Here is a 110,418-nt window from a genome sequence, read left to right as displayed (position 1 = left end):
GCTCTATGCCATCGGATCGGGATGGGATGATCGCGGTCGGCATTTCCACGCGCTGTTCCAGTTCCAGCTCATGGGCATACTGGGTGCCTTCCTGACGGGCGACCTGTTCAACCTGTTCGTTTTCTTCGAGGTCCTGCTGATCGCCTCTTATGGCCTGATGATCCATGCAGGCGGCGATGCGCGCTTGCGGGCCGGCATACAATACGTGCTGTTCAACCTTATCGGCTCGACCCTGTTCCTGTTTGCGCTTGGCGCCATCTATGCCGAAACCGGTACGCTCAACATGGCGGACCTCGCTGAGCGTGTGCGCCTGATCGCGCCGGAAGAGACCGTGGGCATCCGAGTGGCCGCCGTGCTGCTGCTGCTGGTCTTTGCCATCAAGGCAGCTTTGGTCCCGCTGCACTTCTGGCTCCCTTCAAGCTACGCAGAGGCCCCAGCTCCTGTTGCCGCCCTGTTTGCCATCATGACCAAGGTTGGCGCTTACGCCCTCATCCGGGTTTACACGATGATCTTCCCGCCTGACCTTGAGGTCACGGCGGGATTGCATGACGTGTGGCTCTTGCCCGCGGCACTGGTATCGCTGGCTATCGGGATGGTCGGTGTGCTCGCCGCGCGCAAACTCGATCGGCTTGTTGCGTTCTCGGTCATCGGGTCGATGGGGATGGTTATGGTTGCCATCTCTCTGTTCAGTCCAACGGGCATTGCAGCCGCGCTGTACTACATTGTGCATTCCACCTTCGCGGGCGCCGTGTTGTTCATGGTGTCTGACCTTGTTCGAACCGGACGCGGCAATGTCGATCTGACAACCCAAGCGCCCATGATCGGCGCGGTTGTCACGGCCGGCATGTTCTTTGCCGGGGCCATCGCAATGGCGGGCCTGCCGCCCCTATCCGGGTTTCTTGGCAAGCTTCTGGTGCTGGACGCCGCCTTTGACAGTGACTTGATGGTCTGGGTCTGGGCCATCGTGCTCTCGTCCAGCCTAATCAGCATCCTTGGCTTTGCGCGCGCGGGCAGTATCGTGTTCTGGAAAGCGCACAGCGTCGAACAACCCGAAGAACCGGTGCCCGACACCGACCGCCCCGCCACAATGTCATATGTGGCCGTGGGTGGGCTGTTCACGCTGCTGACCCTGCACACCGTGTTTGCAGGGCAAGTGCACGGCTACACAACGACCATCGCCGCGCAACTCTTTGCACCCGACGCGTATATCTCTACCGTACTGGACACACCCGGCAAGCTCAGCAAACCGCAGGAGGGCCATTGATATGGGACGCGCCTTTCGCTGGATCCTCCCGCATCCGTCGCTGACGCTGGTCTTGGCTCTCGTCTGGATACTGCTTCAAAATGAAGTCAGTGCCGGGATGGTCGTCTTCGGCATCATCCTTGGCATCGTCATCCCGCGCATCACTGCGATATGGTGGCCCGGCACGCCCAAGGGGTTCCGGCTGGGCCGGATGATCTCGTATTCTATGTTGGTCATCCGCGACATCATCGTCGCCAATATCGAGGTTGCGTGGATCGTTCTGACCGTTCCGAACGACAAGTTGAAGCCTGCCTGGGTCTCTGTGCCACTGGACCTGAAACAGCCAGAGGCGATCACCGTTCTGGCGGGCACGATCACCCTGACACCCGGCACCGTGTCCGCGGACCTATCGAACGAAGGAAGCTGCCTTTTGGTTCATATCCTGCACACCGACGACCCAGACGCAGTCAGGGACGAAATCAAGGATCGATACGAGCGCCGTTTGAAGGAGATCTTCGCATGACACTCGCAACCAGCTTTTTTGACATCGCGCTTTCGATTGCGCTTGTCGTACTCGCCATCGGTCAGGTGCTTTCGATGGTGCGTCTGGTGATTGGCCCCACGGGCGGCGACCGTGTGCTGGCCCTGGACACGATGGTCATCAACGCGCTCGGCCTTGTTGTGGTGGTTGGTATCCACCAAGGGGTCGGCGTGTATTTCGAAGTGGCCTTGCTCGTTGCCATGCTGGGCTTCGTATCGACGGTGGCGCTGGCCCGTTTCGTTCTGCGGGGGGACATCATCGAATGACATTGGAAGCCCTTGCAATCATTGGCGCAGCCATTTCACTCCTGATCGGGTCGATCTTTGTGCTGGTCGGTGTCATTGGCCTGTTGAAATTCAACGACCCGATGACACGCCTTCATGCGCCTACCAAGGTTGGGACGCTCGGCATCGGTATGTTGCTTTTGGCATCGATCCTGACGGCCGCCGCCTCTGGCGATCCGTCGATGCACGAGTTTCTGATCATGGCCTTTCTGTTTGTAACGGCGCCGGTGTCCGCGCATTTCCTTGCCAAGGTCAGCATCCACACGCGTGAGTGCATGACGCCACCCAAACCAACGGATGACGAGATGTGGTCCACTCTGGATTCGCCTGACCACTCGAACGAAGAGAAGCCGGCAACCAAGTAGACCCACAAACGGTCCAGACCCGCCTGAGCGGCCGCTGCGCAATGCATGTCGCTCAGCGAGCTGTCCGGTAGGCTTGCGACACAACACCATTGGTGAGACCTTCAGCGGACACAAGGGTCAGGTCTCGCGGCTGATGCTCCCCTTCAAACAAACGTTTTCCTTTGCCAACCAGAACCGGAAACGTCCATATCCGGAACTCGTCTATCAGGTCATGTTTGGTGAGCGCCTGAATCAACTGCGCACTGCCGTGCACCTGAATCAGTGGACCGTCCTGCGACTTCAGACGCGCTATCTCGGGGACAACTTCGCCCGTCAAAACCTCGGAATTCTCCCACTCCGTCCCCAAGTGTGAAGACGTTGCGACGAACTTCCGGGCACTGTTCAGCCGTTCATTCGCTCTTGATCGAGGGGCATTCGGCCAGTGACCTGCGAACAGGTCGTAGGTCTTCCGGCCGAATAGGACATCATAAGGCGTCGACATGGCCGTCTCTTCCACATGCGGCATGACCCCTTCCCAATAGGGCGCGGCCCACCCGCCCCGGTCAAAGCCGCCCGAACGATCTTCGTCGGCCATGCTGGGCGCTTGCATCACCCCATCAACCGTCACGAAAGCAAGGATTGCCAGCTCGCGCATATCAGTTGCCCACTTGGGCTTGCGCTTGGGCCAGCGCGGCAAGTTTGTCGAACGCCTGGTTCCAACCACCCGCGCCCGCGGTGCCTTCGGCCACGCCAACATGCACCATCGTCATCTTGGTCTTATCGCCCACTTGGCTCAGCTCGACGATCACTTCGGTGATGTCGGGAAAGCCATCGGGCATACCCATGCTTTGCGGCGGGATGATATTGCCTGCCTCGTCACACATGCTTTCGGTGTAGACAAGGCGGCGCGGCGCGGTGACCTCTTTGTAAACTCCTGTGAACCACATCGACATGGATCTTTCGGGGGTTTCCATCGCCATGCAGACCTTGCGTGTACCACCAACCGTGACGTTCATCTCAGCTGTGGGCACGGACATGCCGTTGGGGCCGTACCACCGCTTGAACAGTTCTGGCACGGTCCACATACGCCATACCAATTCCAATGGGGCATCAAACTCGCGCTCAATGCGCACCCAGTTTTCTGTGTCACTCATGATGATTGATCCTTCATCTCGTCCAGTAGTTTCCCCATCACATCAAAACGGGCTTCCCATATGGGGCGGTAGGTTTCCGTCCAATCCGCGATGTCCTGGATGGGCTTGGGATTGAGCGTGCACGGACGGAACTGTGCGTCCTTCTCACGCTTGATCAACCCGGCATTCTCAAGAACGCGAATGTGCTTTGATACCGCGGGCAGTGACATGTCGAACGGCTCCGCCAAGGCATTCACCGTCGCCTTCCCCTGCGCGAGGCGCGCGAGGATGGCCCGGCGCGTAGGGTGCGCCAAGGCCGAAAATGCCGCGTCTAGTTGGTCGTCCTGGTCCATAGGTTACTATTATTTAACCTATAGGTTAATTAGTCAACTGGTTTAATAACTAATGATATTGGCGACCACGTTCCTATGCCAAGTTGCGATTTCTGAGGTGGGCTGAGGCGTGTCAAAAAGCGAGGTCAGGACCAACAGCACACCGCAGCAACTCAGCGCATTAAGCCGTCCCACATCTTTCTGCAAAGACCTGCCGCAAAGCGCTTTCAAACGCCGCTGTCAGCTCAGGCTTGCTGTCCCGGTTCGGTGCGAAGAAACCAAATTCGATCTCCATACGCGGCTCCCAGTCAATCAGGCGAACCTGCGGCTCCAGTTCGGGGTCCAAGGCGACCGGATCAGCAAATGTAAAACCAAGCCCGCGCTGCACCAATCGATAGGCCGCGGACCCGAGGGAAACCTCATGCGCCACGTCAAGCTGCACGCCTATGGCAGTCAGCTCCTGATCGACGATACGGCGGATAACAGTCGTATCGTCCAGCGCGATGTAGGGAACATCAACAATATCCTGTGGTCGCAAAACGGAACGTTTCGCCAATGGGTGTTCTTTGGAAATGGCGATCTTGAGGGGGGCAGACCCCAGACGGATCGGCTCAGGCCGGTCAATCGGCAGCGGCAGTGCTGAAATCCCGACATCAAATCGGTCATTCATCATCCGGCGCCCCAAATCGCGGCGGCGGTGAATCTCCAGCTTGATCGGTTGATCCTTGATCCGGTTTTCGAGTGCGGCAATGGCCGGCAACACAAGACCGTTGACGATACGGGACTGCGCGATGATGCGGAACGGTTCCGGCGCCCCGGATTGGATCTGGCGTGCAAACTCCGGCAACGCCTCGATCTGGGAAAGGATGCGCAACGCCTCCTGGTAAAATCGTTCCGCTTCCGCCGTGGGCACCAGACGTTTCTTGTCCCGCTTGAACAGCGAGATGTCGAACTCGTCTTCCAGCAGCTGCAAGAGCCGACTGGCTGCGGACTGGCTGAGATGCATGGCTGCGGCAGCCCGTGCAAGCGTGCCTTCCTCCATCACCAGAACAAAGACTTTGAGGCTGCGCAGGTTCATAACTTCGAATTTCTCGATCTATACTTCTGATAATTGCGTTTTTTCTAAAACACCGTGTACGCTATCGTCCAGCCGTGATCGCAAGTGCGTTGCCTAAAACGCCAACGAGTCATGGGAGGACACAATGAAAAGACGCGACTTCATCGGAACCGGCTTGGCCGCATCCACACTGCTGGCGGCAGCACCGGCCCTTGCCGAATGGACACCCCGCCGGCCCATCAATGCCATCCTGCCCTATTCCGCAGGTGGCGGAACCGACGCACTGGCACGGGCGGCGGCAGCATCTGCCGATGGCATTCTTCCTGTGCCACTGGTTATCGTGAACAAGCCGGGGTCGTCCGGTATCACCGGCGCCACCGAAGCAGCAGCTGCACGCCCGGATGGCAACACGGTCATGGTCACCTCGGCGGGCTCTTTCCTGCTGACATCCATGCTGCGGGACACGGATGTGAACCCGTTCGACAGTTTCGACATTATCGCACAGATTGGCAATCTGACCCCCGCTATCATCGTGCCCGCCAACAGCCCGTTTCAATCTGTCCAGGACCTTGTCGATGCAGCTCGCGCCAATCCTGGCAGCCTCAGGTGGGCCCACAATGGGCGCGGCGGGTTCCATCAAGTTGCGGGTCAAAGCTTCCTGAACCGCAATGGGCTTGAGGCGCAGGATGTGCCATTCAAGGGCGGCGGCCCGACCCGCGCAGCCGTGATAGGCGAGCAGGTCGACTTTGCCTTTGTCGGCATCCAGCAGGCCGCGGGTTTCGAAAACGAATTGCGCGTACTGGCGCTGGTCGCGCCGGAACGGGACCCGATCCGGGACGATGTACCAACACTGGCCGAACTTGGCTTTGATTATGTCGCGGTGTCATCGCCCATCGTCTTCTTTGCCCCCAAAGGCACCGCCCCGGATATCGTGTCGGGGATGGAGGCGGTCCTGCAAAAGATCACCGAGACAACGCAGTTTGCCGACCTGATGCGCGAACGCGGCAATGTTCCGGCGTTCCTCAGCGGGGACGAGACCAAGGCCCGCCTGCAGCAAATGCAAATTGACACCCAGCCCGTCATCGACGCGCTGAAGCAACAGGGCTGAGACTGGTGGCCCCAGGGTCTTCTCCTGCCCCTCGGTTGGTCGGCGTGGCGCTGGTCCTGATCGGGATCGGCGCCACAGCAACCTCGATGAGCATTTCGCTTGACCAATATGGCCGCTGGGGTGCGCGGTTCTTTCCGCTGGCGGGATCAATTGCACTGATTCTGTTGGGGCTTGCAGAGCTGCGGAACGCCCCGGGCACACATACGACCGAGCGCAAACACCTCCCGGCCATCGCAGCACTGCTGATGCTGTCAGTTGCCTATGTCTGGGTCATCTCGGGTTTTGGATACCTGATTGCCACCGCTCTGGCAGCGCCCGCCGCGTTGTGGATCTTTGGGATACGTAGCGCGGCGGGCCTTGGTCTTGCGGCCCTCTTGTGCCCCGCTGCGTATCATCTTGTGTTTTTCAAACTGCTCGGGGTTTTCCCTCCGCTGGGTCGCTACTTTGATCTTCTGGATGTCATTGGGGGATATTGATGGATATCTTCCCCGCCCTTCTTACCGTTCTCTCTGATCCTATTCTGATGGGTTGGGTTCTGCTGGCAGCCATCGTCGGAATGATCGTGGGGGCAGTCCCCGGCCTGACCGCATCGGCAGCCATCGCAATGCTGCTGCCATTGACGTTCTATATGGAGCCACTGCCCGCCCTAGCCTTCCTGTATGTCATCGGCAAATCCGGACGCTACGGCGGCTCCATCGCTGCGATCCTGTTCAACACACCCGGCACAGCGGCATCGGCGGCCACACAGCTTGACGGCTATCCGCTGGCGCGACAGGGCAAGGCCAGCAAAGCCATGAAGGTGGCCACGATCTCTTCGGTCATCGGGGATTTCACTGGCGAAATCCTGTTGATCGTCGGCGTTGCATGGATTGCCACCATCGCCCTGAAACTGGGTCCGCCCGAGCTCTTTGCAGTCTATTTCGCGGCCTTCATCGTGATTGGTTCCGTGATCGGAAAATCGGTCACACGCGGGCTGGCCTCAGCCGCCTTGGGTGTGCTGGTCGCGATGATCGGCCTTGATCCCATCAGCTCGACCGAGCGGTTCACCTTTGGCAGTTTCGACCTGACCAACGGGATCGGGCTAGTGCCGCTGATGATTGGCATCTTTGTTCTGGGCGAGGTCTTTGCCCAGATCGAGGAGCGCGGACAAACGACCGAGATGGTGCAGAACGGCAATGACGCCGCGCGCAACACGCTGACCTGGGCTGAATACAAACCGTGCCTGCCGCATGTGGCACGTTCGTCCTTTATCGGGGCCTTCATCGGCATGCTGCCCGGGCTCGGTTCCGCCATCGCCGCCTTTGTCGCCTATGGTGAGGGCAAGCGGCGGGCCAAAAATCCCGAGGCGTGGGGCAAGGGTGCACTGGAAGGTGTGGCAGCGCCCGAGGCCGCGAACAATGCGGTCAGCGGCCCCTCCATGGCCCCGCTCCTGACGCTTGGGATTCCCGGCTCAACGATCGGGGCCATCCTGATCGGTGTGTTCCTGATCCACGGCATCCAGATCGGCCCGACAATGTTCCTGACCAGCCGGGACCTTGTCTATGCGCTGTTTGCCTGCGGCCTGATCGGCATCGTGCTCTATGGGCTGATCGGCTATTTCGGCGCGGCGTTCGTGGGACGGTTCATCACCCGTATCCCGACCAAGGTGCTGTACCCGGTGATCTTTCTGACCTCGTTCGTCGCCGCCTACACCTCGCGCGGCAACCTGTTTGACGTCTATGTCATGGTGGCCGCAGGCTTTGCGGGCTGGGCCATGCGCAAGCTGGACTTCAACCCGGCTGCGTTTGTCATCTCGTTCGTGCTGGCCGGTGGCGCGGAAGAGACATTTCGCCAGGCCCTCCTGCTCTCGGACAACGGCCTGATGATCTTTGTCACACGACCGGTTGCGCTCCTGTTTCTCCTGATCGGGATCACAGCGCTGGTCATGCGCGTGCGCAGCCTGAACCGGCAATCCCGCGCGCCGCATCTGGAAGCCACACAATGACGGCCCCGCTTGATGGCATCCGCGTGATTGACTGGACGCATGTTCTGGCTGGCCCCGCCTGTGCCTACTACCTCGGCCTGCTCGGGGCCGAAGTGATCAAGGTCGAACGCCCCGGTCGCGGGGATGCAATGCGTCATCGCGGCGGCACCGACAAGGCCCGCGCCGCTGCCGGGATGAGCACGGCCTACATGACCCAAAGTGCAGGCAAGCACAGCGTTGCTCTGGACCTGTCTACCAGGATGGGCAGGGACGTGTTCGACCGGCTGCTCCGGTCAGCCGACATTCTGGTCGAAAACCACCGGCCCGACACCCTCGCCCGCCTTGGGCTGTCCGAGGCAGAAACGCGCGCCATCAACCCACGGCTGATCCATTGCGCCATGACCGGCTACGGACGCAGCAACGATATGTCGGGGGCACCGGCATATGACGTGAACATTCAGGCCATCAGCGGATTGATGACCCTGACGGGCACCAAGGACACCGGCCCACTTCGAACGGGCGCACCGATCATCGACTACGCGACTGGCCTGACGGCAGCACTCGCCACGGTATCGGCCCTGATGCGGCGGCAGAACACAGGTGAAGGTGCATTTGTCGATGTCTCCATGCTCGAAACCGCATTCAGCTTGATGAGTTCAACACTCACCGATTTCCAACTGACCGGAACAGAGCCGAAAGCGCGTGGAAACGCGGCGAACAGCAGATCGCCCTCGTCGGGTGTGTTTGACTGCAAGGTCGGGCAGATCAGCCTGGGCGTGAACGAGGATGCACAATTTCACGCACTTGCCCACGCCGTGGACCGGACCGACTGGCTGACAGATCCACGCTTTTCCAATGCGGCAGCACGCGATCAAAACGGTGCGGCCCTTGGGCAGGACATCGCGGACGTGCTGCGAACGCGCTCTGCCGACGATTGGGAACAGCGCCTGATGGCAACCGGTGTTCCATGCGCACGCCTCCGCACGCTGGCCGAAGCACTTGATTTGCCGCCTGCGACACAGCGCAATATGCCAGCGCGCGGGGCCGCGGGGTTTACCGGCTTACCGTTCCTGATGGATGGGATGCACGTACCAGCCGATGCGCTTCCACCACGGACACTTGGCACAGATACGAATTCGATCCTGAACGCGCTGGGGTATTCAGAACAGCAGATCGCCGCGCTGGTCGACGCTGGCGCAATCCACGCGCCGGATCAGCAGAACGCCTGACCGCAGCTCCTGCCCCACACACGGCAAACCCAATCTGCAACGCGCCACCTGACCGCGGGTCGCAGTTTGACCCCGGCGTGTCGTGAAAGCACTGGACAGAACTGTCTAGTATTTCGCACCCTTCTGGCAATCAACAGTGAGTCGACGGGGACGGAACATGAATTCGCAATACCGGGTTGTCGTGATTGGCGGCGGTGTGGTCGGGGCTTCGGTCCTGTATCACCTGGCAAAGATGGGATGGACCGACGTGGCCCTGATCGAACGGTCGGTCCTGACCGCCGGGTCAAGCTGGCACGCCGCAGGCGGCATTCATGCCCTGAACGCCGACCCGAACATGGCTGCGCTCCAAGCCTACACCATCGACTTGCTGTCTGAGATTGAAGAGGAAAGCGGCCAGAATATCGGATTGCACATGACCGGCGGCCTGACGCTGGCAGGCACACCCGAGCGGTGGGAGTGGCTGCAATCGGCCTACCGCGTCTTCCAATCCATCGGCATCGAAGACTGCGAGCTGCTGACGCCACAACAGGCGCAGGAACGCTGCCCGATCATGTCGACCGACGGTGTGCTGGGCGCCATGTGGGCCGATCGCGAAGGCTACGTGGACACCACCGGCACCGTGCACGCCTATGCCACCGCCGCCAAGAAACGGGGCGCATCGGTATTCGAACACACCAAGGTCGAGGCGCTGGAGCAGGTGCATGACGGTTGGATCGTGAAGACCGACAAGGGCGACATCCGTTGCGAACACGTGGTCAACGCGGCGGGCCTCTGGGCAAAGCAGGTGGGCCGCATGGCGGGCGTGGAATTGCCGGTCTCCCCCCTGAAACACCACTATCTGATCACCGACCAGATTCCCGAAGTCGCCGCGCACGACTTTGAGATGCCCATGACCGTGGACCTCGAAGGGTTCACCTATATGCGGCAGGACCAGAAGGGCATCCTGATCGGTATCTACGAGATTGAGCACCAGCACTGGGCCATGGACGGCGCGCCGTGGAACTACGGGATGGAGCTGTTTCAGGAAGACCTCGACCGGATCGAGAATGAGCTGATGCTGGGCTTTGCCCGCTATCCCACAGCCGAGAATGTCGGGATCAAGACCTGGGTGAACGGAGCCTTCACCTTCTCGCCCGATGGCAACCCGCTGGTCGGGCCGGTGCCGGGCAAGCGCGGCTATTGGTCGGCCTGCGCCGTCATGGCCGGCTTCCTGCAGGGCGGCGGCGTCGGCAAATCGCTGGCCGAATGGATGATCGAGGGCGAGCCCGAGGCCGATGTCTACTGCATGGACGTCGCCCGCTACGGTAAGTTCGCCGAGAACAAGCAGTACATCAAGGAAACCACCGGCCAGTTCTATTCCAGGCGGTTCGTGATGTCCTATCCCAACGAACAACTGCCCGCAGGCCGTCCGCTCAAAATGGCCCCAGCCCATGACGCCATGACCGCTGCGGGCTGCCGCTGGGGATCAAGCTGGGATCTGGAAACGCCGCTCTACTTCGCGCCATCCGAGGATTTCGAAGAGAACCTGACACTCAAACGCTCAAACGCGCATCAAATCGTGGCCGCCGAATGCAAAAACGTACGTGAAAATGTCGGCATGGTCGACATCACTGGCTTCTCCCGGTTCGAAGTGACAGGCCTCAATGCCGAGGTCTGGCTGAACAACGTCATGGCCTCTAAACTGCCCGCCCCCGGTCGCGCCAAACTGGCGCCCATGCTGGGCGAAGACGGGCGGCTCAAGGGCGACCTGACCGTCCTCAACTGGGGCACAGACTCGTCTGGACACTGCACGTGGTGGATCATGGGCTCCTACTACCTCCGCGCCTGGCACATGCGCTGGTTCGACGACCACATGATCGACGGCGTACAAATCCGCGATCTGGGCGAGGAGATGTGCGGCTTTGGCCTGACCGGCCCCAACTCCCGCAAGGTGATCGAAAAGCTTTGCCATCAGGACGTCGGCGCGCTCAAGTTCATGGGCTGTGGCGACTTCGATGTCGGCATGATCCGGGCCAAGGTGGCGCGTATGTCCGTCGCGGGTGAGTTGGGATACGAAATCAACTGCCGCTACGGCGACCACATCAAACTGCGCCGGATGCTGCTCGAAGCAGGCGAGGAGTTCGGCCTGCAAGAATACGGCTTCAACGCCATGCTGTCCCTGCGACTGGAAAAATCCTTTGGCATCTGGTCGGCCGAATTCACCCAAGGCTACACGCCCGGCATGACCGGCATGGACCGCTGGATCGACTGGGACAAGGAGTTCGTGGGCAAGGCCGCCGCCGTGGCTGAACGTGACGGAAACGGCCCAGCGCAAAAGCTGGTCACGCTTGAAATCGATGCCGATGATGCGGACGCCAGCGGGTACGAACCCGTATGGAGCGGCGACAGGCGCGTAGGGTTCGTCACCTCGGGCGGCTATGGGCACACGGTACAAAAATCACTCGCAATGGCGCTGGTCGACACTGACGCAGCAGCCGAAGGCACGAACCTGAAGGTCCACGTCGTCGGCGTGGAACGGTCCGCAAAGGTGATCGCCCCCTCCCCCTACGATCCGACAGGCAAGGCGATGCGGGGATGACCGACCTCCCCCGCCGTCGCCGCGGTCGTGGTGCGCCACCACAAAAAGCGCGCACCACCAACTACCGCAACCTGCGCAACCCGTTCCCTCCGATGAACGTGTTCTCGGACGACCGGATCGCGGCAATGCACGAGGCAGCGCTGGATGTGCTGGAACGGCTGGGGATCAAGGTGCTGCTGCCCGAAGCACGGGCGCAGTTCAAAGCAGGCGGCGCACGTGTCGATGACAGCTCCGAAATGGTGCATATCGGGCGCGAGATGGTCGAGACGGCACTCACCACCGCACCCAAATCCTTTCCCCTGATTGCGGGCCATCCCGACCGCAACCTGGTGATGGAACTGGGGTCCATGATCTTCCAGCCCGGCGCAGGCTGTCCCCATGCCACGGATCTGGAACGGGGCCGCCGCCCAGGCACCGAACAGGACTTTCGCGAGCTGATCACGCTGACGCAGCACTATGACGTGCTGCACATGATCCCGCCACTGGTCGAACCGCAGGACGTGCCCATCCACCTGCGCCACTACGCAATGACAAAGGGGCAGATGGAGCTGACCGACAAGCTGCCTTTCATCTATGCGCGCGGCACTGGACAGGTCGAGGAAAGCTTCGAGATGCTGCGCGACTTCCGTGGTCTGTCGGACGCGGACTTCACCGCCAATTCCCATTGCTACACGATCATCAACACCAACTCGCCCCGGCAACTGGACATCCCCATGGCGCTGGGTGTCATGGACTTCGCCCGCCACGGACAGATGGCGATTATCACGCCCTTCACCCTCATGGGGGCCATGGCCCCGATCACGGTGGCAGGTGCCATGACGCTCAGCCACGCGGAGGCTCTTGCCGCCATCACACTCGGCCAATTGGTCAACCCCGGCGCGCCCGTCTGCTACGGCACCTTCACGTCGAACGTCGACATGAAATCCGGGGCGCCAATCTTTGGCACACCCGAACATTTCAAGGCGTCCCTCGCCGCCGGGCAACTGGCCCGACACATCGGCCTGCCATGGCGCTGCGCCTCCGGGTCAGCCGCCAACCTGGGCGACGTGCAGGCCGCCAACGAAACACAATTCGGCACATGGGGTTGCCTGCTTGCCGGTGCCACCGTCACACTGCACGCCGCCGGTTGGCTGGAAGGCGGCTTGACCATTTCCTATGAAAAACTGGTCACCGATGTTGAGGTTTTGCAAATGATGGCAGAGCTGTGCGCAACCACACCCGCTGACGAGGCAGAGATCGCCATGGACGCACTGGAAGAGGTCCAACCCGGCGGCCACTTCTTTGGCGCAGCGCACACGATGGAACGCTACGCGACCGAGTTCTACGAACCCGTCGTGGCCGATTTCGCCAACTTCGGCACGTGGGAAGAACGCGGCAGCGTCGACGCCACAACCCGCGCGACAGATATCTGGAAAGGCATCCTGCGCGACTTCACCCCACCCGCCACCAGCGGCGATCGGATAGAAGCCCTGCACAAGTACATCGCAGACCGGACAGCCGCAGGCGGCTGCGCCCCCACAAGCTGATGTCAGAGCCGCTCCTCCACCGCGACGATCCGGCCAAGGACCCGCTTGTCGGCAATATCAAGGTCACGCGCCAGGACTGGCTGAACGCAGCGCTGTCCGTCCTCAAGCAAGGCGGGGTCGAAGCGGTGAAAGTGGCGGAACTGGCGGGGCAAATGGGCGTGTCACGGTCCAGTTTCTACTGGTACTTCAAAAACCGCACCGACCTGCTGAACGCCCTGCTCGAGCACTGGGAACGCACCAACACGGCCGCCATGGTCGCACAGGCAAACGCGCCCGCCGACACCATCACCGAAGCCTGCTGCAACGTCTTTCGCTGCAACATCAACACCGCGCTCTTCGACAACCGGCTCGACTTTGCCATCCGCGACTGGGCACGGCGCTCCGACCGGGTCAATGCGGTGCTCAAAGCGGGCGACGATGCACGCATCGCCGCGCTGACACACATGTTCCTGCGGTTCGACTACCCCAAACTTGAGGCAAAGGCGCGCGCGCGGGTCATCTATTACATGCAGCTTGGCTACGATGACGCCAACCTTGGCGAAACGCTGGACGAACGGCTGGCAATGGTGCCGGGCTACCTCGTCGCCTACACGGGCCATGCCGCGACAGATGCAGAAATCGAGGCCTTCGCTGCCTACGCCCGCGACGTCACCGGCCACTCCGACCCTGCTTGACCTTTCCTCAAAATAGTTATGTCGTATGACAATTATTGGGGAGGATATCATGCGCACTCAGGTCGTCATCGTCGGCGGTGGGCCGTCCGGCCTGTTGCTGGGCCAACTGCTTTACAAGGCGGGGATCGAAACGATCGTGCTTGAGCGCAAATCGCGTGAATATGTCCTCGGTCGCATCCGCGCAGGCGTGTTGGAACGGGGTCTGGTCGGCCTGATGGGTCAGGCTGGTGTAGACGCCCGGATGAAGGCCGAAGGCTTCGTGCATGACGGCACCCTGATTGCCTATGACAACGACATGTTCCGCGTGGATTTCACCACCCACACCGACGCAACGGTTCTGGTCTACGGACAAACCGAGGTGACGCGCGACCTCTATGATGCGCGGGACGCAACGGGCGGCGACACGCGGTTCGAGGTCGAAGATGTCGTGATACACGACGCCGACAGCGACGCGCCTCATGTCACCTTCTCCCAACACGGCCAAAACCACCGGATCGACTGCGATTTCGTGGCGGGATGCGACGGGTTTCACGGCGTCAGCCGCCAAACAATTCCCGAAGCCGTGCGGCAGGAATATGAAAAGGTCTATCCCTTCGGCTGGCTCGGCATCCTGTCCGAAACACCCCCCGTGAACGACGAACTGATCTACGCCAACTCAGATCGCGGCTTTGCCCTCTGCTCGATGCGGAACGAAAACCTCAGCCGCTACTACATCCAGTGCGACACATCAGATGACCCGTCCAATTGGACCGACGACGCCTTCTGGGACGAGTTGCGCCGCCGCATCCCACCGCAGGCCGCAGACACACTGATCACCGGCCCCACCATCGAAAAATCCATCGCCCCCCTGCGCAGTTTCGTGTGCGAGCCAATGCGCTGGGGTCGTCTGTTCCTGTGCGGCGACGCCGCCCATATCGTCCCACCGACCGGGGCCAAGGGCCTCAACACCGCCGCATCAGACGTTCACTATCTGAACCAGGGACTGCGCCAATTCTACGGCGAGGGCGACAGCAACGGGATCGACCGCTACTCGGAACGCGCCCTCGCTCGTGTCTGGAAAACACAACGCTTCAGTTGGTGGTTCTCGACCCTCATGCACCACTTCCCCGGACAAACCGCATTCGACAAGAAAATGCAGTTGGCCGAACTTGCCTTCCTGCGCGACAGCAAAGAGGCGCAAGCGGCAATGGCACTCAACTATGTTGGTCTGCCGTACTGAATTGGAAACGCGCCACCGCCGGTGCCCTTTCAGAATTCCAAGGTGGATCAGCAACGATGGACCAGACCAATATCCGCCGCATCGCAACCTTGCGCGGGTCAGATTGGTCTTCAAAACGCCGGGAAACCAGCACAACCTCACGCCGTCATTTGCCCGTCTCGTACCCGCACCAAACTGCCGCCCGCCTTCGTGGGCAGCTTGCCGAAAATCTGGTTAAATTGGCCCAAACCGACCGTGCGCAGGGCCAAGTCCCTGCTGCCATTACAAATTCAGAAAACCACCAAGATTCCGTGACACCGCCGAACAGGCTGTCCCCGCGGGGACACATCAGTCAAACAGGCTCCGAAGTCCTTTCTTAACCTCGTCTTCCAACTTTTTCTTTGTGGCATCTTCCAGGTCCTGACCTTCATCCGTGACGCCCAATTCCCTGGTCACTTTCTCGCGGACCTTGTCCTTGGCCCTGGCTTCGATCTTGGCTTTCTCGGCCTCGAGTTTTTCGTCCAGCTTCAGGTCAATGGCCGAGTCCAGATCGGGCAGAATACTGGGATCAGCCCAAGGCCCCCGAATGCGCACCGGGATCGCCAGATCCGGGCCGTCATCGCCCTTGAGTGCCGTGGGTGTGAACAGATAGTCGATGTCCTGCTGGCCCAGTCCAACCCGGCCCGCACCCCGCGCCTCGAAGCTGCGCAGCACGACAAGAAGGTCATCGTTCAGAAGGTTGCCGCCCTCCATTCGGAAGCTTGCGCTCATATCTTCGAACACGGTTGTACGGCCGTTGCCACGACCAAATTTCAGAAGACCATCAAGGTCCAGCCCTTCGATTGTACCGCCCGCGACATTGAATGACCCATTGCCCGAAAGGGACTTCATGATCGCGTCCACGTTGGAGCCGACGCCAAGAAATTTCACCTGCGCATTGGCTTTGCCGGTCAACATCTCAAGGTCCGCGGCATCCCGCAGGAAGGGTTGCAGGCCAAGGCCCCGCGCGGTCAGGTTGCCGCCCACGCTCAGGCCTGAGCGGTTGTTGACCACGAATTCGCCCACCAAGGTGCCGTTATAGGCGGCGACCTCTCGCAGCTCGAACACCATGCGACTGTTATCGTTGCGCAAAAGGGTGCGCGTCGGCCCCAGTTTGAATTGGCCAAGGTCGATGGAAGAGGCGGCCAATGCGATCTCACCATTGAACCCCGCCAGCCCGCTGGCATCGATCGGATCCGTGGGCCAGCCGGTGCCAACCTCAGTCTCCGAAGAGGAGGAGCCGCCACTACCACCCTCACTGGCCCCGCCGGTTGCACTGCTCAGGTCCAGCGCACCGGCATTCAGCTGGGCGTTGATTGTCGGTGTGCCGTTCAGGCTGATATCAGCCGCGCCAGTCAGCATGTTGCCCATGAGGTCTGCCCGAAGATCGCGCAGGGACAGGCGTCGGTCGGCGGTGAGGGTGAGCTGCGTCGACATCTCGACCGACTCCCCCAGTTTTGCTGGCAGACCAGGGCGCGGCAGGCCCAAGGCGGCCATAAACGTATCGGTATCCGGCAGGTTCAAACCAAGCGTGCCCGCAACTTCTCCGGCAGTGCTGGCGCGTCCGTCCAGTGTCAATAGCCCCCCGCCTGCTTCGATGGATGCCTTGACGGGTTGCACCTGTCCCGCGATGAAGCCCGCGAACCCGCCAATGGTGGCATCTACCTCAACCGGTGTCCCCGAGGGGCGCAGGGTCGCATCGATCGTGGCCGGGCCCAGACGCTCGGGCCAGTCAAGAAACAGATCCACACCTGAATATGAAAGTGTATCTGACCCTTCCGCAGCATAGACAAGCGTCGCGTCTGTGATCTGCAGCTTCTGGATCGACAAAGGCTGCGCGTCGCGGGTGGGTGCCGTCTCGGTTTCGATCTGCGCCTCTCCGCTTGCATCGGTGAAGACCCAGCTTGCCCGCCCGTCAGCACGGCTTTCAAGCCGGATGGTGGGGCGTGTTGCCTCGATATTGGTGATGCGGATTTCGCGGTCGCGGATATAGGCCATGAGGTCCACGCCAATCGCAGCATTCTCAGCCGTGAGCATGGGCCCCTGTTCGGACCAGTCGGCATTGCCAACCTCAAGCCCATCTGCCCGCACACCCAACACCGGCCACAGTGTCATCGACACCCCGGTGATGGTCACGTCACGACCTGTTGCCTTGCGGATCTGGTCAGCGGCGATGACGCCGATGCGGTCGGCAGGCAGGAAGAACAAGGACACCACGGCCACAAGCACAAGAACCAGGACAAACCCGATCAGGCGCAAAATCCATTTCATGACAACTGCTCCGTTCTGATGACGTGTTGGGACCAGCGTAACGCAGCGCACGCATAGCACCCAACCCTTTTCCCGGGCCACCACATCACATATGAGGCAAATCATGAGCACAAACCCGCCTGATCTGCGCCCCGATATTGCCCCCAAAGCCACGCTGGACGGCACACGCCGCCCCGGCCAGCCCACAATCGGGATGGTCAGTCTGGGCTGTCCCAAGGCGCTGGTCGACAGTGAACGCATCCTGACCCGGCTGCGGGCCGAGGGCTACGGCATATCGCCCGACTATTCCGGCGCGGATGCGGTGATCGTGAACACCTGCGGTTTTCTGGACAGTGCCAAGGCCGAAAGCCTTGATGCCATTGGCGAGGCGCTGGACGAGAACGGGCGCGTGATCGTCACCGGCTGCCTGGGCGCGGAACCTGAGTACATCACCGGCGCACATCCCAAGGTGCTGGCCGTGACCGGGCCGCATCAATACGAGCAGGTGCTGGATGCCGTGCACGCCGCGGTGCCGCCAGACCCGGACCCGTTTGTCGATCTGCTGCCCGCGCGCGGCGTCAGCTTGACCCCGCGCCATTTCAGTTACCTCAAGATTTCAGAGGGCTGTAACCACAAGTGCAAGTTCTGCATCATCCCGGACATGCGTGGCCGCCTTGCGTCCCGCCCGGCTCATGCCGTCGTCCGCGAGGCCGAAAAGCTGGTCGAGGCCGGGGTGAAGGAACTGCTGGTCATCTCTCAGGACACGTCGGCCTATGGCGTCGATATCAAACATGCCGAGGATAAGGGACACCGCGCGCATATCACTGATCTGGCCCGCGATCTGGGATCACTGGGCGCGTGGGTACGGTTGCACTATGTCTATCCCTACCCCCATGTGCGCGAGTTGATCCCGCTGATGGCGGAGGGGCTGGTGCTGCCCTATCTCGACATTCCGTTCCAGCATGCCCACACCGATACGCTGCGCCGAATGGCACGCCCTGCCGCCGCCGAGCGGACGCTGGACCGGATCGCCGAATGGCGGTCGATCTGCCCGGAGATCACCCTGCGCTCGACCTTTATCGTCGGCTACCCTGGTGAGACGGAAGAAGAATTCCAGACCCTGCTGGACTGGATGGACGAGGCGCAACTGGATCGCGTGGGATGCTTTCAGTACGAAAACGTGGAAGGCGCGCGATCGAACGCCCTGCCCGATCACGTGGCGCCCGAGCTAAAGCAGGAGCGCTGGGAGCGGTTCATGGAAAAGGCCGCGGCCATTTCCGAAGCCAAGCTGGCCGCCAAGGTGGGTCAGCGCATGGACGTGATCGTGGACGAGGTGGACGACGAGGCCGCCACCTGCCGGACCAAAGCAGATGCGCCCGAGATCGATGGCAATCTGTTCATCGACGAGGGGTTCGAGGATTTGACCCCCGGCGATATCGTCACCGTTGAGGTGGACGAGGCTGGCGACTACGATCTGTGGGGAAAGCTGGTGACAGCGGGCTGAACAACGGCCCGTTCTGGCCTGTCCATATCCAACACATTTGACCGGTTTTCCCACAAACCTTGCGTTTTGGTTAAGATGTTCTATATTTGTTCTCCACCCTGGCGAAAGCAAGGAGAACAGATATGTCGATCCATCCTACCCTTCCCGGCCTGTTCGAGCCGGTGCAGACAGCCCTGCCTCTTGACGCGCAGCCTGCAACGGAAAAGCAGATTGCCTATGCCCGGACGCTGGCTGCAAAGACGGGCCGCCCCTTGCCTGCGGCACTCTTCCTTGACCGGGCGAGTTTGTCGGCGTGGATCGATCAGGCCAAGCCCAAAGCCCAAGAGGGCCGTTTTTCAGCTTATCCCAGTGCAAAGCAGGTGCAGTTTGCCGAACGCATCGCCCGTCTGAAACGTCGCCAGATCCCGGCGGAGTGTTTCAAGGACAAGGTGATGATGTCGCGCTGGATTGACGGGAACAAACCGCGGTAAGTGCGGCGCTTTGTCTGTAGAGCCGCGTTTGTGCGGCTCTATATTTGCATCATGACTGAAGATACCCGGGTGCTTTATAACGCAGATTGCCCTGTCTGCAGTTTCGAGATTGACCACTATGCCAAGTATAGTGAGGGCCGTGCCCTGCCCATCCGCTTTGAAGATCTGAATTGCATCGATATGACGGATTGGGGGCTGAGCCGGGACAAGGCGGCGCGCCGTCTGTACGTGTTGCGGGGTGGTCAGATGTATTCGGGCATCCCGGCCTTCATCGTGCTGTGGCAGGACATGCCGCGTTATCGCTGGTTGGCACGGATCGTGTCGCTGCCCGGTCTCCATTGGCTGGCGTCCAAAGCATATGACCATGTGTTGGCGCCGCTGATCTACCAGTGGCACCTGCGGCGTCAGGCGGCAGCAACGTCAACTGAATCGTGAGGGTTTGTGCCTAGACTACGCGCATCTCACAGGTCAGGTTGCCGCAATGCCATACCCAAATTCTGTTCGTGAAACCCTTGCCGATGCTTCTGTTCATGTTCTTGGTCTGACAGCCGGGATCACAGCAAGTGCAATGCTGTTGGTTCATGTTGTGCAGACCCAAGGGGCGGCACAGATTGCTGCGACCAGCCTCTATACCGGCCTTGCGGTCTTTGCCCTTGTGGCCTCTGCGGCCTATCATCTGCTGCCGTGGGAGCGGTCGCGTCCGGTGTTTCACCGGGTCGATCATGCCGCTATTTACCTCAAGATTGCGGGCACTTACACGCCACTGGTTGTCCTGATCGGGTCAGCCTTTGCTTATGTGGTGCTAGCCGCTGTCTGGATGGTGGCCCTGCTGGGGGCCGTGGCCAAGCTGAGCTTCTGGGCCACGGATGCGCGCGGGTCGCTGGCGCTGTATCTGGCGATGGGCTGGGCGAGCGTGCTGTTGATCTGGCCGATGTGGCAGAACCTGCCCGGGGCCTCGACCGCGTTGATCGTGGCGGGCGGCGGTCTGTATTCGCTGGGCACGGTGTTTTACGCGCAGAAGTCGCTGCGCTTTCAGAACGCGATCTGGCACAGCTTCGTGCTGGCAGCATCCGCCTGTTTCTTTGGGGCTGTGGCCCTCGGCGTGTCAGTCTGAGCGGCGGGCCAGTTCGCCAAATGCTTCGGCGTTGCGGCAGAAGTCCGGCGTTTCAGATACTCGGCCGGGCTGCGCTTCGAGCCATTGGGCGCAGACATCGGGCTTGGTGCAGCCCACACAGTTCAGCACGAGATCCGAGATGTCGGAGGGTGTGAGATGCGCGCGCAGGGCGGCCTCTTGCAGGTCGACACCGCGGGCGGTGGCCATACGGTCGACCAAATCGGCGTGGGTCTTCAATCGGGCGTCAGTCATCGGGCGTCCCTTTCGACGAAATCCTTGGATGGACCCAGCCTGGCGGGCGCGGTGCGGAAGGTCCTTGATCTAGATCAAAGCTGGTCGAGATAGGCGCGCGCGCAGCTTTGCACATGGCGGAAGCGGTCACCGCCCAGATGTTTGCCGCCATACCAGCGGGTGACGACGACCAAGTGATCGGTTAGCCCCTCGCGTTCGAGCATGCGCAGGATCACCATACCCGCGCCCGCCTCACCATCGTCGCCCTTGATCGGGCCACCATCGGAAAGTGCGGCACCCCACGTATTATGGGTGGCCTTGGCATAGGCCCGGTCGCGTTTGAGGTCTTTTAGTGCAGCGTCAATGTCGGCCCGCGATATGACGGGACAGCCGGACACGGCGTATTTCGAGCCGCGGTCAGTCAGGATGTGCCCAAGCTGCTTCAAGGTCGGGTTTCCCAGACCCGACAGACGGGCCCGCATGTGCTATCCCCGCTGCATTGATTGATTAAAGACAATTTCAAACCGGGGATTTTCCCATGACGTTTTCAATACTGCCGCCGATGCCCATTTATGAGCTGATCGGCATTCTGGGCTTTGCCCTTTATGTGACGAATTACAGCCTTTTGACCACCCGCTGCCTAAGCAGCGATTGTCTGGCTTACTTCTGCATCAACCTCGTTGCCGCAAGCTGCGTGTTGCTGGGGCTGATGGCCAGTTTCAATCTGGCCTCGGCCCTTTTGCAGATCTTCTGGGTGGCGATGTCTCTTGTCGGCATCCTGGTCCGATTGAAACGGCGCGGTGCATCCGCACCGGTCTAAAGACCCGCGGCGGTACGGCGCACGGTTTCGATGCGCTGCGCGTTGGGCGGGTGCGTCCCGAGGAATCGGTCACCAGGATCGGGGATGCGGTTGAAGAACTCGGCTCCGTTGACAGGATTATAGCCCGCGGCGGCCGTAATGACGGTGCCCAGCGCGTCGGCCTCAAGCTCGAAATCCTTGGAATAGGTCCGTGCGCCCACCTGCGCCCCGATCCGCTGGGCGGACTCGATTGCAGTTGCATCACCGCCGGTCAGCGTTGTGGCCAAACCGCCGAAGATGACCGCCCCTGCAGCCGCATTCTGTTGCTGCCGCGCAATGTGGCCGCGCACGTGGTGCGCCGCTTCGTGGCCCATGACAAAGGCCAGCTCATCCACGTTCCGCGCGTCGTCGATCAGCCGCTCTGTGAACACCAGCAGCGGGCGGCCATCGTCATCAAGCGTTTGAAAGGCATTGGAAGGGGCGTTTGGCCGATCATCCACGATGATTCTGAAATCGCAGTTCACGTCCCGCGTCCGGGCACGGCATTCGCGTTCAGCCACGGGTTCGACACGGCGCACTACCTCGGCAAAGGCACGAAGGGATTGCTGCCGCGAGCCCAATTCATCTGGCACGCCCTGCGTGGCGGGCGCAGGGCCACCGGTGGGCGCTGGCGCGATTACCACATCATCGCAGGCGGCCACGAAAGCCAGTGTTGTCAGGGCGGCCAAGAGACGCGTGATCAAGGCGATGTCCTTTCGTAGAAAACGCAGCAGATACTATCACGCATGTTGGCAGCTTCCAGCCCTGTTCACGCAGCCGTGTGCCCCTTTGCAACTCTGCGCGCATGGCATACGCTTAAACCCATGTTTACAATCGAGCATGAATTCGACGCCACCGTCGTCACGCTGGTGGATGACGGGGCCGCCCCGCTGCAGGAAGATGTTGTGATCAACTCGTTCGCCGAGGTGATCACGGTGGAGCAATATGACCCGCGCACCGACAGCGTGGTCAAGATCACCCTGTCCCCGGAACAGGCGCGTGATTTGGCTGCGGCACTGGACTTGCCCGAAGGTGTGTATCAGTTGCGCAAGGAGCCGAAGTGAAAAGGTCTGGACCCTTGACCTGTCTCTGCTAGCCTGCGGGCCAGTAGGGGAGGACAGACATGGCGACCGGCACCAAGATCCGCACATTCTTTGAAGGTGCATGGCATGATGAAGACGTTGCCGTCATGCGCGCCGCAGATCATGGCAGTTGGGTGGGCAGCACGGTGTTTGACGGCGCACGCTGGTTTGATGGCCGTGCGCCCGACCTGGATCTGCATTGCGCCCGCATAAACCGGTCCGCTGAGGCGTTGATGCTGACCCCGACCATGGCAAGCGAGGATATCGTGGAGGCGATCCATGAGGGGTTGAAAGCCTATGATCCGTCCGATGCCGTTTACATCCGGCCCATGTACTGGGGTTTGGACGGCGATGCGTCAGGCATCGTGCCCAAGCCGGACGCCACCGGATTTGCCATCTGCCTCGAAGCGATCCCGATGGCTGATCCATCCACGTCGATTACGTTGGGACGCACGCGGTTTCGCCGCCCCGTGATCGAAGACAATGTCGTCAACGCCAAGGCTGGATGCCTGTACCCCAACAACGCCCGTATGCTGGCAGAAGTGCGCAAGCGTGGATTTCAGAACGCGCTGGTGGCCGATGCGATGGGCAACGTGGCCGAAAGCGCCACTGCCAACGTGTTCATGGTCAAGGATGGCGCGGTCTTTACCCCTATCCCGAACGGCACGTTCCTGTCCGGCATCACCCGCGCCCGCCACATGTCAAACATGCGCGCCGATGGGATGGAGGTCATCGAAAAAGTCCTGACCTTCGAGGATTTCGAGGAGGCTGACGAGGTGTTCCTGTCTGGCAATATGATGAAAGTCACGCCTGTGTCGGGGTTCGAGGACACGTCCTACCAGGTCGGTCCTGTCACCCGCCGCGCGCGCGAGATGTATTGGGATTGGGCCGCAAGCCATGGTTAAGCCGCTTGAGTTCTGGTTCGAATTTGCCAGCACGTACAGCTATCTTAGTGCCGCCCGGATCGAAGATGCCTGTGCCAAGGCCGGGGTGCCGCTGGTCTGGCGATCCTTTCTGCTGGGGCCTGTCTTTAGCGCGCAGGGCATGACAGATTCCCCGTTCAATATGTTTCCGGTGAAGGGCGCTTACATGTGGACGGACATTGCACGATGCTGTTCCGATCTGGGGCTGCCCTTTGCAAAGCCGTCCTCGTTTCCGCGGGGCAGCCTGCTGGCTGCACGCATTGCTGCGGCACATTCGGATGCCCCGTGGGTCGGAGCCTTTGTCCGTGCCGTGTATCATGCCAATTTTGCCGAGGATCGCGATATTTCGGACGACGACGTGATCGCCACCCTTCTGAACGAGATTGGACTGGATGCAGCGCCGGTGCTGGCAGCGGCCACCGCACCAGAAGGCAAGGCCCTGCTGCGTCGTGCGACCGAAGAGGCGCTGGAACGTGGGGTGTTTGGTGCCCCGAGTTTTGTCGTGAATGGCGCGTTGTTCTGGGGCAATGACCGGTTGGAACAGGCGCTTGCCCACGCCCGCGCCTCGTGATCACACGCGGGATTGCGCGCGCGCGGACGTTGGGCCATTGTGCCGGCACGTGAGCGGAGGACAGGATGCGCAAATTTCTGGTGGTGCTGGATGACAGCCGTGAGTGCCTGAACGCGATGCGCTTTGCAGCAATGCGGGCCAACCACACGGGCGGTGGCGTTGCAATTCTGTCAGTGATCCCGCCCGACGAGTTCAATCACTGGATCGGTGTTGGCAATGTCATGCGCGAGGAAGCTCGCGAGCGCATCCACGCCCATTTCGAGGTGTTCGCCAAGTGGATGCGCGACAAGCAGGGTATCGACCCCGAGCTGGTTATTCGCGAGGGACAGGCCGTGGACGAGATCATGGCGCAGGTCCATGACGACCCAGAGATCGGTGTGTTGGTGCTGGGTGCTGGGACGGACAAAAAGGGCCCTGGCCCGCTTGTCACGCAGCTGAGCCGCAACGCAGGCAATCTGCCGATTCCGATGACCGTCGTGCCGGGCGATTTGAGTAAAGAGAAGCTGGAAGCCATCACCTGATCGCAATCTGTGTGTCTTCGCCCACTTTAGAATCGTTCCAAACCTTGACAGTGCGCCGTCGCATCCGCATATCCTAGTGTAACGCTCAGGAGCTGTGCCCATGTTCATCCAAACCGAATCCACACCCAACCCCGCGACGCTGAAATTCCTGCCCGGCCAGTCCGTGCTGGAAATGGGCACGGCCGATTTTCCAACGGCCGAGGCGGCAGACAAATCACCGCTCGCCAAGCGCATCTTTGCGGTCGAAGGTGTAACGGGCGTGTTCTTTGGCACCGACTTTGTCACCGTGACCAAGGCGGATGCCGTCGATTGGGATCACATCAAGCCTGCCCTGCTGGGCGCGATCATGGAGCATTTCCAATCCGGCCAGCCGGTCATGGATGATGGCCACGCTCCGGCCTCCGGCCATGCCGAGCATGATGGTGAAGATGCCGCCGTTGTTGGTCAGATCAAGGAACTGCTCGACAGCCGGGTCCGTCCCGCCGTTGCACAGGACGGTGGAGACATCACTTTCCACGGCTTTGACCGCGGCGTTGTCTACCTGCACATGCAGGGTGCCTGCGCGGGCTGCCCGTCTTCGACCCTCACACTGAAGATGGGGATCGAGAACCTGCTGCGCCATTATATTCCCGAGGTGACAGAGGTACGACCTGTTGCCGTCTGACCCTGCCGGGCCGATCACGGCCCGATGCTATTGCGGTGCGTCCCGACTGACGCTGGATAAGCCACCTTTCACGGTGGCTTATTGCCATTGCGACGATTGTCGTCGCTGGACGGGCGCGCCGGTCGCAGCCTTTGCCGCCTTTGATCGGGCCGATGTGATCGCACAATTGCCGGATGCATTTCGGGGTGCCGCTGGTGTCGAACGCTGGACATGTCCCACCTGTCATGCGCCGCTGGGCGCGGCCTTCGATTACTTGCCGGACCAAATCTATGTGCCCATCGGGATCATTGACCAAGCGGAGCAGCTTGCGCCCGCGATGCACAGCCATTCTGGCAGTGCCTTGCCGTGGCTGCATATCGATGACGATCTGCCGCGTGCCGATGCATCCGCACGTGACGCATTGGGCACTGTAGCCGAATGACAGCGCCATTAATCCTCGGCTTTGACACGTCTGCCGCCCATTGTGCGGCGGCGCTGGTGCGCGGTGATACGGTGTTGGTTGCGGTGGGAGAAGAGATGGCGCGCGGACAGGCCGAGCGGTTGATGGGATTGCTTGAGGAGGTGTTGAACGGCCAAGGCATGACCTGGGCGGATCTGGATGCGTTGGCCGTGGGAACCGGACCAGGCAACTTCACCGGCATTCGCATCGGCGTGTCGGCGGCGCGCGGCTTGGCCCTTGGGCTCGGGTGCCCCGCCTACGGCGTCACAGGTTTCGAGGCCCGGACGCGGCTTGCACCAGACCGCACGACCGTCGCTATCCCGGCCCCCCGTGACATGGCCTATTTCATGGAAGGCGACAAAGCACAGTTGCGACCCGTTGCGGAAGTCTCGAACCCAGCGCCGCATCCTGCCCCCGCAGAACTGGCCACCGCGATCGCGCTGCACGCCGCCTCTGTCTGGCCGACCGAGACACCGCCACCTGCCCCGTTCTATGTCCGTCCACCGGATGCGGCACCGGCGCGGGATGCACCGCCACCGATCCTGCCATGACACCGGACACACTTGCCGCTTTGCATGGGGCTGCTTTTACCCACGAACGCCCATGGTCAGCGCAGGAGTTCGTCGATCTTCTGGCGAATCCCCACACGCATCTAAACACGGTCCCGCATGGATTCGCCCTTTGGCGTGGGATTGCAGCGGAGGCGGAACTGCTGACCATCGCCGTTGACCCGGCGCATCAGGGTCAGGGAATTGCCACGAAATTGATGACCGCCTGGATGTCAGAGGCGGCCAGGACATGCACCAGCGCCTTTCTTGAAGTGGCATCGGACAACGCGAACGCCATTGCACTCTACGCCCACCAAGGCTTTGAAATCATTGCGACCCGTCCGGACTACTACCATCGCCCGGACAGCCGTGCTGACGCGCTGATCATGCGCGCGGCCCTCCCCTTGTCTGTTCTCAAAAAATCCTCGGGAGGGCTTCGCCCGTAGGGCCGAGCGGGGGCAGACAGCCACCCTGCCTACCCAATCAGCTTTGCGCAAGGTTAGCCCCCTTCACACCCGCCCCATGGGTTAAAAAGCGGTTGACGCCCCCCCGCCCCTGCGGCCTAATCCCGTATGATCTTTTGATCCCGGGCGTTCGGTGGTCCGCCGCCACCGCCCCAACCATGATAAAACTGGGAGACCTGATAGATGACCATGATGCAGAAATTCCTTGGCGCGACTGCGGCCCTGGCCCTGTCCGCAGGTGCTGCGCTGGCCGAACCCGCGCTGATCTTCGATCTGGGCGGCAAGTTCGACAAATCCTTTAACGAAGCGGCCTTCAACGGTGCGAAACGCTGGGCGGACGAGACCGGCAACAACTTCCGCGAGATCGAACTGCAATCCGAAGCCCAACGCGAGCAGGCCCTGCGCCGCTTTGCCGAATCCGGCGCGAACCCAATCGTCATGGCCGGTTTTGCCTTTGCCGATGCACTGGGTCAGGTTGCTTCTGATTATCCAGATACCAAGTTCACCATCATCGACATGGTCGTGGACGCCCCCAACGTCCGTTCTGTTGTCTTCAACGAGCATGAAGGCTCGTACCTCGTGGGTATGATGGCGGCGCAGGCCAGCGAATCCGGCACGGTCGGCTTCATCGGTGGCATGGACATCCCGCTGATCCGCAAGTTCGCGTGCGGCTACGCCCAAGGTGTCAAGGCCGTGAACGCCGACGCAACCGTGATTGCCAACATGACCGGCACGACACCCGCCGCTTGGAACGACCCTGTGAAGGGATCGGAATTGACCAAGGCGCAGATCAGCCAGGGTGCTGACGTTGTCTATGCTGCTGCGGGTGGCACAGGCGTAGGCGTTCTGCAAACCGCGGCTGACGAAGACATCCTGTCGATCGGTGTGGACAGCAACCAGAACTACCTGCACTCGGGCAAGGTTCTGACCTCGATGATGAAGCGCGTGGACAACGCCGTCTTCCAGGCCTTTACCGATGGGGTGGATATGGAGACAGGCTTTAACGTCATGGGTCTGGCCAATGGCGGCGTCGGCTATGCGCTGGACGAGCACAACGCGGAATTGGTCTCGGACGAGATGAAGGCCGCCGTGGACGCAGCATCGGCAGAGATCGCAGGCGGCACGCTGACCGTTCACGACTACATGTCGGACGACAGCTGCCCTGTGCTGAACTTCTGATCCGATCTGAATGAAACAAGGGCCGCGCCACACATCATGTGGCGCGGCCTGCCGTTCAAGCTGGCGCATTGCATGACTTTGGAACTACAACCCATCTTCGATGCCTGGGGTGAGCCCGACGCCGCAACGCGCGCCGCTCTGGTTACGCCCGCCTTAAGTGAAAACTTCTACTATGCTGACCCGCACGCACCGCACCCGTATCAGGGCGTTTCCGCTTTTCTGGATTTTCTGACGGTGTTCGCCGAACGCGTACCCGACGCGGCAGCCAAGATCGTCGCAACATCCCGTCACAATACGCACGCGCGCGTCACCCTTGATTTGACGCGTGACGGTGCGCCGATGGCGCGTGTACAATATTTCATCGACCATGACATAAACGGCAAGCTGACGCGCATGGTCGGTTTCATGGGAACGGAAGATACCGCATGACAGCCCCCGCCATTGAACTCAAAGGCATTTCCAAAGCCTTCGGCCCTGTTCAGGCCAACAAAGACATCTCGATCCGCGTGATGCCCGGCACAATCCACGGGATTATCGGCGAAAATGGTGCGGGCAAGTCAACGCTGATGTCCATCCTGTATGGGTTCTACAAGGCAGATGCGGGTGAGATTTTCATCGGGGGCAACAAGACCGAGATCCCCGACAGCCAGGCGGCCATCGCCGCTGGCATCGGCATGGTGTTCCAGCATTTCAAGCTGGTCGAAAACTTCACCGTGCTGGAAAACATCATTCTGGGCGCCGAAGACGGTGGCTTGCTGAAGCCGTCGCTGTCGAAAGCCCGCAAGACCCTGCTGGAGCTGGAGAAGGAATACGACCTCAAGGTCGATCCGGATGCTGTCATTGAAGAGATCGGCGTGGGCATGCAGCAGCGCGTCGAGATTCTGAAAGCCCTGTACCGACAGGCCAACATTCTGATCCTGGACGAACCCACGGGCGTGTTGACGCCTGCAGAGGCGGATCAGTTGTTCCGCATTCTTGGGCGCCTCAAGGAAGAAGGCAAAACAATCATCCTGATCACGCACAAGCTGCGCGAGATCATGGACATCACCGACACCGTCAGCGTGATGCGCCGGGGCGAGATGACTGCCACAGTCAAAACCGCTGAAACCAGTCCCGAAGAGCTGGCCGAGTTGATGGTCGGTCGCAAGGTGTTGCTGCGCGTCGACAAGGCACCAGCGACACCCGGCGATGTTGTGTTGGACGTCCAAAATCTGAAAGTTGTGGACGAGCAGGGCGTTGAGCGTCTGCGTGGCATCGATCTGCAGGTGCGTGCAGGTGAAATTGTGGGTATCGCGGGCGTTGCAGGTAACGGTCAGTCAGAGCTGCTTGAAGTGCTAGGTGGTTATGAGGACGCAACCGGGACCGTGACCTTGAACGGCCAGCCCATTGACCTGACCGGCAAGTATTCGGATGGGCGGTCGCGCCGCGACCGTGGCATCGCCCACGTGCCCGAGGACCGTCAGCGCGAAGGCCTGATCATGGACTTCGCGGCCTGGGAAAACACCGCGTTCGGCTATCACCGTGACGCGGCCTATACTTCGGGCCTGCTCAGCAACAACGCGGCGATCAAAGCCGACACGGCTGAGAAGATGGAGCGCTTTGACGTGCGCCCGCCGCATCCACATCTGGCGGCCAAGAACTTTTCCGGCGGCAACCAGCAAAAGATCGTTCTGGCGCGCGAGATTGAGCGGAACCCGGACCTGCTTCTGATCGGTCAACCGACGCGCGGCGTGGATATCGGGGCCATTGAGTTTATTCACCAACAGATCGTTGCCCTGCGTGATCAGGGCAAAGCCATCCTGCTTGTGTCGGTCGAGTTGGAGGAAATTCTGGGTCTTGCCGACCGCGTGGCCGTCATGTTTGACGGACAAATCATGGGTGAGCGCCAGACAACCGAGACCGACGAAAAAGAACTGGGCTTGCTGATGGCGGGCATTACCGACACCGACAAGCCCCACACGTTAGCTGAGATTGAAGCCAACCTGGCCCATGCGCATGGCGATGCGTCGAAGGAGGTCTGAACCATGGATGTGATGCCAAAATGGGCCGAGGTGATCCTTGTTCCGCTTATCTCTTTGATCCTTGCGGCGCTTCTGTCGGCGCTGGTGATCCTTGCCATTGGTGAGAATCCGGTAGAGGCCGTGAACCTGATGGTCACTGGCGCGGTTGGGTCGACCTATGGCTGGGGTTACACGCTCTACTACGCGACCAACTTCATGTTTACCGGGCTGGCCGTGTCCGTGGCGTTCCACGCCGGGCTGTTCAACATCGGTGGCGAAGGTCAGGCCATGTTGGGCGGGCTTGGCGTTGCTCTCGTCTTGCTGTTCATTCCCTGGCCGCATTGGACCATCGCCTTGTTGGCTGCAACGGCCGGTGCTGCAGTATTTGGCGCACTTTGGGCTGCGATCCCGGCCTATCTGCAAGCCAAGCGGGGCAGCCATATCGTGATCACCACGATCATGTTCAACTTTATCGCGGCTGCCGTGCTGAACTACATGCTCGTCAACCAGTTGCGCCCAGCGGGCAGCATGGACCCTGCCACCGAGCGGTTCCGCGAAGCTGTGCATCTGCCGAGCCTACACGAGATGCTGGCCCCCATTGGCATCAACTTCTCCAAGGCAGCACCGGCAAACGTGTCGCTGGTTATCGCCATTATCGCCTGTGTGCTGGTCTGGCTGTTGATCTGGCGCACGCCCTTGGGCCTTGAGATCCGGTCCTATGGCAAGTCAGGCCGCGCTGCCAAATACGCGGGTATAGGGGCCGTGCGCATCACCATGATCGCCATGCTGATCTCAGGCGCCCTCGCGGGCATGATGGCGATCAATAACGTGATGGGTGAGGCCGAGCGACTGGTTCTGAACGCGGTTGAGGGTGCAGGTTTTATTGGCATCGCGGTGGCCCTTATGGGCCGCAGCCATCCGTTTGGCGTTTTCCTTGCCGCGATCCTCTTTGGCTTTCTCTACCAAGGTGGGGCGGAGTTGGCGCTGTGGACATCGATTCCACGTGAGTTGATAGTCGTCATTCAGGCGCTTGTGATCCTGTTCACAGGTGCGCTGGACAACATGGTGCGGATGCCGTTGGAACGGATATTCCTTGCGGCCCGCAATGCACGCACGTCCAAATCGGTTGAACCGGCGGAGTAAGTACGATGGATTTTCTCGCCCTTTTCGACCTCTCAGTCCTCGACTCAACCGTCCGTCTGGCAACGCCGCTGCTGCTGGCCTGTCTTGCCGGCCTGTTCTCGGAGCGTGCGGGCATCTTTGACATCGGCCTTGAAGGCAAAATGCTGTTTGCGGCCTTTTTCTCTGCTGCCGTAGCGGCCATGACGGGCTCTGTCTGGCTTGGGCTTTTGGCCGGTATCGCCGCGTCGATGGCTTTGTCCGGTATCCATGGCCTTGCCTCGATCACCTTCCGCGGCAACCAGTTGATCTCCGGTGTCGCCATCAACTTCCTTGCTGCGGGCATGACTGTGCTGATTGCACAGGATTGGTTTCAGCAAGGTGGGCGCACCCCGTCGCTGATCGGCGGTGGCCGGTTCGAACCAATTATCCTGCCCTTTGCCGAAAGCCTGCGCGGCGTGCCGTTCCTTGGCCCGATCTATGCCGAGCTGATCTCGGGCCACTCAATCCTTGTCTACGTGGCGCTTCTGGCCGTGCCGGGCACGTGGTGGCTGCTCTTCCGCACCCGTTTTGGCTTGCGCCTGCGCGCCGTCGGTGAAAACCCGGCGGCCGTGGATACAGCCGGTGTATCGGTCGTCGGCCTGCGTTTTGTGGCCGTCGGTATTTGCGGCATCCTATGTGGCATTGCGGGGGCTTATCTTGCGACGGGTCTACAAGCTGGCTTCGTCAAGGACATGACCGCCGGTCGTGGCTTTATCGCGCTGGCCGCCCTCATCTTTGCCAAGTGGCGGCCCTGGCATGCGCTTTGGGCCACACTGCTGTTCGGCTACTTGCAGGCTATCGCCCTGCGCCCTGACATCATCGAAGGCGCGCTTGGGTTTAGAGTGCAGGTCCAGCTTCTGGACGCCCTGCCCTATATCCTGACGGTCGTGATCCTTGCGGGCTTTGTGGGCAAGGCGATTCCCCCGCGTGCGGGCGGCGAGCCCTATGTGAAAGAGCGGTAAGGCGCATCTTGATGCGCCACCGGCGCCCGAACAATAGGGCGCACATGCTTATGTGCCGCGTGATAGGTCCAGATTCCCCACAAACTTAACCCCAGTTTGCTGCGCAGCGGCATGACATCTTGATTTCCCATACCGTGCCGTCCTAACAGTACCCATGCAAATCTACCTGCCCATCGCCGAGGTATCGGTAAACGCGTTCCTTCTTCTTGGATTGGGCGGCATGGTGGGTATCCTATCCGGCATGTTTGGTGTTGGCGGCGGCTTCTTGATGACGCCGCTTTTGTTCTTTATCGGCATTCCACCCGCTGTCGCTGTTGCGACAGAAGCAAACCAAATTGTTGCCTCGTCCTTCTCGGGCGTGTTGGCCCATCTCAGGCGCAAGACGGTGGACCTGAGGATGGGGACCGTGCTGCTGATTGGCGGCCTCATAGGTGCGGCACTGGGTGTGCTGATCTTCAACTATCTCAAGTCGCTGGGTCAGGTCGATTTGCTGGTTCGTCTATGTTACGTCGTTTTCCTTGGCGTGATCGGCGCATTGATGTTTGTCGAAAGCCTTAATGCGATCCGCAAGACGGCCAAGGGCAGTGCAATGCCCACCCGCAAGAAACACGGGATGATCCACAAGCTGCCCTTCAAGATGCGGTTCCGGGTGTCTGGTCTTTATATCTCGGTCATTCCGCCGCTTCTGGTCGGACTGAGTGTTGGCATCCTCGCCGCCATCATGGGTGTTGGTGGCGGGTTCATCATGGTGCCTGCCATGATCTATCTGCTGGGCATGCCAACCAAGGTGGTTGTCGGGACATCCCTGTTCCAGATCATCTTTGTCACCGCATTCACCACCATGCTGCATGCCACGACGAACTTTACGGTAGATGTGGTATTGGCCGTGTTGCTGTTGGTTGGGGGCGTGATCGGTGCCCAGATCGGCACGCGTATCGGCGTGCGGATGAAGGCGGAACAGCTGCGCATCTTGCTGGCCCTGATGGTGCTGGTTGTCTGCGGCAAGCTGGCCTTTGATCTGCTTGTCATGCCGTCCGAACTGTACTCTGTTGGGGCGGTGGGGGGTCATTGATGCTGCGCTGGTTGGCCCTGTTCATTCTCATCGCCCTGCCCACCTGGGCCGAAGAGGTCGTACTGGGTCTGAGCCAGGACGAAGTGGCGATCACCACCAGCTTTGATGGATCCGAAATCCTGATCTTTGGCGCGGTCAAACGCGAAGCCCCCATCCCCGAGGGTGAGTTGGGTGTCATCGTCACCATTGCAGGCCCACCTGAGCCCGTCACCGTGCGCCGCAAGGAGCGGCGTTTCGGTATCTGGGTCAACACCGACGCGGTCGAGTTTGATGGGGCACCAAGTTACTACGCTGTGGCATCAAGCGCGCCGCTTGAAGAGGTTTTGGGGATTCGTGAGAACCTGGAACACCGCGTATCTGTCACCAGCAAACTGAATGCCGTCGGCGCGCCAAACTCGGTTCTGGATGCCAGTTCCTATGTTGCGGCCCTGATCCGCATCAACACCGCTGCCGAGACTTACCAGCTGCTTGAAGGTCAGGTTGTTGTCGATGAAGACACGCTGTTTCGGACCCGCATCCGCCTGCCAGCGGCATTGACAGAAGGCGCCTATGAAACGCGCATCTTTCTGACGCGGGACGCAGAGGTGGTGGCCAGCTACGAGACAACCATAGACGTCCGAAAAGTTGGACTGGAGCGCTGGCTTTTTGTCCTCAGCCGCGAAAACCCGTTCTGGTACGGATTGATGTCGCTCGCGATTGCCATCGCAGCCGGATGGACTGCATCGGCTGCGTTTTCACTGTTGCGCAACTAGAGCTCTGGTTCCTCGGGCGCGAGGGTGAGGGTGGCAGCCGGAACGCTGCGCAAATCGTCGACGCGCAGCGGACCTGTCGGTTTTGACAACCTGTTCCGAACCACCCAGATCAGCCTGTTCTGTGCCCGCGTGATGGCCACGTAGGCCAGCCGCTTCCAGAGGGGTTGCCCTGCCTCTGTCCGGTTCATGCGGGCGGCCACATAAAGGTCAGGCGCGAACACCTGCACCGTGTCCCACTGCGAGCCTTGCGCCTTGTGGATTGTTACGGCGGCCCCGTGGAGGAATGTGGCGCCCATGCGCGCGGCATAGGGGATAAAGGGTTCTTCCTCGTCCGGTTTTTCTATCTTCACAATTGACGCAGCAGAGACCTGCGGGTCTTCGGCCCCGATCACGTGCAGGCGGGAAAAGCCGGGTTTGCGCCCTTCGCCAAGATAAACAACCTGCGCGCCCTTGATCAGCCCGCGCGCTTCGAGGTCGAGCCGTTTCTTGCGGTGTTTCAGCGGCAGTTCCAGACCGTCACAGATCAGTGGTTCGCCTTCGATCAGGCGGTCATCGGGGGCTTCGTACACCGCACGGAAGGCATTGATCAGACGGATGCGTGTAGCGTTGCGCCAGACAAGGACCGGGCTGCGCGCCATCAGGTCCACCTCGACACGCTGGCCCCAGACGACACGTTCGTCACGAGCTGCGGCCTCCTCCACCATCTTTTCAAACCGGTAGAAATCGACCTGCGGGTCGGCCAGCGCGTGGGCGAGGTCGAGGATCGGATTGTCCGCTGCCTGCCTGTGGATGCGGCCCAGGTTCATGACCCGGCGTTCGGGCAGCTTGTCGAACACCATCGCGCCGGATTGGTTGACCGGAGCCAACTGTGCAGGATCACCAAACAGCAAGAGGGTTGGGAAAATCTCTTTCAGATCCTCGAACTGCTTGTCATCCAGCATGGAGGCTTCGTCGATGAAGCCAATATCCAGCGGTTCCTCGCGCCGTTTCCAACCGGTGATGAAGTCGCTTCCACGCAACCCCGCAGCAGCCAATGCGCCGGGAATGGACTTGTTTGTTTGGTAGAAGGCAAAGGCTCGATCGAGTGCCTGGTCGGTCAGCCCCTCGACCTCAGGCCGGTCGCCATTGCCAGCGAGCCATTCGGCGATGCGTTCGTATTCCGGATCATAGACAGGGGTATAGAGAATGCGGTGGATCGTGGTCGCAGGCACACCGCGGAAACGCAGCACGCTTGCCGCCTTGTTTGTGGGGGCAAGAATGGCAAGGGTCCGGCGGTCTTTGCGCCTGCGGGATTCGTAATCGCCCGACACGATCTCGACCCCGGCAGCTTCGAGCGCCTTGTAGAGTTCGGACAGCAGAAGTGTCTTGCCCGATCCAGCCTTGCCCGTGATTGCCATGACGGACGTGGCCGAGGATTTCGGCGGCATAAGAAGCGCGTCATCAAGATCGATGCCAGCACCGCGCAACATCTCGGTTACGGTGTCAAAAGCGCTGGCCTGATCGTCAGAAAGGGCAAGGGAAGTGGACATGCCGCGACCCTATAGATGGGGCGCAGCGGGTGCCAGCGAGATCAGGCGCTGCGCGCGTAGTTGCGGTAGCGTGTCATCCCGAATGCGCGGTCAAACCATTGGCGCGATCGTTCCATCGGGACACCTGCCCGCTCTGCCACAACCGCTGCAGCGCTTTCGTCAAAGTGCCAGAGACCAACGCTGATCTGGTCACGGCCCGTACCCGCGCTGCCCAGCACCTCGGGCGAAGAACCGATCATGCGGTATATGCGGACCATCCGGGCGTCAAAGACACCCACAAAGTGCTCGATCCCAAAATTTTGCATGATTTCCCCACCGCCCAGCATCAAAGCGGCAGCGACATGACCACCGGCCCCGCGTGTCAGGCAGAAACGGGTGCATTCCCAGATCAATGGGCTGGTAATGGGTCCAGAGATCAGATCGCCAAAGTGTTCGTTCACCATTGTGCGGCCGGTCGTGGGAAGAAAGCGCATGGAGCCGCCGTGCGACCCGTCAGGTTCTTCCCAGATAACATAGAGCGGGTTTAGATCGTCGTACTCGTCCCGCTCGCACCCATCTTGGTCCACGTTCACATCCCACCCTAATCGGGTTTTGAATTGGTCCGCACGGTCACGGAACATGGTGCGAGAAAGTTTGGGATAATCGCCAAGATCGGAGGCATAAACGTAACGCAGCATCGGAGTACTCCTAGTCAAACCGGGGAGGTGTGACCAAAAGCCTACCGTAAGGTAAGTTAATATCTTGTACGCATGCCCGTCCGTTGTGTTGCCTTCTCAAGCAACAAGCGGTTTCTAAACGACAATCAACCCCCGGCTCATGGCCCGGGCAACGGCATGTGTCGTGTTCATCGCACCCAGTTTGAACCGGGCGCTTTCGATGTAGACGCGCAGGGTGTGTTCCGAAATCGAAAGCGTATCGGCCACCTGCGCGCGGCTGTATCCCATGGCCAGAAAGGTCATCGCGTCAACCTCGCGCGGGCTGAGCGCCTGGGATTGTTCCGGTGCCCGGTCCGGTTCGAAATCGAGCGCCTTTTCGTTGAACGTGTGCGCGATCAGTATCAGGTCACGGCGATGCGCGTCTGTCCATTCGGCCCATGTTTTGTCGTCGCATGAGTGGCTGACCGTAAAGAGTGCAAATTGCCCGTTCGGACCGCGGATCGGAACCGAGAACCCCTGGTTCCCGACCCCGTGTGCAATGGCTTCGGCTTGAAAGGTGCGGGCGGACTTGCTGCTCCAGTCCAGCCGTTTCCAATCTACGGGGTGAAACCTTTGAAAACACCCCATTATGACCGGATCAATACGCAGGTAATTCTGCTCAAGATACCGGTCACGCCAGACATCCGAATACGTTCCGCAACCATACTGATCCCCGGCGGAATCGACCCAGTGGTACACCACGTGATCGACCCTGTAGTGGTCGCGTATTTCTTCGGACGCCGCCTGTAGGGCAGCGAGCCCCTCAGCTTGCTCCAAACCCTCCAAAATAGGTTCCAACGGCTGCCTCGCCGTCGTGACGCTGACCATCCTGTGTTTCCTTCATCGCGGCGATCTCGGCCATCGCGACGATTGCGGTGTCGTCCAACTGCTCAGCGAGCGCATGCATGTCGTTGGAGCGGGCAAAAGTCTTTAGGTCCGTAAGAACGTCCAGTATCCAGTCACTTTTCATGATCAAACTCACTCCCGAGTGGTTAATGAAAGGTTAACACAACTATAACATGTGTTAACTTGCCCCGAAAATTCACGTATTTCCCCTCCCCAGAAATAGCGAGGTGGTAATTTACAAGCCATTGATCCAAATACATCTGGCCTTGGAACAGCAAAACGCCCGCGAAACCACAGGGTGATTCGCGGGCGTTTACACTCATCTTTGGCGTGTATGGCGTTAACGCCGCGCTTCCAGCGCATCTTCAAGAGTACGCAGACCGGTCTTGGGCGCCTGCACCAGCACCGACATGTTCCCGGGCTTGTGTTCGTTGCGCAGCATCTTCATGTGCGCTTCAGGCAGGTCATTCCAGGCAAAGACTTCGGACATGCAAGGATCAAGGCGGCGTTCGACCATCAGGTGGTTGGCAGCCGACGCTTGCTTGAGGTGGGCGAAGTGGCTGCCTTGCAGACGCTTCTGGTGCATCCACATGTAACGCACGTCAAAGGTCAGATTGTAGCCAGTGGTACCCGCGCAGATCACAACCATACCGCCCTTTTTACACACAAAGGTCGAAACTGGGAACGTGCTTTCGCCGGGGTGTTCGAACACCATGTCGACGTTCACGCCCTTGCCGGTGATGTCCCAGATCGCCTTACCGAACTTGCGAGCTTCCTTGAACCACTCCGCATATTCAGGTGTGTTGACCGTGGGCAGTTGACCCCAGCAGTTGAAGTCCTTGCGGTTGATGACACCCTTGGCGCCCAGGTCCATGACGAAGTCGCGCTTGCTTTCGTCGCTGATCACACCAATAGCATTCGCTCCGGCTGTGTTGATCAACTGGATCGCATAGGATCCCAGGCCGCCGGACGCGCCCCAGACCAGAACGTTCTGGCCGGGCTTCAAGTCATGTGGTTCGTGGCCAAACAGCATGCGGTAAGCCGTGGCAAGCGTCAGCGTGTAGCACGCGCTTTCTTCCCATGTCAGGTGCTTGGGCCGTGGCATCAGCTGCTGGGCCTGCACATTGGTGAACTGGGCAAAGGACCCATCGGGTGTTTCATAACCCCAGATGCGCTGGCTTTCCGAGTACATCGGGTCGCCGCCGTTGCAGTGTTCGTCGTCGCCGTCGTCCTGGTTGCAGTGGATCACCACCTCGTCCCCGACTTTCCAGCGCTTTACCTTGTCACCCACGGCCCAAACGATGCCCGAAGCATCAGAACCGGCGATGTGGAACGGCTGGCCGTGCCCGTCAAAGGGCGAGATCGGCTTGCCCAGGCTGGCCCAGACACCGTTGTAGTTGACCCCTGCGGCCATCACTAGAACCAGCACCTCGTGGCTGTCGAGCTTTGGCACATCGACCACTTCCAACTGCATTGCCGTGTCCGGCTCACCATGGCGTTCGCGCCGAATGGCCCACGCATACATCTGTTTCGGGACATACCCCATGGGTGGGATTTCACCCATCTCGTAGAGGTCTTTTTCAGGTGCGTCGTAGGACGCGATGCCAGTGTCGAGTGCCATGTTGAGCCTCCGGGTTGAAAATTCCGTGCCGCAGCGCAGAATCGACTGCGTTACGGCTGAATATGGCTCGCCGCGAAATAAAGCAACCCGTGCATTAGCATTTTTGTAATTTTATGACTTTGCGCGCGCAGCATCTTCCGGTGTGATGCTGTCCGGATACAGATCGTCGATTGAATTGGCATAAAAGCGGAACAGGTCCTGTTCGTCGCTTACCTTTGCCCATCCATTGTCGATCCAATGGATCATGCCACGCCGTTCCATGTCGCCCAAAGCACGGGAAATGCGGTTGCTCAGATCATCGTCTGTCAATGGCGGCCGTGTTCCACGCGCGGATGGCATGGCCATCTTTATCCGATGGGTCATATCCGTATCCGGGATCGGCGTGTCCGTTTGCAAAAACATGCGTGCCAACAACGGAACAAAAGGGACTGGCATCACATCCTGTATTCGACCACGAAGCGTTTCTGCCAGTTGATCCAGGTCACGATCCTGACCCAAAGCCGCAAGGGAAACCGGGGGGCCAAAGACAACGGAAGCCGTGCCAAACTTGCGATAGCGCCGTGTTATCCATTGCCACAACAGGCGTAGAATGGCTGCCATCACCACGGTGATACTGACCCCGAACCGGCGATCTCCCCGCTTGTCGGCAGCGATCAGGACCCGATCTTCCAGTACTCGGTCATAGTTGATTGCAACGGGAACAAAGACAACGTCCCGCTTGCTTGGATCGTACCCATCAACGACATAGGACAAGAGCCCCATCTTGAGCGGCATCAACTGACCGTTCACACTTAGCCCCCCTTCCGGGAAGATGGCCTGGGTCACTCCACCCGCAGTTGCCATGCGCACGTAGCGGGACAAAACCTTGCGATACAGCGCCCCCCGCGATCTGCGGCGGATAAAGTAGGCGCCCATCGACTTGATCAAGCGCGACAACGGCCAGACCCGTGCCCATTCCCCCACCGCGTAACTGAGTGCCGAAGCCCGCGCCGCAAGATAGGTGACCAACACGTAGTCCATATTGCTGCGGTGGTTCATGACGAAAACCACGGTTGCATCCGGGTCCACGCTTTGGATTTGCTGATCGTTGTTGAGGCCGGTCCGCACGTCATAAAGCGCCGTTGCCAACCACCGCGCGACACGCGCACCAAAGCTGAAATAGGCAAATGCGGAAAAGCTGGGCACGATTTCACGGGCATAGCGGCGCGCTTGTTCGAAAGCCACGTTCTCGGGCACGTTGTTCTCATCCGCGTGCTGAACGATGGCCTCCGTCACTTCCGGGTCATAGATCAGGCGCTGGATCATGTCGTGGCGGCGGGCCAGCTTGAAAGGCTCAATGGGCCGTGTCAGCCGCTCGTTCAGTCGGCTCACCGCCCGCTCCAACCGCCGTCGAAAGAACCAGCGCACCGACGGGAACAGGAAATGCGAGGCAAAAGTCACGGCTGCGAACAACACGATCAGCGCAAAAAGCCAGAGGGGGAGTTCAACCGATCTCATCATCGCGTGAACCCTCGCAGGCGTATGGGGTAGGAGCAAGCGAAATGGGCTGGTCTTTCCATTCCCGCAGCCTGAAAGTGGCCGGATGTACGACGGAGATTCCTTTCATACCCTGACCGTTTGGGGACAGATCGGCCTTGCCGTTGTATCCCTTCTGTTTGCTGTTGTTGCTCTTGGGTTCACACGTTTGCTGGTGCTGAGGCGCCCGCTGATCATCCGGGTGCCCGTGTGGCTGGTCGCCTTCATCACCTTTGTTTGGGCATCACCGCAAGGATACTATACCTACTACCGCATGATTTTTGACGGGTTGCCTGCGCAATCCGTGATCAAGGCGCCGCCCCCGCCGGAAGATATCCTGGCACTGCTAACCTTTACCGGGCCCATCACCTTGTCAGCCCACAGCGTCGGGGTTCTGGGATGGCTGATGTTTGTCGTAGCCGTCTGGCCGCAACGCAGAAAATGCCGCGACGCAGCGGATTGACTGCGCCACAAAATTACCTATACCTCACATCATACGAAATTTTGTTACCCAGCCGATTCACGGGAGAGTACGCCATGTCGCAGCATGTACAGAAAGACCGCCCTTGGTTGATCCGCACCTACGCCGGACACTCGACCGCCGCCGCATCCAACGCGCTCTACCGATCAAACTTGGCCAAAGGTCAAACCGGCTTGTCCGTGGCTTTCGATCTGCCAACACAAACCGGATACGACAGCGACCACGTTCTGGCGCGCGGTGAGGTCGGCAAGGTTGGTGTCCCCGTGGCACATCTGGGCGATATGCGCACGCTGTTCTCGGATATTCCCCTGGAACAGATGAACACGTCGATGACAATCAATGCAACAGCCCCATGGCTGCTGTCGCTTTATATCGCCGTGGCCGAGGAACAGGGCGCGGATGTGTCCAAGTTGCAAGGCACAGTTCAGAACGACCTGATCAAGGAATACCTAAGCCGCGGCACCTATATCTGCCCGCCAAAACCATCACTCAAGATGATCGCGGATGTGGCCGAATACTGCTACACCAACGTACCGAAATGGAACCCGATGAATGTGTGTTCCTATCACCTGCAAGAGGCGGGCGCGACGCCTGAGCAGGAATTAGCATTCGCCCTTGCCACCGCCACAGCCGTTCTGGACGAACTGAAACCGCGTATTGACCCGACCGATTTTCCGGCTGTCGTCGGGCGCATTTCCTTCTTTGTGAATGCCGGCATCCGCTTTGTGACCGAGATGTGCAAAATGCGCGCCTTTGTCGATCTGTGGGATGAGATTTGCGAGAAGCGCTACGGCGTGACTGACCCGAAATTCCGCCGTTTCCGTTACGGGGTGCAGGTCAATTCACTTGGCCTGACCGAACAGCAGCCGGAAAACAACGTCTATCGCATTCTGATCGAAATGCTGGCCGTCACGCTTTCAAAAAAGGCGCGGGCCCGTGCGGTGCAATTGCCCGCTTGGAACGAGGCGCTGGGTCTGCCGCGTCCATGGGACCAGCAATGGTCGATGCGCATGCAGCAGATTATGGCCTTTGAAACGGACCTTCTGGAATATGACGACCTGTTTGATGGCAATCCTGCTGTTGACGCCAAGGTCGAGGAGTTGAAAACCGGCGCGCGCCATGAATTGGAAAACCTTGATGCGATGGGCGGAGCCATTGCGGCAATTGACTATATGAAAGCCCAACTGGTGCAATCGAATGCCGAGCGTCTGAACCGCATTGAAAAGGGTGAAACCGTTGTGGTTGGCGTAAACAAGTACCAGGCTGGGGAGCCTTCCCCACTGATGACCGGCGATGGCGGAATCATGGTTGTCGATCCGGCTGTCGAACAAGACCAGATTGACCGGCTGAACGCGTGGCGCGCAGAACGGGATGATGCCGCAGTGAACGCTGCCCTTTCCGATTTACGTGCAGCGGCGCAGGCGGGCCAGAATGTCATGCCTGCCTCGATCGCCTGCGCCAAGGTTGGCGTCACCACCGGTGAATGGGCGGCGCAAATGCGTGCGGTGCACGGAGAGTATCGCGGGCCAACCGGCGTGTCGTCAGGTCGTTCGAACATGACCGAGGGGTTGGATGATCTGCGCGATGCTGTTGATGCTGTGAGCGACCGTTTGGGTCGGCGTTTGAAATTCCTTGTGGGCAAGCCGGGCCTTGATGGCCATTCCAACGGCGCCGAACAGATTGCTGTTCGTGCGCGTGATTGCGGGATGGACATCGCCTATGAAGGGATCCGGCTGACACCGGAGGAAATCGTGACCGCCGCCCGCGATGACGATGCGCATGTGGTGGGCCTGTCGATCCTGTCGGGCAGCCACATTCCACTTGTCGAAGACCTGATGCAGCGCATGCGAGCCGCGGGGCTGGGACACGTGCCGGTGATTGTCGGCGGCATCATTCCCGATGACGACGCCGATCGGTTGCGCGCCATGGGCGTTGCGCGGGTCTATACGCCCAAGGATTTCGAGCTGAACACGATCATGCAGGACATCGTCACACTGGCCGATCCAAAGGCTGTTGCGGCCGAATAGCCGTCACTGCGCCTTTTTCGAAACCTATACTGCCTGAGCGAGGTCAGCGACCCGCTGCAGGGGCTGCAAAGCTGTGTCCACTCCGGTCTGGGTAGCGGATGCCGCGGCCGTGTCTTCTTTGCTCGCCTCAGGCATGACCGCCCGCGCCAGCGTTGCTTCGGCCAGCAGCTGCATCAGTCGCAAGTGATCGACGGCATCCTGAACGGCGATGGACAGCGATTGCGATGTTGCAAGCTCGAGCCCGACGCGCGATTTCACCGGGGTTTTTGGCAATTTTCTTGTTGAGCAAGACAACCGTTGCCTCGATCCGGGCATTGACGGAACTTGCCGATTTCGAAGCATCGGCCTGCGCATTCAACGTGTTCAACGCCTCTTGCCGGTGATCGGCTCCGAACTGACTGCTGTCTTGGGGTTGCGTGTCGTCCGCATCTGCTGAACCTGCCGAAATATCGTTTTTGGCGGGTTTGGGTTTTTGTACCATGGGCTACGACCTTTCCTTGCCCACGACGGGCACCAAAGCGGACATCGACGTGTCGGCGATAACCTATCCCTGCCGCTATCGGGCGGCTGTGTTCTGCATGCAGAACGCTATTGTTTGGGCATAGCACTGCTGAAAAACCGCTGCGCCGTTTGGCTGCGCGGTGCCGACATTGGCCACCAGTGTCTGGGATACAGCATCAGTGATGCTGGTCACTCACCGCTGTTTCTTCGGCCATATCACGCTCTAACTATGTCGAGCCAATCAACCCGACCTAAAACCGGATCAATCATTCTTTAAATCGCTCGCGCACAGTTTCGCGGTTTCAATCATGTTTTCGTGCCGTGCCTTTTGCTGGGTGGCGGTTGCATCCAATAGCGCCGAAGATACTGATTGCGCCAAATCGGAATAGGCTTTGGCGACGTCGACCGCCGCTTCAATGGTCTTCAGTTTTAATTGCCATAGGCCTCTCCCGTCCTACGGGAAACCCAATTCCGGTGTCATCAATTCACCAAGTCAGTTTTCCACTGGCGGTCGAAAGAAACGCGCATAACGGGCAAGTCCCCGCCGCTGACACAATTACGATCAGTCAGGCTCTTGATTTTCTTACGATTTCGCCAAATAGAGTATGTAATCTCAAAATAAACTGGACAAAAAATGGCAATCAAACTCGACAAGATGAGCCGCAAGGAACTGGAAGCACTACGCGCTGACCTGGACGAGGCAATTGTGCAACGTCGCAAATCAGAGCGGCATGATGCTTTGGCCGCGGCCCAAAAAGCGGCAGCAGAGTATGGTTTTTCGCTGGATGAGTTGACGAGTAAGAAACCGGGACGGGGAAGCGCGAAAGCGTCCACTGCCGAACCGAAATACATGAACCCTGAAAATCCCGCACAAACCTGGACCGGCAAAGGGCGTCAGCCAAACTGGTTCAAGGCTGCTGTGGAGGCAGGCACACCAGCGGAGAAGATGGAAATCTGACCGCGCGCCAATTCAAGAAAGGCCACGTTCCTTTTGCTAAGGGAACGTGGCCTTTTTGATTCAGGCGGCTCTTCCATGTTTTGATGCGCTATCCATGCGCAAATCTGCGCCGTTGTCGTGCATGCTATTCTCCTTTCCGCGGAAAACGCGTACTGAAATGGCTGTTCCCATACGAAGGAGTTGACCATGACCGTTCATATCGGTGCCGCACCGGGCCAGATTGCCGAAACCGTGCTGATGCCCGGGGATCCTTATCGCGCGAAATGGGCGGCTGAGACGTTTCTGGAAAACGCCGAGCTGGTCAACGAAGTGCGTGGCATGCTGGGTTTTACCGGGACGTGGAAGGGCAACAGGGTCACCATTCAGGGGTCAGGCATGGGCATGCCGTCCCTGTCGATCTACGCCAACGAACTGATCACCACATATGGCGCACAGACGCTGATCCGCATTGGATCATGCGGGGGCATGCAGCCACATGTGGGCATCCGCGACGTAATCATTGCGATGACATCGACAACCATCACGTCACCGTCCTCGGGCTTTTTCAAAGAGATCAACTATGCCCCCTGTGCCGACTATGGTCTGTTGGCGGCAGCAGTAAATGCGGCCCAGGCCAAGGGCACTAAAACGCATGTGGGCGGCATCTATTCATCCGACGTGTTCTATGCCGAGCGGGCCGACCTGGACGAACAGATGGTTCGCCATGGCATCCTTGCCGTCGAGATGGAGGCTGCGGAGCTGTACACCTTGGCGGCGCGTCACGGGCGCCGGGCACTGGCTGTGCTGACCGTCAGTGACCACCTTCAGACAGGTGAAGCCCTGCCGTCGGAAGATCGTGAAAAGACCTTTGGGGATATGGTGGAAATTGCGCTGGAAGCCGCGTTTGCCTGACGCGACGCTATTTTAGCACTATTTTTCAGCGTATTAGGGGTGGCACAAGCCTGTCACCCCGCGTGCACCATCTGTACACCCCCACCGTCACGGTCGTGTAAGCGTTGGTTAACTTTCTTGTAGCGCGTCTTGCTTAACGCGCGATGAATGCACCGTTATGCATGTGGCATTCGTCGGAGCCTCCGGCGGGGATTTTTCCAAAACAGGGAAGGCTGGCCCTCGTCGCGCTATGCGCGTCCGTGGCTGCGGTCGTAGCCGTTGACCGGCGGGCTCTGCCAGCCATCGAGCGCACCGGGTGCGGGCGCAAACACTTCGATCTTGAGCGGGAAGCAGGGCGCGGTGTCCGAGGAATGCTCGGACCCGCAATCGCCGCCTGGACAGGCGCTGAGCGCGCCCAGCAGGTCGATCTCGGCGAAGACGTCGATATGGTCGCCGGGGCGGACCGGTGACGCCTTCATGAAGTACTGACCGGTGTCGCGGGTGAAGCCGGTGCACATGAAGACATTCATGACGTCATGCACATGCGGCTCGGCCTCGACCAGCGACAGTCCGGTGTGGTCGGCCAGCGCGCGGGTCAGGTTCGAATGGCAGCAGTGATGGTAGTGACCGCCCTGTAAAAGGTTGCCTGTATAGGGGTCACACCGCGTACCGATCACGTCATGCACACCACCCCCAAACTCATCGAACCCGTACCAATCAAGCGTGTCGTGGATGATCGTGGCCATCGGGCGCAGGGTGGGAAAGCTGGTCCAGAGCCGGTCGCCTGTGTCCACATGGGTGCCGTGCAAGGCCCGCGTCTTGCCAGAGTAGAACCTTTCGGACAGGTCGTTTGCGTTCCACAGGTTCAAGTCGCCAACCTGCGGCCCTTCGACAGAGGAGATGCGAAAGATGTGACCCGCAGGCACCTCGAACGTTGCCGCCTCGCGCGGGGCGGCAAGGGTCGCGGACAGTTTAGTCATGCCATCGCGGGCACGGGCATAGCGCGCCATATCCGGTTGCGGCAATGTCTCGGGCGGGTAGCAGATCACTGGCGGGGTGGCGCGGTGAGCGTCGGCATAGTCGGGGGTGTCGGTCATGCGCGCAGCCTAACTGCCAGAACGTTGGGTGCAAGTGTCAGATACGGTCCATCACCTCGACCGACAGGATTGTGGGCAGGTGCCGGGCGACTTCATCCCATGTTTCGCCTTCGTCCCTTGATGCAAAAACCGAGCCGGAGTTTGTGCCAAAATACACCCCAGCTTGCGGCTGCTGATCGGTGGCCATGGCCTGCCGCAATACGGTGAAAAAGCAGGTGTCTTGCGGCAATCCGTTTCGCTGGTCAGTCCAGGTGTCGCCGCCATTCTCTGACCGCCAGACGGCGGCGCTGGCATCGGGGGGATAGCGCCCGTCGCTGTCACCGTTGAGCGGCAAGGTCCAGATCATCTGTGGCTTGTGGGGGTGTACGGCGATGGGAAACCCGAAGGTCGAGGGCAGTCCTTCGGTGATATCCTCCCAACTGCGGCCGTCATCGGACGACCGCCAGACCCCGTGATGGTTTTGCTGATAGAGCACATCCGTGCTGGCGCGGACAAAGTTATGAACGCAATGCCCGGTTTCGCCATCGCGGGGTGCTGCCGGATGTGCATTGTGGCCGCAGCTTTCGGCATTGGAGAGCCGGTTGCGCCGGTCCCATGTGGCGCCACCATCCTCGGTCGCAAAAACGCCTGCCGCCGAGATCCCCACCCACATCTTGGCGTCATCCTTGGGATCGCGGACAATCGTGTGCAGGACCAGCCCCGCCCCGCCAGGGTTCCAGCTGTCGCGCGTGTCATGGTCGCTGAGCGCATCGTTGCGGGTCCAGTTCTGGCCGCCATCGGCGCTTTCGTAAAGGCGGCCGGGATTGCCACCTGCCATGAGCCGCCCGTTGGCCAGTGACAGGGACCAGATCGCGGTGACATCGCCATCAAAGCTGGTGTCGTGCGCCGTCCAGCCGAAAAGGGCCGCCTCATCCGGATTGTCTTCGGCCCAGCTGTCCATCTCTCCTTTCGAGAGTTTGGACAGCTGCCATGTCGCCCCGCCATCGTCAGACCGCCAGATCCCGGCGCCGCTGAAAGTATTGCCACCACCGGCCCAGATATGGCCTGTCTTCGGATCACCAATCACATGGTTGATGGCCCAGCCGTCACAATGTGGTCCTGTCAGTTTCCAGGTGTCGCGCGTGGCACTGTGCAAAAGAAACGCACCCTTGGTCGTGCCGATGAGAATGGTGATATCCGACATGTCCACCCCCGTTTGATTGGACGCAGGGTATCACAAATCGGCCTTCGGCGGCAGCCGGGCTGTGCGGAGGTAGGATACGTTGGGCTCAATGGTCTAAATCAGCAGGTCGCCGGCCAATCCAAGGCCAAAGCCGCACACAGCGCCCAGTGTCGGCAGATGCGCGTTCTTCAATGGCACCTGCGGTGCGATATCCTGGAACATCAGGAAAAGTATGCCACCCGAGGCCAGCATCATGACTGCACCGATCACATGCTCTTGCGAGGGCGGCAGAGAAACCCCGACATAAGCGGCCAGTGGACCAAGCGGGACCATCAGTACAAAGAGCCAAAGCGGCGCGGGGCCATCTTCTGACAATTCGCGCATGGCATTGAAGCCTTCGGGCAGGTTCTGCAGCGCAATAAGCCCCGCCACAAGGAGCGCGGTGCCAAGATCGCCCGAGATAAGGGCGCCGAGCGCCATCGCCTCGGGCAGGTAATCCATCATCATGGCGAGAAACTGCGCGAATTTGCCCCCTGCCCGCGACAGCGCCCGGTCAATCACGGCGAAAGCGACACCGCCTGCAAAGAACCAGCCAAGGGCCGCGCCGGGCCCAAGCCGCTCCGTGCCTTCGGGGACCAGCACTAGTGCGACGGCGGCCAAGAGCGCGCCGGCCCCGAATGCAATCACGCCGTGACGCGCTTCGGTCTTGAGCCAGTTGGGCCAAGCGGCGTTGAATGTCGCAATCCAAGCGCCCAGCGGGATCGATCCGCCTGCAAGTGTTGCCAGCAGAAGGGCCGCCCAGACGTCGTTCATACCCGCATCAGACGGTACGTTCGACCATCATCTGCTTGATGTTGGCAATCGCCTCTGCTGGGTTCAGGCCCTTGGGACATGTCTTGGCGCAGTTCATGATCGTATGGCAGCGATAGAGCTTGAACGGATCCTCAAGATCGTCGAGCCGTTCGCCTGTCGCCTCGTCCCGGCTGTCGATGATCCAGCGGTAAGCGTGTAGCAGGGCTGCTGGCCCGAGGTAGCGGTCACCATTCCACCAGTAGCTGGGGCACGCTGTCGAGCAGGAGGCGCACATCACGCATTCATAGAGGCCGTCCAGCTTCTTGCGGTCTTCGATCGACTGCTTCCACTCTTTCGCCGGGCGGTTCGTCTTGGTTTCCAGCCAGGGCATGATCGACGCATGCTGCGCATAGAAATGCGTGAGGTCAGGGATCAGGTCCTTGACCACGGGCATGTGCGGCAGCGGGTAGATTTTGACGTCGCCCTTCACCTCGTCCATGCCGTAGATGCAGGCGAGCGTGTTGATGCCGTCGATGTTCATCGCACAGGATCCGCAGATGCCTTCGCGGCAGGAGCGACGGAAGGTCAGGGTCGGGTCGATCTCGTTCTTGATCTTGATCAGCGCGTCCAGGATCATCGGGCCACAGGTGTCCATGTCGACGAAATAGGTGTCGACCTGCGGGTTTTTCCCGTCATCGGGGTTCCAGCGGTAGATGCTGAACTTGCGCACGTTGGTGGCACCTTCGGGTTTGGGCCAGGTTTTGCCTGTCGTCATGCGAGAGTTCTTGGGAAGCGTCAGTTGGACCATTGCGGTTCTCCTTTCACGCGGTCAGGACAGAGAGACCTGCCCCGACGATGCACTGTTGTGTCTGTTGCCGCTCAAGCACAGAGCGTACCAGAGCAGCGGTTGTTTCTGAGACGCCGATCACGGCGTCCTTGGCAAATTCACCGATCTCACGCGCTGAAGCGTTGTCGATGATGCAGTCGGTAAAGGGCGTGACTGCCTGTTTCGGCACCGCCGGGAAGCGGGTGACTATGGTTTCCGACACAGCGGCCTTGGCGCTGCGGCGCGCGACGTTGTCCACCGCTTGGGTGGTTTCTTCGCAAGCGGTAAGCGTCAGGAGAGCAACAAGGGCGGCGGCGCGGATCATGTCAGGGTTACCTCGGCTTTGGCGGTGCGTAGCAGATCGGACAGGCGCAGCGCGTCTTCGGGAAACACCTCGGCCAGCCGCGCGATGAAATGGGGGTCGCGGGCCGCTGTCCACAGGATCAGCTGATACTCAAGATCATCTGCCATCTGGGCGGCGCGTTGATCCGTTGTAAGTGTTTCGGGGGCCACCGACTTGCCCTGAAAGGACGAGCCACCGCCGTAGCTTTGGACCCGCCCCTTGGTCAGGTCGCGCCCCGGCAAGTCGAGGCGCGCCGCCATCTCGGCACGATAACTGTCCTCGGTATTCCAGCGGTCATAGAGCAGCGGTACGACGTCACCGTCCTGCACCCGCTCAAGCATCGTGCCATAGGTGTTGACGGCGTTCATCATCACCCGCATCCGATCAACGGGACCGTAGCCCGGATTGCCCTGGATCTTGCGCAGCAGAGACGCGGCCCAATGCAAGAAGCTGCGGTATATGATCACGCAAGTTTCGGGCGCTGCATAGAGCGGTTTGTGCTCAAGCGGCGGCATGCGGTCCTCGTAGGATACGAGCGCTGTGGGCGCGTCGCCTGCCGCGGCAATCCTGGTTTCCCGGCCTGGCAGGTCCAGCTGTGTACCGTCGCGATAGACGGTGACGGCGCGCGTTGTTTCCAGTGGGTCGCGGCCCGGTTTGCAGTTGTTCAGGAACAGCCCACCGCCGCTGGTGTTCCGCATGATCCAATCAATCAGCGCATGGTTGCCCGAGCGGCGCATGCCATAGACGCGCAGCACCCGTCCGGGGACGAGTGCCACATCATCCGTGCTGCGTACCGCGTGGGCCATGCGGGGCTTAGTAGACCCGCGCCTTGGGCGCGATTTTCTTGAGGTCAATGCCGCCATCGTTGTGGCTGGTCAGCGGTTGCAGGTGCACACCACGGAACCCAAGGCTCGCCTGATTGCCTTCAAACCAGATCAAAGAGTGCTTGCGCCAATTCTCGTCATCGCGGTCGGGGTAATCCTCGTGCGCGTGGGCGCCGCGGCTTTCCTTGCGTGCCGCTGCCGCCGTGATGGTGGCCACAGCGTTCGGCATGAGGTTGGTCAGCTCAAGCGTTTCCATCAGGTCGGAGTTCCAGACCAGCGACGTATCGGTGACTTGCAGGTCATCCAGCTTGCCGGCCACGCCCTTCATCTTCTCTTCGCCTTCCGCCAGCGTTTTGTCTGTGCGGAAGACGGCGGCGTCCGCTTGCATGGTACGCTGCATTTCAAGCCGCAACTCGGCGGTAGGCACGTGGCCCTTCGCGTAGCGCAGACCGTCAAAGCGGCTGAACGCAGCCTCGATCGCGCGTTTGCTGGGCGTGGGCACTGGTGCATCGGCGTCGACCACGTCTTTGGCCCGGATGGCAGCGGCACGACCGAACACCACAAGGTCGATCAGCGAGTTGGAGCCCAGACGGTTGGCACCGTGCACCGAGGCACAGCCCGCTTCACCCACGGCCATCAGGCCGGGCGAGACGTTGTCGGGATTGTCCTTGGTTGGTGCCAGCACTTCGCCCCAGTAGTTCGTGGGGATGCCGCCCATGTTGTAGTGCACCGTGGGCAGAACCGGGATCGGTTCCTTGGTCAGGTCCACGCCCGCGAAGATGCGCGCGCTTTCCGAGATGCCCGGCAGGCGTTCGGCCAGTGTTTCGGGCGGCAGGTGGTTGAGGTGCAGGTGAATGTGATCACCATCGGCACCCACGCCGCGCCCTTCGCGGATTTCCATGGTCATGCAGCGGGATACCACGTCACGCGATGCGAGGTCCTTGTAGGTCGGTGCGTAGCGTTCCATGAACCGCTCGCCTTCCGAGTTGGTGAGGTATCCGCCCTCGCCCCGTGCGCCTTCGGTGATCAGGCAGCCCGAGCCGTAGATGCCGGTGGGGTGGAATTGTACGAACTCCATATCCTGCAGCGGAAGACCGGCGCGGGCCGTCATGCCACCGCCATCGCCGGTGCAGGTATGGGCCGAAGTGGCAGAGAAATAAGCACGGCCATAACCGCCAGTTGCCAGCACAACCATCTTGGCGGCGAACAAGTGCATCGTGCCGTCATCCAGCTTCCAGCACAGCACACCCTGACAAACACCATCCTCGGACATGATCAGGTCGATGGCGAAGTATTCGATGTAGAATTCCGCGTTGTTCTTCAGCGACTGGCCATAGAGGGTGTGCAGGATCGCGTGGCCGGTCCGGTCGGCCGCGGCGCAGGTGCGCTGCACGGGCGGTCCTTCGCCAAATTCGGTGGTGTGGCCGCCGAATGGCCGTTGGTAGATCTTGCCCTCTTCCGTGCGGGAAAACGGCACGCCGTAATGTTCCAGTTCATAAACCGCCTTGGGCGCTTCGCGAGCGAGGTATTCCATCGCGTCCGTGTCACCCAGCCAGTCCGAGCCCTTGACCGTGTCATACATGTGCCACTGCCAGTTATCGGGCCCCATGTTGGACAGGGACGCCGCGATGCCGCCCTGTGCCGCAACGGTGTGTGAGCGCGTCGGGAACACTTTTGTCACGCAAGCGGTGCGCAAGCCTTGCTCGGCCATGCCCAATGTCGCGCGCAGTCCAGCGCCACCGGCACCAACGACCACGACGTCATATTCATGCGTCTCGTAATCATATGCAGCCATTTCGGCCTCCTCGTTTCACAGCGGCGCTGGCGAAGCGCGCTTGGTTATTTCAAAGCGCGATGCGCGCGATCGCAAACAGGCCTGCCGCGATCATAGTGTAGGCAAATGCGGTGGTTGCGATTAACGTCAACTTGCCAGCTGTCCCATGAACGTAATCCTCGATCGCCGCATGTGCTTCACGCATCAGGTGCAGCACGATCACGATCAAGGATAGCCCCATCAGAATGGCCGGGATGGGACGGCTGAAGAAGTCCACAACTTCGGCATGACTGCCGCCAAGGGCCGACGCGAACAGGATGACAAGGATTGGCACGAGCGGCACAAGCAGGATCGAACTGACCATCATCTGCCAATGATGGTGTGTACCTTCACGTCCGGACCCCAGGCCCATGGCGCGTTTGCGGTCTGTCAAAAAGCGCATATCGAACCCCCTCCTAAACTGCGATCACAACAAAAACGGTCAGCAACGTGGCCAGAATGAACATGCCCTTGGCCATGTCTTCGGACACGGGGACCTGGATAAAATGGCCGAAGTCCCACAACACGTGACGCAGCCGACCCAGCATGTGATAAAAGATGCCCCACACTGCTGCGATCAGGACCAGATTGCCGAGCACGCTGCGCAGCAGACCATCAACCACGGCAAATGCAGCCTCGGATGATGCAGCGGCCAAGAGCCAAGCAACCACAAGCACAGAGGCGATCAGGCAGCCTATCCCGGTGATGCGCACCATAATGGACGACATCGATGTCCACTGTGGGCGGTAGATTTGCAGGTGCGGCGAAAGCGGGCGATTGCCCCGGTTGACGTCTGCCATTGTGCATCCTTTGTGATCGGTTGCTTCTTGATACCTCTTTTTACAGACATGTCACGCGCGACGCCTTCACAATTGGCGCGGTTTTTTGGCGCATTTGCAGGATTCTGCGCAAACGTGATCACGGTTGAAATGCGTGTGATCACAAGATTGGTCACTGTGCAGAATAAGTCACCTGTTTTGTCGTCTCACGTTGTAGCTTGCGTTTGATCTGCTCGGGGTAGTCCTCGAATCCCTGGGCTGTGACCACAAAAGCGCCAGGCCCGGTGATCACGTTTTCAAAGAAATACGCCGTCAGATCCGTATCGTCGGTCTCAATCGCGATGGCGTTCACCGTGATGTTGTCCTGCGTAAGCACTTTGCGCTGCGTCGCCGGCTCCACCCCTTCGTTCGAGACCCCATCGCCGGACACGTCGATCACTTTGCGCTGGCAGTGAGCCACGGGGGCAAAGGACACACGTGACACAGCCAGCGCTTCACCAATGGCCGTCGAGTAGTTCCGCCAGACGCGCGCGTCACCTTCGATCCGGTCGGCAAGTGTCAACACGTCCTGATAGGTCTGGATGGCTGTCCATGGCACTGTCTGACGCTGACGGGAAGCACCCGTCCATTGCACAAGGCTCACTTGCGCATTTTGCGCAATCAGGGCATCGGCCACGATCCCGTCCCGCAACGCATGGGCCACACCATCCATCTGGATACGATATTCATCGGCATCAACCGAGCCTGACACATCCACAGCCAAAAGCAGCGCCAACTCGCACGCGCGCGCTGGCGACGCCAATGTCAGACAGATGGAAGCCAAGCGCCACATGACAGAAGCCTAGCGCGTCCTGTCACACAGTGCACTTCACAAACGTACGGTCACTCAAGCGCGTCATAAAGCGTGCGCAGATGGTCTTCGAACTCTGTGCACATGATGATTTCGGTGGTGCCAAGGTCATAAAACGCATTGGCCTCGCCACATTCCTCGACCCGGACTGTCAGCGTGATGGGCAGATCGAAGTCATCGTTCAGTGCGGCAACCTCGGCCCGCATAACGTCCGTTGTCAGCAGGGCATGCCCACCGTGATCGAACTGGATCGTATTGCCCTGCCCCGCGATTTCGTCAAAGGCCGGGCCCCAACTGTCGAGCGCCAGTGCGAATTCATGAGGGCAGGTTTCTGCGCGCTCTGGCGGCAACCCAAGGTCAATTGCAAAATCCTCGCGCGCTTCGGGGTTGGCACCGTAGAACAGGCACACCGTGTTGTAAAAGCGTTGCTCATCCGGCCCATGCGTGTCCCAATAGGCGATGCCGGCGGCTGCGGCGGCTTCTCCCAGGAAACCAAAGGCTGCATCGTAGGCCAACGCCTGTGCTGCCTCTTCCTCATAGAAGCCGTCGATCAACAGGATCGAGGCGACATCCGCCGCATCCTCTTCCTGACCAAAAACCGGCAGGGCCAGAATGTCGATCAGCGCGTGCCCTAGTTCGTGGTAGAAAACCCCCAGAAGATTGGCCTCGACGAAGGCCTCGCGCTCTTCATCTGCAAGCGCCATGCCCGGCATCAACAGAAACGGCAACACGTATCGCAGCATGATGTCTCTCCTTCGCGTCCTGCGGGATGGCGGGTGGGGCGTCGTCGCCAGACGCGCGTCACCCCGGCATCCTTACATGGGCATCAGGGCCCAGTAATCGAGATCAAGCAAGACCTCGGGCAGATACTTGCCGTCCTCCCCCCGCAGCTGGAACGGCGCGCCGCCCTTGGTCGCGACCAACCGCAACCGGATCGCCCCAACACCGGGGGCAGAGGTTTCGGCCTTGTCCAGCACTTCGGACCATGCCCGGACCGTATCACCCGCCAGACAAGGGTTGGCGTGCGCGCCCGCGTTCAGGCCCACGACCATCTGCGTGTTGGCCAACCCGTTGAACGACAGCGCGCGCGCCATCGAAATCACGTGCCCGCCATAGATCAAGCGCGTCCCGTCAGGGCGCGCGGATGTGTCGAAATGCACTTTAGCAGTGTTCTGCCAGAGGCGGGTCGCCATCATGTGTTCGGCTTCTTCGATTGTCACGCCGTCCACGTGGTCGATTTGTTCGCCAACCGCATAGTCGCCCCAGCGGTGCGGCTCTCCGGCCAGATCGCAATTGTAGTTTTCGAAGGTCAAACCGTCGGGCACCGCAAGTGTCCCCGCGGGGACAACCTTGTTCAAGTCGGGCACAACCGTCTCAGGCGCTGGCGCATCCAGATCGCCCTTCCGCACCATCACCCAGCGCACATATTCCAGAACCGCCTCGTCCCGCTGGTTCCGCCCGGTCGTCCGCACGTAGACCACGCCGGACCTACCGTTCGAGTTCTGCTTGACCCCAATCACCTCGGATTGCGAGGTAAGCGTGTCACCGGGCCACACCGGCTGTAGCCACCGTCCTTCGGCGTAGCCCAGATTTGCAACGGCATTCAGCGAAACATCCGGGACGGTTTTACCAAAGACAGTGTGAAAAGCGATCATGTCATCCAGCGGCGACGCGGCCAGCCCGCACGCCTGTGCAAACGTGTCTGACGAGTACAGAGCGTGCCGCGCCGGGTAGAGCGCATGGTACAGCGCCCGCTCGCCTGCCCCGACCGTCCTCGGAACCGCGTGCGTCAGCACATCGCCAACACTGTAATCTTCGAAAAACCGGCCCGCATTGGTCTTGGCCATCACTGCTCTCCTAGTTTGATGTCCGGGGTGTAGTCCCCCGGCACCTCTTTCACGACCGCTTGTCCGCAACGCATGATCCCCGCGGCGTGATCCCATGTCTGGGTCGGTGAGCCGTGTAGTTCCCATCCCGCGTTCAGGGCGGCAGTGACCTTGTGGCAAAAGGCGGACGTGTCCTCTTCGGACAGAAAGCGGTACAATTTCATGGATTTACCCCGGGAACGGCCAGACACCCAGCCAGTTGTGGACCCAACCGATTACGCCCAGCAAGACGACGGACCCGACAAGGAACATGGCGTCCTTTGCAAGCGTACCCTCTGGTCCACGTTGCCAGCCGGGTTCGGCTGCATTGATGATACGCGCGGTTGCAATGGCCCAAACCAGCAAGCCGCCAAAGAGCAGTATCGAGGCGACATCACCATTCACCAGCAAGTGCGCGATGGCCCACAGGCTGAACCCGGTCAACATGGGATGACGCATGCCTGACACCAGCTTGCCCCGTTTGGGTGCTGGGCTGAGCAGGTAGATTGCGATCAGCATGAGCAGGTTGTTGATGTGGATCATGAATTCTGGGGGCAGCCAGACATGGACAAAATCCACACCCCGGTAGCCGATAACCATCAGCACAATGGACCCGACAAGCACCAAGGCAATGATGCCTTTGCCCGGATCCCCAATAGATGCCCGACGTGCCGGGGCCACCCGCTTGAACAGATGCGCCGCCCACCACAAGGCGACACCTGCAATCAACACAATCCAATACATCGCTTATCCCTTTGCCATCTCCGCGATAGCCTCGGCCTTGGCCAATGTTTCGCGCGCAGTCACGATGTGCAGATTCTCGACGATACGTCCATCGACAACCGCCACGCCCTGACCCGCGGCTTCCACCTCTTCAAAGGCTGCGATCTGGCGGCGGGCCAGATCGATCTCCGCCTCGGACGGGGAAAAAGCGGCATTCGTGATGTCGACTTGCGCCGGGTGGATCAGCGTCTTGCCATCAAAACCCATATCACGGCCCTGTTCGCATTCGAATTGCAAACCTTCATCGTCCTTGAACGTGTTGTAAACGCCGTCGACGATGGCACAGCCATGCGCCTTGGCCGCCAGCAAGCACAGGCTCAACCCGGATTGCAGCGGCAGTCGGTCGGACCGGAAGCGGGTCTGCAATTCCTTGGCCAGATCATTGGTGCCCATGACCATGCCTTGCAGTTTCGGATGCGCAGCGATGGCGGGCGCGTTGATCATGCCCAGAGGCGTTTCCATCATCGCCCAAAGAGGCGTGTCCCCGGTGATCTCGGCCAATGCATCCAGATCGGCGGGCGAGGACACCTTGGGCAACAGGATCGCGTCGGCCCCCATATCCTTGGCTGCCTGCGCATCATCTCGACCCCATGCTGTGTCAAAGCCGTTGATCCGCACGATTTTCAGCCGCGCACCGTACCCGCCTTGGGCCAGCGCATCGGCCAGCGTGGCCCGCGCGCTTTCCTTTTCTTCGAGCGATACGGCATCTTCGAGATCGAAGATGATCGCATCAACCGGCAGTCCGCGCGCCTTGTCCAACGCCCGTGGTTTCGAACCTGGGATGTAGAGAACAGAGCGGAGGGGACGGTCGAGGGCCATTGCGTGCGATCCTTGCGAGTCATAAAGTTGCGCGGAAAGGGCCACTTTTTGCCAGATAGTTCAAGCGCTATTTTTCTGCGCTGCAGAAATGGGGGCCCTACTTTCGTTGGGTTCAGCAGTCTTTCATCAAATTTTAACGACCTGCGCACGCTGCATTAACCACTATTCAAGGCTAGATCCGCACATTTGTCCCAATCCGACAGCGCGGGGAGGGCCGTTTCGGCAGGGCCGCCGAACACTTCACGGAATGCGCAAAGGGTCGGGTGTGAACCGGGGCTGCCCGGTCATCGCCGGGGTTCCGGCTGGGCCAGATGACCAGAGGTGACGCCTTCCTTTGTGAAAGGCTGAACGTGATGACACGGATGATGAATGTGATGATAGCGGGCGTTCTAGCGCTTGCGGCAATGGTGAATGCGGCACAGGCGCAGCAGGCCCGCAATTGCGGACCCCGCGATATCGTGGTGAGCCGTCTCGCCGAAGGTTATGGCGAGACACGCCAATCCATGGGCCTTGGGGCCAATAATTCGGTGATCGAGGTTTTTGCCTCGGACGAAAGCGGATCGTGGACGATCACAGTGACAACGCCCAACGGGATGACCTGCCTTGTTGCCAGCGGCCAGGCCTATGAAACGCTCGCCGAAGCCTTGCCTGCCAAAGGCAGCGACGCCTGAACCGGTGCGGCGGACGACACGTCCGCCTTACAGTATCCTGACAGTCATTTGTAAGGCGCACCTCGGTGCGCCTTTGCTTTGCCCGGGGCAGACCAAATGTCCGCATTACCCACTGTAAGGTGGATCTTGATCCACCCAACAGATCACCGCTCAGGAACACGGCGGATGGTCATACCCCATTTCTCGTCCGTGCCGAACCCCAGCTTTTCATAAAAGCCTCGCGCTTCGGCTGTTCGCCCGGTCAGGAGCATTATCTTGTAGCAATCCGCCGCCCACGCTGCATCGATCGCCGCCTGCATGACCCGCCGCCCCTGCCCAGTCCCACGATGCGTTTGATGCGTGACCACATTTTCGACCAATGCGTAGGGGCGACCACCCTGTGTCATGTTGGGCAAAACATGAAGCGTTGCCATCGCCACCAGATGATCCGACAGAAAGGCACCCCACACCCATGTACCGGGGTGGTCAATCAGCTCGGCAAATGCCGAGTCGGATGCGAGCGGCTGTTCTCCGACAAGATGCCGATACAACGTCAGGGCCTGTGCTGTATCAGCCGCTGTGAGGGTCCGGGTACTCATGTCAGACCGTCCCAGATCAGCTTTGCACCCGTCATCACCAAAAGCACATAGGTCAGCAAAAAGAACGCGCGTTCCGGTACGAGGTGATGCGCCCGCACCCCAAGCCAAGCCCCCAGCAGCGCAAAGGGCGCGAGGGCGATGTTTGCGATCGCTGTTTGGGCCGTGAACATACCCAGAAAGGCATACGGGACGAATTTGAAGATGTTAATCGCGGTGAAGATCAGGACGGTATTGGCCTGATATACAGTCTTGGACGGGCGCAACGACAACAAATAAACGGCCGCGGGTGGTCCACCGGCATGGCTGACGAAGCTGGTGAACCCGGCAACTGTGCCCGTAAGCGCACCGACCCACGTGGGCAAGGCGTGCGATGCCGTTCTGATCCAGCCCCGGCTGCGTCCCACCTGCCAGATGACAAAGCCGACCGAGATCACACCAATCAGCACTCGGAACACATCCGGTTCGGTACGCGAATACAACAGCGCGCCCAGCGCGACGCCGGGCAACCCGCCCGCAATCATCAACGCCGACACGCGCCAGTCCCACTTGCCCCAATACGGTTTGAGCGTCGCTGCATCGATCAGCATCAGCAGGGGCAACACGACCCCCAACGCCATGCCCGGTTCAATCACCAGCGCCAGAATCGAAGCGGACGCAAAGGATGCGCCAGACCCGAAACCGCCCTTGGAAACCCCCGCAAAGACCACCGCCGGTGCAGCGATTGCAAAAAACCACAGATCCAGGTTCACGCCCGCACGACCCTTTGAAAAACAGTGCTGTCCTGCACCCTTAGCGCGCGAATGTGATATGCACCAGCACGCCCGTTGCGATACGCTGCGGTGCGGCACCCTTGCGTGACGCCCCATCTCGCGCTAGGCACCGCGCCAGCAAAAACCCCTAGTGCGGAGATTTTCACCCATGGCCAGACCCAAGATTGCCCTGATCGGCGCCGGTCAAATCGGCGGGACACTTGCCCACCTCGCAGCTTTGAAAGAGCTGGGCGACGTTGTCCTGTTTGACATTGCCGAAGGCACCCCCGAGGGCAAAGCCCTCGACATCGCGGAGTCCGGCCCTTCGGAAGGGTTCGATGCTAAGCTGAAAGGCACGCAATCCTACGCCGATATCGCGGGCGCGGATGTCTGCATCGTCACCGCAGGCGTTCCCCGCAAGCCGGGTATGAGCCGCGATGACCTGCTGGGCATCAACCTCAAAGTCATGAAATCCGTGGGCGAAGGCATTGCCGCCAACGCACCCGACGCCTTTGTGATCTGCATCACCAACCCGCTTGATGCGATGGTTTGGGCCCTGCAGAAATTCTCGGGCCTGCCAGCCGAAAAAGTCTGCGGGATGGCCGGTGTTCTGGACAGCGCCCGTTTCCGCCACTTCCTGGCGGAAGAGTTCGACGTATCGATGAAAGACGTCACCGCCTTTGTGCTGGGCGGTCATGGCGACACGATGGTGCCTTCGGTCCGCTATTCGACCGTCGCAGGCATTCCGCTGCCTGATCTGGTCAAGATGGGTTGGACCACACAAGAGAAACTGGACGCCATCGTGCAGCGCACCCGTGACGGCGGTGCCGAGATTGTTGGCCTGCTGAAAACCGGCTCTGCTTTCTATGCACCCGCAACAGCTGGCATCGAAATGGCTGAAGCATACCTCAAGGATCAAAAGCGCGTGTTGCCCTGCGCCGCCCATTGTGACGGTGATTTCGGCCTGAAAGGCATGTATGTTGGTGTGCCCACCGTGATCGGTGCGGGCGGGATCGAGCGGATCGTCAACATCAAGCTCACCAAGGAAGAGCAAGAGATGTTCGACACCTCCGTGAAAGCCGTTCAAGGCTTGATGGAGGCTTGCAAGGGCATCGACGACAGCCTCGCGTAAATTTGCCGCGGCGATGAATTTAGGGGCCGGATGCCGTCGCATCCGGCCCTTTTTATGTTTATATGGTTCACATGTCTCAGTCGCGCCCCATTGAACGAAAGCTGACCACCATTCTGGCGGCGGACGCGGCCAACTATTCCGGTCGGATGAGCCGGGATGAGGAAGGTACAGTGCAGGCGTTGCGCGCGACGCGCGATGTCATGGACAGCGCGATTGCAGAATGCGGCGGTCGCATCGCCAACACCTCGGGCGATGGCCTGATCGTTGACTTTCCATCCGTTGTCGGCGCTGTGAAATGCGCGGTAGACGTACAACGCACGCTGAATGCACGGGCCGATCTGCTACCATTTCGGTTGGGCATTCATCTGGATGATGTGATCATCGAAGGGGCTGACCTGCTGGGTGATGGCGTGAACCTGGCCGCGCGCTTGCAAGAGATGGCGGATGTGGGCGGCATCCTGATCTCGCAACAGGTGTACGATCATGCACATGGCAAACTGGGAAAGGTTGAGTTGCGCCCGCTTGGACCCGCGACCCCCAAACATCTCGCGGAAGAAGTTGGTGTGTATGCGGTCGTCGCAGACGGCGTCACCGCCCCACGACACCTTGATAACCTTGGTCCCAAGATTGACCGCGCAACGGCTTTTGCCCCGGCGGCGGACGACACGTCATCAGATACGGAAACGCCAGCCCACCGAAAGTTCAAGAAAGACCGAAATCGCATTCTTGGGGCACTGGGCGCCATCATCGTGGTGGATATATATGCAAGTTTGCCGTTTCTTGTGACCGCCATTCCGGAGGGCGCTCTGGTATACATCCTTTATACCAAGTGGCGTGCCCATAAGACCCTTCCCACGACGGACACGGCGGCCTCCTGAGCTATCAGTTTGGCGATGCCGGGTATGTTGGCAACCTGTCAAAACCCGCTATGCTGACGAGATCTGATCCAGCAACGCGATATCCTGCGCATAAAATTCACGGATCAACTCCGCAACATCCTTGGAGGGTTCGACCTGCGGACCAGAGGATCTGTTATGCCATTTGCGCGGCAGGGCCGCATGACCACCTATCTCGTCGATCCAGTCGAACACCGGATCCAGCCCATCTTCATAGCGAAACAGCTTGAGGCCGTCCGAGACGAATTCCGATTGCGGGCGAATATGATTGTCCAGAACATAGGGATTGCTCTCATATCGCTGCAACATACGGATCGCCCATATGTCAAACTCAGGCAAGGGTCTGTCTGACTGGCGACGCATCGCCCTGTATCTATACTCGCTGATCATACGCGCCACCGGATCCCGCAAGATGGTGAAACCGTGTTGATAGAAGCCACGAGGGATCATGCGTGTGTGCAATTCTGCATGGATATGCTGTGGCGAGCATTTCGACCACTGCATGGTTCCGGGCGTCCAAAGGGCGATGTTTCCAACCTTTGAAAGATAGCGGTCGACACTTGCTCCTCCGGTCTTGGGGATGTGCACAAAAAAGATCAGTGTTTTATCAAGGCGGACAAGCGGCATATTTCGAACTCAAAATCTCTCGACACTCTATGGCAAGCGCTATTGTTATCGGGCTGCCGACACAACCATGACAAATCCCTATTCTTCAAACAGTTCGCGTAGCCAGGGAGTGCGGCGGAACAATTCAGTATCGAACGCGTCGGGGTCGAGGTTGGGGCAATCTGCGCCCAAAACGCCTTTGGGCTTGAATGGAACCTCGCGCAGCAAACCAAAGGCGTTCAATTTCAAACGTCGCTCGTCCGTCAGTGAAAACATGCTCCGATGAGCCTGCCGCATACTGTCCATCGTGTCCGAACGTTCCATCATCCATCTGATTTGAGCCGCGCGGTGTGGCTGCAACACCTTCGCCTGCACCTCTGAGGACGTCTGGCGGTAGCGCAACGCTTTCATCATCCAATGAAGGGGCGTCACGCCATCAAAGTGTAATAGGCGCGCCGTCTCCGAAACACATTTGGCCGCCCGTCTCTGCTGCCCGCCCGATCCGGTGCGTGTCGCGTTGTGCACCCCAAGGCGCAAACCGGCCCCCACACATACGCCGCTTTTGCCTGCGCCATGCGAATACTGTCCACGTTTCATGAGCGACGCAAAAGACCCAAATACGGCGTAGGCCTGATCCGACGTCAGATCCGATGACGCGCGAAATGCGCCGTCGAACAGGGACTGCAGCTGCCCCTTCGGAAAGACCCTTTCGAACACCGGCAAGTTCAATTCGGTGCGGGGATCGCGATGGTCTGCAAGTTCGGACCGGAGATTGCCATCTTGCCAGATGAATTCGTCGGCATCGATATGAAACAGCCAATCCAGATCGCAATGGCTCTGCGCCCAGTTGGCATTGATTGTTTGGCGCCGCATCTGCGACGGCGGCCGACCATTTTTGGGCTTGGCTTCATTCCAATAGTGATCGTCACACAGATGAACCGAGCAATTTGGGATCGCCCCAAGCGTATCTTTTGACGGATCGTTCGGGTCGTCGAGGAACACGAAAACGGTCTCGGCACCTGTTGCGAGGTGCCACCGCACATTGGTTTCGACCAAGGCCAACGGTTCGCTTGCCGTCATTACCACGCCCCAGCGCACGCCATTTTCCTCTGGTTTTATAGGAAATTGCGTCGCCATGGGGGTTGATTCCCTTTCTCACCCAGATTTGTGATCACACGATTTAATGCAGTGATCACAAATGTCCGATTTTCGCGCACAAAACCGCCACTGCGACATATTTTCCGTTTACGCGCTGTTCAGTGTTGGTCGTATAGGCCCAACGTTGACGTATCTATACGGGATCAAACCGCCATGAACATCCATGAATACCAGGCCAAGGCCCTTTTGCGCAGCTACGGAGCGCCCGTTTCGGACGGTCGTGTCGTTCTGAGAGCAGAAGAGGCGAAGACGGCAGCGGGCGCCCTTGATGGGCCGATGTGGGTGGTCAAGGCACAGATCCACGCCGGTGGCCGCGGCAAGGGCAAGTTCAAGGAAGCGGATGCAGGCGACAAGGGCGGCGTACGTCTGACCAAATCGGTCGAAGAAGCTGCCGAAGAAGCCAAGAAGATGCTGGGACGGACGCTGGTTACCCATCAAACAGGACCGGCTGGCAAGCAGGTCAACCGCATCTACATCGAAGACGGTTCGGGCATCGAAACTGAACTCTACCTCGCCCTGCTGGTGGATCGCCAAACCAGCCGCATCAGCTTTGTCTGCTCGACCGAGGGCGGCATGGACATCGAAGAGGTTGCCGCTGCGACCCCGGAAAAAATTCTGAGCTTCTCGGTCGATCCGGCGACAGGGTATCAAGCCTATCATGGCCGTCGCATTGCCTTTGCGCTCGGTCTGGAAGGCAAGCAGGTCAAGCAATGCGTTGGCCTGATGGGCCTGCTCTACAAAGCCTTCGAAGAGAAGGATATGGAGATGCTCGAGATCAACCCACTGATTGTGACCGACAGCGGTGATTTGAAAGTGCTCGACGCCAAAGTGTCCTTTGATGGCAACGCCATCTATCGCCACACAGACATCAATGAACTGCGCGATGAGACCGAGGAAGACCCCAAGGAACTCGCCGCTTCCAAATACGACCTGAATTACATCGCGCTGGATGGCGAGATCGGTTGCATGGTGAACGGCGCGGGCCTGGCCATGGCGACGATGGATATCATCAAGCTCTACGGCGCCGAGCCTGCCAACTTCCTCGACGTGGGCGGTGGCGCGACCAAGGAGAAGGTGACCGAAGCCTTCAAAATCATCACCTCAGACCCGAACGTGAAGGGCATCCTTGTCAACATCTTTGGGGGCATCATGCGTTGTGATGTGATTGCCGAGGGTGTTGTCGCCGCCGTGAAAGAGGTGGGCCTGCAAGTCCCGCTGGTTGTGCGCCTCGAAGGCACCAACGTGCAGCAGGGCAAGGACATCATCAACAACTCTGGTCTTGATGTGATCGCGGCCGACGACCTGAAAGACGGTGCCCAGAAAATCGTGAAAGCGGTCAAGGGCTGACGCCGATGGTGCGCGCGGGAGTAGTTGTCGCAGCCTTTTTGGCAGTTGCCGCATGCAGCAGCGAAAGACGGCCAGACATTCCGGTCCAGCAGAGCCTGCCGCCTGTCGGATTGGCATCGACGGCCGTGTGGCTGGAGCAACGTGAAGGCAGCGCGCCGCGTGTGCGCGCTGCACGCGACATCCCAACGTCAGAAATCCGATCGGTCGTGTCCGGCGGCAATGCACCTGTCGCGACTCCCGCTGCGCAACCTGCAGTGCCCAACCGCTCGAAACCAGCCGGAAACATAGCGTTGGCCGCGCAGGCCTTTGCAGATACCTGTGTCGCATCGCTGCCCAGCATGGCTGGCGTCGAAAAGCGCTTCGATCAGGTGAGCCGACGCGATTTCGGGGTTGCCCCGGACGAGGCGGGACAAAACTACTTTCTCTCAGGTCAGCGGCGTGGTGACATTTTCATGAGTGTCGCCCTGGGCGCCGGACGATCCAATATCTTCCAATGCAACATTTCTGTCCGTCGGCAGGACCAAGCCACGACTGCGCAAGCACTGGTGAACACTATCACGGCGGCGGGCTATGCTCTGACGCCGGTCGCGGCCACGGGAAATGCACAACAGGAATGGGCGATATCCGGTGCACCGGCCGGGACACGATTGAAGATGGTGACGCGCACAAACGTTCTGGGTCAAAAACTCACCGGAGTCTGGATTGTATGGCGCTAGTCGCACGTCATATCCTTGGCGCCTTGTCTCTGTGCGGTCTGGCCATGCCAGCGACCGCCGGAACACATCCGGCCATCGACGCATTTGTATCGTACTGTTTCAAAGCAGGTCAGACAGTCGAGCGTGCTCGCGTGAACATGGAAAGCCTCGCGGGCGCCCCGCTACCATTCGATCTGACCTTCTGGGACAAGTCGCTTGAGCCTGCCCCCGGAACACCTGATCACGCCGAACGCCGCTGCGCCGTGGAGTTCCAAGGCAACCATGCAGCAGATGCCGTGGCCGCCGTTCAGGCCAAGATGGCTGAACAGCCGGTCTTTGGCACGCCCATCTCCCTACCCGCACCATACACTACGGAACCCGGCACAGCGTATCTCGAAGGTCGGGCGCTGTTGCGCGGGCGTGTTGCCGTGGTCCATGTCGGAACGCGCCAAGGCAAGACGTTCATCGCTGTCGACCGGCTTCCGGAAGAGGTGGAGATATCCGATGCGCGCCGTAAATACCCAAACGGGTGGTTGCCGCATCGCCAAAAGCTGCTGCGCGCCTACTTCGAAGCCGCCCGCCCCCTCTTCACCCTTTCCGCGACCGCGCACGGCACCGCCAGGCGCGACGTTGTTCCCTTCACTCAAACTACTCTCTCGCCGCAGACCCAGTCCGTCTGCGCTTGACAAACCAAGGAAGCGCTTCATGGCCGTACTCATCGATGAAAACACCAAAGTGATCTGCCAGGGCCTGACCGGCTCACAGGGTACGTTCCACACCGAACAGGCCATCGCTTATGGCACCAAGATGGTGGGCGGCGTGACACCCGGCAAAGGTGGTCAGACACATCTGGACCTGCCTGTCTTCAACTCGGTGCACGAGGCAATGGACGTGACTGAGGCGAATGCCTCTGTCATCTACGTGCCGCCGCCCTTTGCGGCCGACTCGATCCTCGAAGCCATCGACGCCGAGATGCCGCTGATCGTGTGCATCACTGAAGGCATTCCGGTTCTGGACATGATGAAAGTGCAGCGTGCATTGGAAGGGTCTTCGTCCCGCCTGATCGGCCCCAACTGCCCAGGTGTCATCACACCCGACGCCTGCAAGATCGGCATCATGCCCGGCCATATTCACAAGCGCGGGAGCGTGGGTGTCGTGAGCCGCTCGGGTACACTTACATACGAAGCTGTGAAGCAGACAACCGATATGGGCTTGGGCCAGTCAAGCGCCGTGGGCATCGGCGGCGACCCGATCAAGGGGACCGAGCATATCGACGTGCTGGAAATGTTCCTGGCCGACGATGAAACCGAAAGCATCATCATGATCGGTGAGATCGGTGGCTCTGCAGAAGAAGACGCAGCACAGTTCCTCGCCGATGAGAAGAAGAAAGGCCGCTGGAAACCGACTGCCGGTTTCATCGCAGGTCGCACCGCCCCTCCGGGCCGCCGCATGGGCCACGCGGGCGCGATTGTCGCCGGTGGCAAGGGCGGTGCCGAGGACAAGATCGAAGCCATGCGTGCCGCAGGCATCGTGGTGGCCGACAGCCCGGCGACGCTGGGCGAGGCGGTTATGGAAGCGATTAAGGGCTAAGCATAGCATGCTGCACTGGCGGTCATATGCTCTGAGGGTGTCCCCCAACCGTGGGTGGGGGAGTATCCCCGGCCCTTGGGGGCGGTCGGGGGATACCCGACGGTGCCGCCGGATAGTCGGTTTCCTGTTTTTGGCCGTTTCATCGCAGACCGTGGTTGCGGACGGCGCCAAACCAATGGACCGATTCCGAGTTGTTGCTATCCCTAAAGGTATCCAACTCGCTCCAAGCGCACCAAATGCAATCACACGGGACTTTATCTTCGAGAAAGGTGCGTTTGAGATGGACCAAATTCTGACTTTCACACGGGCAATTTGCGACACTGATGATGCCCAATTTGAAACCCTGGACCCGTCTTGGATCCAATGGCTCAAGGGCGACGTTCCCGCCCGAGCTCTGTGCTGAGGTACACCAATGACCGACCAATCCCCCAACGACCAATTCCATGCCTCCTCCTTCATGCAGGGGCACAATGCGGAATACCTCGAACAGATGTACGCACGCTACGCCAATGACCCCGGCGCGGTGGACGAAAGCTGGCAGGCGTTCTTCAAGGCGATGGGCGATGACGAGGTGTCCGTCAAACGCGAAGCTGAGGGGCCGTCCTGGGCGCGCACAGATTGGCCTCCGGTTCCGGGCGATGATCTAACCCAGGCGCTGACGGGTGAGTGGGCCGCCCCGGTGGAGGTCAAAGGCGCGGGCGACAAGATCAAAGCGAAGGCTGTGGAAAAGGGCGTTGAAGTCAGTGATGACCAGATCAAACGCGCCGTCCTAGACAGCATCCGCGCGCTGATGATCATCCGCGCCTATCGCATCCGGGGGCACCTTGTGGCCGACCTCGACCCGCTGGGCATGCGTGATCAGACCCCGCACCCCGAGCTGGACCCAAAATCCTACGGTTTCACAGAGGCCGACATGGACCGCCCCATCTTCATCGACAACGTGCTGGGCCTGCAAGTCGCTACGATGCGCGAAATCGTGGCCATCGTGAAACGCACCTATTGCGGCACCTTTGCCCTGCAATACATGCACATCTCGGACCCCGAGGAGGCCAGCTGGCTCAAGGAGCGGATCGAGGGGTTCGGCAAGGAAATCCAGTTCACCCGTGAGGGGCGCAAGGCGATCCTGAACAAGATGGTCGAGGCCGAGGGCTTTGAGAAATTCCTGCACGTCAAGTACATGGGCACCAAACGCTTCGGTCTGGATGGCGGCGAAAGCCTGATCCCCGCGATGGAGCAGATCATCAAGCGCGGCGGTGCGCTGGGAGTCAAGGACATCGTGATCGGGATGCCCCACCGCGGGCGCCTGTCGGTATTGGCAAACGTGATGGCCAAACCCTACAAGGCGATCTTCAACGAATTCCAGGGCGGCAGCTTCAAACCGGAGGACGTGGACGGGTCCGGCGATGTGAAGTACCACCTTGGCGCTTCTTCCGACCGTGAGTTCGATGGCAACACCGTCCACCTTTCGCTCACTGCGAACCCCTCGCACCTCGAAGCCGTGAACCCGGTGGTGCTGGGCAAAGCGCGTGCCAAACAGGACCAGAACAACGACCACGAACGCACCAGCGTCATGCCGATCCTGCTGCATGGTGATGCGGCGTTTGCCGGTCAGGGTGTTGTGGCTGAATGCTTCGCGCTGTCTGGCCTGCGCGGCCACAAGACCGGTGGCACCATGCACATCGTGGTGAACAACCAGATTGGTTTTACCACCGCGCCGCACTTCTCGCGCTCGTCCCCCTATCCCACCGACAACGCGTTGGTGGTCGAGGCGCCCATCTTCCACGTGAACGGGGATGATCCAGAAGCCGTTGTGCACGCCGCAAAGGTGGCCACAGAGTTCCGTCAGAAGTTCCGCAAGGACGTGGTGATCGACATCTTCTGCTATCGCCGCTTCGGCCACAACGAGGGCGACGAGCCCATGTTCACCAACCCGGTGATGTACAAGCGGATCAAGAAGCACAAAACGACGCTCACGCTATATACCGAACGCCTGGTCCGTGATGGCCTAATCCCCGAGGGCGAGATCGAGGATATGAAAGCCGCCTTCCAGGCCCAGATGAATGACGAGTTCGAGGCGGGCAAGGACTACAAACCGAACAAGGCCGATTGGCTGGACGGCAAGTGGTCTCACCTCGACAAGAACAAGGAAGACTACCAGCGCGGCAAGACGGCCATCGCACCGGAAACCCTGGCCGATGTGGGCAAGGCCCTCACATCCACGCCAGACGGCTTCCCGATGCACAAGACCGTGGGCCGTCTGATCGAGGCCAAGAGGAAGATGTTCGACAGCGGCGAAGGCTTTGACTGGGCCACGGGTGAGGCGCTGGCATTCGGCTCGCTTCTGACCGAAGGGTTCCCGGTGCGCCTCGCCGGTCAGGACTCGACCCGCGGCACGTTCAGCCAACGGCACTCAGGTTACGTGAACCAGGAGACCGAAGAGCGGTACTACCCTCTCAACCAGATCCGGGCGGGCCAAGCGCAGTATGAAGTGATCGACTCCATGCTGTCGGAATACGCGGTGTTGGGCTTCGAATATGGCTACTCTATGGCCGAACCAAACGCACTGACGCTGTGGGAGGCCCAGTTCGGCGACTTTGCCAACGGCGCGCAGATCATGTTCGACCAGTTCATCAGCTCGGGCGAAAGCAAATGGCTGCGCATGTCCGGCCTGACCGTTCTGCTGCCGCACGGGTTCGAGGGGCAAGGGCCGGAGCACTCCTCTGCCCGCCTTGAACGCTTCTTGCAGATGTGCGGTCAAGACAACTGGATCATCGCCAACTGCACGACGCCCGCCAACTACTTCCATATCCTGCGCCGCCAGATTCACCGTGACTTCCGCAAGCCGCTGATCCTGATGACACCCAAATCGCTGCTGCGTCACAAGCTGGCTGTCAGCAAGGCCGACGAGTTCACAACCGGCTCGTCCTTCCACCGTGTGCTGTGGGACGATGCTGAGCACGGAAATTCCGACACCAAGCTGGCCAAAGATGACAAGATCAAGCGCGTCGTCATGTGTTCGGGCAAGGTTTACTACGACCTGTTGGAAGAACGTGACGCCCGCGGCATTGACGACATTTATCTGATGCGGATTGAACAGTTCTACCCATTCCCGGCGATCTCTCTGGTCAAGGAACTGGAGCGGTTCAAAGGGGCCGAAATGGTCTGGTGCCAGGAAGAGCCCAAGAACCAGGGCGGCTGGACATTCATCGAACCCAATATCGAATGGGTCCTGACCCGCATCAAGGCCAAGCACCAACGCCCCGCTTACGTGGGCCGCGCCACCTCTGCCAGCCCTGCTACAGGTCTGGCCAGCCAGCACAAAGCCCAACAAGCCGCGCTCGTGAACGAAGCGCTGACCATCGAAGGATAACACCATGACCACCGAAGTCCGCGTGCCCACCCTGGGTGAAAGCGTCACCGAAGCCACCGTCGCCACATGGTTCAAGAAACCCGGCGACAGTGTCCAAGTGGACGAGATGCTGTGCGAGTTGGAAACCGACAAGGTTACGGTTGAGGTGCCCAGCCCTGTGGCGGGAACGCTGGCTGACATCGTGGCGGCGGAGGGCGAAACCGTTGGCGTGGACGCCCTGCTCGCCAACATCGCCGAAGGTGGGGCAGCGGCAGCATCCAGCGACGCGCCCAAGGCTGCTCCAAAGGCCGAAGCGCCCGCTGCCGCTCCCGCTAAGAGCGGAGACAGTGTTGACGTCATGGTGCCCACATTGGGTGAAAGCGTGACCGAAGCAACCGTATCCACATGGTTCAAAGCTGTGGGCGACAGCGTCGCCCAAGACGAAATGCTCTGTGAGCTGGAAACCGACAAGGTCAGCGTCGAAGTGCCTGCCCCCGCCGCCGGTGTCCTTGCCGAAATCACGGCACCCGAAGGGACCACCGTAGACGCATCGGCCAAATTGGCCGTGATCTCATCCTCTGGCGCAGCCGCCGCGCCTGCCGCAGCCTCCCCCGAGGCCGCACCGGCTGCTGTCCCCGCGGGGACAGGCCGCTCGGATGTCGAAAATGCGCCGTCAGCTCAGAAAGCGATGGCCGAGGCCGGGATCAGTGGCGACCAAGTCACCGGAACGGGTCGCGATGGCCGTGTGATGAAAGAGGATGTAGCCAAAGCCGTTGCAGCTGCAGCCACCGCACCTGCCCCGGCGGCCCCCGTCGCCGCGCCCCGTGCGCCGGTCGCTGCCGATGACGCCGCGCGCGAGGAACGGGTGAAGATGACCCGCCTGCGACAGACCATCGCCAAGCGCCTGAAGGACAGTCAGAACACCGCCGCCATGCTCACCACCTATAACGAGGTCGACATGACCGAGGTGATGGCCCTGCGGAACGAGTACAAAGACCTGTTCCTGAAGAAACATGGTGTCAAGCTGGGCTTCATGTCCTTCTTCACCAAGGCCTGCTGCCACGCCCTGAAAGAAGTGCCCGAGGTCAATGCCGAGATTGACGGCACCGACATCGTCTACAAGAACTTCGTGCACATGGGCATCGCCGCGGGCACGCCCACAGGCCTCGTGGTCCCCGTGATCCGGGACGCAGACGCCATGTCCTTCCACGCCATTGAACAGGCGATTGCTGAAAAAGGCGCGCGCGCCCGTGACGGCAAGCTGAGCATGGCCGAAATGCAGGGCGGCACATTCACCATTTCGAACGGCGGCGTCTACGGTTCGCTCATGTCCTCACCCATCCTGAACCCGCCGCAGTCGGGTATATTGGGTATGCACAAGATCCAGGACCGTCCCATGGCGATTGGTGGTCAAGTGGTTATCCGCCCGATGATGTATCTGGCGCTGAGCTATGACCACCGGATTGTGGATGGCAAAGGGGCGGTGACGTTCCTCGTACGTGTGAAAGAAGCGCTGGAGGATCCGCGGCGATTGTTGATGGATTTGTAATGTCTAAACGTCGAACACGGACTGAAATCAGGAACGAATTCATCAGGCTAGCGGAAATCTACTCGTTTCTCGGCGATGCGACTGGTGAAGCTTCTCGAAGCGGTTGGCTCAGCAAAGAAACGATGATTGAGGACTTTGATGCTCAGCGTGAGTGGAGCTGGCCAGGTGTTCCCGAAGATCAGCGTGACAAAACACGTTGGACCGCATCGACGCACCTTGCAGGGCTTCAAGAAGGGATCAACGACTTTGTCGAAGGGATTTGGCAAGCCATCGAAGACGAAAATGAGCAAAATCCGCTGAGCGATGCGAAGATCCCCGAGTTGTATCAAGAGAGGACTGGTCGCGATTTTTTCGAAGACGTCGGTGACCCAATGGGGAAAGTGAAGGCCGCGTTACGTCGCGGTCATATAGCAACCGAAGAAGAATTCCGCCTGCTAAATGGAATTCTCAGCAATGTAGATCAGAAACAGTTAAGCAAACGGCAAGCTGCAAAAGCAAGCACTATGTTGGCCGAGGCTGATGCTGACCCACAGTTCAGCCAAACGAAAAAAAGTGAGGCCCAATGACCCCAGAACTCACCTACCTGACCTACGCAGTCATCCTGTTGATCGCTCACGCAATCATTCAGGCCACGTTCTCGGACCTGTCAAAGGGCCTCGGCTGGGCGCTTGGCCCACAGGACGAGCAGCGCGACCAGAACCTGATCGCTGGCCGCATCCAGCGCGCGCTCAAGAACTACCTTGAAACCCTGCCCGCATTCATCGCCCTCGCCCTGATGCTAAAAGTCACCGACCTTGGCACGGCGACCAGTGCCACAGGTGCAGCCCTCTGGTTCTGGGCACGCGTTGCCTACATCCCCGCCTATGCCTCTGGCATCCCCATGGTCCGCTCCATCGCGTGGTTCGCCTCGCTTGGCGGGCTGGTGCTGATGCTGTTGCCACTTCTGGGGGCCTGATCGGACACGCGTGATGACACCCGAACTCACCGCCCTTGCCCTCGCGGCCCTTCTGCAAGTGCTGCAATTCGCACTCATGGCCGTGCCCACGAACATCGAATTGCCGCAAGGCAAGACACTGTCCCCGCGGGACCGCAATCGTTTGGGCGGCGACATTCAGGATCAGGTGTCCGACAGAACGGCCCGCCTGATCCGGGCTTGGGAAAACCACTTCGAAAGCCTCGCGCTTTTCACCATAGCCGTCATGGTGGTGTCGCTCGCAGACGCCAATACTCGCTTTACTGCCGCTTGCGCCTGGACCTATCTTGCTGCCCGCATCCTCTATATCCCCGCCTACTACTTCGGCCTGACCCCATGGCGGTCGCTAATCTGGTTCGTGGGCTTCCTCTCCGCACCCTTCATGTTAATCGCGGCGCTCACATGATCTTCTTCTGACTGAAAATACCACGGGGGTCCGGGGGCAGCGCCACCGGTCCGACGCCAAAGCAAAAGGACCAAACCCATGGCTTCTTACGACGTAATCATCATCGGCTCCGGCCCCGGCGGCTATGTCTGCGCCATCCGCTGCGCGCAACTCGGCCTGAAAACCGCCTGCGTCGAGGGGCGCGAGACATTGGGCGGCACTTGCCTGAACGTCGGCTGTATCCCTTCGAAAGCGCTGCTGCACGCCAGCCACATGCTGCACGAGGCTGAGCACAATTTCGGCGCCATGGGCCTCAAGGGTAAATCGCCATCCGTCGATTGGAAGCAGATGCTGCAATACAAGACCGACACTATCGGTCAGAACACCAAGGGTGTCGAATTCCTGTTCAAAAAGAACAAGGTCGACTGGCTCAAGGGCTGGGGCAGCATTCCCGAAGCAGGCAAGGTCAAAGTCGGAGATGAGGTCCACGAGGCCAAGAGCATCATCATCGCCACCGGGTCTGATGTCGCCACCCTTCCGGGGGTCGAGATTGACGAAAAGGTTGTCGTCAGCTCCACCGGGGCGTTGGAACTGGGCAAGATCCCGAAGAAGATGGTGGTGATCGGCGCTGGCGTAATCGGGCTGGAGCTTGGCTCGGTCTACAAGCGCCTGGGGTCCGAAGTACAAGTTATCGAATTCCTCGACGCCGTCACACCCGGCATGGATTCCGAGGTGCAGCGCCAGTTCCAGAAAATCATGACCAAGCAGGGCCTCAGCTTTACCATGGGTGCTGCCGTGCGAAAGGTCGATGTTGCCAAGAACAAGGCCAAGGTCCACTACAAGCTGCGCAAGGATGACAGCGAACACGAAGTCGACGCAGACGTCGTTCTGGTCGCTACAGGCCGCAAGCCCTACACCGACGGGCTGGGCCTGGAAGCACTTGGGATCAAGATGACCGACCGCGGCCAGATCGCCGTTGACGCGCACTGGCAGACCAACATCCCCGGCATCTACGCCATCGGTGACGTGATCGAGGGACCAATGCTCGCCCACAAGGCCGAGGATGAAGGCATGGCCGCCGCCGATCAAGTGGCAGGCAAGCATGGCCACGTGAACTACGGCGTGATCCCTGGCGTAATTTACACGCACCCCGAGGTGGCCAACGTCGGTGCGACCGAAGAAATGCTGAAAGCCGAAGGGCGTAAGTACAAGGCGGGCAAGTTCAGCTTCATGGGCAACGGTCGGGCCAAAGCAAACTTTGCCGCAGACGGGTTCGTCAAGATCCTCGCCGACGCCGAAACCGACCGCATCCTTGGGGCGCACATCATCGGCCCGAGCGCAGGCGACCTGATCCACGAGGTCTGCGTGGCGATGGAATTCGGCGCCTCGGCAGAAGACTTGGCGCTGACCTGCCACGCGCACCCCACCTACTCCGAGGCGGTGCGCGAGGCGGCGCTGGCCTGCGGCCTTGGGGCGATTCATAGCTAGTCACACCGCACAATGCTAACGAGAAGGTCGGTTCTAAAAGAGCCGGCCTTTTTTGCTTCTTGGAGGCGAGCCGGGCCAGAGCACAGCGCCACCTGTCCATAGATAACGTGAACTGGCCTCAAACTGGCGACCATCCGCCACCGAACGGTTTCGCCCTCGGAGCAAATCCGCCGCATGGCGCGTTCACGCCTATTTATAGGGATGCCCGTCATTTCCTTTTTGGCAAACCACGCTCTTTGATAAGGCAGCCCACTGGGCCTGATAGATTATTGCCAAACGACAAGAGGACATCATCATGGATCGTCGCAGCACTTTGAAACTGATCGGGGGCGGCGCTGCCCTGTTGACACTGGCCGCATGCGCGCAACCGCAAGACCCGGACATCGTAGATATCGCGGCTGGCGATCCGAACTTCTCAACCCTCGTCGCCGCAATTCAGGCGGCCGGACTGGTCGATACGCTGAAGGGGCCCGGTCCCTTCACCGTCTTCGCCCCTACAAATGACGCATTCGCCGCGCTGCCCGCTGGCACCGTCGACAATTTGCTCTTGCCCGAAAACAAAGACCAACTGGTCAATATCCTGACGTACCATGTTGTACCGGGCCAGATCACGGCGGGTGACGTGCTTGGCACGCGCCAGAACGTGACAACCGTGCAAGGCGGTACACTGGATGTGAACGGGATCGTCGGCAAGTTCGGGTCAGGCGTTAAAGTGAATGATGCCAATGTCATTCAGCCGGACATCTTTGCGTCGAACGGTGTGATCCACGCCATCGACGCAGTGCTACTGCCTTAAAACAGGTCCGAGCAGTGCCGGAAACTGACAGCGTTTCCGGCCCGTTTTCTGTACCAGAAAACGGCTACCACATGGTCCGGGCCGCGCGCTCGGGCCATGCCGCATCATACGATGCCCCGCCTTCATCCCCTTGAGACACTTCTGCAAGGATCTCGCCTGGAGTTGGCAGGCCCTCGGCATCGTCGCGCAACCACAGACCTGACCGGATCAGTGCCCGCGCGCATTGGGTGTAGACCTCTCCCACGCGAATCACGATCACCGTTGCCGGATGCCTCCCCTTCTGCTCGAACTGCTGTCTCAGCCCCTCATCCGCTGTTAGCCGAGCCTCACCATTTACCCGCACGACGGTATTCGACCCCGGCACCATGAACATCAGTGACACACGCCCGTCCTCGACGATGTTGCGCAAGCTGTCGAGCCGCTGGTTCCCACGCCAATCCGGCAGCGCCAGTGTTTTTGGGTCAAGCTGCAGCACGACGGGTCCATCATCACCGCGCGGGCTGCCGTCGGTTCCATCCGGACCAACAGTCGTCAGCACCACAAAGCGTGATGCGGCGATCCACTCGGCGTAAAGCGGGGTCAGATGGTCGGCCACCTTACGCAACGACGGTTGCCCCGGCGTGCCGTACAGGGCTTCCAACGCAGGAATGTCTTCAATGAACTCCATTGGGCTCAAACCCTCCTTCGCGCATCAGCGCGTCTGACCGTGCCTCGACCGTTTCCTCCAGCTCAGTCATAAACGCATCGCGCGTCATACCTTCTGGCAACACAGGCAGAAACTCCACGATCGCGGTGCCGGGCTTGCGCAAGATACCCTTGCGCGGCCAGAACACCCCAACATTTGTCGCAACGGGTACACATGGCTGTCCAAGTTGCTCATACAGAACGGCGGTTCCAACCTTGTAGGCGGCCTTGACCCCTGGTGCCACGCGCGTGCCCTGCGAATAGATGATCAATTGCCCAGGATTGGCACGTCCAGCTTCCACGTCCCGCACCATCTTGGCGATGGCCGCTCCCCGTTTCCCGCGGGCCACTGGAACGCACCCCAGCCGTTTTGCATAAATGCCAATGATCGGCGCATAGAGCAGCTCGCGCTTCATTATGAACTTGGCTGCGGGTAAGGCATGAAAGATCAGCATGATGTCCAGAAAGGACTGGTGCTTGGCTGCGATAAGCACCTCGCCCTGTGGGACCTCGCCGCGCACTTCACCCTTGATGCCCACCATCCAGCCCATGGTCCAGAACACCCACTTGCAATAGGTCTTGCAGGCCGTATAGGCCCCATTGCGACTGAAGATGGCATAGGGGGCGAACACGATGCCAAGAACGAGCATGGCGACGTAAATCTGGCCCACGAACAGGGCGGAACGGATCATCTGCATTACGTGAGGGTCCTTAGGGCGCGGCTGGCCGCATAGGCCGTGGCGAACAATGCCACTGCCGCGCAAACGAGGGGCAAAAAGACGGGCACCAACCATCCCGCGCCGGTAAAACCAAGCCCTGTCAGAAAGCCGGGGCTATCTCCGCCCGAAGGCATGAGCCATACGGCGATCACACCGATGATGGCCCCCACGACAGAGCCAACGAGGGCCCGCAGCGTAAAGCGCCTAACAAAGGCATTTGCGATATAGCTGTCTGTCGCCCCCACGAGCCGGAGCACGGCAATGACCTGCGCATTGGCAGCCAGTGCAGCGTTTGCAGCCAATGTCACCATGGCAGCGACAGTCCCAACAATGAGCAAAGCCACAGTCCACCCCAGTAGGCGCATCCGCTGTGCTGCGGACACAAGTGGTTCGCGCCAGCGGCCATGATCATCCAGCACTGCCCCGGGAACCTCCGCCGCCAGACGCAAGCGCAGGCCCGTGGCGTCGAACCCCTGATCTGCCGCTTCAATCTCGATCAGCCGGGGGACGGGCAGTGTATCCAACGGCAGCTCCTGCCCAAACCACGGGGCCAGCAAGGCCTGTTGTTCTTCGTCCGTCAGGGCACGCGCGCCTGCGATGCCCGGTGTTGTGGACAGTACCTGCAAAGCGGCAGCGGTCTGGATCGCCCGTTGATCTTCCGGTGCCACGATACGAATGGTCGCCGTGCGCGCCAGTTCCTCTCCCCATCGGTCGGCCAACCGGCCCGACGCCAGTGACAAGGCAAGCGCAAAAACCGCCAGAAAGGCCATCGCACCCGACACGAATAGGGTCAGTTGCGCTGTAAAGCCCGTGGGCGGAACAACCCGGTCCGCATGTCGATCACCCACCAGAAGAGCGCGCAAGGTGTTCCGGCCAAAAGTCACAGGTCGGCCCCCGCAAGCTGCACCCGGCGGTTCGAGATGCGCAAGACGCGTGCCTGTACCTGTGCCTTGGCGGCGCGGATCAGGGATAGGTCATGGGTGGCCAGCAGCACTGTTTTACCCATCCTGTTCAACTCGACCAGTAGGGTGAGCAAGCGCTGTGACATCTCCCAATCGACGTTGCCGGTGGGTTCGTCCGCCAGCACAACGTCGGGCGACATGATGACAGCACGGGCCAGTGCTGCACGTTGGCGTTCGCCCCCCGACAGCTCGGGCGGCATCGCGTCAGCCCGGTGGGTCAATCCAACCCAAGCCATAAGCTCGGTCAGATCACCGTTTGCCGCTTCAGCTTGTCGCCCCGACACTGTCAAAGGCAGGGCGACGTTGTCGGACACGTTCAAATGATCCAGAAACTGCACATCCTGATGCACCACCCCAACTTTGCGCCGGATCATTGCCACATCATCGCGTTCAAGGCTGCGCACATCACGCTCAAACAAGCGAATATGTCCTGCCGTGGGTAGCAACGCCCCGTAACACAGCTTGAGAAGGGTGGTCTTGCCCGCGCCAGAGGGGCCCGTCAAAAAATGAAAGGACCCAGGGGCCAGCTTGACCGAAATATCGGACAGCAATTCACCCCCACCATAGCTGTAGGCTACATTTTCCAGCTCGATCACGCGTGCCCTCGCCCCTTTGGCACCTGTTGTGCCTCAGCACCATGCCGGATTCAATCTGAATGCTCCGACAGCGGTGGTCGCACTTATGTCTTTTCTGAACAATTCCTACAACATATGGTAACACGTAAAACTGAGGCAGGACCCAAAATGCGGCTGATATGTCCCAATTGCGATGCCCAATACGAGGTTGTCGATGACGTGATCCCCTCCGAGGGGCGCGATGTGCAGTGTTCTAACTGCGGCCAGACCTGGTTTCAGCATCATCGCGACCACGCCCCTGAGGAGCCGGAGGAGGCGGAAGCACCTGCGGATCTGAGCCCGCCGGATGATGAACCGGTCGAGGACGAAGAACGCGCTGACGCGCCCGAGCCCCAGCGGCGCGAACTGGATTCTTCGGTTGCCGACATTCTGCGCCAGGAAGCGGAGATCGAAGCACAAGCCCGGGCCACCGAGGCTGAGGGCCTTGAAAGTCAACCTGACCTTGGTCTCGACAGCGCTGAGACGGATTCAGATCGCCGTGCCCGAGAAGCGCGCGAGCGAATGGCACGGATGCGTGGCGAGGAGGCCGCCCCGGAACAGGTTTCGGAAGCGGCGGTGACAGCGGCCGCTATCGGGTCCCGCCGTGACCTGTTGCCGGATATAGAGGAAATCAACTCGACTCTTCGATCGACCGGTGACCGCCAGACTGCGCCTACGGCAGATACCGCAACCGATCTGGCAGAAGTGGCGCCGCGCAAGTCCAGTTTCCGTCGTGGTTTTACGCTAATGATCCTGCTCGCGGTGATCCTTGGCGCGATCTATGTCTTTGCGCCGGATATCGCGCGGGCGGTTCCCCAAGCCGATCCGTTTCTCAGTGCTTATGTGGCGCAGGTCGACAGCGCACGGGTTTGGCTGGATGGGCAAGTTGAAGCGGGTTTGACCTGGCTCGACAACCTGTCCGCACCGGAAGAGGAAGGCTAAGCCTTAAAACCGATCCAATAGGCGCTTGAGGTAGTCAAGTTCCACGTCAGGACGTTCGCCATCACCCGAGCGGCGGCGAATTTCGTCCAGCAGATCGCGGGCGCGGCGGTACACGTCTTCGCCCTGAAGCAGCCCTTCCTCGGTACCTACAGAACCATTTGCCCCCGGATCACGGCCAAGGGGATCACGCGCTTCGGCCCGGCGATCACTTTCGCTAGTGCCCTGACCCTGCTGCGCGTTCTGTTGTTCCTGCTGCATCGCTTCGCCCAACGCGCGCATACCTTCCCGCAGCGCCTCCATGGCCTGCGACTGATTGTCGATAGCCTCTGCGAAATCACGTTCGCGCAAGGCCTCTTCCGCACCGTCCATGGCGCGGCCTGCGCGATCCAACGCATCGCGCGCATCATCGCCCTCGGGCGTGCCCGCGCCTGGCAGGCTACCCTGTTGGCGGCGCAACTCGTCCCGCAACGCCTGCTGGCGGTCGGCAAGAGATCCCTCGGATTGCCCCTCGGCCTGCTCATTGCCTTCGCCGCCGCCCTCATCGGTGCCCTGCTCGCCCTGGCCTTCGCCGCCCTGACTGTGCTGGTTGCCCCGACCCTGACCGCCATCACGGCCTTCGTTGCCCTGACTTTCACCAGTTTGCGCATTGGGATTGAACTGCTCTTGCAGATCGCGGAACGCCTGATCGCTCAGGCCTTGCTGTTCACGCAAGGTCTCGGCCAACCCTTCCATGGCCTGCTCTCCAGGGCTTTGGCCTTCGCCGCCTTGCCCTTGGGTGACCTGCATATTCTCAAGCATCTCCTGCAACTCGCGCAGGGCCTGTTCGGCCTCGGCCATGCGGCCTTGCTCCATCAGCTCCTGAATGCGATCCATCATGCGCTGGATATCGTCCTGCGTCATCTGCATCTGGTTCTGCGGCTGGTTGCGCGGGTTCTCGTCATTCTCTTGCCGATCCAACTCTGCCTGACGGGACAGTTGCTGCATGTAATCATCGGTCGCCCGACGCAGCTCCTGCATCAACTCCTCGATCTCGGCTTGGCTGGCACCATCGCGCATTGCTTGCTCCAACCGTTCGCGAGCACGACGCAAACGCTCCAACGCGTCGGACAGGTCCCCTTCCTCAATCCCGAGGGCAAGGTCCCACATATCGCGCGCAACATCTTCCTGTTGCTCATCGGTCAGGCCATAGCTGGCCAGCGTTTCAAGCCGTGTGATGACACGGCGCAGGCGCAACTGATCCACTTCGCGGCGGAAAACGTCGTCCGGACGGTGGGCCACAGCGCGCAAAATCTGCGCAACACGGGCGCTATTGTCTTTCGACCACAACAGATCGCGGCGTTGCTCGATGATGGAGGCGGCCATCGGATCAAAGAACCGTCGTCCGGGTAGGATCATCTGGAACGGTTCGGTTTCCGACTGCTGTTCCGCGGCATCAAGTGCAGTCATAACGACCGTCACAGGCAGGTTCGCCCATGGATGTTCCGAGAAATCCTCGACCAACGCTTCCTCAAACTCGGTCCGATCGCCCGTGAACGGCATTGGCAATGAAGCTGTAATTTCAGGACGCTGTTCGGGCGCGATGCGCAGGCCGTGGCGGCGATCCACCTCATCCAGATCCAGGAAAAAACGGGCCTCGCCCGCCTCGACCCCATAGTCGTCAGATGCGCCAAAGGGGAGTGTCATCTCACCCAGCGCAGTCGCTTCCGGGGCTTCCAAAACAGCGATAGCAGGAGGGATATCCGGCAAAACGGTCACCCCCCACGTCCGCCCACCTGGTCCGTTGATCGCAATCTCGCCCGACTGGACAACAGTAAAGTCCTGTTCCGGGTCCGATGCCGGGGGCACTTCGCCAATGCGGCCGGACACGGTTTCCGCAATGGTCAGCGCGCCGACCTCGCCGTACAGGCGCAAGGTGATCAGCGACCCCGCAGGGACTTCAAGCGGCCCCTCTGCAATGTCATTCAGATAGATGGTTGGGCGTCCGGTGTAGCGCGGGCTTTCAGCCCAACCTTCCCACACCGGGCCCGTTGCCAACCCGTTGCCTGCGCCCGGTGTCATGTCGGTCACCGACCCAACACGCCAAATAGAGCCAAAGATCAGCGCCACGGCAAAGATTAGCACCGCAACATAGCGCAGGGCATAGGGATCGCGGCGGGCGATGCGTAGATCGGCAGGGACGGGTTGCGCAGCGGCAGCACGCTCGGCCATGCGTGCCTGGTGCGCGCGCCACACGGCCGTCGACGCGGCATCGTCGTCCCCAATGGCCTGTTCATCCATCAGCGCCTGAATGGGGCGGCCTGGCAGCGTTTCGTCCAATCTGACCAGTGCCGCCTCGCGCGTCGGGATACGGAACCGGCGCAAGGCGTAGATCAATGCACCGATGCTTGCCAACGCCGCGACGACACCAAGGAACCAGACCAGTTCGACCATGACAGTGTCGTGGAGGCCCAGCATAAGCATCGCCAAGCACCCCAGCACCACGGTTGCCAGCGGCCACGTGGCTTGCCAGAACGCCTCGGCAAACATACCCGCCCGCGTTAGCGCAAGCGGCCAGCGCAACGCCTTCAGCCCATGCCGAACGTCATGCCTGGAAAAACTCGCCATTCATCGCGTCCCTTGCCGGTGTCGCGGCGCACCATAGCGCCCAAAGCCTCAAGAGGCCCTGAACACGTCAGAGCCACTCAGGGATGGTATCGCGATTTATCATTTCGTCAAAGGTCGGGCGTGCGCGGATCACCGCGTATTGATCACCATTGACCAAAACTTCGGGGATCAGCGGCCGCGTATTGTATTCACTGCTCATAACCGCGCCATAGGCGCCGGCCGACCGAAAAGCGACAAGGTCTCCGGCCGCAAGGGGCGGCATCATGCGCTGTTTGGCAAACGTATCCCCGGATTCGCAAACTGGCCCCACGATGTCATAGGGGGCCTGTTCCGTGCCCGGAGCAGGCTCGATCACGGGAACGATGTCGTGATGGGCCTCGTACATCGCCGGACGGATCAGGTCGTTCATTGCTCCATCCAGGATCAGGAAATCCCGCCCCTCGCCTGATTTGACATAGATGACTTCGGATACCATCAACCCCGCGTTGCCCGCGATCAGGCGCCCGGGTTCGATCTCGACCTCGCAGCCCAGATGCCCAACAGTTCGCTTGATCAGCGCACCATAATCGGTGGGCAGCGGCGGTGCTTCGTTGGAACGGGCATAGGGAATACCCAGACCGCCACCCAGATCGAGGCGGCGAATGTCATGCCCATCCTCGCGCAGCTGCACAGTCAACTCGGCCACCTTCTGATAGGCCAGCTCGAACGGAGTCAGATCAGTCAGCTGACTGCCGATATGCACGTCGATACCTATAACCTCGAGGTGGTCCATCGCGCCCGCCATGGCATAAACCTCGCGTGCGCGGGCAATTGGGATTCCGAACTTGTTCTCGGACTTGCCCGTTGCGATCTTGGCGTGGGTCTTGGCATCTACGTCCGGGTTCACCCGGATGGTGATGGGGGCGATGACACCGACCTCGCCCGCGACGCGGTTCAGCACCTCCAGCTCGGGTTCAGATTCCACGTTGAACTGGCGAATGCCGCCGATCAGGGCCTTGCGAATCTCGTCGGCCGTCTTTCCCACGCCAGAAAACACGATCTTGTCGCCCGGCACACCTGCGGCCCTGGCCCGTGCATATTCACCGCCCGACACCACGTCCATGCCAGCACCCGCCTGCGCAAGGGTCTTGAGGATCGCCTGATTACTGGCCGCCTTCATCGCATAGCAGACAAGATGGTCCATCCCCTCCAGCGCATCATCAAAAAGTTTGAAGTGACGTAGCAAGGTGGCCGTAGAGTAGACATAGAACGGCGTGCCCACGGAAGCGGCTATGTCGGCCACCGGGACATCTTCGGCGTGCAACACGCCATCGCGATACAGAAAATGATCCATGACACGCGCCTTTATCGGGCAAGCTGGCCGGGATCAATCAGGTGACGGGGCGGGACCGTAAAAACAGGTACAAAGGCAGGCCACAACTGACACCGATGCAAAATGTTGCAGGAATGGCGACAAGCGCGATCCAGTTCCGGCGCACCGCCACTTCCGAGATGATCCAAATGGTTAGGGCAAGAGCCGCAATGGTCAGGTCCCAGACCAGACCGCTGGTGGCAGCGTTCACATGCCACGCATCAACCATCGCCATCAAATCCCAGCTGTTAGCCTGAAACCAGCTAACGAAATAGTACATCGGATGGATGGCCCCCCAAATGGCAAGGCCAAGGTAGATCATGCGAATGGGGGCCATGGATCAGAAAAGACTCACGCCGACGGACAGGGGTCCTCTGCTGACGCCCACAGTGCCACCTGCGTGCACGCCGCCGGATCCCACACCGATGTTTACGCCCGCATGCGGTTGCACCGGCTCACCATCAGCACCGCAGGCTGCAAGGGCCAGCAGGGACAGGACACAAAGAACGCGGATCATGCAATCACCTCTCTCCATCGGGCGACCTGCGCACGGACTTGAGTGGGCGCAGTGCCTCCGTAACTTGTACGCGAAGCAACGGAGTTTTCCACGGTCAAAACAGTGAAAACATCGTCAGTGATGCTTTCATGCGCGGTTTTCATCTGCTCCAGGGTCAGATCAGGCAGGTCACACCCCTCGGCCTCGGCCAGCGCCACGAGGCTGCCGGTGATGTGATGCGCATCGCGGAAAGGCAGACCCAGAACGCGCACCAGCCAGTCGGCCAGGTCGGTCGCGGTCGAGAAACCGGAACCCGCCGCAGCAGCCAGACTGTCGCGATTCGCGGTCATGTCACGCACCATCCCGTCCATAGCGGCCAGCGCCAACATCCAGTTGTCGGCCGCGTCGAACACCTGTTCCTTGTCCTCTTGCATATCTTTGGAATAAGTCAGCGGCAGGCCCTTCATCACCATCATCAGCGCTGTGTGCGCGCCATAGATACGGCCCACCTTGGCCCGGATCAGTTCGGCAGCATCGGGGTTCTTCTTCTGCGGCATGATCGACGATCCGGTCGAAAATCTGTCGGACAAGGTGACAAACCGGAATTGAGCCGAAGACCAGATCACCAATTCTTCCGCAAAACGGGACAGGTGTACGGCACAGATGCTGGCCGCACCCAGGAACTCCAGCGCAAAATCACGATCACTCACGGCATCCAAAGAGTTTGCGGCAGGCCGGTCAAAACCCAGCGCCTCCGCCGTCATCTGTCGATCAATCGGGAAAGACGTCCCCGCAAGCGCTGCCGCCCCCAAGGGACTTTCGTTCATCCGGGCGCGCGCATCGCGCACGCGAGACAGGTCACGGCCAAACATCTCGACATAGGCCATCATGTGATGGCCCCATGTGACCGGCTGCGCTGTTTGCAAATGGGTGAAACCGGGCATAACCCAGTCGGCGCCCGCCTCTGCCTGATCCAGAAGGGCAGCGATCAGCGACAACAACGCACCCTCCGCCGCGTCAAACTGTTCCCGCACCCACAATTTGAAATCGGTGGCAACCTGATCATTCCGGCTGCGCCCCGTGTGCAAACGCCCCGCAGGCTCGCCGATCACCTCTTTCAGCCGCGCCTCGACATTCATGTGGATGTCTTCCAGAGCCGTCGAAAACTGAAACGTGCCTGCGTCAATTTCTGACAAGACCGTGAGCAGCCCTTCCCGGATCGCCTCCACATCCTTATCACTCAGGATGCCGGTGGCGCCCAACATGGCGGCATGGGCGCGAGAACCCGCGATGTCCTGGGACGCCATGCGCTGGTCAAATCCGATCGAGGCATTGATTGCCTCCATGATCGCATCTGGCCCTGCCGCAAAACGGCCTCCCCACATTGCATTCGCGGATTTGTCGGTCATCTGGTCGCCCACCTAAGGAAGAGACATGAAAAAAACTGTTGTCGCAGCCCTCTACATGGCCCTGAGCCTTGGTGCAATTCCCGCGCTCGCCGACACGGATGCCGCCGCAGCCCTGCGGGACGGCGACATGAAAAAACTGATCTTCCACGGCACACCCGAAGCGGTGTCGATGCAATCCTTCGATCTGGCCGATGGCGAAGGTGAGGGTTCGCTCGCCGACTATGAAGGCAAGCATATCCTGGTGAATTTCTGGGCCACATGGTGCGCGCCCTGTCGGCACGAAATGCCCATGCTATCAGAATTGCAAGCCGAATTCGGTGGCGACGACTTCGAGGTGGTGACCATCGCGACAGGCCGGAACAACCCGGCCGCCATTGTGAAATTCCTTGAAGAAATCAACGCAACCAACCTGCCCCGTCATCAAGACCCGAAACAGAAGCTGGCCGCGCAAATGGGCATCTTTGGCCTGCCAATCACCGTTCTGATCGACCCCAAAGGGCGCGAGATCGCCCGCCTTCGCGGCGATGCCGACTGGTCATCGGACAGCGCCAAGGCGATCATCGCAACATTGATCGAGCGCGAAGACAGCTAACTGCCATTCATTGGCTGAATGCGACTTAACCGGGGTGTGATGAGTTCGACCAGCTCCGGGTCCATAAACCCAAAGCGGTCGGGAACATTCAAGACACGCACAGCCACATCGCGTAAATTGGCACCAAACCTCTATTGCAAGAGCCGCTTCTGCCGATGTTGCATGACGATCACCATGTCGGCCCATTAAGGTGTTCCTTAGACACGTGTTCGTCGGCATCTCTGCTCAACCCGGCAAAGTCTGCTTCGAACCCTGGCCACGCCGCGGCAACATCAGCAGCCGTGGGGCTACGTATCCAGGCCTTTCCGGAGAAAAACAACACGCGATACATGTCACGCGGATAACGTACTATCGTCTTCAAACGCCACTGGCCTTTGATGCGATAAGCCGCAGCTCGCAAGCGATACTTATTTTTTAATATTTATTAACAATAACATACGTTTACACATGGCTCACTGTACCTGCGTTCCATAAACAAACCTGACGCAACGCCAAGCTTGACGATTGCGCGCCTGCTACGCTGAAGTGGCAACAGGGAGGATCAGGCCGTGCCATTGCACATCCTGCTCATTTTAGTGGTCGGTGGCATCGCGGGCATTGCGCTCGTGTTGCATTGGCTTGGCTTGTCCAAGGTCCCGCCTTTCACACCGGAAACAGCCAGTGCCGCATGGCTGCGCGCGCACCCGGATGATGTGATCGAAAAGACAATGATCACCGCCGATGGACGTGCCGCACGGATCACGACAGAGCGCGGTCCGGGTATCCTGTGGCAGATGGGGGCAGACACATGCGCCCGACTGCTGACAGGCAACGAAACGCTCCGCATCAACGCAAAATCGACAACGCTTTACCTTGATGACTATGCCGCTCCGAAAGTGCGGCTGCATCTCACCTCCGACGAATACACCGACTGGCAAACGTGGATCACCCAAAAATGATGAGCGACCTGACCTACCCCGACGTCGTACAACTCGCTGTCCCCTTCTTCATCGTCGCGATTGCCATCGAACTGGCGTGGATCGTCATCAAACATCGCGGCGGGCGCTACGAAACACGTGACGCCGTCACATCGCTGATCATGGGGGCTGGCAGTGTCGCGTCGGGCATCATCTTGGGCTTCATCGCCTGGGGGTTTTTCATGTGGCTCTGGGCGATCACCCCATTTGATCTCGGAACCGGCATCTGGGTTGTGCTGATCTGCTTCGTGCTGGATGACCTGCGGTACTACTGGGTGCACCGTTTCGGGCACCGCATCCGCTGGGTCTGGGCCAGCCACGTCAACCACCACTCCAGCCAACACTACAACCTGACAACGGCATTGCGGCAGACCTGGACAGGCACCTTCACCTTCATGATGGTTGTCCGTGCACCCTTGATCCTGCTCGGCTTTCACCCGGCCATGGTGCTGTTCGTCGGCGGCCTCAACCTGATCTACCAATTCTGGATTCATACCGAAGCCATCAGAAAACTGCCCCGCTCGGTCGAGGCCGTGATGAACACACCCAGTCACCACCGCGTCCATCACGGACGCAACGCTAGGTATCTCGATGCCAATTACGCTGGTGTCTTCATCATCTGGGACAAGATTTTCGGCACCTTTGTTCCAGAGCTGGACAGTGAAAAGCCGGACTACGGGCTGGTCCAGAACATCGGCACCTTCAACCCGATCCGGGTCGCGTTTCACGAATGGGTCGGCATCTGGAAGGATGTCACCCAACGTGGGCTGACGCTCAAAGATCGCCTGCTCTACACAGTTGCCCCACCGGGATGGAGCCACGATGGCTCCCGCGATACTTCAGCAAAGATCAAGGGCAAGCATCTGGAACGCGCGCCTCAGGACAAGGGCACGCCAGGGTTCAACTAAACCGTTTATCTTGACCGGAAACACGATGGGGCCGCCCGCAAGGCGAGGGCAAGGCCTCAAAATCATGTCATCCCGCAGCGTCCGACAGATCAAGCGACGTGGTTTAGGATTGCGGCTTCGCTGGCGCTCAGGTTGCGGCGCGCGTAGCTACCATAGGTATGCGGGTCACGTTCCAGGTTCGGCATGCCGCCCACCAACCGCGCGCGATCATCTTCGTTCAGCATCGACAGCGCAGTATTGGCCGGATGGAAGCTTTCGGTCTCCACACCGTTGGCACGCAACACCTCGTGTTTGGGAAGAAGCAGATGAACATAGGTCACTTTGCGTGCCTTGAGATCAACGGTGATGGTGGACCCATTGACAAGATCTTTGGCCGCAACCAGCACCTCGGGTGTATTGAACAGATCCTTGGCCACGTCTCCCTTGATCAGCATCCGATGTTCCGGTGACACCAGCAGTTCCTGATCGGGGCGCTCCACCCCCAGAGCGCCAGCCGCAATCCGGATCGGACGCAACCGCGGAATGGCAAAGAGCCGTGCGCCGGTCATATGACGGCTTCCGGTCCACAAGATCTCCTGAGGACCATTGTCTTGTGTCTGAACCTTGTCCCCTTCGCGCAGATCTTCGATCAGGCGCGGTCCATCGGGTGTGTCGATCCATGTCCCGGGCGTAAAGCAGATAACGCCACCCGCTCCATCCGGGGTTGGATCACCGTAGGCGGTGTTGATCGTGTGATGCACAACCCACAGGTCGGTTTTTCGCGGTGGAATATCGTCCAGGAACATGAGTAATGGCGGCGCACCGCGCCCCACTTCTATCACTGTCACAGTGTAACTCTTGGCACCGTCCGTAACGACAAAGCTGCTGTCTGTCATCAGCGGCTCCGACTCGTCCGGTTCGGGTGTCAGAGGGGTATTTTCGATGGCTGCCCCGACAAGTCGATGCACCATCCGCGCCGCCCTGCGGCGGATTACGTCTTCTCCGTTCGCCCTGTCCAGACGCAATACATCCTGCGGACCATCCACACGCACGGCGTCCCCACGCCACGCCCATGCTGCGCCCACCGCCAAAGATGGCAAAGGCGCGGCCTCGAGACCGTCCACTTCCGTTTGCGACCAGGAGATGACAAACGTGCCACGAAAGCCCGTTTCCATTGCCTGTATGCCTGCCTTACTTTTTTTATTGCGGGCACGTTAGCAAAGTGATTCGCTTCTGTGAAGTATGGATTTCCACAAGATTCCAGAGTGTTGCACGCGGAAGATAACGTGGGGTCACTGACTGGCCTTCAGCACGCTATCTCAACGCATGCTAGAAAGGCACGCGCCAACGGATTGCACCGACGATCTGGCCCTCGTCCTGACCCTCGAACTCTTCGCCCAGATAGGTCACGCCGTAGAACCCGGACACCCCCGTTTCGCTGCGCCACATCACACCGGCGCGCAGCCGCTCTCGCGTGTCCTGCGGACTGACACCACTGCTGGCAGGCAAGAACTCACTGTCCGCCACCCGCGCAATGTCCGCACCCATCACGAAGCTAAACCCGGTCCAGTCCGACTGAACAACGTCGTAGCGCTGTCCGCTGACACCATCGCGCACCAGAAGCTCGCCTTGTCCAAAGGCGCCGTACGTAAAATCTACACCAACCCGAACAAGCGTCTCAACACCAGCCCGCGCCTCAACAAAGGGGCGAAGGGACGTGGATTCTCCTATAGCAAAGCTGCGCCCAGCTTCAGCCACCACATTTGGCAAAACATCGTTGCCGACCTGCGCATCCCGCACCGCATCCGACGGTGTGGAAATGTTGAACGTGTCATGGAATGCGTCCTGAAGTTCGTCGAGGCGGGTCTGCGGGCCAAGAAAGACGATGTCCCCACCGACGGAATACTCCATTGGTCCCCGCGAGAAATGCGTGTGTAGACCCGCTGACAGCGCACCGGCGTAGGGACGATCCCCTGGATCAGGTGTGCGGATATCATCAGGTGCAAGGATTTCGGCAGATAGTCTGAGTTCCAGCAACTGGCCGAACCCGGTCGGCGCCGCGCCGTCCCACGTAGGTCCCCAGACACGCGAGGACTGGAAGCCACCGGTACGCCAGCGATCCTCTCCATCGCCAAAGAAGTCATTGGTGATCAGGCGACCGTAACCCAGCCGTTTCCTGTCTTGTGCTTCTGCCAAACCGGAGAAACAGAGCGTCGCACAGAGTGCGGCGGTCAAAATTTTGAGCATTAAGATGCCTCGACAAGCGTGCCCCCCCAGGCCCGACAACGGTTAGCCCAGCGGGTTCTGATTTGCCTAGTGCGGATCGGCCACAGTCAGAAAAACTCAGCCTAAAATTATGCCTTATTTGTGCCTGATTTCTATCCGCCTGATGCCATCAAACAGAATTGCGCGCGCCTGATGGGAGTGACAGAGCTGGCGAGCCAGAAACCCGCCAGCATCACGTTCATGCATATGCGACCTGTTTTTTCTGCGACATGCGCAACCCAACGCACATCATGCGCATCGCATCTTCTGCCGCGCGGCGCAGAAGTTGATCACCATCGCGGATCGCTTCTTCGAGGGTGCAGGGTCGTTTCAGAATGGACGCAAAGGCCGAAATCCCGTGGGAGAATGTCTGGTCGACACCCTTACCGATGGTACCGGCGAGGGCCACGGTCTGAATGTCCCGGTCGGCGGCGCGTCTTGCCACTTCGCAAGGTACTTTTCCGTAAGGGCTTTGACCGTCGAGGCTGCCTTCGGCTGTAATAACCAGATCGGCCTGATCCAGCAGGCGGTCAAAATCGAGATACTGCATCATGATGTCAAAGCGTGGGTGCAACGTGGCACCTGCAAACGCCATCAGACCTGCGCCCAGACCACCAGATGCCCCTGCCCCCTGAGCGGTCCCGACATCCAGACCTGTTTCGGCCCGGATAACGGTTGCCCAGCGTTGCAACGCGGAATCCAGGTAATCCACCTGAGTCGGCGTCGCGCCCTTTTGCGGGCCAAAGACCCGCGCGACGCCTTTCGGCCCCAGCAACATGTTGTGCCAGTTCACCGCGACATCGATACGCACCGACCTGAGGCGTCGGTCCAGATCCGACATGTCGATCCGGTGAAGCCACATCAGCTCGGCGCCGCCGCGGCCGATCTCGGCACCCTCTTCGTCGAGAAGTCGCGCACCGAGGGCTTGGGCGAGGCCCGCACCGCCATCGTTGATCCCACTGTCACCACAGCCGATCAAGATTTTCTCCACCCCGGTATCAAGTGCGTGCAGGATCAGTTCGCCGACACCATAGGACGTGGTCAGCATCGGGTTGCGACAATCCTGCGGCACCAGCGATAGACCCGCAGCGGCGGCCATCTCGATCACTGCGGTGCGTGGCCCGGGTCCGCCAAGAATGCCGTAGAAGCTGTCGACCGGCTCTCCAACCGGCCCGGTAACACAGGCCGGGATAATCGCGCCGCCCGTGGCTCGCACCAACGCTTCGGTTGTACCTTCGCCGCCGTCAACCATGGGTGCCTGCAGAATGCGGGCGTCAGGCATGGCGCGCAGGATCCCCTTGGAAATCGACTTGGTGACGGCATTTACTGAGAGAGACTCCTTAAAGCCGGATGGTGCGACAAGAACAGTCATGGTCATGGGTCTGGTTCCTTTTGTCTGGGAGCTGGGAGGGAGGATTGGAAGCGTCTGCGCAATGACAGTCATTGGAACAGACGGGAGAGATCGCGTTTGATCTGCTTGTGCGCGACCCGGAGATCGCTGCGGGCCTGCGCGATGATATATGGCTGCTGTTCAGCCTTACTGGATATCGTGCGCGTGATAGGCGCTGTATCCGAAGAAGCAGCCGTTGTGCGTCCCGGACGCAGCATGGGCCGCTGGCTACTGGATGGCGGGGTGGACGCCACGGTTGCAGCGGTAGCCTGATGACGCGGCAGGGGTTGCTCGGATGCAGCAAGCGCCGATGGTTGCGACTGCAGTTCTGCAGGGCCAAGCTCGGCCAACTGATCCGGCCAGACCCACAGTGCAAACGCGACAAGCAGCGTGATCTTGACCGGGGCAAGTCGGAGGGCGAGTTTAAACAGGTCTTTTTGGCTGAACCCAGCGGACTCGTGCATCCCGAAGATGGCCACCGGCTTGGCACTTGCCATCAGCGTCTGGCAAAAACCTGTTCCCATGACAGCAATCAGGATGGTCAGTGTCGCGTCATGTCCCACACCGGCCACCGGCAGCGCCAGCGCGGGCACCAGGATTGCAGCGCGGGCCGAGCGCGAGGTGATGGCCAGATGCGACACGACTGCAACAACGGACATGAAGATCACAACAGCACCGGTGTGCGTTGCCAGCTCTGGTGGCAAAAGGCTTATGGCCCCTGCCGCCAGCCAGTGATCTGCACCGGTGTCGACCACGGCCACAGACAGCATAAGCGTCGCTGCCATGTACAGCACCAGTTCCATATCAACTGAGCGAAAGACTTCCTTAGGTTTGCGCGTGCAGAACGGCGGCAACAGAAGCAGAACTGCCCCGCCCAGCGCAACCATGGACTCGTCCAGACCGTGCATTGGCTTGGCAATCCATAGAACGACCAAACCAGCCAAAACAAACAGGATGCGGCGCTGTAGCGACGAGAGAGATCCACTTTGAGCGGAGGGCACGATGCGGGCGCGCTGCAAATCCCGAGGGACGAAGATTGCAAAGATCAAAACGGTGGCCAAAACGACCGAAGCGCCGGCAGGTGGTGCACCAATGCGCAACCAATCCAGATAGCCGATCCGTGGTCCGCCGGTCGCGTCAATTGCCTCGACGGCGACCACATGCGCTCCTGCTCCGATAAGCGACCCGCCAGCAGACAGCAGAATGGCCGTTGGAAACAGCAGGGCCAAGGGTTTGATAAGCCTGCGATCCGGCAAAGCAGCCAGCAACCCAAGAAAGACCGGCAGCAGGAGCGCGGCACGCCCCGAGGTGCTGGGCAGGAGGAAGGCGGTGGCTGAAATGGCCAGACCAGTCACGAGGAAAAACGGCAGCACTCGCGGGGCGCTTCGCGTCAATGGCGCGACGAGGCGCTCCACAAGGCCAGCCTCCTTGACCACAGCGGCGATGACAAAGGCCGCCAGCAAGAGCCAGACAATCTGTGACCCGAGCGTGTCGGTCAAAGCCTCGGGCGGTTGGGCGCCCATGATCACAAGGGTCAGCGCCGCGATCAGGGCGACCAGACTGTCCGGCAACCGGGTGGCAACCCAACCGATCAACGCACAGACGATGACGATAAGAACGATCCGGGCATCCGGGAGGAGAGTGGTGGCTTTGAACCAGATCACCGCGCCGAGAACTGCAGCCGACACCGCTGGAAGCAAAACCGTTTTCAGCCCTTCGGCCAGAACCGGGTTTGCCTTGCCAAACGTGTCATGGTCCGCAGTCATCGTCTGTCCCTTTCGTCGATCAGCGCTTTCGCGGGTTGCTGATCAAAGGGGTAACGACAAAAGCCATCGCCGGGACTTACAGGACGATGAACGACGGCCCATCAGGTTTGTGAATGTTTTATGACAGCCGTAACTGATGCGGGCCTACGCGCTTTTTCCGGCACGAAGCAGTATACAGTGATCCACCCAGTCGCATTGTATTTGATGGCTACGGAAAGCGGATTTCGGTTCTGAGACAGGACAGATCAGCGCGGATTCTAAATCTCTGACAAGGAATGATTATTCTCAGGGATTGTCCTTCATCGGACCGCAAATCATAGACCGCAAGAGAGAGGTCGCCACGCGCTTGATTGTCCAAGAATTTGAGTTTTGGTCAAATTTTAGCCAATATTCGCGCATTGATTGATTGCCATTTAACCGGGAGAATTTTGAGGTACTTTATTTTAAGTTCACAGCATTCGCGACAACTGTTGCAGCGGCGGGTTCGCTCGCTCCGACAAAGGTCAAGGCGACTGGACCATGTAATCCCGAAATCCAGATCTGCTACTGATCCAGTCCAATGTTTGTAGCATATTGGGCGGTGGGAGCTGTGGGGGCTGTCACGCTGGTCATTGAGGCGTATCGCCAGTTTTAAACGCCACTCGACGTCGAACCTCATGATCGGTATCCGATCCTTAGAAATGTAGATCTGGATGCGCTGTGCACCAAGGGGGAGCTGCTGCGCGGCTTCCTGATGTATGCCGCACTTTATCTTTGCGAATAGGCCGCGATCCTAACGTCGACGGAACTCTATTCTATCGTCGCCGCGTCGGAAGCGGCGAGCTCTTCCGACTCTTCAACACTCACGATCGTCGGCGCGCGGGAAGGCACCGGTGACGACGCCGATCTTGCCGGGCAGACATCAGGCTTCGATCTGAGCAAGCCAATTCTTGTGTCGGCCACCATCGTTTCCGCGCTATCCATCGGCCTCTTTTCCCCGATCGAAAGGGTCATGCGGTCCTATGCGCATTAGATCGCCGCGATACCGCGTGGTGTGTATCGTGTCATCGGAAGCCTAAAACGCGCAAACTATGCAGCGATCAGTCCCCGCACCAAGGGACCTCTGGAAATGGCTTTAAACGAAAGCCTGGCAGAGGATCAGGCTCGTGAACCCAATGCGGGCATTCTTCGTGAAATCCTGGAGAGCCTGAAGACGGTCGACGTGCTCTACGCATCCGTCCTTGGAAGCAGCCGAGACCAGTTTTTTTGCGGTGCATAAGCACCGCCCAATCGAGACGCTTATCGAAACGATGGAGGGCGAATACAAAGAAGTCCGCAGCGCTTTGGTCGGTGACGAGTTGAACGAAGGAAACATTGAAGCCGTTCACATGAAAGCAGGGCGTCTGAGAAACAATATGCAGGCCCTGTTTGCCTTGTTGTTCATCCGGAATGACAATGTTGCGGACACTACTAGGCCCAGCCCAACACCGTCCGGTTGATCGAGCATTTGCAGAATGACCGGGAACCAACGCAAAACGCCTTGGCCGGAGTGGTTTTCATCATGGCTATATCTGTATTGGTTGTTTACCCGCTCGTTTACTTGGCGTCGTGGTGGCAGGTTGTGGGCGCAACAGATGGCCTACCTCAGGACCTTGTTGATTTCATCCGCAACGAAACTCTGGTGTCGCTCATCCAAAGCCTGTTGATGTTCGGCTTGTGCGCGGGCACAGCACTTTTAAGTCGCGAGGCGTCGCTGGAATATGGACGCTGGCAGAGGTGGCCGCTGAACCACATTCCTTTCCTGCACTTTTTTATCCATGCGCTATTTCCCGGCCTCGCGGCAGTATTATTGTGCTCGCTCGCAAAGTCGGAGGAGCAGGCGTGAAGGCAGTCGCGTTAAGCGCGGCCCTGTTCTGCACGATGGCACCGGCGTTGCATGTGCAAGAGGCCCTGATGGTTGGTGTGCGATCAGACGCAACCGGAATGGCCCACACATCAGAAGCGCTTGTCGATACAACGTTTTCAGCGTTTCCCGGCCCGCTGGAAGAAGACGGTTTTGAAGGCTATGTCGCCTTCATCTGCGACAGTGCTCTTGTTGAAATGCAGACAGTTTTTGGCGCAGAATTGAGCATTGAGGTTGTTCCACTTCTGGCGGCCGAGGTGTTTCCCGCGCTGCGGAGTGGCGAGATTGACATTATATGCAGCCCGACGACGGCCACGAAAAAACGTCTGTCGAATTACATTTCCTCGCCGCCGGTTTTCTTGTCCGGCGTCACCTATGCGCAACGAAAACCAGTGGGCGAAGCTGCCACATGTTCAGCCTTGGTGGGGTCGCTTGGCGGATCGACGTCCGGGTTGGCGCTGATCGCGACAATCGCACAGTCAGGCAGTTTCCGCGACGACGGCATCATTCTTGAGAGATTCCGATTGAATGATGACAGCTGGCAAGAGGTGTATGCAGATTGCGATGACCCGCCCGCTGCCCCGATCCGACAATACGACAGCCACGTGGATCTGGCCAAAGCGTTCTGCTCGGGTGAGATCAAGTACTACGTCGGTGACTACGAAATTGTGGCCCTGACACTGCAAGCATATCGCAAGACCGGCCCCACATGTGAGTACGCGATTTCCGACCGCATGTTCTCGGAAGAGCGATATGTCATCCTTGGAAACACGTATCGGACGTCACCCGAAAAGATCCGGTTCAATGCGACATTCTTCAAGATACTGAACCGGCAGATATTCTTTCAACCCTCAATCCTTGACAAGGCGTTTGAGGATAGCTGCCCAAAGGGACAAGCATCCCGAAAGCTGAAAACGTTGTACTGGGCAATGCGTGGCCATGTTGACGAGTAGTGGGAATTGGGCGGATGATCTTCAACCGCAGCAACTGATACGCCAATCATCACGGACGGATGTAAGCCCCGACCTTCATCGGGGCTTAAATCAACATCATTTAGTCGACTGAGATCAGGAACGGATCGAACGTCAATTCCTTGGAGTCATTGAACTTGAGCGTTGCGTTGTACTGAAACGACTTACCGGCCGTTCCGCCCGGTGGTTGGAATTTTGACTCCCAAACACCTGCAGACAGCGGGTCTGGCACCGGATTGATGTACTTGTCGGCCACGGCAGTGCCCGAGAAGCTTGCAATAGTAGCGTTGGTGCCGGGATCGATAGGCGCAACAGACCAGACAATGGTGTCTCCATTGTGAAGCTTGGTGCTGAGTTCGTCCTGCCCTTCGTTGTACGAACCGAGGTATCCGTTCGTATCGGCGAGATAAATGTTTTGGCTGAGGTTGCCGCTGGCAAGGGCGCCTTCGATGTCAACCATCATAAGTACGTCTACTGTGGACATGTGTTTTCTCCTGTGGTGTGCGATTGTTGATTTTGCTCGACCGCGTGTGGACCGGTCGAACGAGTTGTCGTTGGTCATGCGACGATCAAGAACGGATCGAACGTCATATTCTTGCCCTCAAACGATAGGGTCATCGTGTATTAGTAGGACGTACCGGAAGGTGTGCCGCCGGGAGGTTGGAACTTTGATTCCCACGACGTTGGCGTCAGCGGGTCTTGCACTGGACTGATGTATTTGTCGCTGACGGCGGTGCCTGAAAAGCTGTTGATTTCGACCGAGGTGCCAGGGTCGATGGGTGCGACGCTCCAGACGATTGTATCGCCGATGGCAAGCTTGGTCTGCAGCTCATCTGTGCCTTCCCTCCCGGACCCCATGTATTTGTTGGTATCAACCATGTAGGTGTTCGCACCGAGGTTGCCGCTGCTCAGGGCTCCCTCGACGTCTACGGCGATCAGAACGTTAACGGTGGCCATTTCAAGTCTCCTTGTGGTCAGTATTTTCAGCGCATGATCCGCTGAAGTTTGAGTGTGGGGGGCTCCACGGAAGCCAAATTCCCGTAGAAGTAGTTTTTTGCCTGAAACCCGCGCGAAATCATTTGCGAAAAGCTGATGCTCACGATCTGAAATGCTTCCGCTGCATTTCAGAAACCCAGGGCATCCACCAATACGGTTCGATTTGGATGTGTACGCGTGCGGGCCGAATGGAACGGCGGTCGCGCAAGCACAGAGCACGCGTGTGTCACGCGTCGTGCTTCAACAAGAAACAGTTGACCGTAGCTGCGCAAACCACGTTTCGGATTAATTTCGGAAAGATTTCAGGAACTAAATGTCGCCTCTGGGCATAGTTAGTTTGTGCATGGAAGCGTTTCGTGAGGCGCCCCATGTAAGTTGCGAAAGGGCAGACATAGCGAATGGAAAACCGCATAGTAAGCGAAGCTCGAACCTTCACCTACTACGCTGGTATCACCGCTGATGTCGCCGCTGCGGCAGTGGGCGAAGGCGTATTTTTTATGACCAGGTTATTAGTAGTAAGTACTGGCGCCTTCGCTTACCCCGCCCTGATTAGTTCCGGGCGTTCTGGTTGATGAGCCTGCAGCCTTCCCGAATAGAGCATATCAACCCTGCGCTACGGAATGCCCGACATACAACCCAGAGCCCATATTCAAGGTGGATACCAGTGGGTCACAACCTGGCATGGCAACCCACCCGTATCAATTGATACAAGGTACTACAGTTCGGCGGGGCAAGAATTCTCAGTCCAGCGCAACAACGTAAATTCCCTTTAAAAGTGAAGACAAAAGGCTTGAGCGACAAATGTGTCGGCCAGGTCGAGAACAGGAATTAAGAAAACTGAGGCGGTCACATATCGACGGTTAGCTGAATTTCTTGTATCGTTGTCTGGCGTCATCCCGGACGATCCACTGTGCATCACCCTTTGCCTTGGGTGAAGCGCAAGCGATTGTTTTACGAGCAAACTTTGGTCAATGGCGGAAGTTCGCCGACCATCAAGTGCCGTAGCGTTAATTCCACTCGACACGGCTTTGGTCTTTGTCGCACCTAAGCCACAGTACCAGGACAGCATAAATTAAAACCAATGGAGGAGCCCCCCTATGAAACGTCGCTCGTTTCTTGCCGCCGCCCTTGCAACAACTTGTCTTACAACCCCTGCTATTGCTGCTGACATCCCCGATGGTGTGACCTTGGCAGAGGAGCAGACCTTTACCTATCGCACGCTTGACGAGTTTTCGTCCTTTGATCCGCAGGTTGTAGAGGATGTGGATGGCTCCAACGTCGTACGTGATCTATTCGAAGGGCTTTATAATCAGGATGCAGATGGCAACCTCGTCCCTGGCGTCGCGCTAAATCACGAGGCATCAGACGACAACCTGACCTATACGTTCACCCTGCGTGACAACGCCAAATGGTCCGACGGCACACCTGTTACAGCGAACGACTTTGTTTATGCTTGGCAGCGCGCGGTCGATCCTGAACTGGCCTCTCCGTACGCTTGGTATATGGAATTGATGTCCATTGAGAATGGCGCGTCCATCATTGCAGGCGACATGGAACCAACCGCGCTTGGGGTCTCGGCCCCTGACGACACAACTCTGGTCGTACAACTGTCGCAGCCGCTGCCCTATTTCACCAAGATGGTCACGCATGCCACCACATTCCCCGCCCCCAAATGGGCGATCGAGGAACACGGGGCACAATGGACCCGCCCCGAGAACATGGTAAGCAACGGCGCTTATGTCCTGACAGCGCACGTGCCAAAAGAACGTTCGGTCCGGTCGCGAAACGAGATGTACTGGGACAATGAAAACACGGTTTTGGATACAGTCACGACGTTTGTCATAGGCGACGAGGCGCAGGGTTTGACCCGATGGCGTGCTGGCGAAGTGGATATGACCGACATTCCCGCAGGCCAGTATCCCGCATTGGCTGAGGAGTTCCCGGACGAAGCTTTTGCTCTTCCGCGTCTGTGCAACTACTACTTTAACTTCAACCTCACCTCCGGTCCCGAAGCCTTTAAGGACGTCCGCGTCCGTCAGGCGTTGGCAATGGCTGTAGACCGTGAGGTGATTGTAGACCGCGTGTTGCAGGGTGGTCAGTTCCCAGCCTTCTCGTTCACCCCAGCTGCGACGGCCGGGTTCGAGACACCGGACGTAGACATGGCAGGCATGACGCAGGCCGAGCGTGACGCAAAAGCCAAGGAATTGCTGACCGAGGCGGGATATGGCGAAGGCGGTGAAGAACTGAGCTTCACATACCTCTACAACACCTCCGAAGCACACCAGCAGGTCGCCATCGTCGCCACGCAGATGTGGAAACAGAAGCTGGGCGTGGATGTGACACTGGAGAACCAGGAATGGAAGGTCTTCCTCGAAACGCGCGGTGCCCAGAACTACGACATGGCGCGGGGTGCATGGTGTGGTGACTACAACGAGGCGTCGACCTTCCTTGACCTCTTAACCACCGAGTCAGGTTACAACGATGCCAAGTTCTCCAACGCCCGCGTCGACGAATTGATGGCCGAGGCCAAATCGTCTAAGGATCCGCAGCCGCTCTATACCGAGGTAGAGCAGATTGTGGCCGCCGAGATGCCGGTCATACCGATCTACCACTACTCAACCAACATCATGCTGTCCGACAGTATCCAAGGGTGGCCGATCAACAACGTAGAGCAGAACTGGTACGCCAAGGACCTCTACCGCGTCGCCGACTGACGCGACCGTAACCCTTACGCCCCGGTTCCGCGCCGGGGCGTAACAGTGGGGCATATCCCCCACCGGAACCTCGGAGCCCACAATGCTCAATTACACCCTTCGCCGTCTATTGATGGTGATCCCGACGCTATTGATCCTCGTGATCTTCGCGTTCTATCTGATGCGCCTTGCGCCGGGTGGACCTTTCACCTCGGAACGCCCCTTGCCGCCCGCCGTTATGGCCAACGTTCTTGAACGCTATGGCATGGACGAGCCGCTCTATGTCCAGCTGTGGACCTACATCAAGAACATCATCTGCTGCTTTGATTTCGGCCCCTCCTTTGCGCAAAAGGACCGGACGGTGAACGACGTCATCGCGCAGGGCTTTCCCGTGACACTGACCTACGGGTTCTGGTCAGCTGTCTTCGTGCTGGCGTTGGGTGTGCCGCTGGGGATCATCGCGGCGCTTCGGCACAACGGGTTCTGGGACTACACGATGACCGGATTGGCCATCTTCTCCCAGATTTTCCCGAACTTTGTTTTGGCACCGCTGCTGGTGCTGCTCTTTACACTCTCGTGGGGCCTTTTGCCGGGCGGCGGCTGGAACGGGGGGCAATGGCAGTACATTGTCATGCCCGCCATCGCGCTTGGTACGTCCTACATGGCGTCTGTCGCGCGCCTGACACGGGGATCGATGCTGGAAGTCCTTGGCTCACCCTATATCCGCACGGCCCGCGCCAAGGGTCTGCCCGAGCGGACAATCATCCTGCGCCATGCGCTGAAACCGGCGCTGCTGCCAACGCTGACGTATATGGGCCCGGTCTTTGTCTACATGATCACCGGATCGGTCTTTGTCGACGTGTTCTTTTCCACCGGTGGCATCGGCCAGGACTTTATCGATGGGGCCTATAGCCGCGACTATTCGATCCTGCTGGGCCTTGCGATCCTGTACGCTGTTCTGACCTTTGCGCTGACACTGGCGGTTGACCTGCTTTATGCTTGGATCGACCCCAAGGTGCGGGCGGGCCTGTCATGATCGGGGCTGTCAAACGTCGCCTGAACTCCGCCAACTTCGCCGATGAACGCGCTGGAGAGATGGTCGCCTCTCGTTCGTTCTGGGCGGATGCGGGACGGCGGTTCCTGCGCAATCGCATGGCCGTGTTTTCGGTGGGGATGCTGAGCGTCCTGGTCCTGTTCGCCATCTTCGGCAACCTGTTCTCCCGCTGGTCCTTTGAAGAGATCGACTGGAACGTGCTTGGCCGCATCAAGCAAGACGGTGGCCCGTCGCTGGAAAACGGTCACTGGTTCGGCGTGGATGAGCTGGGCCGCGATCTGTATGCGCGCGTCGTGCAAGGCACACGCACGTCGCTGCTGGTGGGCTTCATCGCGGGCCCGGTCTCGGTGATCCTGGGCGCCACGCTGGGGGCACTGTCTGGCTACTACGGTGGGCGTTTCGACCGCACGGTGCTGGGCGCTTACACGATCTGGCTGGCGATTCCCTACATCATCTTCTTCGTCGTCTGGCAGGCCTTCTTTGGCCGTTCGATGAGCCAGATGATCCTTGTCATCATCCTTGTGAACTGGACGGCTGGCCTGCTGATCGTGCGGGGGCAGGTGATGATGCTGAAGAACCGTGAATTCGTGGATGCCGCGCGGATGCTGGGCATGTCGGACCTTGCCATCATCTTCCGCCACCTGGCTCCCAACGTGCTGTGGGTGGTGGTGATCTACACCTCGCTGGTCATCCCCGAGGTCATCATGATGGAAAGCCTCGTGTCCTTCCTTGGCGTTGGCATTCAGGAACCCAATACGTCGCTGGGGGCCCTTCTGTCTGAAGGGGCCAGCACCATGACCTTTGGCACTCTGTGGCAGTTGGGCTTCCCGGCGGCGATCTTCGTACTCGCCCAGGTCTCGCTCTTCTATATCGGCGACGGGCTGCGGGACGCGCTCGACCCGAAGGAGCGTTGAGATGAGCCAATTGAACACTACAAAAGCCCGAGGCAGACCATGCTGAGTGTCGAGAACCTGCACATCCGCTTCCGCACCGGCGACGGGCTGGTCCACGCGGTCAATGATGTTTCCTTTTCCGTCGATGCAGGCAGCCGTCTGGCTGTCGTAGGCGAAAGCGGGTCCGGCAAGTCGCAGATCGCGCTCGCCATCATGGGCCTGCTCGCCAAGAATGCCGAGGTCGAGGGGCGCATCATGTGGGACGGTCAGGACCTGCTGGCCACCTCGAACCGCGAAATGAACCGCATCCGCGCGCGAGAGATCGGGATCATCTTTCAGGACCCGATGTCATCGCTGAACCCCTACATGACGATCGAGCGGCAATTGACCGAGATCGTCGAGCATCACGAGGGGATGTCGCGCCGTGCCGCCCGTGCCCGCGCGCTTGAGGTGATGGATGCCGTCCGCATTCCGGATGCCAAGGCCCGCCTGCGCGCCTATCCGCACGAGTTTTCGGGCGGGATGCGCCAGCGGATCGTCATTGCCATGGCGCTGATGTGCCAGCCCAAACTGATCCTAGCCGACGAACCCACAACCGCGCTCGACGTCACCGTGCAAGCCCAGATCATGCAGTTGTTGCAGGACGTGCAGAGCGACCTTGGGACATCGGTTGTGTTGATCACTCACGACCTCGGCGTGGTTGCTGGGTTCTGCGAAGACGTGCTTGTCCTATATGGCGGGCGCGTCATGGAGACGGCCAAGACCATGGCGCTGTTCGATCAGCCCGGTCACCCCTACACCCGCGGCCTGTTGCGCGCCGTACCGAATATCGAGGATCCGTCGGATGCATTGACGGCCATCCCAGGCAGTCCACCGAACCAACACCGCTTTCCAGTGGCGTGCCCCTTCGCGCCCCGCTGCGCGGATGTCGTGGACACTTGCCGCGAAACCTTGCCCCAACTGCGCGACGGCCGTGCCTGCCTGCGCCCCATCGAGGAGCTGACCTGATGCTCTCGGTCCAGAACGCATATGTCGAATTCCGCGTTGCCCAAACCAAGAAATGGCCCTGGTCGCCTGCGGGCATCGTCCACGCGGTCAACGGTGTTTCCTTTGAACTGGAGGCGGGCAGGACGATTGGGATCGTCGGTGAGTCAGGCTGCGGGAAATCCACGCTGATCCGGGCTGTTGCGGGGCTTGCACCCTTGGTCTCCGGCACTGTGACCCTTGATGGCGAACAGGTGGATTATGGCAATCGCACTTCGATGCAGCGATTGCGCGCGACGATGCAGATGATCTTTCAAGATCCCATCGCCTCGTTGAACCCGCGCATGACGATCCGCGAGATTGTCACTGAACCGCTGACATTCTTCCGGCCCGAGATGGGTGCCGCAGACCGCAAGACCGCCGCGCTGGCGATGCTTGAACGGGTGGGCATTCCGCCCGCACAGGCGAACCGCTTTCCGCACGAATTCTCGGGTGGACAATGCCAGCGGATCGGGATCGCGCGCGCGCTGGTGGCCGAGCCCAAGGTGTTGTTGTGTGATGAGCCGGTGTCAGCGCTGGACGTATCCATCCAGGCGCAGGTGGTGAACCTGCTCAAAGAATTGCAGCGCGAGATGGGGCTGGCCCTTGTGTTCGTAGCCCATGACCTTGGCGTCGTCCGCCACATCTCGGACGAGGTGCTGGTCATGTACATGGGTGCCCAGATGGAGCGCGCCCCTGCCGCTGACCTCGTCCGTGCACCACAGCACCCCTATGCCAAGGCCTTGCTGTCGGCGGTGCCGGTGCCCGATCCAAATATCCGCATTGCACCACAGATGCTGGAAGGTGATTTGCCCAGCCCGATGGATTTGCCACCCGGCTGTCTGTTCGCTTCGCGCTGCCCGCATGCCATGGCGAAGTGCATAAAGGCACGGCCGCCAATGGTGCAGCGTGAAGGACATGAAGCAGCATGTTATCTGTTGGACGACGCATCCGCAGAACAGGAACCTTGCCTATCTGATAGCTGAAAAAGTCGGACGGTCAGTCCGTTGCCACCCGCACGGCCAACGTGCGGGCGTTCATGGCCCGGCGCGGCTGGTGAAATTTGTGATCTCGGTCCGCAAGTTGGTGATAAACATATTCAGCAGACTTGCAGCCTCATTATCGTCCAATTCGACCGTCATCCGAACCAGTGCCCCGGTCAAATGCATATTCATGAAACACATCGTTGCAAGCTGGTCGTGCTGCGAATCGTCGACCAAGGGTTTGAGGTGACGAAGGAGCGTTTCACCGTTTTTCCGGCTGTCATCCAGATCAAGCTGCTGCAGTTTTTTGTCCCCCTGCGTCGAACAAAGTATATCCCGCACAGTTGGATTGGATTTGAGAAATTGTTGGTAAGCACGCAAGGATATTTCGATCCGGTCCGCGGCATCCGCGAGACTTGAAACACCGATAAAGTCGGCATCGATACTGTCCCTGATATCAGACATGACCGAAGTCGCCAAAGTTTGTATCAGCGCGCTTTTGTTCGGAAAAAACTGGTAGACGGTTCCGATTGGTACATCCGCGCGCTTCGCAACAGCACTCATTTTCAAACCATCGCTTCCGTGATCCGAGATCATCTCTTCGGCTGCTTTGAGGATCTGCTCGACCCGCGCTTTGCTGCGGGCCTGCACGGGCGTTTTCCGTATTTTGATCGACGTTTCCATGACGATGAGCATCCTGCCAAAAATCCCGATGATTGACTAATATGAGAAAGTCTCACATATTACAAACATGACAGATACTCATATTTAGGAGGGAAGACCGTGACAGACACCGTCAACCGTGCATGCATTGTCGGAGCTGGCCCAGGGGGCCTTGCGCTGGCGCGGGCTTTCAAAAATCTGGGTATCGCGTTTGACGTATTTGAAAGACACAGTGAGGTCGGCGGCGTCTGGGATCTGGAGAACCCGGGCACGCCGATGTACGATTCTGCGCATTTCATCTCGTCCAAGACGCACTCGTACTTCTCAGATTTCCCGATGCCGGATCACTACCCGGACTATCCGTCGAACCGTCAGATCTTTGATTACATGAAGTCGTTTGCGCGTGAGTATGATCTCTATCCTCACATCAGCTTCAACACCGAAGTGACCGAGACGTCGTTCGATGACGATGCCTGGACGGTGACACTGTCCAGTGGAGAAAGCCGCACGTATCGTTGGCTGATCTGTGTCTCGGGGACGACCTGGCATCCCCAGCTCCCGGGTTGGGCACTCGAGGCCGGGCAATTCGACGGGGAAGTCCGCCACGCCAATTCCTTCCGCCACATGGACGAATTTCGCGACAAGAACGTGCTGATCGTGGGGGCAGGCAATTCGGGCTGCGACATCGCCTGCGATGCAGCCGTGAGCGGCAACAAGACGTTCATCTCTGTCCGGCGTGGATACCACTTTGTGCCGAAACACATCATGGGCAAGCCCGCGGATGTTTTTGCCGATTCAGGACCAAACCTGCCACTTTGGTTGTCCCAGCGCATCTTCAGCGGCATCCTGAAGGTTCTGAACGGGGATCTCACTCGGCTTGGGTTACCCAAGCCCGACCACCGCGTGCTTGAAAGCCATCCCATCGTGAACTCGCAACTGCTCCACTATCTTGGGCACGGGGACATTCTTGCCAAGGGCGATGTCGAGCGGCTTGAGGGCAAGCATGTGGTGTTCAAGAACGGATCCCGAGAAGAGGTCGACGTGGTCATCTGTGCCACCGGCTACGAATGGAAAGTGCCTTATGTCGATCCCAGCCTGTTCAGCTGGAAAGGCAACCGGCCCGACAATTACCTGCACATGTTCTCACGCGCCAACAGCCAGCTTTTTGGGCTTGGATTCACGGAAACGAATGGCGGTATCTACAAGCTCTTTGATGGGATGGCAGATCTGATCGGGCGCACGATTTTAGCGCAGCGGGACGATGCGGTTACATGGGCCAAGCTGCGCGCGCGGATGCAGTCCCACGTCCCGGACCTGAGCGGCGGTATCCGATATGTCGCAAGCGACCGCCACGCCACATACGCCAACATCGATGCCTTGAAGCGAGAGTTCAGAAACCTGCGCAAACACATGGGCTGGCATGAACCCGAGGCGGGCTACTTCAACAAGGCCAAGCAATCATCCGACACGCGGATGACGCTGGAGGCCGCATGATGGGACGCGCATTGATCACCGGTGCCGCGGGCGGTGTGGGCGAGGCGCTGGCGAAACGGCTGTCGCGCGAAGGGTACACTCTGGTGCTGACCGACCGTGATGGGGATGCCCTTGAAAAGGTGTCAGACGCCCTGCCCCAGCCAGCCGAGCTTCTTGTCGCCGACCTGCGCAGCGAAGTGGGCCTCAAGCAGCTTTGTGACCGTCTCGAAAACCCCAAGTCGCCGATTGATCTGCTGATCAACAACGCCGGAATCATTGTACCAGGGCCAGTCGGATCACTGCCCAACGACCTGATGCGGGCGCATGTCGACATCAACCTGACGGCGCCAATGGTACTGTGTGCTGCTGCCGCACGGGCAATGATCGCGCGGAAGAAAGGATATATCTTCTCCATCATGTCGCTGGCCGCCATCGGGCCGATGAAGAACAGCGCATCCTATTGTGGATCGAAATTCGGTTTGCGCGGCTTCAAGGCTGCGCTAGCGCTTGAACTCGAGCCCCATGGGGTCGGGGTTGGCGGCCTGTTCCCAAGTGCCATCGACACCCCGATGCTCGCAGCCGAGATGGCAAGCCCGGATGGATCGCCGCTGAATTTCATCGGCAACGTCAAGCCACTGACGCCGGATCAGATTGCGGACCACGTGGTCAAGGCAATGAACAAGGGCAGGCTCGAAACCTGGCTGCCGAAATCCGATGGCTTCATGGCTTCGTTGATGATGATGTTCCCCAAACTGCTCAAACCCGTTGTCGGCTATTTCGAACGGCAGGGCGAGAAAAAGAAGCAAGACTATCTCAAGACGCTCAAATCCTCTTGAGCATCAAGACGCCCGTACTTTCATTCGTCTGGCTGGCTATTGCGGTCAGCGTATCACAGGCTCGATTGTAGCGAACGCTTAGTGCGCCCATGGAGCCGATGGATAAGCTTCACGTTCAGCACGTGCGACGGCAGAAACTTTTCGAAAGCGGCTGTGGATCATCCCGACTCAAACAATCGACGCACATGCCAAGGGCAGTGTTGTGCAACAATAATACTCAAGCTGGCATCTCCTGCGCGGCAAACATCAGCATGTTCATGTCAGTTTGGTTTTGGCAGGGGCAGCAGGGTTCGAACCCGCGACCTACGGTTTTGGAGACCGTCGCTCTACCAGCTGAGCTATACCCCTTCGCGCCGGACTGAATTACGCGGCGCGTCCCCGGTTTGCAAGGATGAATTCAGGCCGCCGTACGGGAAGTGTGATAGGTGCTGGATTGAACAATGCCCGCATCGAAGAGATCGGCAATTTCAGTATCGGAGAGGCCAGCGACATCCCCCAGCACTTCCTCGGTATGTGCGCCCAGCGCAGGTGCCTGCCCTGCCGTAGGTCGTTCCGACGTTCCAAAGCTGGCGGGATGTTTGGGCACGGGAAAGCTGCCCAGGCCCGGTTGGGTCAGCATGTCGAACATCGGATTATCCGGCCCGAGGTCGGGATCATGTGCAAGAGCTTCCCGCACCGTACGGAACTCGGACCAGGTCAGCCCCGCACGGTCGAAGTCAGCGCGGAAGTCAGACACTCGGCGCGCGGCAAACCATGGTCGCAGGATATCCGTGATCTCGGCCCGACGGCGCCAGCGCTCGCCCTCGTCCTGCAGAGAAACGCCATAGCGCAGTTCCATAGCAAACATGGCGTGTTGCGTGCCGGTGGCCTTGATCAAACCTGCCCATTGCCGGTCCGTCAGCCCAATGACCATGATCCGCCGACCATCTGCACAGAGAAAGTCCTGACCATAGGCCCCGTAAAGGGCATTGCCCGCCTTGGCCCGGTCACATGGGTTCAGTGCGGCGTCACCGATCATCCCAAGGTGGCCGATGGTCGCCGCTGCCACGTCTTTGAGCGCAAGCTTCACCTCCTGTCCGCCCCCGCCGCGCAAGCGGCGCCGTTCCGCGGCCAGCAGGGACGACACACACATGTTGCCGGCAATCAAGTCCCACGCGGGCAAGGCATGCGCCACGGGGTCTTGTGATCCTTCCGGTCCAGTCATCTGTGGTATGCCAAGCGCAGGGTTCACCGTGTAGTCAACCTGGGGTTTGCCATGCCTATCCCCCACCAAGGTGACGGTTATCATATCGTCCCGCAGCGCGCGCAACGTATCATAATCCAGCCAACCGCGTGCCGGCAGATTGGTTAGAAACAGACCTGCATCATCGCCCGGTGCAGTCGCGAGGTGCTGAACCAACTCGCGGCCGCTAGGATGCCGGGTATCGACCGCGACAGATTTCTTACCCTTGTTCAAACCAGCCCAAAAAAGGCTTTGTCCTGAAGGCGCAAGCGGCCAGCGGCCCGCATCGAGCCCGCCCCCGATCCTGTCTACGCGGATCACCTCGGCCCCCATTTGAGCCAGTGTCATGCCTGCGAGTGGCATCGCCACAAAGGCGGAGTGTTCGACAACGCGCATTCCGGATAAGATGGTCATTGCGTATCCTCCCACATCGCTGAGGCCCGCATGCCCTGATGGCCGTTCTGGCCTGTAAAGAGTGACAGAACGCCGTCTTCTTCCGTCGTACAAATGTCGAGGGCTGTGGCCGCAAACAGGGGGTGCACGGCCCGGAAGTCGAAGAAACTGGGCGGGCGCTGTCGCGTTTCGACAGCGTGACGCATCAAGAGCGCAGCTTGCAAGGGCCCGTGCACGACAAGGCCGGGATACTTTTCGACGGACTGTGCATAGTCCTGATCGTAGTGGATGCGATGCGCGTTGAAGGTGACGGCAGAGAAACGGAACAGCAAGGTCGGCGACATATCCAGACGCTCGACCGGTTCCGCGGGCATGGGCCGTTTTTTGGGCGGTGTGAAGCTGTCTGGCATCGGCAGATACACGATGTCTTGGCGCTCTTCGATGGCGAGGCCCCGGGGACCGACAATCCTGTGATCTAAGGTCACAAGCGCCATGGGGCCGGACGCCGTTGTCTTTGTGTCGACCGACCGGACAGCGGTGTGACGATGCAAAATGTCTCCGACGCGGATCGGCGCGTGGAAGCGTAGAGCACCACCGGCCCACATCCTGCGAGGCAGGCCAAGCGGAGGCAATAGCGCGCCCGGTCCCGGGTGGCCGTCCGGACCAAGATGCTCGGTATGCGTCATTGGAACAAACGCACTCCAATGCCAGAGCGGAGGAAGCAGATCACCTGTGCGAGGTGGCGACGCTTCTGCTCGGCCAAGTGTCGCATGCAGTTTTGCCGCCATCGTCAGGTCAATCTCACCGACGTCCGACAGGCTTCGTCCGATCCACGCCTCTACGTTCACCTGATCCATGATGCTCTCCGTTCCCGCCTCCTTATGGTGAGGACGTCCCGGAAAAAAATCAATATATTTTAATAACTTAGCGGAATACTGTCGTATACCGCGGCACGGCCTTTGCATGTGCAGCATTCGGAGGAGTGAGCAATTTCAATGAGTTTGCAGCCCATTTTGCTGGCGCAGAAACCCAAAGGCGGCATTCAAAAAATTTCTCCATAGGCGGGAAAATTGAAACTTTATGTCCGCCTATGTCACGCCTGTGGGTGGCCGAGATACGCCTGTCAGTGTCAATAAACCCGGAACGATTCTTCGACTTGAAGCCATGACCAATAGGCTCAGTTCAAAGAGCAACGGACATGCTGATCGCCTTTCATCCCCAAGCCCGTGTTAAGTGATGGCTCAGTCGGCTTCGGCAGACACTAAATTGGTTTTTGTACGAAACTCGACGGCTCTTTGTAGCTCGCCTTCTTCCGTCAGCGCGCCGATGAAGTACCCAATTCTATGGCGTGGTAACCCCCCCCCTCAACGCATCAAGAAAAAGAGCCTCGGCTTCGTCAAACCTGCCCTCGGCGACATGGATCAGAGATGTATAGAAGCGTGGGAACTGCGCACCCGCGTCTAGCTTTAGTGCAGCATCGATATGTGTTCTGGCCGCATCGAAATCCTGCACTTCAAGCATCATCATGGCCATGAATTCATGGTAGTAGTAATCGGCATCGCCTTGATCAAAGTTCGACTGCAGAACGCGGATCGCTTCGATCTCTTCTCCTCCGTAATAGAGGAGTTCGGCGAGCCAGTAGACTGCGTAGCTGTCATAGGATTCTTCAAGGTAGTCACGCAAAACAGTTTGCCCGGCGGGGCGCATGCCCAGTGCAGATAGTGAACGCGCTTTCCAGACATATCCTTCGGGCGAGGCCGGCCAATCCTGCACGACATGTTCGGCGTCAAGCAGTGCACGGCGATAATTCTCAAGATCGAAGTTCGCCTTGGCGCGATAGAGATAGGCGTTGGTCGGCGCTTGCTGCGTCTCAATAGCCTTGTTCAGCCGGGCAGCTGCAGCGGCGGACGCGTTTTGATCGTAGAAGGCCACACCAAGTGCATAGAGGGTCCAAGGGTCCTCTTTGTCGTGTTGCAACGCGACTTTTAGAATTTTTTCTGCTTTTTTAGGGCGCCCCGTTTCAATGAAGTACCACGCTTTGTCGCGATAGGCCCACACGTATTCTGGCGACATGGCAATGGCTGTATCGATCAATGTCAGATAATCTTCTTCCTCGATCTCGCCCTTGTAGCGACTTGATGAGGCAAGACCGGCAAAGGACTCGGCCAACGCACCTACGTCGAGCGCACTTTGAAAGGCGTCAATCGACGCATCGTAATCAGAAGTGTCCCAATACACCCAACCAAGCGTGTTCAATGCCCCGTTGTGCGTTTTATCATCCGATAGCACCTTTTCCAGGATATTGATCGCCACATCAGACTGCCCAAGATCGGCATAGGCGCCAGCGAGCACAACTTGCATGTTTCTGTAGTCACGATTGAGCTGCGTTAACTCGGCAAGAGCGGTTTCGCAGATTCCAACGAGACGTTGCGGGGTTTCCGTATCCTCAAGGCAGACCAAAGCGTAGCTTTTCTGACTATCTTTCAAGATGGGCCGCGCCGCGACCGCGCCTGGCAAATACAGGCACGCGAAAACGGCCAAAATCATTAATCTCATACAAAAAGCTCCGGTTTCGAATACGGTAGCAAACTAAACAATCCAGACAACGAAAAAGGCCGCACTGAATGCGCGGCCTTTCCATGTCTCGAACAGCGTGGCGAATGCAGTATTCGCCCTACCGCACGATTAGTCAGTGATTTTGGACACGACGCCGGCGCCGACGGTGCGGCCGCCTTCGCGGATCGCGA

At 59.5% G+C, this 110,418-nt stretch carries 119 protein-coding genes and 1 tRNA gene (1 of these 120 only partly in view); 65 read left to right on the top strand and 55 right to left on the bottom strand.

Translation table 11 applies throughout. The annotated features are described in order from the left end of the window. The 4 genes in view from Q1A51_RS04450 to mnhG are tightly spaced (at most 1 nt apart) and all read left to right on the top strand, a layout consistent with a single transcriptional unit that may run on beyond the window. Positions 1 to 1,264, top strand: partial view of a monovalent cation/H+ antiporter subunit D gene (locus Q1A51_RS04450; RefSeq protein WP_299599428.1) — the 3' portion only. The gene continues 281 nt to the left of window position 1, outside the view; 1,264 of the gene's 1,545 nt are visible here — the last part of the coding sequence; its start codon lies off the left edge, out of view; its stop codon occupies positions 1,262 to 1,264. A 1-nt stretch (position 1,265) separates the two neighbouring features. Next, entirely contained in the window at positions 1,266 to 1,766 is a 501-nt protein-coding gene (locus tag Q1A51_RS04445; protein WP_299599430.1) for a Na+/H+ antiporter subunit E, read from the top strand. Beyond that, the gene (locus Q1A51_RS04440) at positions 1,763 to 2,050 is read left to right on the top strand and encodes a K+/H+ antiporter subunit F (protein ID WP_299201517.1); all 288 of its coding nucleotides are present in this window, start codon (positions 1,763 to 1,765) and stop codon (positions 2,048 to 2,050) included. Before Q1A51_RS04445 ends, Q1A51_RS04440 begins: the two co-directional genes overlap by 4 nt. Further along, entirely contained in the window at positions 2,047 to 2,433 is a 387-nt protein-coding gene (mnhG, locus tag Q1A51_RS04435) for a monovalent cation/H(+) antiporter subunit G (protein WP_299201514.1), read from the top strand. Before Q1A51_RS04440 ends, mnhG begins: the two co-directional genes overlap by 4 nt. 52 nt (positions 2,434 to 2,485) lie before the next feature. Here the strand turns inward: mnhG and Q1A51_RS04430 are convergent, their stop codons facing one another. The 4 genes from Q1A51_RS04430 to Q1A51_RS04415 form a co-directional block, all read right to left on the bottom strand. Next, a complete protein-coding gene (locus Q1A51_RS04430; protein ID WP_299599432.1) occupies positions 2,486 to 3,067 on the bottom strand; it encodes a dihydrofolate reductase family protein in 582 nt (193 codons plus the stop codon). 1 nt (position 3,068) lies between these two features. Continuing rightward, positions 3,069 to 3,566, bottom strand: a complete 498-nt coding sequence (locus tag Q1A51_RS04425) for an SRPBCC domain-containing protein (RefSeq protein ID WP_299201508.1) — start codon at positions 3,564 to 3,566, stop codon at positions 3,069 to 3,071. Further along, positions 3,563 to 3,898 carry a metalloregulator ArsR/SmtB family transcription factor gene (locus tag Q1A51_RS04420; RefSeq protein WP_299599434.1) on the bottom strand — a complete coding sequence of 112 codons (336 nt, stop codon included), beginning with the start codon at positions 3,896 to 3,898 and terminating at the stop codon, positions 3,563 to 3,565. The genes Q1A51_RS04425 and Q1A51_RS04420 overlap by 4 nt, the downstream gene beginning before the upstream one ends. A 160-nt stretch (positions 3,899 to 4,058) precedes the next feature. Next, entirely contained in the window at positions 4,059 to 4,955 is an 897-nt protein-coding gene (locus Q1A51_RS04415) for a LysR family transcriptional regulator (RefSeq protein WP_299599436.1), read from the bottom strand. A 124-nt stretch (positions 4,956 to 5,079) separates the two neighbouring features. Between Q1A51_RS04415 and Q1A51_RS04410 the strand changes: the two genes are divergently transcribed. The 8 genes from Q1A51_RS04410 (at position 5,080) to pobA (ending at position 15,231) form a co-directional block, all read left to right on the top strand. Next, positions 5,080 to 6,042, top strand: a complete 963-nt coding sequence (locus tag Q1A51_RS04410; protein ID WP_299599438.1) for a tripartite tricarboxylate transporter substrate binding protein — start codon at positions 5,080 to 5,082, stop codon at positions 6,040 to 6,042. Between the two features lie 5 nt (positions 6,043 to 6,047). Beyond that, positions 6,048 to 6,518 (top strand): tripartite tricarboxylate transporter TctB family protein, encoded by a 471-nt coding sequence (locus tag Q1A51_RS04405; protein ID WP_299599440.1) that lies wholly within the window; start codon positions 6,048 to 6,050, stop codon positions 6,516 to 6,518. Continuing rightward, positions 6,518 to 8,026: a tripartite tricarboxylate transporter permease gene (locus tag Q1A51_RS04400; protein ID WP_299599442.1), complete on the top strand. Its 1,509-nt coding sequence runs from the start codon at positions 6,518 to 6,520 to the stop codon at positions 8,024 to 8,026. Before Q1A51_RS04405 ends, Q1A51_RS04400 begins: the two co-directional genes overlap by 1 nt. Beyond that, on the top strand, positions 8,023 to 9,234 hold the full coding sequence (locus tag Q1A51_RS04395; protein ID WP_299599444.1) for a CoA transferase: 1,212 nt from the start codon (positions 8,023 to 8,025) through the stop codon (positions 9,232 to 9,234). Before Q1A51_RS04400 ends, Q1A51_RS04395 begins: the two co-directional genes overlap by 4 nt. 157 nt (positions 9,235 to 9,391) lie before the next feature. Then, complete coding sequence (locus Q1A51_RS04390) at positions 9,392 to 11,812, top strand: FAD-dependent oxidoreductase (protein ID WP_299599446.1); 2,421 nt, start codon at positions 9,392 to 9,394, stop codon at positions 11,810 to 11,812. After that, positions 11,809 to 13,338: a trimethylamine methyltransferase family protein gene (locus tag Q1A51_RS04385; protein WP_299671178.1), complete on the top strand. Its 1,530-nt coding sequence runs from the start codon at positions 11,809 to 11,811 to the stop codon at positions 13,336 to 13,338. Before Q1A51_RS04390 ends, Q1A51_RS04385 begins: the two co-directional genes overlap by 4 nt. After that, positions 13,335 to 14,012 carry a TetR/AcrR family transcriptional regulator gene (locus Q1A51_RS04380; protein ID WP_299599695.1) on the top strand — a complete coding sequence of 226 codons (678 nt, stop codon included), beginning with the start codon at positions 13,335 to 13,337 and terminating at the stop codon, positions 14,010 to 14,012. Before Q1A51_RS04385 ends, Q1A51_RS04380 begins: the two co-directional genes overlap by 4 nt. A gap of 49 nt (positions 14,013 to 14,061) precedes the next feature. Next, on the top strand, positions 14,062 to 15,231 hold the full coding sequence (pobA, locus tag Q1A51_RS04375) for a 4-hydroxybenzoate 3-monooxygenase (protein WP_299599450.1): 1,170 nt from the start codon (positions 14,062 to 14,064) through the stop codon (positions 15,229 to 15,231). A gap of 327 nt (positions 15,232 to 15,558) precedes the next feature. Here the strand turns inward: pobA and Q1A51_RS04370 are convergent, their stop codons facing one another. Continuing rightward, positions 15,559 to 17,520 (bottom strand): AsmA family protein, encoded by a 1,962-nt coding sequence (locus Q1A51_RS04370; RefSeq protein ID WP_299599452.1) that lies wholly within the window; start codon positions 17,518 to 17,520, stop codon positions 15,559 to 15,561. 103 nt (positions 17,521 to 17,623) lie between these two features. Here Q1A51_RS04370 and rimO point away from each other — a divergent pair, with 103 nt between their 5' ends. From rimO to Q1A51_RS04350, 4 genes are all read left to right on the top strand, one after another. Continuing rightward, positions 17,624 to 19,003, top strand: coding sequence for a 30S ribosomal protein S12 methylthiotransferase RimO (gene rimO / locus Q1A51_RS04365; protein WP_299599454.1), 1,380 nt, complete (start codon positions 17,624 to 17,626; stop codon positions 19,001 to 19,003). Between the two features lie 122 nt (positions 19,004 to 19,125). Continuing rightward, positions 19,126 to 19,473 (top strand): hypothetical protein, encoded by a 348-nt coding sequence (locus tag Q1A51_RS04360; RefSeq protein WP_299599456.1) that lies wholly within the window; start codon positions 19,126 to 19,128, stop codon positions 19,471 to 19,473. Between the two features lie 51 nt (positions 19,474 to 19,524). Continuing rightward, complete coding sequence (locus tag Q1A51_RS04355) at positions 19,525 to 19,908, top strand: thiol-disulfide oxidoreductase DCC family protein (RefSeq protein WP_299599458.1); 384 nt, start codon at positions 19,525 to 19,527, stop codon at positions 19,906 to 19,908. A gap of 46 nt (positions 19,909 to 19,954) precedes the next feature. Continuing rightward, on the top strand, positions 19,955 to 20,587 hold the full coding sequence (locus tag Q1A51_RS04350; protein ID WP_299599459.1) for a hemolysin III family protein: 633 nt from the start codon (positions 19,955 to 19,957) through the stop codon (positions 20,585 to 20,587). Here the strand turns inward: Q1A51_RS04350 and Q1A51_RS04345 are convergent. Together Q1A51_RS04345 and Q1A51_RS04340 are read right to left on the bottom strand one after the other, a co-directional pair. Then, complete coding sequence (locus Q1A51_RS04345) at positions 20,579 to 20,839, bottom strand: DUF6455 family protein (protein ID WP_299599461.1); 261 nt, start codon at positions 20,837 to 20,839, stop codon at positions 20,579 to 20,581. The two genes, Q1A51_RS04350 and Q1A51_RS04345, sit on opposite strands and share 9 nt — an antisense overlap. Positions 20,840 to 20,913: 74 nt before the next feature. Further along, positions 20,914 to 21,300 (bottom strand): YigZ family protein, encoded by a 387-nt coding sequence (locus Q1A51_RS04340; protein ID WP_299599464.1) that lies wholly within the window; start codon positions 21,298 to 21,300, stop codon positions 20,914 to 20,916. A gap of 56 nt (positions 21,301 to 21,356) precedes the next feature. On the opposite strand from Q1A51_RS04340, the gene Q1A51_RS04335 reads away from it, so the two are divergent. Then, the gene (locus Q1A51_RS04335; protein ID WP_299599466.1) at positions 21,357 to 21,638 is read left to right on the top strand and encodes a hypothetical protein; all 282 of its coding nucleotides are present in this window, start codon (positions 21,357 to 21,359) and stop codon (positions 21,636 to 21,638) included. Here the strand turns inward: Q1A51_RS04335 and Q1A51_RS04330 are convergent. After that, a complete protein-coding gene (locus Q1A51_RS04330) occupies positions 21,635 to 22,357 on the bottom strand; it encodes a M48 family metallopeptidase (RefSeq protein ID WP_299202522.1) in 723 nt (240 codons plus the stop codon). The genes Q1A51_RS04335 and Q1A51_RS04330 overlap by 4 nt on opposite strands. Before the next feature lie 123 nt (positions 22,358 to 22,480). Here Q1A51_RS04330 and Q1A51_RS04325 point away from each other — a divergent pair, with 123 nt between their 5' ends. The 15 genes from Q1A51_RS04325 to Q1A51_RS04255 all read left to right on the top strand — a co-directional run bounded on the left by Q1A51_RS04325 (position 22,481) and on the right by Q1A51_RS04255 (position 33,994). Further along, the gene (locus Q1A51_RS04325; RefSeq protein WP_189370941.1) at positions 22,481 to 22,720 is read left to right on the top strand and encodes a hypothetical protein; all 240 of its coding nucleotides are present in this window, start codon (positions 22,481 to 22,483) and stop codon (positions 22,718 to 22,720) included. A 59-nt stretch (positions 22,721 to 22,779) separates the two neighbouring features. Then, the gene (locus tag Q1A51_RS04320) at positions 22,780 to 23,643 is read left to right on the top strand and encodes a branched-chain amino acid aminotransferase (protein WP_299599469.1); all 864 of its coding nucleotides are present in this window, start codon (positions 22,780 to 22,782) and stop codon (positions 23,641 to 23,643) included. Beyond that, positions 23,636 to 24,232 (top strand): 2-hydroxychromene-2-carboxylate isomerase, encoded by a 597-nt coding sequence (locus Q1A51_RS04315; RefSeq protein ID WP_299599470.1) that lies wholly within the window; start codon positions 23,636 to 23,638, stop codon positions 24,230 to 24,232. Before Q1A51_RS04320 ends, Q1A51_RS04315 begins: the two co-directional genes overlap by 8 nt. Before the next feature lie 65 nt (positions 24,233 to 24,297). Beyond that, on the top strand, positions 24,298 to 24,753 hold the full coding sequence (locus Q1A51_RS04310) for a universal stress protein (protein ID WP_299201441.1): 456 nt from the start codon (positions 24,298 to 24,300) through the stop codon (positions 24,751 to 24,753). 100 nt (positions 24,754 to 24,853) lie between these two features. Continuing rightward, positions 24,854 to 25,417 carry a NifU family protein gene (locus tag Q1A51_RS04305; protein ID WP_299201438.1) on the top strand — a complete coding sequence of 188 codons (564 nt, stop codon included), beginning with the start codon at positions 24,854 to 24,856 and terminating at the stop codon, positions 25,415 to 25,417. Next, the gene (locus Q1A51_RS04300; protein ID WP_299599471.1) at positions 25,407 to 25,838 is read left to right on the top strand and encodes a GFA family protein; all 432 of its coding nucleotides are present in this window, start codon (positions 25,407 to 25,409) and stop codon (positions 25,836 to 25,838) included. Before Q1A51_RS04305 ends, Q1A51_RS04300 begins: the two co-directional genes overlap by 11 nt. Beyond that, on the top strand, positions 25,835 to 26,407 hold the full coding sequence (gene tsaB, locus Q1A51_RS04295) for a tRNA (adenosine(37)-N6)-threonylcarbamoyltransferase complex dimerization subunit type 1 TsaB (RefSeq protein ID WP_299599473.1): 573 nt from the start codon (positions 25,835 to 25,837) through the stop codon (positions 26,405 to 26,407). Before Q1A51_RS04300 ends, tsaB begins: the two co-directional genes overlap by 4 nt. After that, positions 26,404 to 26,850, top strand: coding sequence for a ribosomal protein S18-alanine N-acetyltransferase (rimI, locus tag Q1A51_RS04290; RefSeq protein WP_299599475.1), 447 nt, complete (start codon positions 26,404 to 26,406; stop codon positions 26,848 to 26,850). Before tsaB ends, rimI begins: the two co-directional genes overlap by 4 nt. Positions 26,851 to 27,051: 201 nt before the next feature. Beyond that, on the top strand, positions 27,052 to 28,047 hold the full coding sequence (locus Q1A51_RS04285) for a BMP family ABC transporter substrate-binding protein (protein WP_299599477.1): 996 nt from the start codon (positions 27,052 to 27,054) through the stop codon (positions 28,045 to 28,047). Positions 28,048 to 28,083: 36 nt separating this feature from the next. Next, positions 28,084 to 28,476, top strand: a complete 393-nt coding sequence (locus Q1A51_RS04280) for a nuclear transport factor 2 family protein (RefSeq protein ID WP_299599479.1) — start codon at positions 28,084 to 28,086, stop codon at positions 28,474 to 28,476. Continuing rightward, positions 28,473 to 30,068: an ABC transporter ATP-binding protein gene (locus Q1A51_RS04275; RefSeq protein WP_299599481.1), complete on the top strand. Its 1,596-nt coding sequence runs from the start codon at positions 28,473 to 28,475 to the stop codon at positions 30,066 to 30,068. The genes Q1A51_RS04280 and Q1A51_RS04275 overlap by 4 nt, the downstream gene beginning before the upstream one ends. 3 nt (positions 30,069 to 30,071) lie before the next feature. After that, positions 30,072 to 31,190 carry an ABC transporter permease gene (locus Q1A51_RS04270; protein ID WP_299599483.1) on the top strand — a complete coding sequence of 373 codons (1,119 nt, stop codon included), beginning with the start codon at positions 30,072 to 30,074 and terminating at the stop codon, positions 31,188 to 31,190. A gap of 5 nt (positions 31,191 to 31,195) precedes the next feature. Continuing rightward, positions 31,196 to 32,170 (top strand): ABC transporter permease, encoded by a 975-nt coding sequence (locus Q1A51_RS04265; RefSeq protein ID WP_299201415.1) that lies wholly within the window; start codon positions 31,196 to 31,198, stop codon positions 32,168 to 32,170. Positions 32,171 to 32,324: 154 nt separating this feature from the next. Further along, positions 32,325 to 33,242 carry a sulfite exporter TauE/SafE family protein gene (locus Q1A51_RS04260; RefSeq protein ID WP_299599486.1) on the top strand — a complete coding sequence of 306 codons (918 nt, stop codon included), beginning with the start codon at positions 32,325 to 32,327 and terminating at the stop codon, positions 33,240 to 33,242. Next, positions 33,242 to 33,994 (top strand): TIGR02186 family protein, encoded by a 753-nt coding sequence (locus Q1A51_RS04255; protein ID WP_299599488.1) that lies wholly within the window; start codon positions 33,242 to 33,244, stop codon positions 33,992 to 33,994. Before Q1A51_RS04260 ends, Q1A51_RS04255 begins: the two co-directional genes overlap by 1 nt. On the opposite strand, the gene Q1A51_RS04250 is transcribed toward Q1A51_RS04255, so the two are convergent. The 6 genes from Q1A51_RS04250 to Q1A51_RS04225 form a co-directional block, all read right to left on the bottom strand. Next, the gene (locus Q1A51_RS04250; RefSeq protein ID WP_299599490.1) at positions 33,991 to 35,523 is read right to left on the bottom strand and encodes an AAA family ATPase; all 1,533 of its coding nucleotides are present in this window, start codon (positions 35,521 to 35,523) and stop codon (positions 33,991 to 33,993) included. The genes Q1A51_RS04255 and Q1A51_RS04250 overlap by 4 nt on opposite strands. 41 nt (positions 35,524 to 35,564) lie before the next feature. Continuing rightward, complete coding sequence (locus tag Q1A51_RS04245; protein WP_299599492.1) at positions 35,565 to 36,200, bottom strand: acyl-homoserine-lactone synthase; 636 nt, start codon at positions 36,198 to 36,200, stop codon at positions 35,565 to 35,567. Between the two features lie 114 nt (positions 36,201 to 36,314). After that, entirely contained in the window at positions 36,315 to 37,046 is a 732-nt protein-coding gene (locus Q1A51_RS04240; protein WP_299201404.1) for an autoinducer binding domain-containing protein, read from the bottom strand. Further along, positions 36,982 to 37,188 (bottom strand): hypothetical protein, encoded by a 207-nt coding sequence (locus Q1A51_RS04235; protein ID WP_189370924.1) that lies wholly within the window; start codon positions 37,186 to 37,188, stop codon positions 36,982 to 36,984. Before Q1A51_RS04235 ends, Q1A51_RS04240 begins: the two co-directional genes overlap by 65 nt. Before the next feature lie 216 nt (positions 37,189 to 37,404). Beyond that, positions 37,405 to 38,685 carry a crotonyl-CoA carboxylase/reductase gene (ccrA, locus tag Q1A51_RS04230; protein WP_299201399.1) on the bottom strand — a complete coding sequence of 427 codons (1,281 nt, stop codon included), beginning with the start codon at positions 38,683 to 38,685 and terminating at the stop codon, positions 37,405 to 37,407. A 111-nt stretch (positions 38,686 to 38,796) separates the two neighbouring features. Then, on the bottom strand, positions 38,797 to 40,185 hold the full coding sequence (locus Q1A51_RS04225) for a 1-acyl-sn-glycerol-3-phosphate acyltransferase (protein WP_299599495.1): 1,389 nt from the start codon (positions 40,183 to 40,185) through the stop codon (positions 38,797 to 38,799). Between the two features lie 82 nt (positions 40,186 to 40,267). Here Q1A51_RS04225 and Q1A51_RS04220 point away from each other — a divergent pair, with 82 nt between their 5' ends. Together Q1A51_RS04220 and Q1A51_RS04215 are read left to right on the top strand one after the other, a co-directional pair. Further along, a complete protein-coding gene (locus Q1A51_RS04220) occupies positions 40,268 to 40,663 on the top strand; it encodes a hypothetical protein (protein WP_299599497.1) in 396 nt (131 codons plus the stop codon). 74 nt (positions 40,664 to 40,737) lie between these two features. Then, positions 40,738 to 42,708, top strand: a complete 1,971-nt coding sequence (locus Q1A51_RS04215; RefSeq protein WP_299599499.1) for a protein meaA — start codon at positions 40,738 to 40,740, stop codon at positions 42,706 to 42,708. Positions 42,709 to 42,732: 24 nt separating this feature from the next. On the opposite strand, the gene Q1A51_RS04210 is transcribed toward Q1A51_RS04215, so the two are convergent. Beyond that, complete coding sequence (locus tag Q1A51_RS04210; protein WP_299599501.1) at positions 42,733 to 42,966, bottom strand: hypothetical protein; 234 nt, start codon at positions 42,964 to 42,966, stop codon at positions 42,733 to 42,735. A gap of 221 nt (positions 42,967 to 43,187) precedes the next feature. On the opposite strand from Q1A51_RS04210, the gene Q1A51_RS04205 reads away from it, so the two are divergent. Next, positions 43,188 to 43,313 carry a hypothetical protein gene (locus Q1A51_RS04205; RefSeq protein ID WP_299599503.1) on the top strand — a complete coding sequence of 42 codons (126 nt, stop codon included), beginning with the start codon at positions 43,188 to 43,190 and terminating at the stop codon, positions 43,311 to 43,313. Here the strand turns inward: Q1A51_RS04205 and Q1A51_RS24320 are convergent. Beyond that, the gene (locus tag Q1A51_RS24320; protein WP_366141793.1) at positions 43,265 to 43,402 is read right to left on the bottom strand and encodes a RebB family R body protein; all 138 of its coding nucleotides are present in this window, start codon (positions 43,400 to 43,402) and stop codon (positions 43,265 to 43,267) included. The two genes, Q1A51_RS04205 and Q1A51_RS24320, sit on opposite strands and share 49 nt — an antisense overlap. Before the next feature lie 441 nt (positions 43,403 to 43,843). Between Q1A51_RS24320 and Q1A51_RS04200 the strand changes: the two genes are divergently transcribed. Further along, positions 43,844 to 44,167 carry an H-NS histone family protein gene (locus tag Q1A51_RS04200; RefSeq protein WP_299599505.1) on the top strand — a complete coding sequence of 108 codons (324 nt, stop codon included), beginning with the start codon at positions 43,844 to 43,846 and terminating at the stop codon, positions 44,165 to 44,167. 186 nt (positions 44,168 to 44,353) lie between these two features. Next, on the top strand, positions 44,354 to 45,058 hold the full coding sequence (gene deoD / locus Q1A51_RS04195) for a purine-nucleoside phosphorylase (RefSeq protein WP_299599507.1): 705 nt from the start codon (positions 44,354 to 44,356) through the stop codon (positions 45,056 to 45,058). 227 nt (positions 45,059 to 45,285) lie between these two features. On the opposite strand, the gene Q1A51_RS04190 is transcribed toward deoD, so the two are convergent. The 15 genes from Q1A51_RS04190 to Q1A51_RS04120 form a co-directional block, all read right to left on the bottom strand. Next, positions 45,286 to 46,134, bottom strand: coding sequence for a DUF1989 domain-containing protein (locus tag Q1A51_RS04190; RefSeq protein ID WP_299599509.1), 849 nt, complete (start codon positions 46,132 to 46,134; stop codon positions 45,286 to 45,288). 37 nt (positions 46,135 to 46,171) lie between these two features. Next, the gene (locus Q1A51_RS04185; protein ID WP_299599511.1) at positions 46,172 to 47,317 is read right to left on the bottom strand and encodes a sialidase family protein; all 1,146 of its coding nucleotides are present in this window, start codon (positions 47,315 to 47,317) and stop codon (positions 46,172 to 46,174) included. Between the two features lie 93 nt (positions 47,318 to 47,410). Then, positions 47,411 to 48,109, bottom strand: a complete 699-nt coding sequence (locus Q1A51_RS04180) for a hypothetical protein (RefSeq protein ID WP_299599513.1) — start codon at positions 48,107 to 48,109, stop codon at positions 47,411 to 47,413. 7 nt (positions 48,110 to 48,116) lie between these two features. After that, complete coding sequence (locus Q1A51_RS04175; RefSeq protein WP_299201356.1) at positions 48,117 to 48,896, bottom strand: succinate dehydrogenase iron-sulfur subunit; 780 nt, start codon at positions 48,894 to 48,896, stop codon at positions 48,117 to 48,119. Between the two features lie 13 nt (positions 48,897 to 48,909). Next, positions 48,910 to 49,239, bottom strand: coding sequence for a hypothetical protein (locus Q1A51_RS04170; protein WP_299201353.1), 330 nt, complete (start codon positions 49,237 to 49,239; stop codon positions 48,910 to 48,912). Further along, positions 49,236 to 50,063, bottom strand: coding sequence for a hypothetical protein (locus Q1A51_RS04165; RefSeq protein ID WP_299599515.1), 828 nt, complete (start codon positions 50,061 to 50,063; stop codon positions 49,236 to 49,238). Before Q1A51_RS04165 ends, Q1A51_RS04170 begins: the two co-directional genes overlap by 4 nt. A gap of 7 nt (positions 50,064 to 50,070) precedes the next feature. Continuing rightward, the gene (gene sdhA / locus Q1A51_RS04160; RefSeq protein WP_299599517.1) at positions 50,071 to 51,876 is read right to left on the bottom strand and encodes a succinate dehydrogenase flavoprotein subunit; all 1,806 of its coding nucleotides are present in this window, start codon (positions 51,874 to 51,876) and stop codon (positions 50,071 to 50,073) included. A gap of 49 nt (positions 51,877 to 51,925) precedes the next feature. Then, on the bottom strand, positions 51,926 to 52,297 hold the full coding sequence (gene sdhD, locus Q1A51_RS04155) for a succinate dehydrogenase, hydrophobic membrane anchor protein (RefSeq protein WP_299599519.1): 372 nt from the start codon (positions 52,295 to 52,297) through the stop codon (positions 51,926 to 51,928). A 13-nt stretch (positions 52,298 to 52,310) separates the two neighbouring features. After that, positions 52,311 to 52,694, bottom strand: a complete 384-nt coding sequence (gene sdhC / locus Q1A51_RS04150; RefSeq protein WP_299599521.1) for a succinate dehydrogenase, cytochrome b556 subunit — start codon at positions 52,692 to 52,694, stop codon at positions 52,311 to 52,313. A 151-nt stretch (positions 52,695 to 52,845) separates the two neighbouring features. Next, entirely contained in the window at positions 52,846 to 53,505 is a 660-nt protein-coding gene (locus Q1A51_RS04145) for a DUF1194 domain-containing protein (protein WP_299599523.1), read from the bottom strand. Positions 53,506 to 53,555: 50 nt separating this feature from the next. Continuing rightward, the gene (locus Q1A51_RS04140; protein WP_299201334.1) at positions 53,556 to 54,266 is read right to left on the bottom strand and encodes a DUF4344 domain-containing metallopeptidase; all 711 of its coding nucleotides are present in this window, start codon (positions 54,264 to 54,266) and stop codon (positions 53,556 to 53,558) included. A gap of 72 nt (positions 54,267 to 54,338) precedes the next feature. Then, positions 54,339 to 55,370, bottom strand: coding sequence for a MaoC family dehydratase (locus Q1A51_RS04135; protein ID WP_299599526.1), 1,032 nt, complete (start codon positions 55,368 to 55,370; stop codon positions 54,339 to 54,341). Further along, on the bottom strand, positions 55,370 to 55,573 hold the full coding sequence (locus Q1A51_RS04130) for a DUF1737 domain-containing protein (RefSeq protein WP_299201328.1): 204 nt from the start codon (positions 55,571 to 55,573) through the stop codon (positions 55,370 to 55,372). Before Q1A51_RS04130 ends, Q1A51_RS04135 begins: the two co-directional genes overlap by 1 nt. A gap of 4 nt (positions 55,574 to 55,577) precedes the next feature. Continuing rightward, a complete protein-coding gene (locus tag Q1A51_RS04125) occupies positions 55,578 to 56,132 on the bottom strand; it encodes an NnrU family protein (RefSeq protein WP_299546554.1) in 555 nt (184 codons plus the stop codon). Positions 56,133 to 56,135: 3 nt separating this feature from the next. After that, positions 56,136 to 56,990, bottom strand: coding sequence for a CoA ester lyase (locus tag Q1A51_RS04120; RefSeq protein WP_299599528.1), 855 nt, complete (start codon positions 56,988 to 56,990; stop codon positions 56,136 to 56,138). A 362-nt stretch (positions 56,991 to 57,352) separates the two neighbouring features. Here Q1A51_RS04120 and Q1A51_RS04115 point away from each other — a divergent pair, with 362 nt between their 5' ends. Then, the gene (locus Q1A51_RS04115; RefSeq protein WP_299202519.1) at positions 57,353 to 57,661 is read left to right on the top strand and encodes a hypothetical protein; all 309 of its coding nucleotides are present in this window, start codon (positions 57,353 to 57,355) and stop codon (positions 57,659 to 57,661) included. 143 nt (positions 57,662 to 57,804) lie between these two features. On the opposite strand, the gene Q1A51_RS04110 is transcribed toward Q1A51_RS04115, so the two are convergent. After that, positions 57,805 to 58,239 carry a GNAT family N-acetyltransferase gene (locus Q1A51_RS04110; protein ID WP_299599530.1) on the bottom strand — a complete coding sequence of 145 codons (435 nt, stop codon included), beginning with the start codon at positions 58,237 to 58,239 and terminating at the stop codon, positions 57,805 to 57,807. Continuing rightward, on the bottom strand, positions 58,236 to 58,988 hold the full coding sequence (locus Q1A51_RS04105; RefSeq protein ID WP_299599532.1) for a sulfite exporter TauE/SafE family protein: 753 nt from the start codon (positions 58,986 to 58,988) through the stop codon (positions 58,236 to 58,238). Before Q1A51_RS04105 ends, Q1A51_RS04110 begins: the two co-directional genes overlap by 4 nt. A gap of 169 nt (positions 58,989 to 59,157) precedes the next feature. Between Q1A51_RS04105 and mdh the strand changes: the two genes are divergently transcribed. Together mdh and Q1A51_RS04095 are read left to right on the top strand one after the other, a co-directional pair. Continuing rightward, positions 59,158 to 60,120: a malate dehydrogenase gene (gene mdh / locus Q1A51_RS04100; RefSeq protein ID WP_299201309.1), complete on the top strand. Its 963-nt coding sequence runs from the start codon at positions 59,158 to 59,160 to the stop codon at positions 60,118 to 60,120. A 71-nt stretch (positions 60,121 to 60,191) separates the two neighbouring features. Then, entirely contained in the window at positions 60,192 to 60,998 is an 807-nt protein-coding gene (locus Q1A51_RS04095) for an adenylate/guanylate cyclase domain-containing protein (RefSeq protein ID WP_299599535.1), read from the top strand. Positions 60,999 to 61,046: 48 nt separating this feature from the next. Here the strand turns inward: Q1A51_RS04095 and Q1A51_RS04090 are convergent, their stop codons facing one another. After that, positions 61,047 to 61,643, bottom strand: a complete 597-nt coding sequence (locus Q1A51_RS04090) for a sulfotransferase family 2 domain-containing protein (RefSeq protein WP_299599537.1) — start codon at positions 61,641 to 61,643, stop codon at positions 61,047 to 61,049. Positions 61,644 to 61,721: 78 nt separating this feature from the next. Next, on the bottom strand, positions 61,722 to 62,759 hold the full coding sequence (locus Q1A51_RS04085) for a glycosyltransferase family 2 protein (RefSeq protein ID WP_299599538.1): 1,038 nt from the start codon (positions 62,757 to 62,759) through the stop codon (positions 61,722 to 61,724). A 174-nt stretch (positions 62,760 to 62,933) separates the two neighbouring features. Here Q1A51_RS04085 and sucC point away from each other — a divergent pair, with 174 nt between their 5' ends. The 11 genes from sucC (at position 62,934) to Q1A51_RS04030 (ending at position 74,952) form a co-directional block, all read left to right on the top strand. Then, complete coding sequence (sucC, locus tag Q1A51_RS04080; protein WP_299599540.1) at positions 62,934 to 64,127, top strand: ADP-forming succinate--CoA ligase subunit beta; 1,194 nt, start codon at positions 62,934 to 62,936, stop codon at positions 64,125 to 64,127. 5 nt (positions 64,128 to 64,132) lie between these two features. After that, positions 64,133 to 64,843 (top strand): hypothetical protein, encoded by a 711-nt coding sequence (locus Q1A51_RS04075; RefSeq protein WP_299599542.1) that lies wholly within the window; start codon positions 64,133 to 64,135, stop codon positions 64,841 to 64,843. 44 nt (positions 64,844 to 64,887) lie between these two features. Further along, positions 64,888 to 65,508: a hypothetical protein gene (locus tag Q1A51_RS04070; protein WP_299671174.1), complete on the top strand. Its 621-nt coding sequence runs from the start codon at positions 64,888 to 64,890 to the stop codon at positions 65,506 to 65,508. A 19-nt stretch (positions 65,509 to 65,527) separates the two neighbouring features. Then, entirely contained in the window at positions 65,528 to 66,412 is an 885-nt protein-coding gene (gene sucD, locus Q1A51_RS04065) for a succinate--CoA ligase subunit alpha (RefSeq protein WP_299201289.1), read from the top strand. 412 nt (positions 66,413 to 66,824) lie between these two features. Then, a complete protein-coding gene (locus Q1A51_RS04060; RefSeq protein WP_299599547.1) occupies positions 66,825 to 69,782 on the top strand; it encodes a 2-oxoglutarate dehydrogenase E1 component in 2,958 nt (985 codons plus the stop codon). Between the two features lie 4 nt (positions 69,783 to 69,786). Next, the gene (gene odhB / locus Q1A51_RS04055) at positions 69,787 to 71,310 is read left to right on the top strand and encodes a 2-oxoglutarate dehydrogenase complex dihydrolipoyllysine-residue succinyltransferase (protein WP_299599549.1); all 1,524 of its coding nucleotides are present in this window, start codon (positions 69,787 to 69,789) and stop codon (positions 71,308 to 71,310) included. Then, positions 71,310 to 71,876 (top strand): hypothetical protein, encoded by a 567-nt coding sequence (locus Q1A51_RS04050; RefSeq protein ID WP_299599551.1) that lies wholly within the window; start codon positions 71,310 to 71,312, stop codon positions 71,874 to 71,876. Before odhB ends, Q1A51_RS04050 begins: the two co-directional genes overlap by 1 nt. Then, entirely contained in the window at positions 71,873 to 72,265 is a 393-nt protein-coding gene (locus tag Q1A51_RS04045; protein ID WP_299599553.1) for an MAPEG family protein, read from the top strand. Before Q1A51_RS04050 ends, Q1A51_RS04045 begins: the two co-directional genes overlap by 4 nt. A 13-nt stretch (positions 72,266 to 72,278) precedes the next feature. Next, positions 72,279 to 72,689 (top strand): MAPEG family protein, encoded by a 411-nt coding sequence (locus Q1A51_RS04040; protein ID WP_299599555.1) that lies wholly within the window; start codon positions 72,279 to 72,281, stop codon positions 72,687 to 72,689. 78 nt (positions 72,690 to 72,767) lie between these two features. After that, on the top strand, positions 72,768 to 74,156 hold the full coding sequence (lpdA, locus tag Q1A51_RS04035; RefSeq protein WP_299599557.1) for a dihydrolipoyl dehydrogenase: 1,389 nt from the start codon (positions 72,768 to 72,770) through the stop codon (positions 74,154 to 74,156). Between the two features lie 295 nt (positions 74,157 to 74,451). Further along, the gene (locus tag Q1A51_RS04030; protein ID WP_299201269.1) at positions 74,452 to 74,952 is read left to right on the top strand and encodes a fasciclin domain-containing protein; all 501 of its coding nucleotides are present in this window, start codon (positions 74,452 to 74,454) and stop codon (positions 74,950 to 74,952) included. A 64-nt stretch (positions 74,953 to 75,016) separates the two neighbouring features. Here the strand turns inward: Q1A51_RS04030 and Q1A51_RS04025 are convergent, their stop codons facing one another. The 4 genes from Q1A51_RS04025 to Q1A51_RS04010 are packed head-to-tail and all read right to left on the bottom strand — an operon-like array spanning position 75,017 to position 77,913. Then, positions 75,017 to 75,619 carry a pyridoxamine 5'-phosphate oxidase family protein gene (locus tag Q1A51_RS04025; RefSeq protein WP_299599558.1) on the bottom strand — a complete coding sequence of 201 codons (603 nt, stop codon included), beginning with the start codon at positions 75,617 to 75,619 and terminating at the stop codon, positions 75,017 to 75,019. Then, positions 75,606 to 76,334, bottom strand: a complete 729-nt coding sequence (locus Q1A51_RS04020) for a lysophospholipid acyltransferase family protein (RefSeq protein ID WP_299599559.1) — start codon at positions 76,332 to 76,334, stop codon at positions 75,606 to 75,608. Before Q1A51_RS04020 ends, Q1A51_RS04025 begins: the two co-directional genes overlap by 14 nt. Next, positions 76,334 to 77,239: an FtsX-like permease family protein gene (locus Q1A51_RS04015; RefSeq protein WP_299671171.1), complete on the bottom strand. Its 906-nt coding sequence runs from the start codon at positions 77,237 to 77,239 to the stop codon at positions 76,334 to 76,336. The genes Q1A51_RS04020 and Q1A51_RS04015 overlap by 1 nt, the downstream gene beginning before the upstream one ends. Continuing rightward, positions 77,236 to 77,913: an ATP-binding cassette domain-containing protein gene (locus Q1A51_RS04010; protein ID WP_299201258.1), complete on the bottom strand. Its 678-nt coding sequence runs from the start codon at positions 77,911 to 77,913 to the stop codon at positions 77,236 to 77,238. The genes Q1A51_RS04015 and Q1A51_RS04010 overlap by 4 nt, the downstream gene beginning before the upstream one ends. 147 nt (positions 77,914 to 78,060) lie before the next feature. On the opposite strand from Q1A51_RS04010, the gene Q1A51_RS04005 reads away from it, so the two are divergent. Next, positions 78,061 to 78,873, top strand: coding sequence for a zinc-ribbon domain-containing protein (locus Q1A51_RS04005; protein ID WP_299599564.1), 813 nt, complete (start codon positions 78,061 to 78,063; stop codon positions 78,871 to 78,873). Between the two features lie 3 nt (positions 78,874 to 78,876). On the opposite strand, the gene Q1A51_RS04000 is transcribed toward Q1A51_RS04005, so the two are convergent. The 5 genes from Q1A51_RS04000 to argH form a co-directional block, all read right to left on the bottom strand. Beyond that, a complete protein-coding gene (locus Q1A51_RS04000; protein ID WP_299599566.1) occupies positions 78,877 to 81,477 on the bottom strand; it encodes a TIGR02302 family protein in 2,601 nt (866 codons plus the stop codon). Between the two features lie 67 nt (positions 81,478 to 81,544). Beyond that, positions 81,545 to 82,810, bottom strand: a complete 1,266-nt coding sequence (gene lysA / locus Q1A51_RS03995) for a diaminopimelate decarboxylase (RefSeq protein WP_299599568.1) — start codon at positions 82,808 to 82,810, stop codon at positions 81,545 to 81,547. A 37-nt stretch (positions 82,811 to 82,847) separates the two neighbouring features. After that, positions 82,848 to 83,165, bottom strand: coding sequence for a DUF2834 domain-containing protein (locus tag Q1A51_RS03990; protein WP_299599570.1), 318 nt, complete (start codon positions 83,163 to 83,165; stop codon positions 82,848 to 82,850). A 3-nt stretch (positions 83,166 to 83,168) separates the two neighbouring features. Then, positions 83,169 to 83,345 (bottom strand): hypothetical protein, encoded by a 177-nt coding sequence (locus tag Q1A51_RS03985; protein ID WP_299201241.1) that lies wholly within the window; start codon positions 83,343 to 83,345, stop codon positions 83,169 to 83,171. Continuing rightward, positions 83,342 to 84,733: an argininosuccinate lyase gene (argH, locus tag Q1A51_RS03980; RefSeq protein ID WP_299599572.1), complete on the bottom strand. Its 1,392-nt coding sequence runs from the start codon at positions 84,731 to 84,733 to the stop codon at positions 83,342 to 83,344. Before argH ends, Q1A51_RS03985 begins: the two co-directional genes overlap by 4 nt. Positions 84,734 to 84,758: 25 nt before the next feature. On the opposite strand from argH, the gene Q1A51_RS03975 reads away from it, so the two are divergent. The 3 genes from Q1A51_RS03975 (at position 84,759) to Q1A51_RS03965 (ending at position 87,189) form a co-directional block, all read left to right on the top strand. Further along, positions 84,759 to 85,325 carry a TlpA disulfide reductase family protein gene (locus Q1A51_RS03975; RefSeq protein ID WP_299599574.1) on the top strand — a complete coding sequence of 189 codons (567 nt, stop codon included), beginning with the start codon at positions 84,759 to 84,761 and terminating at the stop codon, positions 85,323 to 85,325. Between the two features lie 548 nt (positions 85,326 to 85,873). Beyond that, the gene (locus Q1A51_RS03970; protein ID WP_299599576.1) at positions 85,874 to 86,263 is read left to right on the top strand and encodes a hypothetical protein; all 390 of its coding nucleotides are present in this window, start codon (positions 85,874 to 85,876) and stop codon (positions 86,261 to 86,263) included. Then, on the top strand, positions 86,260 to 87,189 hold the full coding sequence (locus Q1A51_RS03965) for a sterol desaturase family protein (protein ID WP_299599578.1): 930 nt from the start codon (positions 86,260 to 86,262) through the stop codon (positions 87,187 to 87,189). Before Q1A51_RS03970 ends, Q1A51_RS03965 begins: the two co-directional genes overlap by 4 nt. 89 nt (positions 87,190 to 87,278) lie before the next feature. Here the strand turns inward: Q1A51_RS03965 and Q1A51_RS03960 are convergent, their stop codons facing one another. The 4 genes from Q1A51_RS03960 to Q1A51_RS03945 form a co-directional block, all read right to left on the bottom strand. Next, on the bottom strand, positions 87,279 to 88,343 hold the full coding sequence (locus Q1A51_RS03960; protein WP_299201226.1) for a Hint domain-containing protein: 1,065 nt from the start codon (positions 88,341 to 88,343) through the stop codon (positions 87,279 to 87,281). 154 nt (positions 88,344 to 88,497) lie between these two features. Further along, positions 88,498 to 89,415 (bottom strand): lipid A-modifier LpxR family protein, encoded by a 918-nt coding sequence (locus tag Q1A51_RS03955; protein WP_299599580.1) that lies wholly within the window; start codon positions 89,413 to 89,415, stop codon positions 88,498 to 88,500. Positions 89,416 to 89,632: 217 nt separating this feature from the next. Next, on the bottom strand, positions 89,633 to 90,811 hold the full coding sequence (locus Q1A51_RS03950) for a glycerate kinase (RefSeq protein WP_299599582.1): 1,179 nt from the start codon (positions 90,809 to 90,811) through the stop codon (positions 89,633 to 89,635). A 62-nt stretch (positions 90,812 to 90,873) separates the two neighbouring features. Then, on the bottom strand, positions 90,874 to 92,589 hold the full coding sequence (locus tag Q1A51_RS03945) for an SLC13 family permease (RefSeq protein WP_299599584.1): 1,716 nt from the start codon (positions 92,587 to 92,589) through the stop codon (positions 90,874 to 90,876). A gap of 1,220 nt (positions 92,590 to 93,809) precedes the next feature. Between Q1A51_RS03945 and Q1A51_RS03940 the strand changes: the two genes are divergently transcribed. From Q1A51_RS03940 to Q1A51_RS03930, 3 genes are read left to right on the top strand one after another with little or no spacing between them, the layout of a single operon-like run. Continuing rightward, positions 93,810 to 94,067, top strand: a complete 258-nt coding sequence (locus tag Q1A51_RS03940; RefSeq protein ID WP_299671168.1) for a hypothetical protein — start codon at positions 93,810 to 93,812, stop codon at positions 94,065 to 94,067. After that, entirely contained in the window at positions 94,064 to 94,453 is a 390-nt protein-coding gene (locus tag Q1A51_RS03935; RefSeq protein ID WP_299599588.1) for a hypothetical protein, read from the top strand. The genes Q1A51_RS03940 and Q1A51_RS03935 overlap by 4 nt, the downstream gene beginning before the upstream one ends. Further along, positions 94,450 to 95,424 (top strand): transporter substrate-binding domain-containing protein, encoded by a 975-nt coding sequence (locus Q1A51_RS03930; protein ID WP_299599589.1) that lies wholly within the window; start codon positions 94,450 to 94,452, stop codon positions 95,422 to 95,424. The genes Q1A51_RS03935 and Q1A51_RS03930 overlap by 4 nt, the downstream gene beginning before the upstream one ends. A gap of 100 nt (positions 95,425 to 95,524) precedes the next feature. Here the strand turns inward: Q1A51_RS03930 and Q1A51_RS03925 are convergent, their stop codons facing one another. Together Q1A51_RS03925 and Q1A51_RS03920 are read right to left on the bottom strand one after the other, a co-directional pair. Then, entirely contained in the window at positions 95,525 to 95,926 is a 402-nt protein-coding gene (locus tag Q1A51_RS03925) for a hypothetical protein (RefSeq protein ID WP_299599591.1), read from the bottom strand. A 140-nt stretch (positions 95,927 to 96,066) separates the two neighbouring features. Further along, positions 96,067 to 96,399, bottom strand: a complete 333-nt coding sequence (locus Q1A51_RS03920; RefSeq protein WP_299599593.1) for a hypothetical protein — start codon at positions 96,397 to 96,399, stop codon at positions 96,067 to 96,069. Positions 96,400 to 97,535: 1,136 nt separating this feature from the next. Between Q1A51_RS03920 and Q1A51_RS03915 the strand changes: the two genes are divergently transcribed. From Q1A51_RS03915 to Q1A51_RS03895, 5 genes are all read left to right on the top strand, one after another. Continuing rightward, positions 97,536 to 99,152 carry a peptide ABC transporter substrate-binding protein gene (locus Q1A51_RS03915; protein ID WP_299599595.1) on the top strand — a complete coding sequence of 539 codons (1,617 nt, stop codon included), beginning with the start codon at positions 97,536 to 97,538 and terminating at the stop codon, positions 99,150 to 99,152. Between the two features lie 82 nt (positions 99,153 to 99,234). Continuing rightward, complete coding sequence (locus tag Q1A51_RS03910) at positions 99,235 to 100,167, top strand: ABC transporter permease subunit (RefSeq protein WP_299201192.1); 933 nt, start codon at positions 99,235 to 99,237, stop codon at positions 100,165 to 100,167. Next, entirely contained in the window at positions 100,131 to 101,099 is a 969-nt protein-coding gene (locus tag Q1A51_RS03905; RefSeq protein ID WP_299599597.1) for an ABC transporter permease, read from the top strand. The genes Q1A51_RS03910 and Q1A51_RS03905 overlap by 37 nt, the downstream gene beginning before the upstream one ends. A 39-nt stretch (positions 101,100 to 101,138) precedes the next feature. Continuing rightward, positions 101,139 to 102,086 carry an oligopeptide/dipeptide ABC transporter ATP-binding protein gene (locus tag Q1A51_RS03900; protein ID WP_299599598.1) on the top strand — a complete coding sequence of 316 codons (948 nt, stop codon included), beginning with the start codon at positions 101,139 to 101,141 and terminating at the stop codon, positions 102,084 to 102,086. After that, positions 102,086 to 103,087, top strand: a complete 1,002-nt coding sequence (locus Q1A51_RS03895) for an oligopeptide/dipeptide ABC transporter ATP-binding protein (protein WP_299599600.1) — start codon at positions 102,086 to 102,088, stop codon at positions 103,085 to 103,087. Before Q1A51_RS03900 ends, Q1A51_RS03895 begins: the two co-directional genes overlap by 1 nt. Before the next feature lie 51 nt (positions 103,088 to 103,138). Here Q1A51_RS03895 and Q1A51_RS03890 read toward each other — a convergent pair whose 3' ends face one another. Then, the gene (locus Q1A51_RS03890) at positions 103,139 to 103,768 is read right to left on the bottom strand and encodes a TetR/AcrR family transcriptional regulator (protein ID WP_299599602.1); all 630 of its coding nucleotides are present in this window, start codon (positions 103,766 to 103,768) and stop codon (positions 103,139 to 103,141) included. 99 nt (positions 103,769 to 103,867) lie between these two features. Here Q1A51_RS03890 and Q1A51_RS03885 point away from each other — a divergent pair, with 99 nt between their 5' ends. Beyond that, positions 103,868 to 105,241, top strand: a complete 1,374-nt coding sequence (locus tag Q1A51_RS03885; protein WP_299599604.1) for an NAD(P)-binding domain-containing protein — start codon at positions 103,868 to 103,870, stop codon at positions 105,239 to 105,241. After that, positions 105,238 to 106,056 (top strand): SDR family oxidoreductase, encoded by an 819-nt coding sequence (locus tag Q1A51_RS03880; RefSeq protein WP_299599606.1) that lies wholly within the window; start codon positions 105,238 to 105,240, stop codon positions 106,054 to 106,056. Before Q1A51_RS03885 ends, Q1A51_RS03880 begins: the two co-directional genes overlap by 4 nt. A 272-nt stretch (positions 106,057 to 106,328) precedes the next feature. Here Q1A51_RS03880 and Q1A51_RS03875 read toward each other — a convergent pair. The 4 genes from Q1A51_RS03875 to Q1A51_RS03860 form a co-directional block, all read right to left on the bottom strand. Next, positions 106,329 to 106,404, bottom strand: a tRNA-Trp gene (locus Q1A51_RS03875). Between the two features lie 49 nt (positions 106,405 to 106,453). After that, on the bottom strand, positions 106,454 to 107,692 hold the full coding sequence (locus Q1A51_RS03870; RefSeq protein ID WP_299599608.1) for a CoA transferase: 1,239 nt from the start codon (positions 107,690 to 107,692) through the stop codon (positions 106,454 to 106,456). Continuing rightward, positions 107,689 to 108,528 (bottom strand): MaoC family dehydratase N-terminal domain-containing protein, encoded by an 840-nt coding sequence (locus Q1A51_RS03865; RefSeq protein WP_299599610.1) that lies wholly within the window; start codon positions 108,526 to 108,528, stop codon positions 107,689 to 107,691. The genes Q1A51_RS03870 and Q1A51_RS03865 overlap by 4 nt, the downstream gene beginning before the upstream one ends. A gap of 484 nt (positions 108,529 to 109,012) precedes the next feature. Then, positions 109,013 to 110,158: a tetratricopeptide repeat protein gene (locus Q1A51_RS03860; RefSeq protein ID WP_299599612.1), complete on the bottom strand. Its 1,146-nt coding sequence runs from the start codon at positions 110,156 to 110,158 to the stop codon at positions 109,013 to 109,015. Positions 110,159 to 110,418 lie beyond the last annotated feature (260 nt).

The sequence above is a fragment of the uncultured Tateyamaria sp. genome, from assembly GCF_947496075.1.
GTDB lineage: Bacteria > Pseudomonadota > Alphaproteobacteria > Rhodobacterales > Rhodobacteraceae > Tateyamaria.
Note: the sequence above shows the minus strand (reverse complement) of the source record. Positions and strands in the feature narration are given on the sequence as shown.

What these genes read in the sequence shown, in the direction of transcription:
- Q1A51_RS04260 (WP_299599486.1), top strand. Translation starts at nt 32,325, where the DNA reads ATGCAAATCTACCTGCCCATCGCCGAGGTATCGGTAAACGCGTTCCTT.
- mdh (WP_299201309.1), top strand. Translation starts at nt 59,158, where the DNA reads ATGGCCAGACCCAAGATTGCCCTGATCGGCGCCGGTCAAATCGGCGGG.
- Q1A51_RS04135 (WP_299599526.1), bottom strand. Translation starts at nt 55,370, where the DNA reads ATGGCCAAGACCAATGCGGGCCGGTTTTTCGAAGATTACAGTGTTGGC.
- Q1A51_RS04140 (WP_299201334.1), bottom strand. Translation starts at nt 54,266, where the DNA reads ATGCTGCGATACGTGTTGCCGTTTCTGTTGATGCCGGGCATGGCGCTT.
- Q1A51_RS04030 (WP_299201269.1), top strand. Translation starts at nt 74,452, where the DNA reads ATGGATCGTCGCAGCACTTTGAAACTGATCGGGGGCGGCGCTGCCCTG.
- mnhG (WP_299201514.1), top strand. Translation starts at nt 2,047, where the DNA reads ATGACATTGGAAGCCCTTGCAATCATTGGCGCAGCCATTTCACTCCTG.
- pobA (WP_299599450.1), top strand. Translation starts at nt 14,062, where the DNA reads ATGCGCACTCAGGTCGTCATCGTCGGCGGTGGGCCGTCCGGCCTGTTG.
- Q1A51_RS03950 (WP_299599582.1), bottom strand. Translation starts at nt 90,811, where the DNA reads ATGACCATGACTGTTCTTGTCGCACCATCCGGCTTTAAGGAGTCTCTC.
- Q1A51_RS04050 (WP_299599551.1), top strand. Translation starts at nt 71,310, where the DNA reads ATGTCTAAACGTCGAACACGGACTGAAATCAGGAACGAATTCATCAGG.
- Q1A51_RS03965 (WP_299599578.1), top strand. Translation starts at nt 86,260, where the DNA reads ATGATGAGCGACCTGACCTACCCCGACGTCGTACAACTCGCTGTCCCC.
- sdhA (WP_299599517.1), bottom strand. Translation starts at nt 51,876, where the DNA reads ATGGCTGCATATGATTACGAGACGCATGAATATGACGTCGTGGTCGTT.
- Q1A51_RS03925 (WP_299599591.1), bottom strand. Translation starts at nt 95,926, where the DNA reads ATGTCCACAGTAGACGTACTTATGATGGTTGACATCGAAGGCGCCCTT.
- Q1A51_RS04340 (WP_299599464.1), bottom strand. Translation starts at nt 21,300, where the DNA reads ATGCGGGCCCGTCTGTCGGGTCTGGGAAACCCGACCTTGAAGCAGCTT.
- rimI (WP_299599475.1), top strand. Translation starts at nt 26,404, where the DNA reads ATGACACCGGACACACTTGCCGCTTTGCATGGGGCTGCTTTTACCCAC.
- Q1A51_RS03915 (WP_299599595.1), top strand. Translation starts at nt 97,536, where the DNA reads ATGAAACGTCGCTCGTTTCTTGCCGCCGCCCTTGCAACAACTTGTCTT.
- Q1A51_RS04190 (WP_299599509.1), bottom strand. Translation starts at nt 46,134, where the DNA reads ATGACCGACACCCCCGACTATGCCGACGCTCACCGCGCCACCCCGCCA.
- Q1A51_RS04220 (WP_299599497.1), top strand. Translation starts at nt 40,268, where the DNA reads ATGTACGACGGAGATTCCTTTCATACCCTGACCGTTTGGGGACAGATC.
- Q1A51_RS04115 (WP_299202519.1), top strand. Translation starts at nt 57,353, where the DNA reads ATGATGAATGTGATGATAGCGGGCGTTCTAGCGCTTGCGGCAATGGTG.
- Q1A51_RS04045 (WP_299599553.1), top strand. Translation starts at nt 71,873, where the DNA reads ATGACCCCAGAACTCACCTACCTGACCTACGCAGTCATCCTGTTGATC.
- Q1A51_RS04085 (WP_299599538.1), bottom strand. Translation starts at nt 62,759, where the DNA reads ATGGCGACGCAATTTCCTATAAAACCAGAGGAAAATGGCGTGCGCTGG.
- Q1A51_RS04145 (WP_299599523.1), bottom strand. Translation starts at nt 53,505, where the DNA reads ATGTGGCGCTTGGCTTCCATCTGTCTGACATTGGCGTCGCCAGCGCGC.
- Q1A51_RS04430 (WP_299599432.1), bottom strand. Translation starts at nt 3,067, where the DNA reads ATGCGCGAGCTGGCAATCCTTGCTTTCGTGACGGTTGATGGGGTGATG.
- Q1A51_RS04395 (WP_299599444.1), top strand. Translation starts at nt 8,023, where the DNA reads ATGACGGCCCCGCTTGATGGCATCCGCGTGATTGACTGGACGCATGTT.
- Q1A51_RS04410 (WP_299599438.1), top strand. Translation starts at nt 5,080, where the DNA reads ATGAAAAGACGCGACTTCATCGGAACCGGCTTGGCCGCATCCACACTG.
- Q1A51_RS03990 (WP_299599570.1), bottom strand. Translation starts at nt 83,165, where the DNA reads ATGGCCCCCATTCGCATGATCTACCTTGGCCTTGCCATTTGGGGGGCC.
- argH (WP_299599572.1), bottom strand. Translation starts at nt 84,733, where the DNA reads ATGACCGACAAATCCGCGAATGCAATGTGGGGAGGCCGTTTTGCGGCA.
- Q1A51_RS04345 (WP_299599461.1), bottom strand. Translation starts at nt 20,839, where the DNA reads ATGACTGACGCCCGATTGAAGACCCACGCCGATTTGGTCGACCGTATG.
- Q1A51_RS03890 (WP_299599602.1), bottom strand. Translation starts at nt 103,768, where the DNA reads ATGGAAACGTCGATCAAAATACGGAAAACGCCCGTGCAGGCCCGCAGC.
- Q1A51_RS04025 (WP_299599558.1), bottom strand. Translation starts at nt 75,619, where the DNA reads ATGGAGTTCATTGAAGACATTCCTGCGTTGGAAGCCCTGTACGGCACG.
- Q1A51_RS04360 (WP_299599456.1), top strand. Translation starts at nt 19,126, where the DNA reads ATGTCGATCCATCCTACCCTTCCCGGCCTGTTCGAGCCGGTGCAGACA.
- Q1A51_RS04370 (WP_299599452.1), bottom strand. Translation starts at nt 17,520, where the DNA reads ATGAAATGGATTTTGCGCCTGATCGGGTTTGTCCTGGTTCTTGTGCTT.
- Q1A51_RS04070 (WP_299671174.1), top strand. Translation starts at nt 64,888, where the DNA reads ATGCCAGCGACCGCCGGAACACATCCGGCCATCGACGCATTTGTATCG.
- Q1A51_RS03920 (WP_299599593.1), bottom strand. Translation starts at nt 96,399, where the DNA reads ATGGCCACCGTTAACGTTCTGATCGCCGTAGACGTCGAGGGAGCCCTG.
- Q1A51_RS03910 (WP_299201192.1), top strand. Translation starts at nt 99,235, where the DNA reads ATGCTCAATTACACCCTTCGCCGTCTATTGATGGTGATCCCGACGCTA.
- Q1A51_RS03985 (WP_299201241.1), bottom strand. Translation starts at nt 83,345, where the DNA reads ATGATCCGCGTTCTTTGTGTCCTGTCCCTGCTGGCCCTTGCAGCCTGC.
- Q1A51_RS04040 (WP_299599555.1), top strand. Translation starts at nt 72,279, where the DNA reads ATGACACCCGAACTCACCGCCCTTGCCCTCGCGGCCCTTCTGCAAGTG.
- Q1A51_RS04240 (WP_299201404.1), bottom strand. Translation starts at nt 37,046, where the DNA reads ATGGTCAGCGTCACGACGGCGAGGCAGCCGTTGGAACCTATTTTGGAG.
- sucD (WP_299201289.1), top strand. Translation starts at nt 65,528, where the DNA reads ATGGCCGTACTCATCGATGAAAACACCAAAGTGATCTGCCAGGGCCTG.
- sdhC (WP_299599521.1), bottom strand. Translation starts at nt 52,694, where the DNA reads ATGGCAGACGTCAACCGGGGCAATCGCCCGCTTTCGCCGCACCTGCAA.
- sdhD (WP_299599519.1), bottom strand. Translation starts at nt 52,297, where the DNA reads ATGCGCTTTTTGACAGACCGCAAACGCGCCATGGGCCTGGGGTCCGGA.
- Q1A51_RS04335 (WP_299599466.1), top strand. Translation starts at nt 21,357, where the DNA reads ATGACGTTTTCAATACTGCCGCCGATGCCCATTTATGAGCTGATCGGC.
- Q1A51_RS04325 (WP_189370941.1), top strand. Translation starts at nt 22,481, where the DNA reads ATGTTTACAATCGAGCATGAATTCGACGCCACCGTCGTCACGCTGGTG.
- Q1A51_RS04425 (WP_299201508.1), bottom strand. Translation starts at nt 3,566, where the DNA reads ATGAGTGACACAGAAAACTGGGTGCGCATTGAGCGCGAGTTTGATGCC.
- Q1A51_RS04000 (WP_299599566.1), bottom strand. Translation starts at nt 81,477, where the DNA reads ATGGCGAGTTTTTCCAGGCATGACGTTCGGCATGGGCTGAAGGCGTTG.
- Q1A51_RS04445 (WP_299599430.1), top strand. Translation starts at nt 1,266, where the DNA reads ATGGGACGCGCCTTTCGCTGGATCCTCCCGCATCCGTCGCTGACGCTG.
- Q1A51_RS04285 (WP_299599477.1), top strand. Translation starts at nt 27,052, where the DNA reads ATGACCATGATGCAGAAATTCCTTGGCGCGACTGCGGCCCTGGCCCTG.
- Q1A51_RS04110 (WP_299599530.1), bottom strand. Translation starts at nt 58,239, where the DNA reads ATGAGTACCCGGACCCTCACAGCGGCTGATACAGCACAGGCCCTGACG.
- Q1A51_RS04385 (WP_299671178.1), top strand. Translation starts at nt 11,809, where the DNA reads ATGACCGACCTCCCCCGCCGTCGCCGCGGTCGTGGTGCGCCACCACAA.
- Q1A51_RS04180 (WP_299599513.1), bottom strand. Translation starts at nt 48,109, where the DNA reads ATGAACGACGTCTGGGCGGCCCTTCTGCTGGCAACACTTGCAGGCGGA.
- Q1A51_RS04120 (WP_299599528.1), bottom strand. Translation starts at nt 56,990, where the DNA reads ATGGCCCTCGACCGTCCCCTCCGCTCTGTTCTCTACATCCCAGGTTCG.
- Q1A51_RS03895 (WP_299599600.1), top strand. Translation starts at nt 102,086, where the DNA reads ATGCTCTCGGTCCAGAACGCATATGTCGAATTCCGCGTTGCCCAAACC.
- Q1A51_RS04225 (WP_299599495.1), bottom strand. Translation starts at nt 40,185, where the DNA reads ATGATGAGATCGGTTGAACTCCCCCTCTGGCTTTTTGCGCTGATCGTG.
- Q1A51_RS04060 (WP_299599547.1), top strand. Translation starts at nt 66,825, where the DNA reads ATGACCGACCAATCCCCCAACGACCAATTCCATGCCTCCTCCTTCATG.
- Q1A51_RS04185 (WP_299599511.1), bottom strand. Translation starts at nt 47,317, where the DNA reads ATGTCGGATATCACCATTCTCATCGGCACGACCAAGGGTGCGTTTCTT.
- Q1A51_RS04130 (WP_299201328.1), bottom strand. Translation starts at nt 55,573, where the DNA reads ATGAAATTGTACCGCTTTCTGTCCGAAGAGGACACGTCCGCCTTTTGC.
- Q1A51_RS04420 (WP_299599434.1), bottom strand. Translation starts at nt 3,898, where the DNA reads ATGGACCAGGACGACCAACTAGACGCGGCATTTTCGGCCTTGGCGCAC.
- Q1A51_RS04175 (WP_299201356.1), bottom strand. Translation starts at nt 48,896, where the DNA reads ATGGTCCAACTGACGCTTCCCAAGAACTCTCGCATGACGACAGGCAAA.
- deoD (WP_299599507.1), top strand. Translation starts at nt 44,354, where the DNA reads ATGACCGTTCATATCGGTGCCGCACCGGGCCAGATTGCCGAAACCGTG.
- lysA (WP_299599568.1), bottom strand. Translation starts at nt 82,810, where the DNA reads ATGGATCATTTTCTGTATCGCGATGGCGTGTTGCACGCCGAAGATGTC.
- Q1A51_RS04235 (WP_189370924.1), bottom strand. Translation starts at nt 37,188, where the DNA reads ATGAAAAGTGACTGGATACTGGACGTTCTTACGGACCTAAAGACTTTT.
- Q1A51_RS04250 (WP_299599490.1), bottom strand. Translation starts at nt 35,523, where the DNA reads ATGTCCACTTCCCTTGCCCTTTCTGACGATCAGGCCAGCGCTTTTGAC.
- Q1A51_RS04005 (WP_299599564.1), top strand. Translation starts at nt 78,061, where the DNA reads ATGCGGCTGATATGTCCCAATTGCGATGCCCAATACGAGGTTGTCGAT.
- Q1A51_RS03955 (WP_299599580.1), bottom strand. Translation starts at nt 89,415, where the DNA reads ATGCTCAAAATTTTGACCGCCGCACTCTGTGCGACGCTCTGTTTCTCC.
- Q1A51_RS03975 (WP_299599574.1), top strand. Translation starts at nt 84,759, where the DNA reads ATGAAAAAAACTGTTGTCGCAGCCCTCTACATGGCCCTGAGCCTTGGT.
- Q1A51_RS04390 (WP_299599446.1), top strand. Translation starts at nt 9,392, where the DNA reads ATGAATTCGCAATACCGGGTTGTCGTGATTGGCGGCGGTGTGGTCGGG.
- Q1A51_RS03900 (WP_299599598.1), top strand. Translation starts at nt 101,139, where the DNA reads ATGCTGAGTGTCGAGAACCTGCACATCCGCTTCCGCACCGGCGACGGG.
- Q1A51_RS04170 (WP_299201353.1), bottom strand. Translation starts at nt 49,239, where the DNA reads ATGATCCGCGCCGCCGCCCTTGTTGCTCTCCTGACGCTTACCGCTTGC.
- lpdA (WP_299599557.1), top strand. Translation starts at nt 72,768, where the DNA reads ATGGCTTCTTACGACGTAATCATCATCGGCTCCGGCCCCGGCGGCTAT.
- Q1A51_RS03960 (WP_299201226.1), bottom strand. Translation starts at nt 88,343, where the DNA reads ATGGAAACGGGCTTTCGTGGCACGTTTGTCATCTCCTGGTCGCAAACG.
- tsaB (WP_299599473.1), top strand. Translation starts at nt 25,835, where the DNA reads ATGACAGCGCCATTAATCCTCGGCTTTGACACGTCTGCCGCCCATTGT.
- Q1A51_RS04400 (WP_299599442.1), top strand. Translation starts at nt 6,518, where the DNA reads ATGGATATCTTCCCCGCCCTTCTTACCGTTCTCTCTGATCCTATTCTG.
- Q1A51_RS04280 (WP_299599479.1), top strand. Translation starts at nt 28,084, where the DNA reads ATGTGGCGCGGCCTGCCGTTCAAGCTGGCGCATTGCATGACTTTGGAA.
- Q1A51_RS04305 (WP_299201438.1), top strand. Translation starts at nt 24,854, where the DNA reads ATGTTCATCCAAACCGAATCCACACCCAACCCCGCGACGCTGAAATTC.
- rimO (WP_299599454.1), top strand. Translation starts at nt 17,624, where the DNA reads ATGAGCACAAACCCGCCTGATCTGCGCCCCGATATTGCCCCCAAAGCC.
- Q1A51_RS04090 (WP_299599537.1), bottom strand. Translation starts at nt 61,643, where the DNA reads ATGCCGCTTGTCCGCCTTGATAAAACACTGATCTTTTTTGTGCACATC.
- ccrA (WP_299201399.1), bottom strand. Translation starts at nt 38,685, where the DNA reads ATGGCACTCGACACTGGCATCGCGTCCTACGACGCACCTGAAAAAGAC.
- Q1A51_RS04205 (WP_299599503.1), top strand. Translation starts at nt 43,188, where the DNA reads ATGGGCTACGACCTTTCCTTGCCCACGACGGGCACCAAAGCGGACATC.
- Q1A51_RS04355 (WP_299599458.1), top strand. Translation starts at nt 19,525, where the DNA reads ATGACTGAAGATACCCGGGTGCTTTATAACGCAGATTGCCCTGTCTGC.
- Q1A51_RS04315 (WP_299599470.1), top strand. Translation starts at nt 23,636, where the DNA reads ATGGTTAAGCCGCTTGAGTTCTGGTTCGAATTTGCCAGCACGTACAGC.
- Q1A51_RS04275 (WP_299599481.1), top strand. Translation starts at nt 28,473, where the DNA reads ATGACAGCCCCCGCCATTGAACTCAAAGGCATTTCCAAAGCCTTCGGC.
- Q1A51_RS04255 (WP_299599488.1), top strand. Translation starts at nt 33,242, where the DNA reads ATGCTGCGCTGGTTGGCCCTGTTCATTCTCATCGCCCTGCCCACCTGG.
- Q1A51_RS04415 (WP_299599436.1), bottom strand. Translation starts at nt 4,955, where the DNA reads ATGAACCTGCGCAGCCTCAAAGTCTTTGTTCTGGTGATGGAGGAAGGC.
- Q1A51_RS04200 (WP_299599505.1), top strand. Translation starts at nt 43,844, where the DNA reads ATGGCAATCAAACTCGACAAGATGAGCCGCAAGGAACTGGAAGCACTA.
- Q1A51_RS03870 (WP_299599608.1), bottom strand. Translation starts at nt 107,692, where the DNA reads ATGACCATCTTATCCGGAATGCGCGTTGTCGAACACTCCGCCTTTGTG.
- Q1A51_RS04265 (WP_299201415.1), top strand. Translation starts at nt 31,196, where the DNA reads ATGGATTTTCTCGCCCTTTTCGACCTCTCAGTCCTCGACTCAACCGTC.
- Q1A51_RS03945 (WP_299599584.1), bottom strand. Translation starts at nt 92,589, where the DNA reads ATGACTGCGGACCATGACACGTTTGGCAAGGCAAACCCGGTTCTGGCC.
- Q1A51_RS04095 (WP_299599535.1), top strand. Translation starts at nt 60,192, where the DNA reads ATGTCTCAGTCGCGCCCCATTGAACGAAAGCTGACCACCATTCTGGCG.
- Q1A51_RS04440 (WP_299201517.1), top strand. Translation starts at nt 1,763, where the DNA reads ATGACACTCGCAACCAGCTTTTTTGACATCGCGCTTTCGATTGCGCTT.
- Q1A51_RS04125 (WP_299546554.1), bottom strand. Translation starts at nt 56,132, where the DNA reads ATGTATTGGATTGTGTTGATTGCAGGTGTCGCCTTGTGGTGGGCGGCG.
- Q1A51_RS04245 (WP_299599492.1), bottom strand. Translation starts at nt 36,200, where the DNA reads ATGCTGCGTTACGTTTATGCCTCCGATCTTGGCGATTATCCCAAACTT.
- Q1A51_RS04020 (WP_299599559.1), bottom strand. Translation starts at nt 76,334, where the DNA reads ATGCAGATGATCCGTTCCGCCCTGTTCGTGGGCCAGATTTACGTCGCC.
- Q1A51_RS04075 (WP_299599542.1), top strand. Translation starts at nt 64,133, where the DNA reads ATGGTGCGCGCGGGAGTAGTTGTCGCAGCCTTTTTGGCAGTTGCCGCA.
- Q1A51_RS04165 (WP_299599515.1), bottom strand. Translation starts at nt 50,063, where the DNA reads ATGGCCCACGCGGTACGCAGCACGGATGATGTGGCACTCGTCCCCGGA.
- Q1A51_RS04320 (WP_299599469.1), top strand. Translation starts at nt 22,780, where the DNA reads ATGGCGACCGGCACCAAGATCCGCACATTCTTTGAAGGTGCATGGCAT.
- Q1A51_RS03880 (WP_299599606.1), top strand. Translation starts at nt 105,238, where the DNA reads ATGATGGGACGCGCATTGATCACCGGTGCCGCGGGCGGTGTGGGCGAG.
- odhB (WP_299599549.1), top strand. Translation starts at nt 69,787, where the DNA reads ATGACCACCGAAGTCCGCGTGCCCACCCTGGGTGAAAGCGTCACCGAA.
- Q1A51_RS04350 (WP_299599459.1), top strand. Translation starts at nt 19,955, where the DNA reads ATGCCATACCCAAATTCTGTTCGTGAAACCCTTGCCGATGCTTCTGTT.
- Q1A51_RS04310 (WP_299201441.1), top strand. Translation starts at nt 24,298, where the DNA reads ATGCGCAAATTTCTGGTGGTGCTGGATGACAGCCGTGAGTGCCTGAAC.
- Q1A51_RS04270 (WP_299599483.1), top strand. Translation starts at nt 30,072, where the DNA reads ATGGATGTGATGCCAAAATGGGCCGAGGTGATCCTTGTTCCGCTTATC.
- sucC (WP_299599540.1), top strand. Translation starts at nt 62,934, where the DNA reads ATGAACATCCATGAATACCAGGCCAAGGCCCTTTTGCGCAGCTACGGA.
- Q1A51_RS03865 (WP_299599610.1), bottom strand. Translation starts at nt 108,528, where the DNA reads ATGGATCAGGTGAACGTAGAGGCGTGGATCGGACGAAGCCTGTCGGAC.
- Q1A51_RS04215 (WP_299599499.1), top strand. Translation starts at nt 40,738, where the DNA reads ATGTCGCAGCATGTACAGAAAGACCGCCCTTGGTTGATCCGCACCTAC.